Here is a 115,343-nt window from a genome sequence, read left to right as displayed (position 1 = left end):
TTCTGAAGTGAATTCCACCCCTTCTTGTTCCAATCTCTCACGCATTGAGTCATCTTCAAAAAAAGCTCTGCCGGTAAGTTGTCCAAGACGGTTTAAAACTCTGTGTGCAGGAATATGATAGCCAAGTTGCTCAGGATCATAATTATTAAGTGCATATCCAACCATTCTGGCTCCTGACTCCACTCCGAGATATCCTGCAATTACACCGTAAGAAGTAACTTTGCCCTCCGGTATTTTTGCTACAACCTCATAAACCCGCTGATAAAAGTCTTTGGTGGATGGTTTCATTGATCCAGTTTGAATAATGTTTTAGCGGTTTGCGATGTCTGATCAACAACTTCTTTAAGGCTGATCTCAAAAATATCAGCCAATTTCTCGGCAGTGAATTTCATGAAAGCAGGTTCATTTCGCTTTCCTCTTTTCGGCGTCGGTGATAAATAGGGAGCATCAGTTTCCAAAACCATTTTTTCTAAAGGAAGTTCTGCTACCGTTTTATCTACGCCACCATTTTTGAAGGTAACCACACCTCCTATTCCCAGATGTAATCCCATATCGATTGCGCGCTTTCCTTCTTCCACCGTTCCGTTAAAACAATGCCAAATTCCTTCTAAAGTACCATCCTGCTCCTGCTCAATGATATGCAAAAGATCATCTGTACTTTCCCGGTTGTGAAGTATGATCGGTTTGTTAACTTTCTTGGCAACTCTGCAATGAGCATGCAGGCTTAACTTCTGCTCTGTGATATGATCCTTACTCCAATAGTAATCGAGGCCGGTTTCGCCTACGCCGATTATTTCATCATCGGAACACAATTCTAACAATCTATTTTCGAAACCATCTTCCAACTCTTCAACATCACAGGGATGAAGTCCGGCCATTTTATGAAATTCGATTCCTTCAAAACTCAGTGAATCCATTTGTTTCAAAGAGCCGAAATCTATGGCAGGCATCAGAATAGTTTTAATTCCAGCTTCAACCGCTCTTTTATAAACTTCCTCTCTGTCTTCATCAAAGTCTTTCAAATAGATATGTGAATGAGTATCGATCATTTTGATGAACTTATTTTAAAATTCTCGATTAAAATCAGTATCTGATCCAGTCTTTATCTTCCAGCCATTGAATTAAAGCCGGTAAAAAGGTCAATGAAGTCAATAATGTCATTCCAATTCCAATCACTGCCATTACGCCCAATGATTGCAATCCGGGGTGACTTGTAAATAAAAGACCTGCAAAACCAAGCATAGTTGTTATAGATCCCATCGAAATATGTTGACCTGTACTGGAAAGCACTGCCCACATGGAATTTTTGCCTTCATCCCGATATCTGTGTGCCAAATGAACTCCGCTGTCTTCTCCAATTCCCAAAATGGCGGGGAGAACCACCAGATTATAAAAATTAAATTGAAGATCGAATATCATCATAATCCCAAATAGCCACAGTAAACCTACTACCAGAGGTAACATAGAAATTACTGACCATCTGAACGATCGGAATGTAAATATCATGAACAGGTAAATAATAATAAATGTCGCTCCAACCATATACGGACTTTCAGTTCGCATAAGATCAAGCATGGAAGCTGCAACTATAGATGTACTGGCAGCATAATATGTTTTCCCATTGTCCAGAGTTACTGATCCGATATCATCCTTAAAAGCTATAGATTTCTTTCCGTCAGAAAGTCCCACCGAAGGATAAATGATCACAAATCTTCCGACTTCTCCGTCTTTGGTTATAAATTTTGACTTGAGGTACGGAGGAATTTGATCGATCGTTAAAGGCTCTCTGGTCTGAGCTGCTCTGCGAAGTTTATCCAGATCTTCATCTTCCTTATTTCTGATGAATGTATTGTCTAGCAACTCCCTGACTCGGGCAATTTTCTGTAGTTTTCCTTCTTCCTCTTCTTCTGTGGCAGGAAAACGATCCTGAAGCGCTTCAATACTTAATATGGTAGGAGAACTTGTGTCAGCTTCCATTTTTTGATTTAACACTTCAACCAAATTTTCTACTTCACTGTCAGAATCCGCGATGATGTAAGCCGGATTTCTTTTATCTGAACTTCCAACCTGACCGGCTACTTTTCTGAATTTTTCATAAGAAGGATAGGTTGGTTCCAGCTTTCCGAAATCGTATTGGAAACTGAGAGTTCCGCTAAACCCTATTACAACTGCTGAAAGAACCAAACCGGCTACAACCGTAGTTCTTGCATACGGGTATTTTTTATTTTCCATTGAATTGGAAGTAGACTCCTTTTTAGAAAATAAAACCCAGTTAAATTTCTCAAAGATCACAAGTAATGACGGAAGTACATAGAGCATTGCAAATAGAGCAAGCATAATTCCTGTTCCGGAAATAAATCCGAATTCAGAAAATCCTCTGAAGTCAGCAAACATCAATACATACAGTGCAGAAGCTGTTGTAAATGCACTTACAAAAATTGCTTCTCCTGTTTTATCGTTTGTAGTCAAGATCGCTTCTTCGACCGAAAGTCCTGATGAACGAAGTTCAATATATCTGGCGTAATAATGAATACCATAATCGATACCCAGCCCGAATAATATCACGAACAGAACCGAGGTCATTGTATTCAGCATCCCCAGATAGAAATAAGTGATCCCAAATGTCCATACCAGACTCATGATGAGAGGCAAACCAATGATCAACACCGGCACCGGCATTCTTATCACATGGCTCCAAATACTGTGATTCAGGTCTTCATCTCTCCCTCTTCGATAGTGAATATATTTCTTTATAAAGAAGTACATCATAACCAGAAGCACTACACTTGAAATACCTGTCGCAAAGCTGCCTAGAACATCACTCATGATCGATGTGAGTTCCTCAAGGTGCCTTTTTAACCGACCTCCAAACTGAACTTCCATATCAGGATGATAAGAAGCCGGATTCATTGCGGTAAGAAGAGAATCGTATTTTGCAAACATGTCTTCAAGATACCGGATGTCACTTTTAGAGCCGGTTGGAAAGAACTTCAATACCATGATGGTACTGTCTTCATTTATCGGATATTCAGAAGGAACCAGCACATCGTAACTTTCTTTAAAGCTATCTGCTTTATCTTCTCCGTTGTCAGAGTTTTCTTCCTCATCTTCTTCAAAATCGATAAAAAATGGATTTGCTTCTTCTCTGGCATTATCGATCTCTTCTTGCAGCCAATCCGTTATCTCTTCCAGCTCTTCATCACTGGCCAGATACAAGGCATTATCCTTAATTATATCGGTGTCTTTTCGAAACTCGGCTCTTTTAAAATATTTGTCGTTGTACCGGGGATAAAACAGTTCCAGAGTTTTTGGGATCAGGTCTTCTGCAAACTTCTTATTTGCTTCAAAACTGGGTGACTTAATAGCCACCTGCATTTCAGTCTCTCCACCAACTGTATTCTTTAACTTATCAAGAGCCAATACATTGGGGTGGTTCTTTGGTAAAAGATTTGCAATGTCTGTGTCTATCTTTAGCTGAATAGAATAATAACCGCCAACTACAGCTAATAACAGACAAACACCCAAAACTAAAAATGGATGTTTGATATTTAATTTTAACAATGGCTGAAACAGCCCGAGAATTTTTTTCATTTAGTAAAAGCCGGAATTTCTTTAAGCATTCAATTTACCGAAAAGATCGCTCAATATTGAATCGAAATTGTAGTACAAGTTCATAGAGCGAGATGATATCATAGGTTTTTAAAATTAAACTTGAAGCCAACTTCGAACATTCCCACAAATCTGTTTGATTTCATCCCTTCTATATTTCTGAAATTATCAACTATGTTGTATCCCATATCAAGTTTTGCCCAAAAATAACTAACAGGGCTGTAATATGTCTTGAAAGCAAATCGTGTAGTTGATTCTACTGTTCCTGTTAGAACTATCTCAAATTCATCTCCATTGGGATAACTGCTTTGAAATGTTTGATTAATAATTTGTTCGCCTTGCTTCAATACACCAACATAAGGTTGAATCATTAATCCTTTAACCTTTAGATCAGCAAAATATTCCAAACTTAATTCACTAAAAACATAATCATTGAATTCTGTTGCAATTCCTTTGCCTAAATAAAGATATCTACCCTCTGCCTGATCAGTATTATATGTTTGATAAGTAATGAACTCCAGATCCCAATTTACAGCTATCGGTCTGTTCCGAAATGAATAACTGGAATTCACAATTAAACTAAAGTTATTCTTTTCGCTGATCCCACGTTCCTTTCTGTTGCCAATAAGATCGTCAATCATCATATCAAGATTTACGGAAAACCCACTCTTATTAAACCACAGATTCCCGCCTATAAAGAGGTTTTCAACCTGGTCTCTGGGATTAGACGCTTCCAGCAAAAAATATAAAAATCCCGGAATCATATATTTAGGCTCAGGATTTACATTCATACCTGAATATAAGATCCCTTCTTTCATGCTTAATGCTAAATGATCTGAAACTCTCCAGTCTATTCTTTTTAAACTTAAATACCTCCTCTTAGACAATGGGTCGTTAACCGTGTTTCCTTCAAATTCATCATTTCCACTAATGTTATCTAAAAAAGCATGAAGTGTTGTAAATGAAAATTTTCTGCTACCAATTGTATAGTTTATCTGATCAAAGGTGGGTGCATTATCAGACATAAAAGTTGATTTCCGATCATAAATACCCCAGTTATTCTCAAACCTGCCTACGTAACCCTGAAAATATTCTGAACTATACCCTACATACGAATCTTCATTTCGCATATATAATCTGTTTGTCGGATCTAAATCAAAAGGGCCAAATTCATAATACAGATCAAATCTTACATTCGTATTGATCGTAAAGTTTTTATAATCTGCAAAAAGTCCCAGATCTGTGAATGGCCAAACATATTTGGAATCTGATGTGGGTCGGTAGCTGTTTTTGATCTCGGAATTATTGAATACACTACCTGAAATCACATAAGGCTCAATAACATAATCTTTGGCTTCAAGCTTTTCCGAGTAGCGGATTTCTTCTTTAAGCTGATCGTACCACTCTTTTTCAATGTTAGACAAACGATCATAAACCAACTCTTGAAGCTCTTTATATATATCAAAATGTGTGTAAGGGAGCTTTGTCGGGTTTATAGAATTAAATCTACCTCTTTTGACAAATCTCTCAATTAATTGATAAGCTTTTTCATTTTCAAGTTCTAATATTCTGGATGTTTGTGCTATTAATTCAGAACTCAAAAAACTAAAAAGAAACAATACTACTGCTGCTACCCTTACTATGTATCGATGCATAGATTTATCTTAATTACAAATCGTTGACAATCACATTTAAGTATAAGAATTAACTTTAGAAAAAATATGTTTATTCATACTATGACTTAAATTGCTAAGTTATATTATAAAAGCTTTTATCCCGAAACTTTATTAGCGAAAAAGTAATTAAAGCATTACGAGTAAAACAATTATCATCTACAGTTCCACTAAACTAACTAACACAGTTCTGACCTTGAAGAATTCTATTTTATTATTCGTCATTTCATTAATCTCCTTATCAACCTACGGTCAGAGAATTGAGAGACCCGAAGGTGCTTTTCGTGATATTGAACCAACTGATTTTTTAGCCAAAAATATCCCTTCTAAGTATTACAGTGAGTTATACACCTATCAAATAAACCTCGATAATGGTGTTCAGATCGTGTACATATTTTCAATTAATGATTTTGGCTCACTTAAAGACAGAGTCACAGGAGGTAAACTTAGCGTACATTGGACCAATGGGAAAAACTATGTTGCAAATAAAGAATATCCCATGGACAAGTTTATCAATGAAGCAGATAGCAACTCCATAATATTACACCCTGAACGTAATTACTGGGCAAAAGGCAGTTTTGAAAACGAACATGTTTTAAATTTCAAAACAACCAAAGACGGGGTAGCTTATGATTTAAATCTTGTTCTTTATGATATCGCTAAAGGAAAAATTTGGGGTAATGGTATTTACAAGTACAAAGACACTCAATTTGGCTTGTCACTTCTCATTCCTCATGCAAAGGTTAAAGGTTATATCTCTATAAATGGTGAAAGAGTAGAAGCTAAAGGAACAGCTGTAATGGACCATACTTTTCAGAATAGTCTTGCAACTGATTTTATGGAAAAAAGTTACCGCTTAAAAACAGGCGACTCTTACAATGGTATGTTCATGCATTTTGTAACTGTGGAAAAAAATGGTCTGCTTTTTCCGATCGGATACGGTATTAAATACACCAATGGAGTTGAACAAATGCTTACGCCTTCAAAAATTACTCCTGATCAAACTAAAAAAACTCATGGAGTTTATCTGGATACACAGTTTACCGTAAAAACATACCAAACTGAAGCTCTTGATATCAAAATAGAAGAACACTTCAGCTCTTATTCTATTCTGGACGAACTCGGCGGATTAAAAAGAATATTTGCAAAAAGATATGTAGGAGGAGAAGTTATAGAGATGAATGGAACAGCATCGGTAAATAATGAGCCTGCCTTCTTCAATTTTCTAGCCGTTGATAGATAAATAGATAAGCTAAGCGAATCTTAATTCAACTTTTAAGAAAGAATTTTTTCCACGTATTCTAACATCTCAGGCGTATCAACGTCCTGCCAAAAACCTTCTTCTACATCTACTGTAAACATATTTCCTTCTTCGGCCAGATCCTGTACACCTTCTGAGATTGAAGTGTCTCCGTTTAACTCAAAGTGATTATTCAGAGCGTCCAAAATTCCTCTTGTACACACAAATACACCTGTATCAATACAATTAAAGTTCTTGATCTCTTTTCCGATGGATACAATTTTATCATTTTCGGAAAGAACTTTTGTTGCATCATCCATATCAAAAATGGTATCGATCTTATAATCGACCAGAAGAGCAGCAGCTCCTTCTTTTGGCTTATAATCCTTTGCAATTTCCATCAGTTTATCGCCAAGCACATGATCGGCCATTGTCATGATAAATAAATCACCAAGATGTTCTGAAGCTGATAATACAGATACTCCATTGCTCAAATTAAAACGCTCATTGAAAACAAATATCAATGGCGTATTACCTTTGTAGGATTCTGAAATTGCCTTTTCGATTTCTTTGTGACCATGTCCCAGAACAATTACAATTTTTGAACATCCTGCAACCTCCAAACTGGAAATCGTTCTAAAAATAAGCGGCTTTCCGGCTACCGGAGTGAGTGGCTTGAACTCAGTTAATGCACTTACACCTTCAAGTCTGGAACCATATCCGGCAGCTAAAATAAGACCTACTTTTTCAGACATCAATTAGCTTAGCGCCTCTTCTTCAAAGTTTTCAGAAAGATGAGTAACAGGTTTTTCTCCCGCAATAACACGAAGTGTATTCTTTAATCTGAAGTGCTGGATAAAAATATCATGCTCAGGAATATGTCCTGCTTTAACCTGAGGACTCTTGAAGTAGAAAGATAACCACTCCTGAATTCCACCTTTGCCTGCTCTTTTAGCGAAATCTAAGAATAAAGCCAGATCCAGAACAATAGGTGCTGCTAAAATTGAGTCTCTGCATAGAAAATCTACTTTGATCTGCATATCATATCCCATCCAGCCAAAGATATCAATATTGTCCCAACCTTCTTTTTCATCTCCTCTTGGAGGGTAATAGTTGATTCTCACTTTGTGATACAGATCACCATAGAGATCTTTATACAATTCAGGTTGAAGAATGGAATCCAGCACACCTGTCTTACTTACTTCTTTAGACTTGAAACTTTCAGGATCATCCAAAACCTCACCATCTCTGTTTCCAAGTATATTTGTAGAGAACCAACCTCTGATTCCCAGCATACGAGTTTTAAAACCCGGAGCTAGAATGGTTTTCATCAACGTTTGGCCTGTTTTAAAATCTTTCCCTGCAATAGGTACTCCTTCCTGCTCTGCTAACTGCTCAAGTGCAGGAAAATCTGCTGATAAATTTGGAGCTCCGTTTGCGTATGGCACTCCTTCCTTTATCGCTGCATATGCATATAATTGAGATGGCGCTATTGAATCATCGTTATTTCTTAAACCCTCTTCGAAAGCTTCAATTGATCTATGACAATCTGAATGATGCAAATGGACTTCAGTTGAACCGCACCAAACCATTACAGCTCTGTCTGCTCCGGTTTCTTTAAGTTTATTCCTGATATCTTCTCTTAAAGCTTCGGCGAGCTCCATTTTATTGGTTTGCTCTTTTACATTCGGCCCGTCAAGCTTCTTAACATAACGTTGGTTGAACGCTGCTTTCATTGGAGTTACTTTTTCAAGTTCCTCTTTTAGCGGATCCAGATCCTGTGGTTTTAACACATTAGCGTTTTTAGCTGCTTCAAAAGCATTGTCTGCTTTCACATCCCATCCGCCAAAAACAATATCATCTAATCCCGCGATATCTAAAAAATCTTTTATTAATGGGTTTCTATTCTCTGAGCGTGACCCAAGCCTGATCGTCTGTAATTGAGTTAGAGAACCAAATGGTTTGCTTAAATTCTTTCTGGCTGAAGCAACCCCAGCCATAAAGGTAGTTGCAACTGCTCCCATTCCCGGTGTAAGTACTAAAAGTTTTCCTTTGTGTGGAGCTATATCAGGCTTCGTCATTATTTCTTTTTTTGTTTAAAAATCTAATCTCAGAAAGATACGTAATTAAACAAAGTGATGTTAAAAGTTTCCTGTTTATAGATAAAATAATCTTAGTTATCTCTTCTGTTGCAGGATCTGTATCAATATTAAAGATTCTCTTGATTGATAATTCCCTATATTTCCACATTCATTGAACGATAAAATTTTTTAGTAAAATGCAGAATAGCTTCGAAGCAAAAAGTAAGGAGACCGATCAGTCTTCTGACAATATATTTACTGCTCCGGGCATCTATCTCTCGCAAAATTTCGCCGGCAAAAAAAAAGCATATACTTTTGGAACTTATAACATCCATATCAACGGCAGATTAAGTTCATATGCATCAAAAAGTGGCTGGACTTTATTTTTCGATGGAATATACCTTGATAGTTTTGATCACAAGTTAAGCGATGCAGAACGTGCTTTAGACCTATTTCTTGACAAAGGTGTTGAAACCGTTCAGAATAAGAATGGTTTTTTCAATGTACTTTTGATCAATGAAAACGGTACAAGTATTCATTTTTTAAGTGACGTGCTTTGCAGCAGACCCTGGTATGTTTATCAGCAAAATAATACAATTTCTGTTGCTCCCACCCCTACTTATTTTGCTGATATTGATCTCGAAATGTCGCTTAATGCTCAAGCTCTTTATGAACAAATAAGACTTTTGCACACAGGTTACAACAGAACATTGATCGAACAGATCCAGCGAGTATTACCTGGTTTTTCATACACAATAGAAACGAGTCAGACCCTAAAAAAAGAGAGGATCTTTTCGTTTGATCAACAAGTGGATTCAAGTCTTACGCTAGATGAATGCTCAGAATACATCAAGGATTTAAATGCTGAAGTTATTAAAGGAGTTCTGAATCACCCGCTTTTAAAGGACTTTAAAGTTCAGCTTCCGCTTACCGGAGGTCTTGATTCAAGACATCTTCTTGCTGAACTATTAGAGCAAAAAGCTGAAATAGATCAACTGCAGCATATTTTGATTCAAAAAAAAGATTTTGATCCTGTTACAAAAATAGCAGATTCTTTAAATCTTCCATTAAATTTTAGATCATTAGACCAGCTTGATACAAAAAACTTGTTAAGCAGATGGACTTCCCGAACCGGCGGTCTGTCCAATGTACATCAATACTATTTGCTGAATCTGAAAAACACTAATTCGGATGAAAGCAGAATTAGTTTTAATGGATATCTTATGGATTTACTTATGGGGATGTCGGTTAAAACTGACAAACTCAATTCTGATAATCCTTATAAAGCTGTTTGGAACAGAACCTACTCCAGCCCTACCATAAGAAAATTACTCATCCCCGATTCAAAGAAACATGAAAAAGCAACTGAAGCACTGATCAAAGAACAGGTTTCTGCTTTTAAAGGGGAAGGGTGGTTTAAAATGTTAATGCTTGATCTCCATAACAGAGGTCTGCATTACACCGGAAATATTGATGCCATGCTGGAAGACGAGGTGTACTCATTTTCACCGGCGGCAAGTTTGTCTGTTTACCAGTATGCTGCTAAAGCTCCCCATTCTGTAGCCGGAGATAAGAAAGCCCGTTTACATTCCTTACAAAAATATTTCCCTGAAATAGCGAGTTTTCCGGGTGTTGAAGGAATCCCATTTTCAGAAATGAAGATTAGGGCAGAAATTATAGAATCGCCTATACTTAAAAACCTGAAATCGCTGTTTAAAGCGATAAAATCCGGTTTTAAGAAAGATCATGCACCGGAATCAGAACACTCATGGATTCGGAAAAATGAAGACCTGAATACCATTCACCGTAACGCTATTCTAAATAGTGAATTAGTAAATGATGGCCATATTAATTCTATGGGATTAAAGCTATCTTGGCGTTTGAATGAAATGGGGGGATATCAAGGTTGGACTTTGATGAGTTTTTTAAGCGCAGAAGTGGCTTACAGGCTTCTGGTAAAAAAACAATCCCAAACTGAAGTATTAAATCTGTTATTCAAAAAGTAATACACTGAATGCTTATTAAACTTTATAACAAGAAGTTATTTTATGAGTTCTGCTAATTCATTTTCAACCCAGGTTATAAAATCTTTTTTATACTCAGGAGCGGGCAACACATTTAGCAAAATCATAAATGTGATAGGGCTTTTTGTAGTTCTTAAACTTATTTCCCCGGAAGCTTTCGGTATTGCCAGTATTGTACTTGCCATTTTCGCTGTGATATTAGCTGTAACTGAGATGGGTCTTGGTGTGGCTATAGTTCAGGCTAATAGTCTTAAGAAACGTGAAATAGACAGTTTATTCTGGTTATCATTAATGCTGACAGGAGTGCTCTATGGAGTCATTTTTCTCTTAGCTCCGTTTGCTGCTCAGTTTTATGAAGAACCACTTATTACGCCATTAGTCAGAGTACACGGTATCATTGTAGTGTTTTTTACTTTCTATTTTGTACCAAGAAATTTATTAAAACGAGAACTGTTTTTTAAAGAGCTTGCAATAATAGACAATGTTGCACTGCTTGCTTCAACTGTGATCATGGTTACTCTGGGATACATGGGATACGGAGCCTGGGCCATTATTGGAGGTGAAGTTGGAAACAGACTTGGTCAACTTATTCTAAGTCATGCCTACAAACCCTTTTGGCCAAGATTCCAGTTTAACTGGGAAGAAGTTAAAGATCGAGTCTATTTTGGTTTATATGCTACAGGTTCAAGGCTTTTATACAATTTATATTCAAATGCTGATTACTTAATTGTAGGAAAGATCTTTGGTACACAAGCAGTTGGTATTTACACTTTAGCTTACAGAATTGTCACTGATACCGTAAAAACTCTTACTTCAAATCTTAATGAAGTTGCATACCCGGCTTTTTCAAGATTGCAGGATGACCTTAAACGTTTACAGCTTTATTTCTTTACTTTAGCCAGAGGAAGTTTACAATTAAACAGCATTATCTTAATAATAATAGCTCTTTTTGTAGATGATATTTTGCTGTTCACCGGCTATAATGAATGGCTTGACGCAGTACCTCTGGTTCAATTATTAGCAGCCTCTGCTGTTCTCAGAACTGTTTCGCCCCTGGTTCCACAATTGTTGAATGCTGTGGGAGAAGCTAAATTAAACTTCTACTACTCTCTGTCTAATGCTATTATAATGCCGCTCGCATTCTTAGTGGGAGCTCAATTCGGATTATTAGGCGTTGGCTGGTCGTGGGTGATTGGATATCCTGTCGTTGTGCTTTTATTATTTTATTTTGGTAGTAAGAAAATTGAGCTTTCACTCTTCACTTTTATTAGAAGAGCGTTCTCAGGTTTCTGGCTATTACCTGTTCTGTTGCTAACGGGATTAGGTATTCAATACGGTCTTAAATTCCTTTTTGAAGGTGAGTCGATTTTTGTCCCAATTTTGGGTGTTCCTATTGTACTGGCGCTGGGTTTGTTCATTGTATACACAAAAGAAAAAGAAACCATTGCATTACTAAGAGGAAAGATCAAAAAATTACCGTCAGATACGGAGTAGTACTTTAGTTACTCACAAGACCAGTTAAGGTATTCCAAATTCGCTCACAGTTCTTTCCATCTGCACCAAGCATATGTTTATCTAAATAGTTCTGAGAAGCCTCTTTGCAGCAATCAGGATCATCTAACCCTTGGAATATCTGCTCCATCATTTCATCATAATTTCTGGCTAATAAACCACCATTATCTTCCGGCGGATATTTCCAGATAAAACGAACAGAGTCAATCATTTTTTTACGAATACCCAAAAGGGTTTTATTTCTCCACATAAAAGATTCATGCTCGCTCTTTACCGGATAAATATGAACCGTTGGTCTTTTAGTAGCGTAAAAAAGATTCGCTATGCTGCTGAAATTAGTTACCATAACATCTGCAACCTGTAGGTCTAAGAAATTGTCAGGATTTGAATCTTTGAATTTCAACAACACATTAGGATACTTTACTTCTAAATTTTGAAGAAATTCTACATAGTGATGATCAAAACGGTATGAATCATGAAGTCTCAGAATTACATTTACATTTTTTTCTTGTAATTCCTTTAACGCTCTGTTAAAAAGAGTATCGTCATCTCCCCAATGTGAAAATACTTCCCCATAATGCCATGTAGGTGCAATCAACACCGTTTTTCTATTTATAACGTCAAATGGATAGTATGGCTGTAACTTCTCTTTAGACACTTCTTCTCTAAGGTAGTCATGGCTTGCTGACCCCAGAGTTACACAGTTTTCAGGATGGAAACCACTTATCTTGGTTCTGTGTTCAAAATCAACCGGACCAAAACAAAGCCACTTAATATTGTTGTTAGGGATTTTCATATCTCCCCAGCTAAGTCGGATGTTTCTATGAATCCATTTGAACTCTTCTTCATCATTCGGCCCTTTCCATCCGTATCCATGCCACAGTATCAATGCCTTTGGACTTACTGCTCTAAGCGGAATATTATTATCCAGAATAGTCACATCGGGATCGAAACCACTGATCCCTTTTATAATATTGATCTTATTAAACTCAAATATATCTAGATCCAGATCCCATAACTTATATATGCCTTCACTTTTAAATTTCTCAACTTCCTTCATTAAAACCTTAATTTCGACATTCTCCTTTTCGGAAAGGTATCGTGTAAGGCTTAACAGATCTGCCCCAAAAGTAGTAGCGTAAATGAGAATTTTCATTAAAAGGCGTTCAAAAAAATTAATTTAATTTGGCTTAATCGGTCGAAAATATACATCATTTAACGGTTAAAATATAAATCGTTTTAGAGTATCAATTTATTATCTTTTAGCAATTTCGAATTATATAACCAAGCATGCCTCCAACGAGGAAGATCGCTTTATTTTCTACGTCGTTTCTGCCTTATTCTCAAACTTTTCTTTACGATGAAATAAGAGCCCATTCAGAAAATTATGATATAACTGTATTTTGCAAAGACCGGCAGAATGAAGACCGATTTCCATACGATCAGTTTCATAAACCCAAAGGAAAATTATCTGAGATCATATACCAAAACATAGCTTATTGGCCTTCATTTAAAAAAATTATAGGTAATGGTAACTTTGATCTGATTCATGCTCATTTTGGATTCGGAGCCGTTTATGCTTTGCCCTATGTAAAGAAATTCAAGATACCCTTCGTAGTCACTTTTCATGGAGTTGATGTTGCTTCATTAATGGGTTTACAGAAGTACAAATCTGAAAGATGGCGTTATTACTTAAAACACAAACAGATTTTTGACCATGCAACTTTACTTTTAGCAGCAAGCGAAGAATTACGAGCATTGTTAATTGAGCTAGGGGCAGATCCGGCTAAAGTGAAAGTTTATCATCTTGGGATCGATCTCTCAAAATTTGACTATCAGGAACCTAACCCTGCGGAACAGGTCAATTTTGTAATGATAGGCAGGTTCACCCCTAAAAAAGCTCATTTATATGTTTTAAGAGCCTTTAATAAAATTATTAGAGATGGGATGAATGCTTCGTTAACTTTTATTGGGTCAGGAGATTTAAAAACCAAAGCTCTGAAATTTGTTGAAGAAAACGATCTCTCAACACATGTGACATTTAAAGGAATTCTAACACCTGAAGAAGTTTCAGAGGTTTTAAAATCTTCGGATGTACTGGTTGCACCAAGCGTCGTAGCTTTTGATCAAGACAGAGAAAGCGGATTAATAGTAATTAAGGAAGCAGGTAGCGTAGGTGTACCCGCCATTGGAACCTGGCACGGGGGAATTCATGAGATCATAGATAATGGGAAAACAGGTTTTTTAATTCCTGAAAGGAATATCCCTGAGCTTGTTCAGAAAATGAAATTATTCATTCAGCAACCGGAGTTGATTAAGAAATTTGGTAAAGCTTCACGTTTGAAAATGGAAAAAGAATACGACCTTTTTAATCAGGTAAAGAAGCTGGAAGAATTATATGAAGAAGCCATAAGAGAGCATGAGCGTATCTAAAGAACTTAAAAAAGGGGCTTTTGTTAACTTTTTCGGAGTGGTGGGAAAAATGGCTGCTCCTGCTTTCCTTATAATTGTTAACCGGCTTTACGGTCCTGAAATTTTCGGAATCTATATAACTGCAAATATAGCTATAGAAATAATCATCGCATTTTTGACTTCCGGTTTTAAAGATGGAGCGTTAATTTTTGTTTCCCGATTTTCGGATAGCAAAGATGACCAACAAGAATTATATACTGCGCTTTCGAATGCATTCTTATGGAGCGTAGGGCTTTCTCTACTTGTATTCACATTTTCAATTCTATTTGGTGCCCAACTTTTGGAAATGATATATCAAGATGAATTCTCTTCCTCTTTGATCACCATATTCCAAATAATGATCTTGTCAATTCCTTTGATGGCATTTGAGCGTATTGTTTTAGCATCTACTCAAGGATTAAAGATTATGAAATACGATGCTATCAATAATGGATGGATACGTCCTATTGCATTACTAATATTTTCAATTCTCTTCTGGTTCGTATCACCAACGGTTACAGGAATGGCATTGGCTTATTTCTCTTGTCAGGCTTTACTGTTTTTGATCTCTCTGGTTATTTATAACAAACTATTTAGTTGGAAGAAGCTTCTTTTAACATTCAGAAATTTTAAAATCAATTCCGAGCTCGTAGAATTTGCAATTCCTCAAAGCTTAAATATGACACTGAATCGATTTATTACCGGAATTGATATTTTAATGCTACCTGCATTTGGATTTGGTCCGGCAGTTGTTGGATTTTATGGAGCGGGTTCAATGCTTATCAGAGAGATCCGCTCGGTTAAAATGATCTTTTCAACAGCCTTTAACCCATTTATAGTTAGGCTACACAAAGAAAATAAATTTGAAGAGCTTTCCCATCATTTTTCAAAAACCGCATCCTGGATCACAACTATTGCATTCCCAATAATTCTTTTAATCACTGTTTTTAAAGATCATTTATTGATCCTTATACATCCCGAATATGGAGGAGATTCATCTTTTATGTTCTATCTACTGCCTATTCCCTACTTGTATTGTTCATTTAGCCTTGCTGGAAATATTGTTGCCATGACAGGACATTCAAAACTCAACCTGATGAACAGCTTTATCGTTGCTTCTTCTAACATTGTATTGAACTTACTTTTGATACCAAAATTTGGAATAATTGGAGCCGCTTCAGCTTCATCAATGGCAATGTTTATACTCATATGCTTTGAAATGGCAGAAGCTAGATTTGTAGCTAAAGCTAAAATGTATTTTAAAGAAGTATTCAGAGCCCATTTAGCCGGCTTTGCAGCTACTGCTTTTTTACTATTCAGCTATCTGAACACCTTTGAAAACTTCGAGTTTATAAAAAATCCGTTTGTTCAAACGATTGGAATAATCTTAATCGTTGGTGGGATCTTAGGAATCGAAAAGATAAACCGGTTAAGAACTAAGCTGAGATAGATCTTTTTATAAAGTTCAGAATCTCATTAGCTCTGTTTTCCCAGGTATTCTTTAGCATTTCTTCTTTAGCATTTTTCCCAAGCAGAGTTCGTAATTGCTTGTCGCTAATTAATTCTCTGAATCCTTTTTCTTCTTCTTCACAATCATCCGGCTTAACTAAATAAGCTGTTTTCTTATGAGATAATACTTCAGATACATCTTCTGAGTTAGGAGCAAAAATTGCAGTTCCTGAAGCTTTATAAATAAATGTCTTAAGCGGGAGCACCGTATTCCCTACTATATCTCTTGCAATTAAAGTTGGTGGTATATACAGAATATCCGATGCCTTCAACAAAGAAAATACATAGTCCTTCTTTAACCAACCTAATACCATTACATTTTCCAACTCTTCTGCAGCCTTCTCAATAGAACCTCTCTTCTCTGATCCTACCAATAGAAACTGTACCTCACGATTCCTTTCCGCTAATCTTATAAACCTGTCTAATCCTTTTTTTGCTGAAATTCGTCCTGAATAAGTAACTAATAACTTATTCAGAGGTATCTGTAGTTCCTTTCTTATTTCCTCTTCTGTATCAGGGTTGTACTCATCAATATCAAATGCATTGTGAGCAACTAATAGATCTTCATTACCAAATCCTGCATCAAGAAAACTCTGCTTTGCAAAATCTGAATGTGTTATGATACCAAGTAATCTCTTGTTTTTAGAAAGCTTCTTGAATAATAATCTGGATTGGAAATTTCTATCAGGCCATGGTCTGTAAGATTCGAAAACCAAGCGCTTCTTCGTAAATAGCATAAATGCAATTAAAACAGGGATATTTCTAGTATAGAATACGTCGAAATCTTTTGTCCCAAAGAGAAAGACTGATTTTAGCGCGAAATACACTTTTTCAAAACTTCTGATATTTCTAAATAAAGTTGATACAAACCTTAACTCGAAAGTACATTCTTTCCCAAAGTAACTTTCTATATCAGTTTTATCGGCTTTCTTTGAATAACTGTAACAAAAACTAATAAGTGTAACTTCAGAAGTCTTACCTAGTGCAGATAAGGAAGACACAATCTGCTCTGCATCAGCGGATGTTCTTGGATATATTTGATCAGAGACAAATGCTATTTTCATGGAATAGTATTCTGATTAACCTATGTAAGAATTACGATAAATTATCAGCATTTCTAATTCATTATCTTAAACTTAACCGTTTTTATGACCACCGATGCAATATGAAATGGGAATAGAATTATCAGATGCTTATGATATCTATAAATTACTTTAAAGCAGAAATTAAGTTGATTCTTAAATTCATCGATCATATTAAAGTTTCTTTTATTCATTCCACCGCTTATATCGGTCCTCCTGATTAACTCAGGTTTTTCTCTGAAATCAATATGATGATTTTCGTCTAAGATACGATTTAGTTTAAAAGCGAAAGAGTGCTCATCCTGGTGTCTTATATCTTCGTCCCAAAGCCCGGCTTTGATTGCCCATTTTCTACGCACTGATGAATTAGTACCATGTAACCATTCAACACCCTTTATATTTACTTTAAGTTGTGCATATGTATATGGGAATTTTAAATAGCTATATCTCATGCACTTTTTCTTAAAAAAGGGTTTTACCCAATCCTTATATGGATCTCCGGTTTTATCGTTTAGTACATGTCTACCGGTAAAACCTATTAGCATAGGGTCTTTGTAAGCTTCTACATGCTCTGCAACCCATTGATCTGAAAAAGGAAGATCGTCATCATCAATAAAAATTAAAATTTCACCCGTAGCATTTTTTACCCCTTCATTTCGAGCTTTAGGCCCCCCTAGTGGTGTATATTTTAGGAGCTTTATTCTATGATCTTCAGCTTCGATCTCATTGAGTTTCTCCCAATCATTACCCTCATAATTGGTTGATTGTTCAACAATTATAATTTCAAAGTTCTTGTATTTCTGAGTTCTTAAAACATCAAGCAACTCTAGTAATGCAGGAAGTCTGTTAAATGACCGAACTATTACAGAGGCTTTTGTATCCACTAACTTCTTGCTGCTCTTTTTCTCAATGTACTTAATAATGATTCAAAACCCTTCCTCTTAATAATACGCTGAAACTGACGATTATAAGATTCGGCTGTGGAAACCTCATCCAGAATAAGATCCGTAATTACCCACTCATCCCCTTTCATTACCATTGTATAATCCACAGGTGTTCTGATGTCATCTAGCTCTGCAAAAGTTTTTACCATCGCCTCATTCCCATCTACCGTAATAGAATTGTAAGTAACCTCTGCTCTGTATATATCTAATTTATTTAAAGATTGATCTCTTACTATTGTAGCAAATAATTCAACGAACTCAGTTTGGATCTCAGTACTCAAAGTATCATAAGTATCTTCAAGAGCGTATTTAGCCATAGATTCAAAATCAATAACTCCGTTAATGATATCTTTTATTTCAGCTCTTTGTTCGTCACTATATTCAGAACCTTTTGGGCCGAGCAAAGTCTTCACTTGTTGATCTCTTTGTTCTAATAATGTTTTGATCTCTTCTTTTGGTGTTTGTGCCTGAAGTATTGTTACTAGTCCAAAAACAAACAACAACATTGGAAATATTCTTCTTTTCATTCTATCTATTAATTATTCTTTTGTAGTAATTCTAACGGAATTCCCGCTGCATTATTTAGTTTGGCCATGGATGTATTGAATTCAAATATACTTTCTTTCTCTTTAAGTCTTAATTCAAGTTCCATTTTCATGGCGTCAATAAGGTCTTTAACTTCTCCTATACCAAAATCATAGTCCTGTTGTTCCATTCGTAACCATTGTTTTGTGGTAAGCAAAGCTTCATCTGTTCTCTCAACCTTAACTTCAGCTACAGCTGCTTTCTGGTATGCTTGGTTTACTTCCAGGAGGATACCATCTTTTGCAGCTTCGGATAAGTAATCCATTTTTCTCAATTCTATCTTTACTCTGTCTAATTGAGTTTTGGCTTGAAAGAAATTTAAATTTTGTCTTATAGTGATACCAAAAGCAGTATTAAATGTATTCTCAGGTGTACTTATAAATGGATTCGGTTGTCTTGGACGGATTGGTGTTGAAGCAAATGTAGTAGTAAATCCTAAATAAAGACCGGGTAAATTACTTGCTTTTTGATAGTCAATATATTTCATCAAAGCATCTTTTCCGGTAGATATACCACGTAATTCATTTCTATTTAAAAATGCGCTGTTTTGGTAGTGATCCAATCCTGAAAGCTTTGTTCCTAAAGGATCTAAATACCTAATAGAAGGTGTATATATAGTACCATTTTCATTTCTCAGAATATACTCCCACGTTTGCTTAACGAAAACTAAACTTTCATCCACTTCAGCTTTCTGTATACCAAATTGTGCTTTAAAAACTTTAAATTTATACACATCGGTCTCGTCAATATCATCCCCTTCTTCCTGAGCATCGTCCAAAGAGTTTTCAATTTGGTTGATCTTATCCTCTGCATCTTTAAGTAAGCGTTCGATTTCCAAAGCGAGTACATAGCTGTAATACAACTCAAATAAACGCACCTCCATATCTTCTTTTTTTGCATGAAATTCGAATTCAGTTGCTTTCACTGCTTCCTCAGCTGCTGATATCGCTTTATTTATTGAGCCCCATGTAAATACCGGTTGAACTCCGGTAATTCTCAGGCGGTTGAATACCCCAACTTTGTCCCAGTCATTTTTTGCGTTCGGATCCAGATAGATCTCTTCTTCCGGAAAATTACCCGGTGATGATACCCCCGGAACAAGTGCATGCTCGGATCTGAAATTAAGACTTGGTAAAAAACGCTGATCCTTAGCTGAGCTTACTCTATTCTCTGCAAGATCAACATTTGTTTTATCATATTTTATTTGCCCCGAATTGCTTATACCAATATCAATAAAATCGCGGAGTGAAATTTCCAAAGTATCCTGAGCACATACTACCTGTGCTGATACTAAAATGAAAAAGATGAAAATAGAAAAGATTTTTTTCATAGAATTATTTTGAGCTTGTAACGCAACAAAGTATCAATTATTTAAACAAAAATAGCCCTTAACGGGCTATTTAAAAAATGCGGAGAGTGAGGGATTCGAACCCCCGGTACCTTGCGGCACAACGGTTTTCAAGACCGCCGCATTCGACCACTCTGCCAACTCTCCGTCGAAATATCAATAAATCTAACTGAATCTAATTATTCACTTAGCGCTTGCGCACCGGAAACAATCTCAGAGATTTCAGTTGTAATAGCACTTTGTCTTGCCTGGTTATACTTAAGCTTCAGATCACGTTTAAGTTCCTTAGCATTCTCAGTAGCACTATCCATCGCAGACATTCTTGCACCTTGTTCAGAAGCATTAGATTCAAGTATAGCTTTCCACAATTGAGTGTTCAAATGCAGAGGTAATAATTTTTCTAAAATTGCTTCAGAATTTGGCTCGTAAATATAGTCAATAGAAGTTTTAGAATCACCCTCTGATTTAACATCAAAACTATCCGGATCAATAGGTAAAACTTTATCGATCTTTCTGTTTTGAGCTATCACAGATCTGAACTCATTAAATACGATATAAACTTCATCATAGCTACCTTCAACAAAATCGTTAGTAGCAGATTCCATGATCGCTGAAGTTGGATCATATTCAATAGTGTCAAAGAACCCCGGAAAAGATTCAATTACATTATAACTTCTCTTTTTAAAGTAAGCTGTAGCTTTCTTACCAATCGTAACAAGAGAAACAGTTCCTGCTTCTAACTGATTAGAAAAATCCTTTGTTAAGCTTTTTTCAAGCGCTTTGAAAAGGTTGTTATTGAATCCACCACAAAGACCTCTGTCAGAACCTACAACTATGAAAAGTATATTCTGATTGGTCTCAGACTTTTCAACTAACGGACTATTGATACTTCCACTCTCAGCAAGCCTACCTACAACATTTTGAATCTTAGCAGCATAAGGGCGGGTTTTTGTCATTCGCTCTTGCGCTTTTCTAAGCTTAGCAGCAGCAACCATTTTCATGGCTTTTGTAATTTGCTGAGTACTATCAACAGTACCAATTCTGTTCCGTATGTCGCGTAAGTTAGGCATAGATTAAGCTTCTTGTCCCGCTAAAATTTGATCAATAACAGTATTAGCTGAATCCAGAACTTTTGATCCGAAATCATCACTTAAAACTCCTGATGTAGCAAGACCTTCCATTTCAGTACTGTATTTAGATAATACAGTCTCAAGGAATTGTGTTTCAAATTCGCTAATTAGATCAACAGGTAACTTATCAAGAAGTCCTGCATCATTAACTTTCAGCAGAACGATCTGTCTTTCAACCTGAAGTGGTTGATAAACATCTTGCTTCAATAGCTCTACCGTTCTTTCACCTTTTCTCAATTGAGCTTGTGTAGCAGCATCAAGATCAGATCCGAACTTAGCAAAAGCTTCTAATTCACGGTACTGAGCCAGATCAAGCTTCAATGTACCTGATAGTTTCTTCATCGATTTAACCTGAGCAGATCCACCTACACGAGATACTGAAGTACCAACGTCGATTGCAGGACGAATACCGGAGTTAAATAAGTCAGTATCCAAAAAGATCTGACCATCAGTAATAGAAATTACGTTTGTTGGGATGTAAGCAGAAACGTCACCCGCTTGTGTTTCAATAACAGGAAGTGCAGTTAACGATCCACCACCTTTTACCATTGGCCTTAAGCCTTCAGGTATGTTGTTCATTGCCTTAGCTACTTTATCATCATTAATGATCTTAGCAGAACGCTCAAGTAAACGACTGTGAAGATAGAATACATCACCTGGATATGCTTCGCGTCCCGGAGGTCTTTTCAAAAGTAGAGACATCTCACGGTATGCAACAGCTTGCTTAGAAAGATCATCATAAATTACCAATGCGTGACGACCAGTATCACGGATGTACTCTCCAACAGCTGCACCGGCAAATGGCGCGATATACTGCATTGGAGCAGATGAACTTGCAGGAGCAGATACAACTACAGTGTAATCCATTGCTCCGTTTTCTTCAAGAACTTGCTTAATACCTGCAACTGTTGAACCTTTCTGTCCAATTGCTACATAAATACAGAAAACCGGCTTATCTGAATCCTGAGTTGCTTTCTGGTTTAGAATTGTATCAATAGCCACAGAAGTTTTACCTGTCTGGCGGTCACCAATAATAAGCTCACGCTGTCCTCTACCAATTGGGATCAAAGAGTCAATTGCTTTGATACCTGTCTGTAACGGCTCGGCTACAGGCTCACGATAAATTACACCAGGAGCTTTACGCTCTAGAGGCAACTTAATAGTATCGCCTGTTATTGGACCTTTACCGTCAATTGGGTTTCCAAGTGGATCAATAACACGACCTAAAACACCTTCACCTACATTAATAGATGCAATGTCTTGAGTTCTTTTAACAGTATGGCCTTCTTTTACAGAACTTGAAGAACCGAACAACACGATACCCACGTTGTCTTCTTCAAGGTTAAGTACCATTCCTGTGATGTTATTACCATTTTCATCTTTAGAATCCGGTAATTCCACAAGCTCACCCGCTTGCACTTTAGAGAGGCCATAAACACGTGCAATACCGTCACCTACTTCAAGTACGGTACCTACATCATAAACATCAGCTTCGTTGTCGAAACCGCTTAGTTGTTTACGTAATATGGCTGAAACTTCGTCTGGTCTGACTTGGCTCATTGTATTATTAATTTCTAAATCTTTTCAAATTCTTGTTATTCCATCGATGACTCGAGGAATCTTGTTTCAAGCTGTTCTAGCTTATGCTTAACTGTAGCATCAATTACAGTGTCATCAATTTTTACTGAAATCCCACCTCTCAGATCTTCTTGTTCTTTAAGATCAAGATTTACTGTTTTCGAAGTCGTTCTTTCAAGCATCTTTGTCAGTTCAGTGATCTGCCCTGTTTCTAATGCTTTCGCAGTTTTTACTTCAACTGTTATGATTCCGGCATGAACATTGTAAACATCTATAAACGCAGTAGCTACTTCATCAAGAATATCTTCTCTGCCCTTATTTGTAAGTAAACCAATAAACTGAGAAACTTCTTTTGATACTTTACCATCAAAAATTGAGGATAAAGCATTTCGTTTATCAGCCGGTTTAACAACAGGGCTTTTAAGAAATACTCTTAATTCCTTAGAGCTTTCGATAGTTTCTTTGATAAGATGAATATCTTTCAAAGTATTCTCAATCGAATTCTGCTCATCAGCACTTTCAAGAAGCGCTGTTGCGTAACGTTTTGCTGCTTTTGATACCAACATCAGCTAAGCTTAGTTTTTTGACAGGTCGGTAATAAAATTATCGACCAGCTTGTTGTTCTTATCGTTATCTAGTTCCGCATCGATGATAATAGAAGCAGATTTGATCGCTAATTGAGCAACTTCATTTCGAAGTTCCAATAACGCCTGCTTCTTTTCCTGCTCAATAGAAGCTTTCGCTTGTTCTATTATTTGAGCAGCTTCATCTTTAGCTTTCGAAATTCGTTCTGAACGAAGGAGTTCCGCTTCTTCTAAAGCTTCCTTTCGGATTTTTTGAGCTTTAGCTTCAGCTTCACGGAGTGCTTTTTCGTTATCTTTCGATACTTCTTCTGCTCTCGCTAAAGCTTTCTCAGCAGATTCTAAAGAATCTTTGATCTTCGCTTCGCGAGATACAAGTGCATCCATGATTGGCGGAACTGCATACTTCATCATTACCAGAATAAATACGATCATGGATATAAGTATCCACAACGCAAACCCCGGATTAAATGATAATAAACCTCCTCCGCCTGCTAAAAGAAAAGTCATTTCTTATCCTTTATTATTGACCGATTCCAAGAGCAAGAAGGATACAGATAACTGCACCTAAAAGAGCAACACCCTCGATGAAAGCTGCAGTAAGAATCATTGCACCACGGATATCTCCGGACGCTTCTGGCTGACGAGCAATACTTTCTGTAGCTCCTTTACCAATCATTCCGATTCCGATTCCAGCACCAAGTGCCACGATTCCAGCTCCAATACCAGCTGCTAAAAGTCCCATAGTATTCTTTATTTATTTGTTAGAGTTTATATGAGTTTAATTTCTTTATGATACGTGCTCAACATGATACTCTTCTTCGTCATGGTGATGATCTTCTGCAGCCATTCCAATAAATACTGCGGAAAGAAGAGTGAAAATGTATGCCTGTAACAATCCTACAAAAACTTTCAGAGCATACAACACAACAGTAAGTGTTACTGAAACAACACTAATACCGTACGCTCCTACTGTGCCAAATAATTCAGCAAAAATGAAGATCAACCCTAAGATTGCGATGATCATGATCTTTCCTGAAAGCATGTTTGCAAAAAGTCGAATTGCAAGAGCGAATGGCTTTGTGAAAACCCCTAAGATCTCAACCGGAGTTAAAATTGCTCTTACCCATGTTGGAACCCCCGGGAACCAGAAAATATGTCCCCAATAATCTTTTGTACCACTGAACTGGGTAATTACGAAAGTCATTAAAGCCAATGTAGCAGTAACAGTAAGATCAGCTGTTGCTGTAGCCGCCCATGGAAGTAAACCGAACAGGTTCATGAATGCAATTCCCATGAACATGGTAAAGAAATACGGCACGTACTTATCAGCCTTGTGATCGTCTATGTTTGCGCGAGCAACATCATCACGAATAAAAACAAATAGTACTTCAAAAATATTTTGCAGTGTACCTTTAGGCTCAACGTCTTTTCCTACTCCTTTCTGGTATCTGCGAGACATTGCAACTGTGAACCATACAGCCAAGATCATTCCGAACCAGAAATACATTAAGTGAGAGGTAATGGATAGATCAAAAGCAATTTTACCACCATTGGTTGCAACAAGTATCTCATCAACTACTTCGAAATCATCTGATTTAGCTGCAGATTTTGTGCTTAAGAAAGCCTTGAATGATGTATTACCTTCAGCATCTTCTAAAAAGATCAACCTTGGTAAATATATCTTCCCGCCATTTATAAAATGAGGAATCTTTAAATAATCGTGGTCAGCAACAGTACCCATCACGTCCAGAGGTGAACCGCCTTCTTTCTCTTCTGCTGCAAAAGTGTTTGAAGTACTAACCGATAAAAATAAGAGTGTCAGAAATACGCGACGCAGGGTCTGGATCATTACTTAATTGCTGCTTTTATTTTGTAGTAGTTGATTGAAAAAAATCATTTCCGTTATAGACTGATAAAGATAGGAAATTATGAAACTAACTGTAAAGTAGATTTCATCAATTTTTGTCAGTCCAAGTAAAATTCCCATGGCTGCTAATACAAGTAGAAACCTGATCACCATAGAGAAGAAAAAAACCTTCAAAAATAGCTTAGAATCAGCATTCCAGAAATTATCGAGTATCCAGGCGCTGCTTAAAACGAAAATGAGACTTAAAAGAAAACCACAAATTACAGCTACAGCTGGATCAACAGGTAAAAAAAACGGAGAGATCAGCGCGAGTATGAGCGGGATCACGTTAAATTTTGCGAGCTTTTTTATCACTTTTTCCGGTCGTTGCCTCCGTCACTATTTGCAATTTTAAAAATCAAAATAAAGAAGATGAAAATGCCTGAAATTGCTCCGATCAGAATCCCATTAGGTGAGGAATCCAGAAACTTGTCTGCTAAATAACCGAGGCCAATGGGTATTAAAAGAGTAGCCGCAATTTCCGCACCCAGAGCAAGGTATTTAGCGTATTCTTCAGGCAGGCGCATTCGTTACGCCTTAGCTCCTTTTAGCTGAGTCTCTTCAGCATATTCTGCATCGTTATTCTGAGATAGATTTTTAACATCAGAACCCATCTTACAAGTTCCGTTTATTTGAGCACCTTCTTCCACTACTAAGCTTTTGGTGTAAATATTTCCGTCAATTATAGCTTCTTTTCTCAAAACTAGTTTACTGGTCACTTTAACATCGCCCTCAACTTTTCCAGCAATGTCAGCATCAGAAGAAGATACATTCCCTTTAACGACTCCATTATTGGTAAGAATGATCTTGCCTTTAGAAATAGCCTCACCTACTATCGTACCACTTACCCTGATATCAGAGTTAGCCTGTAGGTTTCCTTTTATTTTGGTACCCTCATTAATAATATTTACTGAAGGTGACTGATTTGTAGAATTACTCACGGTTTTACTCTTTTTATTTTTGTTAAACATACTCATTAAAAAATTAAATAGGCTAATGGATTTTGTGAAACCCCATTTTTCCAAATCTCAAAATGAAGATGTGGTCCTGAACTTGAAATTCCGGTATTCCCTATAAGACCTAGTACATCTCCCTTGAAAACTTTCTCTCCTTTTGTTTTATATAATTTTGAACAGTGCTTATATGTGCTCACCAGTCCATCTTTATGCTGAACAGAGATCACATAGCCGAAATCTATAGTCCAGCTACTGGATATTACCGTCCCGTCAGCAATATTCATAAAAATATCATTTGCCTTAGTAGCGATATCTAAACCGAAATGGCCCTCTAACGGTTCATAGCCTCTCGTCCGCGTACCTTCAGCCGGAGCCTGAGTCGGAAAATCAGGTGCATTTTCTATTACATTTGCTAAAACCAAGCTTCCGCTCTCAAATACTTCTGAAATATTTAAATTTGAAAAAGAAGATGTTGAGGATGAAATATTATTAGAGTTTTCAATTGAAGAAACCGAGCTCAATCGCTCATCCAAAGTTAATGTAGTATCTTTATTTAGTCTTATTACTTCTTTTATCTCTCTAAGCTGCTGATCCCGAACATCCAAAGAATCCTGAAGAGATATTAATCTCTCTGAAATACCTTGTATCTCTCTTTTTATTTCTATCTCATCAGTGTTATAGAGCAATCCACCTAGTGGAGTAAGCATAAATATCATAGCAACTAATACAGAGAAGATTACCGATAACACTGTGAAGCTCATAAACAGGTTATTGGGCTTAATATTATAAGAATCGTCCTGACCGGGCTTACTGTCGTCGAGTAAAATAATTTCAACAGTTTTATGACGATCTTTAAAAAGTCTCTTTATAAATGCTCTCATAATTTAAACTTGCGCATTCTCCACTACTTTATCAAAAAATAAAGACAATTTATTAGTTAAACTTTTTCTTTCATACATCTCGGTAAACTCTTTAGAAGCTTCAGGAATTTTAGCCTTTGCCCACAACTCATACACTTCTTCTAAAGTATTAGTTACATCATAAATGTTATCGGGAACAGCATGAAAACCACCTTTATAATCATCAAGTAATTTTGAAGCTTCTCCGGGATGTACCAAACCTAATATTGGTTTTTTTGTTCCTATATATTCAAAGAGTTTTCCGGATTTGATCTGTTTCAGATTTTCTGAAAAATTTGAGATCATCCACAAAATATCTGCTTTTAATAAATTAGCAACTGAAGTGTCATGAGAAAGATACCCATAGTCTGATATGATATCTTCAAACCCCAGATCGCCGATAAGTTTTTTGATCCTTGAATCCAATCCTCCTTGAAAATGAAGGTGCGTCTTCTCTCTTAGTTCAGGGGTTTTAGTGAATAGCTCTTTCAATCCATTCAAAAATATATCAGGTTGATTTGCTTCATAAAAAAGTCCACTATACAACCAATTTATTTTTCCTTTTTTATAATCCAATGAAGCATTTCTATGAGAATCAAAATCCTCTTGATCAAATCCATGGGATACGATCTCCATATTCAGAGTTTTGGAGGTCAAAACTTCTTGTATTTTATTTCCGGAAAATTGATCCAGAGCCACAACACCGGAAGAATGTCTCAGCCATTCACTTTCTGCACTTACTTTTTTCGTGTTTCTGGATTCAGATTCATTTTCTTCAAAATGATTTCCCGTAAAAAGATCGCGGTAATCTAATACATAAGGAATATCTGTCAACTCATTTAATTGTTGAGCAATAATATGATTACTGAAAGGCGGAGCTGTACTAAAGATCAGATCAATCTTTTTATCATCTATTAATTCTTTTCCCTTTTGGACTGCTGGTTCGATCCAGGCTCTTTTGTTATCGGGGAAATAGATCTTTCTTGAAATAAACCTTAAGAATTTAGCAAGCATCCCCGTAACCAAGCCGGTTTGTTTCTTAACACCACCGAACCTATGGAAAGGTGTATTTGCTTTGACTCTATGAATTTCCAAGTCTAAGTTTTCAAGCTCTTGCTCTAAGGAGTGGTCAAAAAACTGATAAACACCCGGCTCAGGGCATAAAATGATTGGATTCCACCCGAACTCTTTTAAATACTTAGCGAACTTTAATGGCCTCTGAACTCCACTACCTCCCATTGGCGGAAAGTAATAGACGATAAAGAGTACATTTTTCATCAAGCTCAAAAATTACACCGAGTAGTTCGGTGCTTCTTTTGTTATTTGAACTGAATGAGGATGACTTTCTTTATATGAAGCCGCAGAGATCTGAACAAACTCCGCTGTTTTCATTCCTTCAATATTTTCAGCTCCGCAATACCCCATTGCCGCACGCAATCCACCTGTCATTTGGTGAACCACTTCACCTAAATAGCCTTTAAACGGAACACGACCTTCAATACCTTCCGGAACTAATTTATTAATATCATCTTCAACATCCTGGAAATAGCGATCCTTTGAACCCTTTTTCATTGCTCCAATACTTCCCATCCCACGATAGGATTTATATTTACGGGATTCGTATATAATGGTCTCTCCCGGACTTTCATCTACACCTGCAAACATTGATCCCATCATCACAACATCAGCTCCGCCTGCAATCGCTTTTGGAATATCTCCGGTTTGTTTGATTCCACCATCAGCAATTAAACCGACTTCTTCTTCTCTGCAAAATTCAGCGACTTCCATCACTGCACTAAGTTGCGGAACTCCAACTCCTGTAACCACTCTGGTGGTACAAATAGACCCCGGACCAACACCAACTTTTACAACATCTGCACCTGCTTGAACTAATGCTTCTGCAGCTGCTCTGGTTGCGATATTACCACCAATAACATTTAAATGAGGATATTCAGCTTTTATTTGAGACACTGTTTGAAGCACTCCATCAGAATGTCCGTGTGCAGTATCAACTGTAATAACATCAACTCCGGCATTTACTAAAGCTTCTACCCTTTCCATTGTATCAGCAGTAACACCAACTGCTGCGCCTACTCTCAATCTGCCCAAATCATCTTTACATGCATTCGGAAAATTCATTTTCTTTTCAATATCCTTGAAAGTGATCAATCCAACCAGCTTATTTTTCGAATCTACGATTGGCAGTTTTTCCACTTTAAAGTGTTGAAGGATCTTCTCCGCCTGTTTAAGAGTAGTTCCCTCTTTTGCAGTGTAAAGATCTTCTTTAGTCATGATCTCTCCCAGTTTTTTCGTCATATCAGACTCAAAACGAAGATCACGGTTTGTAACTATACCAATCAAAATACCTTTATCATCTACAATGGGTATTCCACCAATTTTGTGCATACGCATTAAAGAGCGTGCATCCTTTACCGTAGAGTTTTCATCCAGAGTAACCGGATCGACAATCATTCCACTTTCGCTTCTTTTTACCAGACGAACTTGTTCAGCTTGCTCTTCTATGGTCATATTTTTGTGAAGCATCGCAATTCCACCTTCCCGAGCTAAAGCAATTGCCAGGCGGTATTCAGAAACCGTATCCATTGCCGCACTAACAATAGGTATGTTCAATTTAAGCGTTGGTGTAAGCTGAACACTTAAATCCACATCTCTTGGTAATATTTTTGAATAATTGGGTACTAATAAGACGTCATCATAAGTAAGCCCTTGTCGGGTGATGCGTTCAAATGGTGAAGAGTCATTCATTTTATTCATGAAAGAAAAGAAATTTTGGCTTGCAGTTTTTCAAAGATACAAACTTATTTACTGTATTTAGAATCATAATATGGGATAATTTTGATAATGAATTTAATCTTGTATACTTCTGAATTATTAACTCAAGAATTTTATGAGTGAGAAAAAATATTCTTATAAAGAAGTGAGAGCAATAATCTCAATGGCTTCTAAAATTGAACATTCTCAAGAAGCTTCTCTTAACGACTTTTCTATGGATGATATAAAGTCGATTGCTTCCTCTTCAGGTATTTCTAAAGAAAGTATTAATGAAGCTCTTAGTTATTTAAATGCTGAAAACAATCAAGAGTTCTATTCTCTTAAGGATGGAGTTGTTTTAAAAACTATAATAGATATGAAAATATCTGAGTTGGACTGGGAAGAAATAGTTTCTCTTTATAGAAAAGAGTTTAAATCTCACGGTACTTCAGGTAAACTAGGTCAAACGTTCGAATGGTACCTCAATACTAAGAGAAAGGATATCCATATTTCAGCAACCAGAGCTAAAAATACCAGTCTTATACAAGTTTATGCTGATTATGCTAAAACTATTAACAAGCTTAAAGTTTCAGGTTCCGTAGTTGGTTTTATTATCGTTGCAATTATTTCTTCTCTTCTTAATCTGGATTCAATTTCGAACTGGCTTCCTGTTCTTTTGAATGTTTCGGGTGCTTTTTCAGGGTATTTAATCTCATCACGAATTGGAAATTACTTTAAGAACAAGCAAAAAAAGTTTTTAATGAACATTTCCAATCAAATATCGTCTGTTATTTTTAAGGATAGAAATACGCAGATCGATTTTTCAGATGAGATCGAGTCAGATTCAAAAAACAATACAAAAAAATCAATACACGTTGCCGAATAATCATACATATACAAAAAAAGAGATCAGTAAAATTCTCAAAAAAGCTTCTGAAATTCAGACGCAAAAAGACCTCTATGGTGACAGAGATGGACTCTCAGAACAGGAAATTCTGGAACTGGCCAATGAAGTTGGTATTGACAAAGCATCTCTTTTGGAAGCTATACATATTCATGATAAACCTGATTTTGATCAGGACTTTAAATGGAGTAAAGTAACCTCTAAATTACAGGAAGTAACCTATGTTGATTTAGAAATGACTTCAGAACAGTGGGAAGATATTGTTCAGGAGATCAGAAAAGTGACCGGAGGAATCGGCAAGTCAGCAAAAATTGGAAAGTCTTTTGAATGGGAGCAAAGAAGACGTGAATTTGGTTATAAGCATATCTCATTAACTCCTAAAGATGGGAAAACAAAAATTCAGTATGTTCATAACTGGACAGCAATGAAGGTCCCTCTTCTATTTATCCCTGCATTTTTGGGCTCTGTTTTTATGTTAGTAGCTTTAAAAGGAATGGGACTTCCCAAATCAACAGCCGTAATGTTTGCTCCATTGGGTGGATTGGTTGCCTTTACAGGAGGACTTACCTATCTGAAGTATCATTACAACAAGGAAAAAAGACGTCTTAAGAATATGATCAGCGCTATCTCAAAAAAGATAACTTCTTCCAGAGGTGCGAAAATATCTATAGAAGATGAGGATGTATATTCCAATGAAAATACCGCCAACAAATCCGGAAACAGAACTCACTGAATTGTCGGCGGTTTACAACTTCATGCAAGAGATTTCACCTTCAACGCTTTAATAGCTGCTTCCAAAGAGCAAATCCCATCCTGAAAACTACTTACCCAAAAGTGAACCGTATTTCTTCTTTGCTGAACAAACTGATCACAGCTTGAATAATAGCCTTTCAATTCCTGAACCATGAAACGAACGTCATCATAGATCTCGATCTTTAATTCATCCGGTAATTCTCCCCAGCCCATTAATTCAAAAGTCTGCTGCATTTCAACGAACTCTTGTTTGCTTTCTTTTTTGATACGATTTAAAAGTGGAGCAACAAAAAGTTTAGTTTCTGATTTTTTAGAGATTGCCGGAGTTGTAAGTGTATGAAGTGTCATGATAGTTGGGTTTTGTTTTATTGTTTACCCAAACTTAATCATACGGAGTGACAACATAGTGTCACCCTATTAAAAATAAATTTCCTTCTACTATTTTACACCATTAATAGAGTTTAAAGCATCAATCAATATTTCCATTTCTTTCTCCTTTTTAAAAGGAAACAAGTCTATTGCCTTTTCCTCAGCAGATTCTGTTGCATAACCATGAACTTTCTTCCCGCTATTTGTCAATCTAACTATACTCTTCTTGATATCCACAGGTCTGTCTTCACGTTCAATGAGTCCGATTTTTTCGAGTTTTGGTAGCTTACGAGTCAGATCTGTAGTTGAAATTCCAACTTGTTTTGCAAGCTCTGCTCTTTCCATTTGATGATTTCTTGCTTTATTCAATACATGAAGGATAATAAAATCATCCAATCCAACCCCATTTATGCCCAATCTTGAATCAAATCTTCTTCTGACTTTTGATTTTATAATTGAGAGGTCAATGAAAAATTGAAGTTTTGTGCTTAATTCGTTCATGTGTTTAAAATTAATTTATAGAAATCACTCACATATTCTAGCATTAAGATGCTAAGGTATCACCTCTAAATAATGAGTTTATAGATAGTACAACTTTACACTTAAAGGAGTTTACTATGTTTAATAACAAACCGATCCGTGAAAAAGCTACTATAAACGGCTCTTCAATGGCTGACATCGCTTTTCTGCTACTCATCTTTTTCTTAGTTACTACAACCATTAATGTAGATACCGGGATATCTTTAGTACTGCCTCCCCCTATTCAAGAAGACAGACCTCAAGTACACGAAAGAAATCTTATGAATATTCTTGTCAATGCAGATGGGTTGATAAGGATGGATGACAAACCTGTGTTGATCGATGAAGTAAAACCAATACTCAGGGAATTCATAAATAATAAAGGAAAAGACCCTGAACTGTCAGACTCACCACAAAAAGCTATTATATCCTTAAAAACTCAACGAGAAACACCATATAAGGTTTATATAGATATGCTTGATGAAGTAATGGGAACCTATAAACAGCTTAGGAACGAGGCTTCTATTTCAGAATTTGGAATTGAATTCAAATCCCTTGTTAACAACAGCTCGCAAAAACAATTGATAATAAGGATGTATCCCAAAAATATATCAGTTGCTGAAACGAGTGAGAACTGATTTGAATATCAATGAGATTTATGTACATTATTTATGTACATAAATAAATTACAATGAAGAAAGTCCCTGTTAATCAAGTTAGAGAAGAGTTAGCAAAATATTTAGCGGCAGCTGAAAATGGTGAAGAAATCATAATCACTAAACATAACAAACCAATTGCCAAACTGGTGAACTATAAGGAACCCAGGAAAAACAAACTTCCGGATATGACGGAATTCAGAAAGCAATTTAAAGTAAAGGGAAAACCTATGTCAGAGTTTGTAATTGACATGAGAAAGGAAGACAAGTATTGATGTATATAGATACAAGTTGTCTTTTCGCTTTTTACATTTATGAAACAAATTCTAACCATGTAGATGAGCTGATCAATAAAAGTCCTGATGTCTTTATAAGCAGACTCACCTTAATAGAAATGCTTTCTTCCTTAAAAAAGAGAGCCAGAATGAATGAAATATCTAATTCCTCAGTAAAGAAAATATATGCTTTGTTTAAAGATCATATAAGCATTGGTATTTTCCAGGTTTTGGATTTAGATAGCTTAGTATTTTCAAACGCTGAGATTTTGCTTTCTTCCACTTCAACCCCTCTTCGAACTTTAGATGCTTTACATCTTGCAGTTGCTTCAGAAAATAATCTTAAAATATTTACTTTCGATAAAACACTTATAAAAGCAGCAAAGGAACTTCAAATAGGAACTTTAGACTAATCAACCGGATAAATACTTTTCTTGGCTGCAAGGAGAGTATTCTTCATCAGCATTGCTACTGTCATTGGACCCACTCCACCCGGAACGGGAGTGATCCAGCTGGCTTTTTTCTTTACGGATTCAAAGTCTACATCCCCAACTAACTTGTACCCTTTTTCTGAAGTTTCATCAGCTACTCTATTGATTCCAACATCCACAATTACGGCTCCTTCTTTTACCATTTCAGCCTTTACCAAATGTGGTTGTCCTGCTGCAACGATCAAAATATCCGCATTAATGGTATGAAGTGTAAGATCTTTGGTGTATTTATGACAAATAGTAGTAGTCGCCTTTCCGGATGAATTCTCTCTGGAAAGCATTGTTGCCATAGGAGAGCCGACTATATTACTTGCACCAATAACAACTGCATGTTTTGCTTTCACTCCAATGCTGTAATGTTTAAATAATTCCATCACGCCCGCGGGAGTACAACTTTTAAAACAAGGTTGATCCAGAGACAATCTGCCCACATTCATAGGATGGAATCCATCCACATCTTTTCGGTGATCTATGGTTTCAATTACATCATGAGAACTTAAATGTGACGGTAAAGGAAGCTGAACTAAAATTCCGTCAATAGAATCGTCAGTATTATATTCCCGGATCAAGGCTTTCAGCTCTTTCGCAGAGATCGTATCCTGTAATATTTCTGTTTTGGTTTCAATACCAACATCTTCACAGGCTTTTGTTTTGGCGCCGGTATATACTCTTGAGGCAGGATCATCTCCAACTAAAACGACTTGAAGAAACGGAGGTCTGTTACCTTTTGCTTTCCAGTCAGAAACATCTTCTCTCACACGATCTCTGACAAGACCTGCTACTTTTTTACCATCAATGATTTCTGCACTCATGCTATCGCTCTATATTATATTTTTTCATTTTGTTGTAGATATGACTGCGTTGTAAGCCCACCGCATCTGCAGTTTGAGAAATATTCCAATCGTTCTTTTCGAGTTGTTTAACCAAAAATATTCGCTCTGCTGTCTCTTTAAAATCCTGAAAGTTATCTGTCTCGTCTGCTAGACCACCAAGATCTTTTCCATCTATTTCTTTCGACTTTAATACACTTTCAACAGACTCCTTATCTATTAAACCGTCAGCTGATAAGATACCCAACCTTTCTACTGCGTTATATAGTTCACGAACATTTCCTGTCCACTTTCTTTTCTTGAGAGCTTTTAATCCCGATTCATCAAATTCTACTGATGAAAAGCTTATATCAGTTGCCTTTAATTTTTCGAGACAGGATCTGGCTATTAACGGAATGTCTCCGGTTCTGTCATTTAAACTGGGAACCTCTATCGGTATTACACTAATTCTGTGAAAGAGATCTTCTCTGAAGTTTCCTTCTTTAATTTCTGATTGCAGATCTTTATTGGTGGCGGCCAGAATCCTCACATCAACTTTGATAGATCCATTTCCTCCAACCCGAGTAATGGTATTTTCCTGAAGAGCCCGAAGTACTTTAGCCTGAGCTTCTAAACTCATATCCCCGATCTCATCCAGAAAAAGAGTTCCTCCATCAGCTTGCTCAAACTTACCGATTCTTTGCTCATTAGCGCCGGTAAATGCTCCTTTTTCATGGCCAAAAAGTTCACTCTCCAATAATTCAGAAGGAATTGCTGCGCAGTTTACTTCTACAAATACTTCTCCACTTCTCGGGCTTTTCTCATGGATCCATTTTGCTACCAACTCTTTACCTGTTCCGTTTTCGCCTGTGATCAGAACTCTGGATTGAGTCGGAGCTACTTTATTGATCATTTCTTTGATCCTGTTAATAGCTTTGCTCTCTCCGATGATCTCCTGGATCTTAGGAAGCTTTTTTCTGATCTGTTTTACTTCTTTAGCCAGATCCTGTTGAGAAAGTGCGTTTCTGACTGTGAGAAGTAATCTGTTCAGGTCAGGTGGTTTTTCAAGAAAATCGAAGGCTCCCATTTTCGTTGCTTCCACGGCAATATCAATGGTGCCATGACCTGAGATCATAATTACCGGAAATTCAAAACCGGCTGTTCTTATTTGTCGGAGCGTTTCGATGCCGTCAATTCCTTTCATCTTGATATCCAAAAACAACAAATCGAATTCATTTTTGGAGATCATTTCTAAAGTTTCTGTACCACTTTCCGCCAGAGAAACTTCATAATCTTCGAATTCAAGAATTTCCTTCAGAGTGTTACGAATACCTCGTTCATCATCTGTAACTAAGATATGTGGTTTAGATTTCGGCATGGCTGAATCTAATCAATATTTTTCATACAGATATTGCAAAATCTGCTGATGAGAATTATCTACCGGGCGTACTTTTCCTGCAAAATGATTAGTGGCTAAACTAAAAATGATTTGTTTTCCAGATCGGGTAGTCATGTAGCCACTTAGTGTCCTCACCCCACTTACATATCCTGTTTTTGCACGGATATTATTATACAATTCAGTTCCTTTAAACCGATGAGCAATGGAACCATCAATTCCTGCAACCGGGAAACTGTTATAAAACACATCCCATTCATTATGGGATTTCATCGAATACAGCAACTTGCTGATGTTTCCCGTTGTGGTATAATTCCCCATTGCCAAACCGGAACCATCATTCATTTTCACCAAATTGGTATCCACTCCTTGTTCTGCCAGAAAATTGCGGACTTCTTTAATACCGTTTTCGAAGGTACCCGGAATTCCTTGTTCTTCCGCTGCCAAGGTTTTCAGCATCATTTCTGTATAGAAGTTATCGCTTTCCTTATTCGCCCATTTAATTAATTCAGAAAGTGGCTTGGAAGAGTGGGAAGCAATAACTTTATAATTAACCCAATGATCAGGAATATTATCTCTATGAACTTCAAATGTCGAATTGGTTTCAATTCCTTTCAAGTTTAAGTAAGTATCAAAACTATGAAGGAAATAATTCTCCGCTTCTGATATAGCCAGTGATTCTTCTTCCAAATATCCTTTTGGGAGTTTGCTTCCAAGATAGATTAAGTTTGATCCTAATCCTTTTTTGTAATCTTCATCATATTTCCTGTTTTCTTCTACAATCTCTTGTTCATTAGTAAACTCAACGTATTCTGTATTTTCGGGAAACCAATTTATTTCGGGAGTATCCCCTATTTTTCCATCTGCATTTACTACTAAATCAACCGCATTGTTATTGAACGATAATGGTGCGACCTCAACTCCGTAATAAAACGACATATCATACCAGTCCCATCCAATCGGAAAGTCTTCCTCATCGAAGAAACCAATATTTGCAACTAAATCACCTGCAATATTTTTGATTCCGTTGCTCTTAATTTGTTTTTCCAACTCACTAAACACATAATATCGATCGTCATCATAAAGAAACCCGCTAATACTTGGGTCGCCTATTCCTCTAATAATCAAATCCCCATAATAGACCGAATCCGTGATTTGACCATTTCCATATATATTTGTGTAATAAGTATAGTCACTTCCTAACCGATCTAAGACTGTAGCAAGTGTATATAATTTCTGATTGGATGCAGGGATGATAAGTTTATCAGAATTGAAGTTTTCCAGTTTATTACCGGATTCATCCAAAACAGTTAATGACCAAAATGCTTCCTGATTGGGCAGGGTTTCCAATAGCTGCTCAATATCCTGTGCCGATAATGAAACAGATACACTAAACGAGAGAACTATGAGCACTAAGGTTCTTAAAAATCTCATTTTAACCCGGGAAATATTTTTCTTCTTCTTCCTGAAAAGCCTCGAGTATTTGTTGAGAGCTTTTGCAACTAAAAACCTGCTCCCTGAATGTTCCACTATTCATCAATCTTGAAATCCTGCTCAATAATTTAATATGAATGCTGTTCTTTTCATTCGGTCCTACTAATAGAAATACCAATCGAACCGGAGTGTCGTCTACAGAATTAAATTCCAATGGTTTTTTAAGAACGGCAAAAGCGCCATGATTTTCATCAACTAGTTCTGTCTTACAATGTGGAATGGCCAAGCCTTTTCCCACACCTGTTGACATCACCTGCTCTCTCTCCCACACAGCTTCTTTAATTTCCTGTAAATGCTCAGCGCCTATCTTATCGCTTAAAGAATCTACCAAAACTGAAATCAATTCCTGTTTATTACTTACTTCAAGCTCAGAAAGAATAGTTTCGGGTTTCAATAATGAGAATAGGTTCATCTGTAGCTTGTTAAATATTGGGGTTTCAAGTCTTGGAATATAGCCAGTTGAACGGGAATCAATCAAAGATTATTTGTTTGATTTTGGGCAACTCCGATACTAAATCCTTAAACTTGGGTATGGATTGGTTACAAGGCACAATTACTATTTTTAAAAAGGATCTAAAGACAGAGTTCAGAACACGATTTGCATTCAATATGGTGATCGCTTTTGTAATCTCTGCCCTTCTTTTGATCATGTTCACATTAAAAGCCCAGGAACTTAACCCCACTCCGAAAAGTGGTTTGATTTGGATCATCGTTTTATTTGCAGCTCTTTCTTCGTTGGGAAGAAGTTTTATTTCTGAGACGGATAAAAATACCTACAACCTTTTGCGAATTTATGGATCAGGAACATCTGTATTTTCAGGAAAACTACTTTACAACATCGCATTTAGTTTTATTATCAATGTCTTCACTTTCGGTATTTATATTTTTCTGGTTGATCTCTCAATTGTTTCCTGGAGTTCTTTTTTAACAATCCTGATTTTTGGAACCATTGGCTTATCGGGTGTTTCTACAATGATCGCTGCCATCGTTTCTCAAGCTGACAGAAAGGGAGCTATTTTTTCAGTACTGACCATTCCGCTTTTTATACCATTTATTCTGTTGCTTACAAGCATCACAAAAAGTGCCTTTATAGACGGATCTTCAGAAGGTTTTACAAACGATTTTTCTGCATTAATTGGATTTATCGGGGTTACTATAACAGCAGGAATTTTACTTTTCGAATATATATGGGAGGAATGATTGAATATTTCATTTGGAAATAACCGCTTGATCGGACAAAAAAGAGCGAAGGATCAAATTGAGCGAATGATCGGCTCCGGAAGAATTGGCCATGCTTATTTAATATCAGGCGCAGCAGGTGTTGGTAAAACGGCTTTTGCTCTTGCTTTTGCGGAAGCTATGAATGGCATCAGCAATATCTCTGATCTGGGCACAGAAACCAGTTCTAAGAAGTCATCATGGTTTTCTCACCCCGATATTCATGTTTTTATTCCCAAGCCGACATCAGCAAATACTGAAGACCTCAGGGAGCGTTTGGAATTATTGGCGAAGGATCCTTACGAGATCATAAATTTTTCTCAAAGACCGTCTCTTCATGATGAAAGCTCCTCCAAAAACTTACAGGCATTTTATCCTATCGATTATTTCAGAGATGAGATCAGACCTGTTGCAAAGCTCCGTCCTAACGAAGGGGATTGTGTTGTAGTAATTATGACACAAGTTGAAACAATGAGAAAGGAAACTGCCAATGCTTTTTTAAAATTACTGGAAGAGCCTTCTGATCGCCTGATGTTTATTCTGACAACAGAAAGTTACGAAAGCCTCCTTCCTACTATCACATCCCGTTGTCAACATATTCCTCTTGGTACACTTACACAAACTGAGGTTGAACAGGGATTAGTTGACATAGATAACATTGATCCGGATGATGCCAAGTATCTGGCCAGAGTAGCAAACGGCAATTACGCCGCAACGCGATTTTTTGACGTAAAAAGATTAAAGCAGAATCGAGAAGAAATTGTAGAATTTTTAAGGCATTCATTCAGCCAGGATGCTTCTGCACTTTCAAAACTTTCTCAGGATTGGCAAAGCTCAAATAATATTGAAGGCCTGATCGCTATTACCAATTTACTGGAAATGTATATTCGAGATCTGATCGTCTATAAGGAAACAGAGAATGAAAAACTGGTTACTAACGTTGATCAAATAGATTCCGTAAAGAAATTCGTGAAAGCTTTAAGTGAAGCTAAATTGGAAAATATGCTTTCCCATATTGATGAATGCCGACCAATGCTCCGACAAAATGTATCCCCAAAATTGATATTTGTTGTACTTTCATTCAGGTTTTCTGCACTAATGAGAGGCCTTGATCCCTATATCTCGGAAAATGAAAACTGGAAACATTTACCGGCTTTTGTAGAATAATGAGAGAAATTACGTTTTATAAAATGGAAGGTGCAGGTAATGATTTTGTGGTTATCGACAACAGAGACCTTCAGTTTTCAATGAAAGAGATCATTGATTTTACTCCTGAATTATGTGATCGACGGTTTGGTATTGGAGCTGACGGATTAATGGCATTGGAAAATCCTCAAATCGATGGAGTTGATTATACCATGATCTACAGAAATGCAGATGGAAGCGATGCAGGTATGTGCGGGAACGGGAGCCGATGTCTGGCGTTGTTTGCAGCACATCATGGTTTCGGAGTAGATCAAACTTTCAATGTTCACAAAGCTATATACAATGCTGATGTAGATCTACAGAATAATTTAGTCTCAGTAAGTTTTCCTGATGTATTGGAACCGGAAAACATTCAGATTGAGAATCATCAACTTATTCAGGTTTATACAGGGACCGAACATGTTGTAAATTTTGTAGATGATGATCAGCTTAAAATTGAATCCGAGCTAATTACTGTTGGTTCAATGCTTAGAAATCACGACAGTTTAAATCCACCGGGTTCAAACGTTAATTTTGTTTGTAAAAAGGAAGAAACGAAAATAGAACTTCAAACTTTCGAGCGCGGTGTTGAAGGTTTAACATTAGCTTGCGGTACCGGAGCTATTGCATCTGCTATTGCTACACATTACTCCAATAATGAAAAAGAGAATGAAAATTTCGATTACATGATCTCAGTAAAGGGAGGAACGCTTAAGGTCTCTTTTAATTACGATACTGAGAACAAAACATATAAAAATATAAGACTGGCAGGACCGGCCAACTTCGTTTTTGAAGGGAAAATTAATGTTTAGAAATATCTTTATTTCTTTTTTGGCAGTTCTTTTATCGTGTTCAGGAACGTCTGAAATTTCTACAAGATATTCGAATCCGGATGAAAATCAGGATCAGGGGTTGCTCCTAGTGCCTGATCAATTGAGCGCTCCAGCTTCTTTTAAAAGCATTCAACTTTACAGAAAAGGGAATCAAAATAATCCGCCTATTATAACTCTGAACAATAGAGAAAAGCTTGTTTTAGAATTTGATGAGCTTACTTCTCTCTCAGGACAATTCAGAGTTACCTTTGAACATTTCGACCAAAACTGGAACCCAAGTAATATACCGGAAGCTTGGTATTTAGATGGTTTTAATGAGCTTATTATTACAGGAGGAGAAATAAACTCCCTGTCAAAACCCAACTATTTTCACTATAAATCTGAATTTCCTAATAATAATGTGAAATTCATATCCAGTGGTAATTACTTGCTCAATGTTTTTGATTATTCATCAAATACTAAACTTTTCAGCATTCCCTTTTTTGTAACAGAACAGGCAGGAAAAATCAACTCTAGAGTTGAAACACTTTATAATTCAGGAAATAATTTTTCTGCTTCAGATCAGCTTTTTTCAATTTACGAATACCCTGAAGAAGTGGAATTTCCACAATTCGATCTGTCTTTTAGATTTGTACAAAACCGGTTTTGGGGAAGTGCAAAATCTACGGAAACCTTTGACATCACATCTCCGGGTAAGGTTCGATTTTATACACCAAGAAGCAATTTATTTACATCGGGTTTTGATTTTATCCCTTTAGATCTCACGGATCTAAATATCAATTTAGATAAGATTGAAGATTGGCAGCCTGAGTTTACTCCTCCCAAAGTTATTTTGAAGAGAGACATACTAAATTTTACAGCCTCTCCTTCTGTAGGCTATTCATCAAACTTTGGTAAACCTAAAAAGAACAGAGATTCCAGATACGCAGAGGTACAATTCAGATTCAAATCAGGAACGTTGAATACTGAAAATACAGAATTATATGTAGCAGGAGATTTTAACTCCTGGATCTTAGATAAAGATTCAGAATTGAATTATAACTCCAATACCGGTTTATGGTCGGCTGATGTATTAATTAAGGAAGGCAATTATCGATATAAATATTTTCAAAAGAACGAAAACTCGGATAATTCCACAGCTATACCCATCAATGACTCGATTACGAATCGCAGGCAAGTATATCATTCTTTTGTCTACTACCTTGATCCGGGAAAAAACTACCAAAGACTTTTAATCATAGGTGGTTTTAACTCCGATAATTGATCTATTAGAAGTCAATTCCTATTGAGAAATAATGAACCGCATCAGATTTAAAGCCCGTTCTATCATAAGCCCAACCAATATCATATCCAAACGGCAAGCCAAAGAGTATTGATCTTAAACCAAAACCTGCGCCAATTAACACATCGCCGTCTAAGTATTTGAATTCAGAGAATGTACCATCACCATTTGGTATATACCCTGAGGTTTCTTTTGCTACCGTAAAATCCAGTTTTTTATCATTTATCGCGAATTCAGAATTTAGATCAGGATTTTTAAGAAGTCCGTAATTTATCGTCTGTCCCCAAGCGGCTCCTGCATCAACAAATGCAAGACCGGTAACATTGTATAGAGGTAGAATAGGAACAGCTCCCGGTACAAGTGCTGCAAACAATGGAAATCTGAATTCTGCATTTACAAGACTAAACTTATTACCATTGATCGAGTTGTATTCAAAGCCTCTCAAAGGAAGAGCAGGTACCGTAAAAAAGTTATCGGTTATTCTGTCATTTGAGAAACCATTATTTGAATATTGTTGATTTAACCAACCTAATTTACCACCCAAGAAATAGTTCTGTGAGTCTTTTCCTATAGAGGCTGCTCCGGAATATCTTAAAGCAAATGTGTATTGATATCCCATATCAAAATATTTTCTAAAGTCACCCAAAACTGAAGCGAATTCGGGTGCTGTCTTTCCAATTACAGGACTACCACTCAAACCAACAGAATATCGGTATCCACCACGTGGAGTAATAAAACCCGGTTTTGTTTTATCATCAGTATAAACCAGTTCAGGATATAGAAATTGACTTTGTTGACTTCTGTCGGCAGAAGAAGTTCCGGCTCCGTTAGGACGATCGATCACAGAGTTGAAATCCAAATCTACATTAAGCAGAGTTACATTAAAATCAAGTCTGCTGAATTTATCGAATGGGTATTGAACTGTACCTCCTAAACCATAGGTTCTGTAGCGGATTAGATCTCCAAAAAAGCTTTGGTATTTTCTTGATGTATGAAAGTAACTTATAAAGTAATTCGTTCTGTTCTTTAGATTTCCAAACCTGAAACTATAATCACTTTCTCTTAAATCGAAAACAAAGTTTGTACCCAGCGACAATTGATAATCACCAAGCAAGTCACTGATTATAAACTGAGTAAGAGCATAAGAACCATAAGTTGAAGCTACAAAGGATGGGCTGTATGCAATATCGACGTCAAATTTAAGTCTGTACTCTTGCGGAACATATCTACCATCTTCCGTTAAATTGTCACTTACTGTAAAAGCTTCAATATCCTGAAGGTAGATCGTTGAATCCTGAAGCACATCGTCTGTAAACACATAATTTCTAAAGTCGATGCCATCTTCTTCGTTATTAGATAAGATAGAATCTGCTTCAACTTTCTCTTTTTCTTCTATATCAGTAATTGAAACAACCCCTTCTTTAAAAAACTCCTGAGCAAATTTCGTAGCAGGAACTCTTTGAGCTTCTGATTCTGAAGAGCGTCTTTTAGCCCAATAGTTTTCTGTAATAGGTTTTTTGATCTCTTTATTTAAAGGTGATTTGATCAAGAAAATATCTAAGTACCCATTGTTAATTGAATTGAAAGCCAGTTTACTTCCATCAGCACTTATTGATATCTGGGATATACCCGTCTGTAAATCAGTAATTGATACTGCAGTTCTTGTTTTTAAGTTCAGCTCTTTAAGGTTTTGAATCCCGTTTTCATCTGAAATAAAAAGAAGTTTCCCGTTTTGGGTAGTTATTGGTTGAAACTCATTCCACAACGGACTATTTGTAATTTGAATAGCTCTGTCAGTGCCTATTTTCACTTCGTAAATATCTGTCTGATACATACCATTGTTCTTGAATAAACTGTAACTGGTAAGTGTTTCACCCAATGCTAAGCTCTCTCCTCTGTCAGATACAAAATAAACGGATTTTGAATCTGATGACCACGCCGGTTCTCTATCCGAGTAGATATCTCTGGTAAGATTTTTCAGCTCTTTTGTGTTCAAGTCAAAAACGAACACATCCTGAAAAGGTCCAATGTTTCCGTCAAATGCTATTTTTGCTCCGTCAGGCGACCAGGAAACTGATCCGATTGCATCTATATTCGGGAACTTGATCTTTTCTATTTCTTTCGTGTTATAATCTATGATTGCAATATCATCTCTTCCTTTTGTTTTTGTGGATAAAGCAACTTTAGAGCCATCAGGCGACCATGTAAGGTTCGGATTAAGGATATTCAGTTCCTCGAAATCAGGATTATCTTCACCTCTGATCAATGTTTTGAGCTTATTGCCATTGATCGTGCTTATTACCGCGACATCAAAATAGCCTCTGCTATTAGTTATAAATGCGACTTTATCCCCTTGTGGAGAAATTGCAGCACTAGTATTATATGAACCAAACTTCCCTCTTTCAGTAAGAAGTGTAGCCAATGCATCAGCTCGTTCTCTCTCTGCAACTTCCGGATAGTACCTTTTCTTCAATGCTTCGGTCCAGGCTTTCGAAATCTCGTCGACGTTCATACCGACTGAAGTAATTAATCCATACTCAACACTTCTGCTCGTCTTAATGCTTTGAAGAATTTCTGCGATCTTCTCTCTTCCGTATTCTTCAACAATATAGTTCCAAAAAGACTGCCCTCCTCTGTATGCGTAATAGCCATTCAGGTATCTTATCGGAGGTAAATAATTATTAATTACCGCATCTCTGATAAACATATCGGTATTGGTATCCCAACCCAAAGCAGTGTATTCAGCTAAACCTTCCTCAAACCAAAGTGGAAATACTAACTGAATATTATTTTGAATTATAGAATTAACCGACCCTCCGTAAAACATATCATTAAATACAGCGTGCACTAACTCATGGTGTATTGTACGTCTGAAATCACTGTATTCTCCATCAAAGGGAATAGTCATTCTGTTTTTATACTTGTCAGTTACTCCACCTATTCCCTCTGCACTTGTGGGAAGGTTTACTACATTCGTTTGAGAAAAATCATTATGAGAATCATAAATAATAACCGATATCCGATCTGATAGTTCATGATCAAAATCATCTTTTAGTTGTTTGTAGGCACTTTCAACACTCATAGATGCAAACTCTGCGAGCTTATAATTTTTTTCTCCATAGTAATACACATCGAAATGTTTCGACTGTAAATACCTCCACTCAAAATTTTCATACTGAACTCTGTTTTTCCCATAAGAGAAATATTGAGCATCACTTAAACTAGAAGCCAGCAGGCCTATTAGAATGGGTAAGAAAATTCGTGCCTTCATATCAATATCAGTTTATTTTGCTAGTGTAAAATCAATTTGTCGCTTTTGTGTATTCGTGCTTTCAACTTTCACTTTAATATCATCACCAAGTTTATATGCTTTACCTGATGACCGCCCTACAAGTGCATGCGTTTTTAGATTGAAAACATAATAATCACCTTTCAGATCAGAAACTCTAACCATACCTTCACAAAAAATGTCATTTAAATTTACAAAAATACCTCGTTCAGTAACTCCGGTTATGGTACCGTTGAACGATTCACCTATTTTTGTACTTAAAAATTCCACTTGCTTAAGTTTTATAGAATCTCTTTCTGCATCCACTGCAACTCTTTCGCGACTGCTACAATGTTCGCCATGTTTTATGAGAGCCTCAAAGTTATAACCGGTTGTACCCGATGAATATTTTTTTAATAATCTATGGACTATCACATCAGGGTAACGGCGGATAGGGCTTGTAAAGTGTGCGTAATGTGGAAAGCCTAATCCAAAGTGTCCAATATTAGCCGGAGAGTACTCTGCTTTTGCCATTGAGCGTAACATTAATCCATTAACAATAGACTCTACAGATGTGTTTTTTACTTTTTGCAGAAGCTCATTAATCTTTTTGGGAGTCATATTATCTGTTACTTCAAATGTAATGTCTAAAGGAGCTACCTGTTCAGCTACACCAGCTAATTTTTCCTGATCCGGTTTATCATGAATACGATAGAAAAAGGGAAACAGATTTTTAGACTTCTTCTTTCCTGATTCCTTTCTAAGATTTTCGACATGCAGTGCAACTGTTTTATTTGCCATCAACATACATTCTTCAATAAGTCGATGAGCAAATATTCTCTTTTTAATGATCACTTCAATAGGTGTCCCTCTTTCATCCAGAACAAACTTTGGTTCCGGATTATCAAAATCAATAGCGCCTTCTTTGAACCTTTTATCTAGAAGAGTTTTTGCTAATTTCTCAGCTATCTTTAATTCTTTTTTATACTTATGATCTTTTCCATCCAGTACTTCCTGAGCCTGCTCATAAGTAAATCTTTGCTTTGAGTGAATAGCTGTTTCTTCGACGGAATAATCTATCAATTTCCCTTTTTGATCGATCTCCATAAAGCAGCTGTAGGTTAGTTTGTCCTCATTTGGGCGAAGACTACATACACCATTACTTAGTTTTTCTGGCAACATTGGAATTACTCTGTCAACCAAATAAACGCTGGTTCCACGGCTATATGCTTCTTTATCAAGAATAGTATCAGGCGTTACATAATGACTTACATCTGCAATATGTACACCTAAATAAAAATTTCCATTCTCAAGTAATTCAATGCTCAGCGCATCATCGAAATCTTTAGCATCCGCAGGATCAATGGTAAACACAAAATCTTCCCGCATATCTTTACGACGCTTAAATTCTTCCTCGGGAATTTCTACAGGAATTCTATCTGCAAAGGTTTCCACTTCCTGATCAAAATCTGACCTGAGCTCATTTTCCGCTAAAATTGATAGGATATTTGCGTCATTGGTCCCTGATTTACCCAATATTGAAGTCACTACTGCTTCCGGTAATGCTTTTGGATGTGTCCAGTTTTTCAGTTTGAATAGAACTTTATCATCATTATGGGCTCCATTAACATTGTCTTTTAAAACAAAAAAGTTAACATGTGCAGACTTTTGGTCAGGTTCTATTAAAAAGGTTCTGTCGCCTGTCCTTTTAAACGTACCAACATAAAATTCTTTCCCTCGTTTTATAATCTCAACAACTTTTCCTTTAGGTTGGCCGCTGTTTCTTTTACCAGTAATTTTAACTGAGACAATATCATTTGGTAAACATAGACCCGTATCATTTCCGGGAATCATTACATCTTCTTCCATCCCTTCTACGATTACATAACCGGTCCCTCTTGGAGTTAACTGAATGTATCCTTCAACTAAATTAGAATCTTGTGTCTTTACTTTTTTGTGAGATGTTCTTAGCTGAATTTGTGGACCATTTTTGCTTAAGATCCCTTTTTTATCAAGCCTGTCTATTGTTTTATCTAATTTACGATGCTCTTTTTTACTGTTTATTGCTAATGCATTCGCAATCACATCTCTTTGTAATGAATTATTAGGACTGCTTTTTACAAGATCTATTATTATTTGTTCTAAACTACTTTCTCGTGAGTTTCTACTCATTAAATCCTTTTGTTAACTGGGATTTTCATTCCCATTATTTTCTTCTTTGTTTTTATTTTTACCAAACAGCTTTCTGAACGGACTACCTAATCTCCTGAAAAAATCTTGCCAGGTGTTAAAACTTACTTCGGCTTCTACACCAACTCCGTTAATATCTTGTCCTTGTTGGGATTCTTGTCCATTTGAGAGATTACTAAAAGTGGGGTCTTGCCTGTGAAAAGCAGTAACTGAAAATGTTCGGTTTATTTTATATGTAGCTCCCAAATCTCCAATATTTGATTGCGCCCCTGTAAGTTGTCCGTCTCTTCGAATAATAATTCTGTCATTATAAAGCCTGAGTGCCAAACCTAGATCAACCTGATTATAGGTATTTAGATTAAAATCTACATCAAAACTGCTTATATCACTGCTCAATAAAGAGTTAATTTGATTAGAAAGCAAAGGGCTTATTAATTGGTTTGATATCAATGGGTTTAAAACAGCACCGCTGCCCGTAAAGTTCTCTGTTAATGAGGAAGCTCCATTTACTGAAGTAGCGGGAATAAAATCTCCCATTAAAAGGAAGCTTGTAGCTTGCAGTAATTTTTCGTCTTCATTTCTATTTAGGGATGCAATCTGAGTAGATAATGTAGAACTTTGTCTTGCTTCAAATGTATTTGGTAAACGGAAATAGAAATTGTTTTCGATACTGGATAGAGAACCGCTAATATTAAGAACAAGATCAACCGGTGTACGTTGAATGTTACTTGGATCTGTTAGATCCAGTTCAGACCTTGAAGTGGTTAATGTTCTGATATTAGGCCTTGCAGAATACACCGCATTTATATTTATACGTGCGTTATCAGGCTCTCCTTCCCAAACTATATTTCCACCCGGCTCAAGATTAAATCGTCTTGTGAATATATCCCCACTTACTAATTGATAATTTCCATCACTTATATCAAACCTGCCAAAAATACTGAGGTCTTCATCTTCCAGCCTGATTCTTAAACGACCGGTACCATTTGCGGTAATAATATCTCCTGTAATTTGATCGAAGATGAGACGTACCGTCATTGGGTCGTTTGCAATAAACTGAAGATCTAAAGTGAACCTTTCAGCAAAAGTAAGGTCTGAAAGATCTAGTTGGTCATTGATAGAAAACGTACTTCCATCATTCAGTGATGTTGAATCTACTCCATAACCATCAAAATTATCTACAAAACGAATAAACTTATTGTCTTCATCAAATTCCGTTTCTTCAAGCAACGGTAACTCAATTTGAGAAAAATCTGAAATTAACATTGGCTCAGGGGTAGTCAGAATCGGATTAAGGTTGGTGCCTGAAATATTAACAACTCCCGTTCCGTACGCTTTCCCAAAGAATGGGGCATTGGGATCAAAGTTGTTATTCAGGAATTGAAATTCATCTGTATCAATTCTGATATCCATACTATGTACGGGTTGGAAATCATTAAAATTATACCAACCGTCTAAAACTGCCATACCTCCGGAAGGATCTATCAAAAATATATCTTCAAAAACTAAACCGTCTTTTCGGGTAAAAGTGATCGGACCCTGACCATAATAATAAGTATCTAAAAATCTTGGCTTCATGTAAACCGCATCATTTGCACCAATATCGTAGTCTACCTTAAAATCATAGTCATCGAGATTGCCCCATATTTTACCCGACCCTGTTGCAACTCCGGCCATTTCTGTAAATACTTTTGGTATCAGGAAAGGAACAATCCAAAGATCTACGGTATTGAAATCCAGATCAAAACTATAAAGTGAATCGGCTTTAGGGAATTCACCGTTTACAGGAGCTAATACATAGCCAGAAAATTCCAGATTTTGACCTTCCCTGTCATTTCTTTGAAAATATTCAGGATATATTGTTGAATCGGTAGTAACACTTATGTTTGTATCGAATCTGTTTAAGTCTTTATTGAAAACACTGGAAATTGCAAAATCGCCTACCGTTTGGTCGTTTAAGGAAAAGGCGTTCAGGTTTATATTTCCTTCAACTGTAGGAATTTTAGTTAACGTTCTGGTAGTAAAAACACCATTCAAATTCCCGCCGAAATCTACTTTTCCATTTATCAGATCTGATATTCTATCTAACTTTACACCTCTGAAAAAGTAGTTTACGGAATCTGTCACTTCATTACTGAATGCGCCTTCTACATTAAATAATTCTTCCCGGTTCTGAAAAGTAAAGTTCTCAAAAACCAGTTTTTCATTGTTGGTATAAGTTAATCGCGGTTCATCTCTATTTTCCCATGAATAAACCTCTGATCCAAGCCTGAACTCATTTATACTTGTAACTATTGCTGTATCCGAAAAGGCTGATGTACTCGAAAGTAAAAGTGCAGCATCATTTCCTATAACTTCAATATTATTATTAAGTATGACGGTATCTTCAGTCATATCAAAATTGAAATTAAATCCTTGTGTGTCAAAATAAGGTGTGTTAAAACGGGCTATATCTACGCTTACCAAAAAGTTTGAAAAATCTTTCAGAGACTGGTTATATCTGAAACTACCTGTTAGTTGTGTTCTGATGGAATCTGCTTCAAATTCTCCCAACTGAAATTTTGAATCAAATATATCCGCATTAAATAAAAGCCGTGTTGTATCAGCAGTCACATTCGAAGTCAGTCGAGTTGATGCAACCATATCAGGAAATTCAGGATAGTATTTTTGAACCAAATTAACATCTTTCAATTGTGCGGTTATGTTAAAATCCTGATTGCCTAATCCTTTACCGACTTTCAATTTTGTATCTGTGAATGTCTCTGTAAAAAACTCTTCTTCTAAGCGCTCCTTAAAAAAACCAGCCCAATGTTTTGCTAAAGGAAGAAGATTTGTGATCATAAAATTACCTTCCAAACTTACATCCAGTACAGTAGTTGTTACACGAATTGATCGGTTTGAAGAGGTAAGATTGGTTACATCTGCATACAGTAATTGTGGTTTAAGTGTATCACCATTAGAGGTTGAGAAAGGAATATTAACATTAAGCACCCCGGTTGCATCATTTAATGAAGTTCCTTTGAAGTCTGCTTGGTATTCGATGTCCATCTGAACGTCAGCTAAATTTTCAGATTGAATAAAATATTGTAAGCTTAGATTATTTCCCTTTCCATCCAGCTTGAATGAGCTTGATTCATTTGAAAAATCAAATTCTCCTTTTCCTTCGAGTGTGCCATCGCGGGCTCTCACTAAAAAGTCAGGAGTTATTACTTTATTCTTACCTGTAGCACTTAATTCTACCAAAGAAAACGTAGAATCATTTACAACCACATCTTTTGAAGAAAAATTAAAAAGGTCGAAACTTGTAAGGTCTTTATAATCAGACGTTTTAAACTCCCCTTTTGAAGTTATATTTGTATTCTTAATAAAGTCACCAACCAGGTTTCCGATATTCAAGGAATCTGTTTCAAACTGTACATTTAAGATCTTTTCATCTGCAAATCCCATACTTCCGGTAAGTGAGATTGAGCCTCTTTTACCTTTGCTTGTAAAACTGCCTTCTGTATTCGTCAGGTCCCCTGTCAAGCCAGCTGTTAATGTGGTGTTTGATATTGCTTCGAGTTGGTATTTATTTATTTCAGGGTAAAAATCCTGAACATTAGAAGTATCCAGAACCACATCTGTGAACTGAAGATCGTAACGGAAAGGATTATTTTTGTCAAAATTAAATAGCTTACCAGAAGCATTAATTGACGAATTCCCATATTCAATTCTTGTAGTATTTACATCAACCTCTTCAATTCCGCCTGAAAAATCAGCTTTCACAAATAGTGGAAATCTAAAGGAGGGCCACTCCGGTAATAGCTTATTTATACGATCTTCAGATAGAGAAAATTCTTCTATATCCAGATCATACTCTGCCTCTCTGAGTTGTTGAAGAAAGTCCAATTCAAAGATATTGATCCCATCAATACGACCAGTAAAGTTCAGGTATGAATCCTGGTTTATAAAGTTAAATGAATTGAATTCCAGATATCTGTTATCGCTATAAATTTGACCAAAAACCTGACTTCTTCCTAAAGCAATTTCGTTTGAGGTGAATGAAAGCCTTTCAATATCAAGAAACCGTTCGTCTTGTTTGTATTCAAAATACATTGACAAATCCAGATCATCTATAACCAAACTGTCGGAGTTTGAAGTAAACTCGGTTGGTTTATATGCATTGCGGATCAAAATTTGTCCGCTTGTTATAGTTACATTCGGTGCCAGTATTTCAAAAAACGGGGATTTTATTTCAGAGCTGTCAGCAACAGGTATGTTGGTATTCTTTTTTTTAAGGGCATATAACAAAGAAATATCAGACTCTGGATCTATTAAAACAGTTGGAGAAGTAATATTAAGACCGGTTACAATAAATCTCTGCTGAAACAGAGCCGGAACATTTAAATTAGCTGAAACGCTATCACTTTTAAATACTGGTACAATACTGGAAGAATCCGGATATAGGTTTACGTCTTTAAGTTCTATTCTGAATGGAATTAATCCATCCAACTCTCCTATGGTAAAAACTCCGTTATATTTTTCGCTAAAGTTAGTTTCTATTCGGGTTGCTAAATACGACTTTGCAGGTTCCATCTGGATTAATCCAAACAATATTCCAACTGCAACCAACAATGTTAAAACTGTTGCTACTGTAATAGCCCAAAAGGCATTCCAAACTCTATGTAGCCATCTAACTACGGGCACTTATTTAAATTCCTCAATTATAAATTTCCATGATTCTTGAATTACTGATACATCCTGTATGATCCTGGATCTAGCAACTCCCGGTTTTTCCAACATAATTACTTTGATCGAGCCGTCTTTTACTTTCTTGTCATGCAGCATCAGTTCCGTTAGTTCTGCTACCGATTCTTCAGGGTCAAATTTCGAAGTGTATAACGCTCTGAACACAGATAAATTGGCAATATCAATATTAAATCCTAATAAATTAGATAATTTTACTGCTCCCCACATACCCATGAACACTGCTTCTCCATGAGAAGAATTCTCGTATCCACAAACTCTTTCGATCACATGTGCAAAAGTGTGTCCAAAGTTCAGGATTTCTCTCAGTCCCGATTCTTTAAAATCCTTTGCCACAATATCAGCTTTAATTTTAGCGCAAATTGCTACTAAATGTTCCCAATCTTTTGAATACACAAATGGTTTTGAAATCGGGAGTTTTTCTAAATCTTCAATAATACTTGGAGTGCTAATCATCCCATACTTAATAACTTCGCCCAAGCCATTAGCTATCTCTTTTTGAGGAAGTGTTTCCAAAAACTGCAAATCAGCAAAAACAGCTACGGGACTGTAAAATGCACCGATCAGATTTTTACCAACCGAATGGTTTATCCCTGTTTTTCCGCCAATTGAACTATCAACCATTGCTAATAGTGAAGTAGGAATATGAATTAGTGGCATGCCTCTTAGTGTAGAAGCAGCTGCAAAGCCTCCCAAATCCCCTGTAACACCTCCACCAATAACAATGACCGGAGTAGACCGCTCTACTTTCGATTTCAGAATTGTATCTACGATATCCGTGTATTGGCTTAAGCTTTTACTTTGTTCACCTTCAGGCACTGAACATAAAACTACCTCATCAAATAGTACTTTTAAACTACTTATATAGCTATTCTGATATAGACCAAGAACATTCTCATCGACAATGAATACTGCCTTTTTAAGGCTGAAATTATCCGATAAAAAACTAATGATCTCATCTTCAAGCTTATAACCAACCACTATTTGATGATCCTTTGAGTAATTTGTATTCAATTGAATACGCTTAGACATGTTGTTTAATTTTTTCTATTAGTCTGTCCACTACTAAAGATTTATCATCTTTTCCGGTAGTAGTGAGTTTAACCTGAGCCTGATTGTAGAATTCAATTCTATTTGAATATAAGGTTTCCAGCTCATTTTTAAGCGTTTCTCTTGATTTAATTTCACCATCACTATTTCGAACTATCGGGCGTTTAGGATTTCGTAGAACACGGTCCAAGATCACATCCATAGGAGTGTCTAGAAATACAATTAAACCGTGCAGTTTTAAATGATCTACTATGCGTTGATTTTGTAATGCTCCCCCTCCTAATGCTACCACTCCTTTAAAGGCTTTGGTTAGCTCTAAAAGGTATTCCCATTCCTTTTCTCTGAAATATTCTTCTCCATGCTCTTTAAATATTTCCGGAATAGTTTTTCCTTCTTTTTTAACCAAGTACTTATCCAGATCATGAAATGGCAGTTCCAGGTTCTTTGCTAACCGTGATCCAATAGCACTTTTCCCCGCTCCCATAAATCCGGTCAAATAAAAACTACCCTGAAACTTCTTTAACCTGTAATCATTCATCTCTAAGGCCTTTTAGGGCTAACAAATTCAACTTCTTCCTTATCCACAAGAACTGCCCCGGCAGGAGCTCCTTTCGGCTTACGAACGTATTTTTTCTTGGTAACAATAACAGGTACAACTTCTGCACCTTTCGCTTTTGAATTATAAGCTGCAAAAGAAGCTACTTCTAAAATCACACTTTTAGGAGGCATTCCCTTATCATTTCCCATTCTAATTAATGCATGTGACCCGGCCACTTTTCGGGCGTGCAACCAAATATCTTCTTTGTGAGCCATTTGTACGAGTTTATCATTGCTCTTGGCATTTTTACCGATCCAAACAGGATAGTTACTCACTTCAAGTGTATGAAATGGTAAATCGGGTTCCTGTTTTTCATCTTCAGAAATATTTAATTCCTTCAGAGCTTTGATATTATCTTTCTTCCAGTCATTAAAATTCCTCAAGCTATTGAACTCTTCTATTTCCTTTTTAAGGTCTTCAATCAGTTCTTTTCTTTGTTCTAATATTGGAATTCTTTCCAGAGCTTCTTCGTAAGACCGGATCGAGTTTTTAGATTTTGAATAATATTTTTCAGCATTTTCAATAACTGAGAGTTTTTTATCTAATGGAATTTCTATTTCCTTTTCCTCATCATACAGATCATTAACTATTATTTTTGAATCATCTTCAGGTTTCAAATGACCATTCGCCATCAAAAGATGACCAAACTTCTCATATCTATCTGCTCTTTCCAAGCCTTTATCAGCCTTGTCAAGATTACGTAAACCTGACAGGGTTCTCTTAAGCTGTCTTTTTAATTTCTTAAGCAGCTCTCCCTTTTGTTGCCTTAATCTCTGATCATGAGAATAGTTTTTATACCTGTAAGCAACCAGGTCATTGATAGAATCAAAGAACCTTGCTGTTTTTAAAGGAAGTATTTCTTCACTGAATATGGAAGTATTACCGGTTTCCAGTAACCTCCATGATGGATTAGTATCAACTTCAGAAGTAAGTTTTCTTGTGAATGAAATAATTTCATCACTGTTCATTTCATCTACATGATATTCCTTAATAAGCTCAGAAAGATTTCCTCTGGGAATTAATGGATTCAGAGAAGTAAGTATTTGTTTGGGAGACTTATCCATATTCACATTTTCGAACAGATCGATCTCTTTTTCATCCGGCGTTTCTATTTCCTCAATATCATTGCCTTTGAAAGACTCAATTACCTCCCCCCCTTTTGCTAGCATCACATTCCCATTATTTCCGAAAATTTTAAAGATGAGTTCAAAATTATCCTGAATACAGATTGTAAATATTCGATCTGTCTCTGCAAGCTTCACATTTTCTATCTTCAGATCATAGATATCCTCGAAAAACGCTATGGTATTTTTTTTCTTAGGGTTAGAATAATGATCCAGAAACAAAGCCATATTTCCGGGACTGGTACTGAATACCAGTTTATGATGGTTTTCATCTTCTCCTTCTATAAAAAACTCTATTAGATTTTTATATCTAGTGTTGGCTAAAACAATTTTTTTACCAACAATTTTGGATTTAATGAATTCCTTTAAATATTTTAGTTCGTAATAATTCAAAGAGAGCTTTAGGTTTTAAATACTGATTTCAAATAAAGAGGTTTATGCAATATCCTATTTTTAATTCGATAATAAACACTGTTGATACCAACTTAGAGAAAAGAGGAATATCAACCGATATGTTTAAGACTTGGGAAAATAGTAAAATAAATGCCACCGGTTTAGAATTGGAAATAAATCTTTCAAAAATTTCTCCTTTCATTCGTGCACTTTCAATTAATTTTGATTGGGACAGCTTCAGAGAAACTGCGCTAGCAAAAAAACTTGAGGGTATGGAATCTCATCCCTTCTTAGAAATGGATAAGCTTAAAAACACCAGCCTTACTCCAACCATTGATGTTGAAATAGCATGGCTTTTTGATGAACATACCTGTCAGCCTATCGAGACAGACAAAAATGGAAATTACCGGGTTGAAAGTGCCAGCAGATGGATGGAATCGGTAAGCAAAGATGTAAATAGTTTATTAGCAAAAGATGATATAATTACACGTTGGCATGTTGAAATTGAAGGCGACCAGGATGGAAAGTACTTATCTGCCATAAACTTGATCTCCTATTTTCAATATCAAATTGATACCCCAAAAAACTTACTTGAGGTTAACCAACTTGTAAGCCGACGTTTACATGAATTGCTGTTCAAAGCAAATAAGGTTATCAATATTTCTGACGAAATCTTATCTAAAGCTGTTGCTGCTTAATGGATCAGCCAAAATTGGTTGTAGTTCATAGTTTCTATAATCCGAATGATGCGTATGCAGCAAAATCGATACTGGAAGATTCCGACATCCCGGCTTTTCTTCTTGATAGTAATACAAGCACTTCAAATTTTGGATCCGCAATTGCTATAGGTGGTAACAGACTGGCAGTAGCAGATATGGACCTTAAAGAAGCTGAACTTATCATTCAGGACTTCTTAAAACTTATTAATGACCCAAGTGTAGAAATCGAAAAGATACGTTGCCCCAGATGTCAATCAGAGTTAGTAACAAATAAGCCTGTTACTCTTGTTAAGGCTTTGCTCACATTCTTTATTACTACTTTGTTTTTATTCAGCTCTAATCCATACTACTATTGCAAACGCTGCAAGTACAAGTGGAATGAAAACAAACGAACATAAAAAAGGCTCTGATTGATTTAATCAGAGCCTGAAAATTATTTCTTCTTCTTGTGTCTGTTTTTTCTCAGACGCTTCTTGCGTTTGTGCTTTGCAATTTTTGAACGCTTTCTTTTTTTACCGCTTGGCATAAATGGTCACCAAAAATTTCTGATTGTTATTTCTATGAATTGATTAGCTTTAAAAATAAGAACTTTTCAAAGTTTTTCTAAATCATTTTTTTTCTGACATACTTTCGTTTACAGCTTCTTTAAAGTCTTTCGACATTTTTAACATAGGTGCATACTGCTCCGGTACAATAACTTCTTCATTTGTTTTCGGATTCCTCGCCACTCTTTGAGCGCGTTTAACTACTTTAAAGCTTCCAAAGCCACGCAATTCAATATGCTCGCCTCTTTTCATGGCGTCTATAACAGTTTCCATGAAACCATTAACCACAGCCTCTGTTTCTACTTTTGTTAGCCCTACTGATGATGATATAATATCTACGATGTCCGCTTTTGTCATAATTCTTATCCCTGATAAAATTTATTTTTTCTATTAAGCCAATCGTTTAAAAAAACAAAGCTTACTTCAAATCGTTCACTTAAAATAACTATTATTTTGGACCAAATTGTTAAAGAAAAAATGTTATCAATAATTATTCCTAAATCTTTTTTACTTTCATGGGTCATAAAAAGCTACTAATTCAAAATTAAATGATTGCATGGAATTATTTGAAAGTATTGTAAACAGTTTAAACGACCTTGTTTGGAGCACACCTTCCAACTTCCCTTTTATGGTAGTTGTTCTTCTTAGCTTCGGGATTTTTATCACTTTACGCCTCGGTTTTGTTCAGGTTCGTAAGTTCGGTCATGGTGTACTTTCCGTAATGGGTAAGTATGATCACCCTGATGCCGTTGGTGACGTAAATCACTTTCAAGCATTAACCACTGCACTCTCAGCAACCGTTGGTATTGGTAACATTGCCGGAGTTGCTATCGCCATTCACTACGGTGGACCCGGTGCTCTTTTCTGGATGTGGGTTACCGCATTCTTCGGTATGGCCATCAAATACACAGAATGTACTTTAGCTGTTAAATACAGAGTGGTAAATGATGATGGATCAGTGTCAGGTGGACCAATGTACTACATCGAAAAAGGTCTTGGTCAAAACTGGAAATGGCTTGCCATCTTTTTTGCTGCAATGGCTGTAATCTGTTCGTTCCTTACAGGAAATGCAGTTCAGGCTAATACAGTAGCCGACACCATGAGAAGTACTTTCTTAGTACCGGGTTGGGTTACAGGTTTAGTTACTGCCTCTCTGGTTGGAGTTGTAATTATCGGTGGAATTAAAAGAATTGGTAAAGTTACCGCGAGCCTGATGCCTGTAATGGCAATTATTTATGTGTTAGGAGCTTTAATTATTCTTCTGATGAACGCGAGCGAAGTTATTCCCGCCTTTAAAACTATTATATCATACGCATTCACTCCGGAAGCAGGAATATTTGGTGTTGGATCAGGTGTATTCTTAACAACTTTAGTTTGGGGTATTAAACGTGGTTTATTCTCGAATGAAGCCGGTCAGGGTTCTGCCCCTATTGCTCACGGTGCTGCTAAAACAAAAGAACCTGTTCGTGAGGGTGTTGTAGCACTACTTGAACCATTTATTGATACGCTTGTAGTTTGTACAATGACCGGACTTGTGATCGTTAGTACAGGTGTTTGGGAACAAAAGCATGATGTTCCGTTCTTAGCATCCAGTCTGGAAAATACCTATGTAATTGAGCAAGGTAATTCTTTATTAGTAGTTGATGGAGTTCCAACGAATGGAGAAGTCATCCGTAATGATCATCCAACAGGAGAATTTTACACAGATGAAGACAGAACTCAATTATTTAATGGTTCTATTTCTTTAGAAGACGACAAATATGTAGCCAAAAGTATTGATGGGAATGAAGTTTCAGAGTTGCATTCTTCTATTATAGAAAACGGAGCGCCACTAACCGCTCTGGCTTTTGAAAAAGGTCTTCCTTTTGCCGGAGGAAAGTATATCGTAACTATTTGTGTGATCTTATTCGGTATCTCCACAGCAATTAGCTGGAGTTATTACGGAGACAGATCTATTCAATATCTTGCCGGAGACAAGTCCATTATTTATTACAAAATGGTTTATCTGGTTATGCACTTTTTGGGAGCTATACTCGCCCTCGAAACCGTTTGGGCAATCGGTGATATTGCACTTGGTTTAATGACCTTCCCGAATATCATAGCATTATTTGCACTTTCAGGAACCGTAGCTGTAGCCAGCAAAACTTATTTCGCTAAAATGAAAGACCAAACAGGTAAATAGTTTTATGAATAATGTATTGGAAGTCGACCATCCCGTAATTGATATTTACTTAACAGCTTTACGGGATAAGACTACCAAAACGGCTCCATTCAGAAGAGCGATGGCTAATATCGGAAACATATTAGCCTATCACGCTTTGAGTGAATTACCGTTAACTGAATTTGAAGTTGAAACACCAATTCAGAAAACAAGTGGTTTCACACCTTCTACAGATGTTGTAGTAATTCCAATTTTAAGAGCCGGATTAAGTCTTGTGGATGGAATAATTAATTTTATACCTGAAGCAAAAGTGGGACATATCGGTGTATACCGCCATGAGGAAACACATGAACCGGTTAATTACTATCACAACCTTCCAAATGGAATTGAAGATGCATTCACTCTGGTTGTGGATCCGATGCTAGCCACAGGCGGTAGTGGTAGCCACGCAGTTAAGTTTCTGAAAGAATCAGGAGCTAAAAATATTCGTTTCGTTGCACTCATAGCTGCTCCGGAAGGGATCGAGCGTCTGCAAACTGATCATCCCGATGTTCCCATTATTACTGCTTCAATAGATGAAAAGCTTAATGACCAGGCCTATATCATCCCCGGCTTGGGAGACGCCGGAGATCGCTATTTTGGGACAACTTAAGTACATATTTGCTCCATTAGTTCTTTTTTTGATAGTGTCTCAATGCACTGAGTTGTCTGAATATGATAACGAACGCATTCAGGAAGCTTTAGGAGATTCTCTAATCACCAGCTCCACTACAAAACAAGTGGATATGGACATTATCGAAAATGGAGCTTTAAAACTGAATCTGAAAAGTAGTCGTGCCCTTACCATCACAGAAGACAGAAATAAAACAACTTATCTGAGCGGGCCGGTGGCAATAGATATCTTCAAAAGTGACACTTTGGATACTGAAGTTTCTGCTGATAGCGCTATTTACTTACCTAAAGACGCACAATTCGAGCTATTCGGAAATGTGATCGTTCACTCTAAAAACGGACGATTCCTATATTCCGATTATTTAAAATGGCTGAGAGAAGATGATGAAGTTACCACTCCAGGTAGAGTTCTCATCATAACAGAAACAGACAGTATTGCAGCAACAGGATTTGTTGGGAATACAGATCTTACAAATTACACTCTTACTGAAGTAACAGGGAAAACTCAGTTTAATTGAACAAAGTGATCAAATATCTGCCAATTCTGATATTGCTATTTGGCATTAATAAAACCGCTGTTCATGCCCAGACGACCGTTCAGATAGAAAGCGTTAAAACACTGAAAAGCATTACGGTAGATGGCGAACCTGTCCGGAAATTATATGAAGCCAGATTAAGAACGGGTGGATTTACTATTGTATGCGACAGCGCCTGGCAATTCCTCGAAAAAGACGAATTCAGAGCATTTGGAAACATTCAGATCACCACTCCAACTGAAATTATCTGGACCGATTCTTTGGTCTATTACAACGTGCTTGATTTCAGTCAGCTCAGAGGTCGGGTAATTATTAAGCAGGACAGCACATTGCTTTTCGGAAATAAAGTGAATTACAATTTTGTAACCAAAGTGGGGCGTTTTCTGGATGAGATCAGATTAGAAGACAACGAGAATGGAATTTTAAAAGCTCAATCCGGAGTCTACTTTCAGAATCAGGACAGTGCCGAATTCAGAGGAAATGTTCAACTTGAAGATTCTGCTCAATATGTGGAAGGCGATAGTTTATTCATTAATCGTAAATCCAAATTCCTTCGTTTATTTGATAATCTTCTGGTTATTGACAGCACAAATAATGCTTTGCTTACCGGAGATTATTTAGAAGCCGATTCCACCGGAAGACGATATTTGAGAGGCAACGGCTACCTTCGGAGAACAGTAGAGGATTCAGTAAGCTCAGATACCACCCACATTTTTGCTGACGAAATTGAACTCAATGAAAAAGATTCCACCACAACTATAGATGCTTTTACGGATGTAAATGTATGGACGGAAAAATTCTCTTCTCTTTCTGATACTTTACTTTATAATTCTGATACTGAACTCTTCCGATTAAAAGGAAATCCCAAAGCCTGGAATAAAAATATTCAACTCACCGGACCCTTTATCTTTGTTCAGCTCGATAGTAGTGAAGTTCAAAGCCTAACCTCCTATCCTGAACCATTTGCTGTTCAGGAAGACACTGTAACAGGAAGATTAAATCAGATCAAAGGAGATACACTCATTGCGGATTTTAAGAACGGGGATATTTCAAGGATCCGGATACATCCAAACAGTGAAGTCTTATATCATATCACTAACGAAAATAATGAACCGGACGGAGCATTTGAAAGTACTTCTCCCAAAACAGTTCTGATCTTCGAAAACGGTGATATGGTTGAAGCTAAAATGGGAAAAAATCAGGGATTATTTTTACCCGAGTATACCGAGCTGGATAGCCGGCGATTGGAAGGTTTTATCTGGACACCAGAACTTCGTCCCGAAAAACCAACTATCGATCCACAGCCTACCCTTCCTCCCATTCCTGCAGAACGACCTTTTGAATTACCTAAGAGGTTTGTGGAGTTTATGAAAAATTTAAATACAGATAATAATTAATGTCTTTTTGATTTGATCCTTTTAGATGTTAGATAATTCGTTTACGTTTTGTAGTTGTAGAAAAATTTGCCCTTAGGATTTAAGACGGAAAAGAGAGCATGATCCGGATGCGTCTGCGAAGCAGGAATAATCCTTTCAGGTGAAGAGTGTATTAATTACCTCAGAATGAACGAAGACCTTTAGGATTATTCAGCGTAGGATCAGTGAGCCCGTCTTAAATACTTCGGCTTGATCTTTTGCTACTTTTGTATCAAGACAAAAGTAGGTACCCTATTATAAGCTAAGTGTGTTTACAGGATTCAGTTCCTTAGCTCTATGTACTTTTGTACCGACAAAAGTACCAAAAGCTCCCGACAAGAATTATTGGCGCGAACTCCATTACATCGACTAATCATTACAAAAGGTCTTCCTGCGTTTGATGCATATTCACAAATCAGCCTGAGTGTAATGATTGCTCCTTCGGAGCCGTCGATTTTATTACGTTCTTGACCGCCAATAATTCTAAAGGTCGGTATAGTTGGAGGCTTTTTCTGAAACCGTCATTTGTTTAGGAGTGTGACTATTTTTAAATGTGAAGTGTATACCCGAGATCTGGGTTCTTTTCAAAAATGTACTAACCCTCCGGACGTAAACGTCCTCCTTGTTTAAATTATCAATTTAGATATTTAAGTAGGTCATCCTGAACTAGTTTCAGGATCTTTGTAAGGAATAGGTCTTGAATCTGTATTACTACCATAAACAAAGGCTATGTTTATTTTCTTGAACTCTCACATAAGCTAGCAAGGGCTTCAGTCCTGCGGTTTTGTGGACGAGGATTTTAACTACGAAAAGAAGCCGATCGGACTAAAGTCCTCACTGGTAAACTTGATTGGGAGTGATGGTGGAGCCACAGATTTAATCAGGTACACCGGCCAGGGATTTATCCCGCAGCGATTAAAGGCAGGCTCCTGCAACAGAAGGAGGACTCGTTGATAAAATTTAGAATCTACTCGGGAATTCCCCTCCTTATCCAGGGAGGGGCGAACTACTCAGAACCCAAGAATTTGTGTCGGCACCGGGGAGGTCCGTTTCCGACGCAGAGCATCGGTACCAGTTTAAAATCGAGGGGATTCACAGCGTTGATCGGTGTGCCGGATATTGCAACTAGAAATAAATCTTGCTAAGATCCTGATCCGCCAGCTGGCGGACAGGATGACCCTATCCGTAAAGTCATAGTAAACCCATCAAAAATTACACGACATCTTAAAAGTTTACCCATCCCGCTTAATTAAAAAATGTAATCGCTCCACCTGATTTTCTGCATTATTGCTTTTCCAATAGTATTTTGATCAAAACTAACTCTATCAAATTATGAAACGACTCTTCTCAACGGCTCTAGTCTTAGTACTTCTGCTAACATCGGTAACTGCTCAAAAATTTTCGCTTCCGGATCACGCTGACCAAACAGTAGAAACCACTCACGAGGTTACGATCAATGGACAGAAAATTCCTTACTCAGCAACTTCAGGATTTCAGCCGGTTTTTAATGACGATATGGAGCCGATCGCTACGCTAAATTATACTTATTATAAGAGAACAGATATCAAAGACGATAGCCGCCGACCACTAATGATCTCGTTCAACGGCGGACCGGGCTCCGCTTCCGTTTGGATGCATTTGGCTTACACCGGACCAAAAGTCCTGCGTATTGACGATGAAGGATTTCCAATTCAGCCTTACGGAGTTAAAGACAATCCTCATTCTATTTTAGATGTTGCTGATATTGTTTTTGTGAATCCTGTAAATACCGGCTATTCCAGAATTTTGGATGAAGAAGCAGACAGAAAACAATTCTTCGGAGTAAATCAGGATATCGCATATCTGGCAGAATGGATCAATCTGTTTATGACCAGAGTAAACCGCTGGAGATCGCCAAAATATTTGATCGGAGAAAGTTATGGAACCACCAGAGTTTCAGGTTTGGCTTTGGCGCTGCAAAGCAGACAATGGATGTATATAAACGGAGTGATCTTAGTGTCTCCGACAGAGTTAGGAGTACATACTTCAGAACGCAGAAGAGATGGCCCGCTCGGAGCTTCCCTCCGACTTCCTTACTTCACCGCGGCGGCTTGGTATCACAATAAATTACCAAATGATCTGCAATCCAAAGATCTGTTGGAAGTTTTACCGCTTGCAGAAGAATATGCGGTCACTGAATTAATGCCTGTGCTTGCCAAAGGTGGTTTTGTGAGTGATGAAGAACGTGAACAAGCTGCGGAAATGATGGCTCGTTATTCAGGAATCTCCAAAAAAGTGATTCTTCAACATAACCTGGATGTACCTCCCTCCTTTTTCTGGAAGGAATTACTTCGTGATGAAGGCCATACCGTAGGAAGATTAGATTCCCGCTACAAAGGATTAGACAAAACCGATGCAGGAAGCAGTCCTGACTTTAATTCTGAACTTACATCCTGGTTGCATTCTTTTACTCCCGCTGTCAATTACTACTTTGCCAATCATTTGAACTTCAAGACTGATCTGAAATACAATATGTTCGGTCCTGTTGGACCGTGGGACAGAACCGGAAACAATACCGGCGAGAATTTACGTCAGGCAATGGCTCAAAATCCGTTTTTACACACCATGGTTCAGAGCGGTTATTACGATGGAGCCACCAAATATTTTGATGCTAAATATACCATGTGGCAGATCGACCCAAGTGGTAAAATGAAAGATCGTTTTTCTTTTAAAGGCTACCGCAGTGGACACATGATGTACTTACGCGCCGAAGATCTGAAAAATGCCAATGATGATATTCGTGAATTTATAGAAACCTCGTTACCGGCTACGGGCACTCCGGCTAAGTATTGATTTAGTTGGTTTTTATGAATAAAACTTAAACATGAAATAGAGATAAAGTGAATAGAATTCACTTTACTCTGATGTTGTATACCATTTAAGAAAACGCAGAATTGAATCAAGAAAATAAAATATCACGTTCGGACTTAATCGCAAAATGCGACCAATATCTGAATGGAGAAATTAAAGAAGAGGAATTTGAAAATTATGCGTGGAATCTAATAACCGAAGAATATATTGATTGGGACGATGATGTAGTATCTGACATCATTTATCAATGGGACAGTCCAGAAATCAACTTTCCGATTACGAAACAAAACATAATACTTTGGAAACATCAATTAGAAACTGATGAGGATTTATTGGCGGATTACAATTTGTGGAATGCACATATCGACCGACAAAAAAAGATTTGTGAAAAGTATGATTCTAAGTGGAACCCAATTAATAAAAAACTAAAAATCGGAGTTGGTTCCGATTTGAATGCCGACCCAATTCACGGATTGAGACATCCAAAAGAAAAGGGAACAACCGGTTGGTACATTTGGACAGGAGAATATTCGGAATCTGATGATTTTTTCCAGCCAATGTGTGCTGAACATTTGCTTCAAATCCGACCTGAATTAATCAAATATTTCGGACTTGATGTTGGCTATAGATTTTTAATTGACAAAAACGGATATGAAGATGTTTGGTATGACAAAAAACTAAAAAATGTGGAATAAAAACGGTCCACAAAACGGTATATATCAAATAGGGCGTTCGGTGGTTAAGAAAGTTTAGTATTTGCAAACACCGCCAAATCGTTGATTTGGCTTTTAAAATGAATAAGATAAAAACAAAATACAACGCTTTGGCTAAGTGCAAATTTGAAAGTTTATCGCTTTCTACTACCCTACTTGCCATATACTAATCGTTAATTTCCCCTCATTCCACACGCTCTACGTTGGAACGAACTTTTGAAGGCTTGTGATTCCTCTTAATATTGAACAAGTTGTAGTTTGAGGCTATTTCCCGTTTATTCATCCTATTCTGATAAATAAACATAAATATGGGCTGCAAATAGAATTCTATCAGCCCATTTACTAAATACACCAAACCCCATCTGAATGAAAAAAATACTCCTAGTTTTAGCGATCGCACTTATTGGTGCTCAATCTTATGCACAGAAACCAAGAGCAAGAGATTTGGGTGTTCCGTTTGTAGGTACTCCGGGAAAATTCAATGCCATTACGGATGTTAAAGGTGTGGAAGTTGGCTACAGCACCATTATCTCCGGTAAGGGAGAAAATATAATCGGCAAAGGTCCGATCAGAACAGGAGTCACGGCGATATTTCCAAGAGGCAAAGCCAAGAAATTCAGCCCGGTTTATGCTAACTGGTATTCTTTAAACGGAAATGGTGAAATGACCGGAACAACATGGGTTACCGAATCCGGATTTTTAGAAACCCCCATCATGATAACAAATACCAACAGTGTTGGAGAAGTAAGACAAGCGGTACTAAAATGGTTCGTTGATACAGATTGGTACAGTGGAGAAAGTTGGTGGTACACTTATCCGGTAGTTGCAGAAACTTATGATGGCTTTCTTAATGACATTTATGGCTTTCATGTTCAGGAAGAGCATGTTTTAGAAGCCATAGAAAATTCATCAGGTGGACAAATTGCGGAAGGAAATGTGGGCGGAGGAACCGGTATGATGACCTTAGGCTTCAAAGGGGGAACCGGAACTTCTTCCAGAGTTTTTGAGATCAGAGATTCCTCATACACTGTTGGAGCTATTGTACAATCCAATTTCGGAGCAAAAAGAAATTTATCGATCGCCGGTGTTCCCGTTGGTATGGAATTAAGAGACACTCTGAATTATGAATTTAATGCGCCTCCAAAATCCAACAGACAAGAAGGAGACGGCTCCATTATCGTAATTGTTGCTACTGATGCCCCACTGCTCCCCCATCAATTAAAGAGAATTGCTCAGAGAATTCCTTTGGGAGTCGGAATTGTTGGTGGACGCGGAAGTAACGGCTCCGGTGATATTTTCTTAGCTTTCTCAACTGCAAATGAAAATGCTTTTTCGCGAGATCAAGCAACTGTTGTTGAAACGATGTCCAATGATCTGTTAACACCGGTTTTTGAAGCCACGGTTCAGGCTGTGGAAGAAGCGATCATCAATGCAATGGTAGCTGCAGAGACTATGGAAGGAATCAATGGAAACAAAGCTCATGCCTTACCTCACGATCTGCTTATCGAGACATTGAAAAAATATAATCGATTAGAAAAATAATGTAGAGCAAACTCGGTCTGACAGATTACCTGTCTGACCGAATTTGCGCCACATAACAACTTCAACATATAAAAAGACATGAACAAAGTTCACTTTACACTGTTGTTGTTAAGAATTAAAAAAACCGACAGAAATTGAAAATTTACGGAATAAGTGGACTTGGAGCAGATAAGAGAGTTTTCGATTTTCTGAATTTAGATTATCCGCTGATTCCTGTTGAATGGATCGAACCAATTGAAAACGAGACTCTAAAAGACTACTCCATTCGACTATCAAAAATTATAGATAGAAACTCTGATTTTGCGTTAGTAGGTGTAAGTTTTGGAGGAATAGTTGCTGTCGAAATTAGTAAAATCCTTGAACCAAGACTTACCATTTTAATCTCTTCAGCCGAAACAAAGAATGAACTTAGACCGATTTATAGAAGTGTTGGCAAAACTGGTCTCTTGAATAGCTTACCTGATAAACTATTTGACCCACAAAGAAATATTGCCAAGTTCATTTTTGGTACAAATAACAAAATACTATTGAATTCTATTTTAGATGATACGGACTTGAGCTTTGCAAAATGGGCAATTAATGAATTAGTCAATTGGAGCAATCTTGATAGAATTGAAAACATAGTTCGTATTCATGGAACTAATGATAAACTTATTCCTTGGAGTGGCTCGGGTAAAGTTGAATTAATCGATAATGGAGAACATTTTATGATTGTGGACAGAGCTGATGAAATAAGTGAAATCATAAACAAAAAGATCAAAACATACAGTAGCAATGATCATAAAAACATTGATTGAAGCTATTTAACTCCCCAGATCAGATGACCAAGTTGTAGTTTGAAGGTATTTCTTGTTTATTTATCTGTTCTTCTGATTCATAGAATGGATGAACTGATGTTAAATCAAATCATGGGTTGATATATGGAGAGCAATACAAATATATCGGTAGTAAATCCGGAATTGAAGTTCGATAAAGTTTCTTTAGTCGAACCTTCTGGAAATCATTTTCTTTTACTCGCCGCGGAAGTAGACCGATCAGCCCTACCCTTTTTTCTATTCACAAGCAGCAAAAAGAAAGAACTGCTTACCTATTCAAAATCCGCATGCCGAGAACTTGAACTTATTGATGGAGTTGAAAGTGCTGTGGTTTTTAAAGCCAGTTTGATCCCGCCCGGAAAGGGAAAACTGTTAGAAGAACGACCAAATGTTCACATCGCTAAATATGATGTAGTTGTACTGATCGAAACAGAAAGTGAATCCATTGCAGAAAACATCAAATCCCATAAACTATATTCAGATCTGGAAAACAAAATAAGCGAAGCTGCAAGTAATACACTTTACTTAAGTGCCTCCAATGTGAAAAAGATCAATTCCGTCGACCATAACCGACAAGGTGTATTTCTGTTTAATTTCTTTTATGCAGACAATGTTCAACAGAATATCGGGATCTGGGAATACACCGCAGGTTGGTTTCAGCAGGAAACCGGATTGGATAATTCTACTGTTCTACTGCCCGAAAATCCCGGGAAATCAGATTACAAGATCATTAATCATTGCAGATGGGACAGCTTTAGCTATATCCTGCCCTCATTGATCTTTAAGAAAACGTTTAAAACGTATGTATTGGATAACTTTTATGAGAACAATGTCGCCGCAATTCCGATATTGTATAAACTTGCATGAATTTAAAAATTCTGAATTAAACGGATCGAATAATGCCAGCAAAAACAGATACCAGCCATCACGATGAACGCATAGCCAAGATGACCTTCGCTTCGGTGTATCCGCACTATGTAACCAAAGTAGAAAAGAAGGGAAAAACGGTAGATGAGCTCCATCAAGTTATTGAGTGGCTCACCGGTTATGATGAACAGAAAATTCAGGAGTTGATCGATTCTAAAGTAAACTTCGAGGATTTCTTTAAGGGAGCTACATTAAATCCCAACGCACATCTTATCACCGGAGTGATTTGTGGCTACAGAGTAGAAGAGATCACCAATAAAACTACCCGGGAATGTCGCTATCTGGACAAACTGATTGATGAACTTGCCAGAGGAAAAAAGATGGAGAATATTTTAAGGAGTGAGAATTAGGAATAGGGGAATTAGGAATGTTTCAATGAAGAATTAAGAATTTTTCAATTTGGAATAGCCCATTTAATTTATGTGAGTGTGATCCGTTTAGATGTCAGAAAATTCGTTGGCAATTTAGTGATGATAGTTCTGGGAAAATTTGCCCTTAGTATTTAAGACGGACAAGTGAACCTGATCCGGATACGTCTGCGAAGCAGGAATAATCCTTTCAGGTGAGGAGTGTAGTAACTTTCTCAGAATGAGCGAAGACCTTTAGGATTATTCAGCGTAGGATCAGTGAACCCGTCTTAAATACTTCGGCTTGATCTTTTGCTACTTTTGTATCAAGACAAAAGTAGGTAGCAATTCTAGTTCAAACGTTAGTTGGAGGAATTGGTGAATTGGGAATGTAAGAGTGTAACAAATTCTCTGAACCGTAGTACTACTTCGCGTCTATCAATCAAATTATCTTTCTGTGGAATTAGAACTCATCAAAAAAAACAAAGTATTCATTACACTATTCTCTGCATTATTGGTATTTGTTCATTTGTTATTTGAACATTTCCACGGAGGGATCGTTACTCATTTTATTTTGCAAGATGACAGCCTGCCCGGAATCTCAAACTGGTGGGGTCTACTTACTTTTCCTTTGGCTACCTGGGTTGTTCTGCTTAGAATTGAAAAAAGAAACAGTGCTTCAGAAAAGGACAGCAACAAGAATGTTATATATCGCTTAGTAAGCGCAATCATATTCGGAATTGTAGTGTCATATCTGTTTTCAATTGAGTCGACCGGTCTTGATTATTTGATGCTGAGCTTATTCGCACTTTCTCTTTTTATCCCTCTTTATTTCGGCGAATACCTTTTAGGATTTACAATCGGAGCAATGTACGTGTTTGGCGCAAATATCCCGATCATTGGCGGTATCGTGCTTATTTCTCTTCTTTTTTTGCTTTATAACGCTCCGAGATTTGTTTACAAATTCGTTCGTTCCAAAACTAATTGAATCGTTTTTAGAATCATCTTTTATTATCCAAAAAACCAATCCTGAAAGAAGTAACAATAAAGTGAGATCAACACGATGCAGGTGATATTCAGAAATATTCCCGTCCTCGCCATTTCGTTCATCTTTATGTAACCGCTTGAATATACAATAGCGTTTGGCGGCGTTGAGATCGGAAACATAAAAGCACAGCTTGCTCCTATGGTTAACGGAATTGCCAATTGAAGTTCATTCAATCCAAAGCTTTGGGCAATTACAAATGAAACCGGGATAAACACAGCAACCAGAGCTACATTGCTCATTACTTCCGTCAGGAATACTGCAAATGCACAAACTACAAGAATCACTAACAATGGATTTGGAGCTATAGTACCTGATATCCATTCGCCCAATAATCCCACAATATTGGTGACTTCTAAACCCTTCGCTAAAGAAATACCTCCTCCGAATAAAAGTAAAATATCCCACGGTAATTTCTTGGTGTCATTCCAGTCCAGCAATGCTTTTCCTTTATGTTCGGATGGCCAAATAAAGAGTATGACAGTTGCGAAAATAGCTATGATGGTATCATTTAGGTTAGCCAATAATTCAATCTGAGTAAGCTGTGAACGGAATATCCAAAGTAGTGCCGTTCCCAGCATAATGATCAATACTCTTCGTTCGCTTACTTTCATTGATCCTATTCTTTCCAGTTCTTTTGAAAGTAATTCCCCTATTCCTTCCAGTTTTTTGATCTTAACAGGAAACACAACTTTCGTATTGATCAGATATACCGAACTAAAAAGAATTACAACTAACGGGAAAGCAAAAAATAGCCAGTCAGAAAAATTCAACGGCTCCAAACCACTATCCTGAACAATACTTGCCAATACTAAATTTGGTGGTGTTCCAATCAAAGTAGTTATACCACCTATGTTGGCCGCAAATGCAATTCCCAACATCAAAGTCAAAGCGAAATTTTTGCCACTCTTTTGGTTTTCGAACTTATCTCCCAATAATGCTACCACTGACATCCCAATAGGCAACATCATTACCGTTGTCGCTGTATTACTGATCCACATCGATAATAAAGATGTGGCTAACATACAACCTGAAATCACTCTGGAAGGCTTATCCCCTGCCAACTTCATTATGTTTAAAGCAATACGTCGGTGCAATCCCCACTTTTCAATTGCAAGTCCGAGAACAAACCCACCAAAGAATAAATAGATAACCGGATTAGCATAGTTGATGGTAGTTTCTCGAAGTTCTAAAATCCCCAGCATTGGAAATAAGATGATCGGTAAAAGTGCCGTAACAGCGATCGGAACTACGGAAGTGATCCACCAACTCAACATCCAGAATACAACTCCAATCATTCGAACCTGAACGTTATCAAAATCTCCGATTAACACACAAAGTGTAAAAAGTACAGGACCCGATATTAATTTTAAAAGTTGATCTCTTTCCATAGAAACATTTTCCAAGATTGAAGAAAGGGAATCAGCTCATTATTTCCAATTCATTCAATATTTAACTTCCTTTGATTGACTATATTTATTCATTCCTTATTTAATTTTTAGTCATGACTAAATATTTTTATATTCACATAAAAATAAACCAACATCATGACTACCCGAAAAATACAATCCGCTTGTGCAGTATTCCTTTTGGTTGCCGCTATCTACTCTTGTGATAGTTTGATTCCCGAAGCTCCTGCAGAAAGTGACTTACTCGACGGCCCAACCGAAGGGCTTTCCACTTCCGAACAATCCAGATTTCTTAAGGGCGATATCGCTTTTAACGACGAGGTGTTTACACCTGAATCAGGTCTTGGTCCTGTTTTCGTTGCTAATTCATGTGGAAGTTGTCATGCCGGAGACGGTAAAGGACATCCTTTCACAACATTAACCAGATTTGGACAGACGCAACCAAACACAGCTCCTGATGTCAGTATCGGAGGACCTCAACTCCAAAACAGAGCCATTCCCGGGTTTAAGCCTGAAACGCTTCCAAGCGGTGTTCCTTCTATGGATTTTACTCCACCGGCTGTTACAGGACTAGGTTTTCTTGAAGCTTTGACCGATCAACAAATTCTGGATAATGCAGATCCCAATGATTCTGATAGTGACGGTATTTCCGGTGTTCCGAATTATATTAATCCTCCTTCCTATTTTATTCCAAAACCATTTCATCAACCCGTTGGTGGACAATATATTGGTCGTTTTGGTAAAAAAGCTGCTGCAGTTGATCTTCTTCATCAAACGGTAGGTGCATATAATCAGGACATGGGAGTAACTTCTACTTTCAACCCCATTGATCCGCATACAGGATTATCCACTGACCCGGAAGTTAGTGATCAAACTATTCGTGATGTTGTATTCTATCTTCAAACACTCAAAGCTCCAATCCAAAGAGACGCGGACGATCCCGAAGTCATCAGAGGTAAACAAGTTTTTGTGAGCATCAATTGCTCTTCCTGTCATGTTCCTTCATTCACAACACCGCAATCTGATATTGATGCTCTTTCCAATAAAACGATTTTTCCATACTCAGATCTCTTACTTCACGATATGGGTCCTGGACTTGATGATGGTGCTACCGAAGGTTCAGCAGAAACTTTTGAATGGAGAACTCCACCACTTTGGGGATTGGGTTTAGCGCCGGAATCACAAGGTGGAGAATTCTTTCTGATGCATGATGGAAGAGCTAAAAGTATTCAGGAAGCTATTGAACTTCATGGTGGAGAAGCTCAGCAAAGCAGAGATGATTTTGTAGGGCTAAGTGATGCTGACAAACAAGCACTTCTCAAATTTTTGAGGTCGCTGTAATGAACAGAGAAGAATTTATAAAAGTATGCGGTTTAAGCTGCGCAGGATTGATCACAACTTCACTGTTTCTGCAGGGTTGTGCAGGCACTAAATATCTGAATGCAGATATCAATGGAAATTTTATGGAGATCCCTTTAAGTGCTTTCTTAAAAGAAGATGGCACCGGTTCCAGAGATTATCTGGTAGTTGAAAACAGTAAGCTCAGTTATCCCATTGCTGTTTACCGTCATGATTCCGAAACCTACACTGCCCTTTTGATGCGATGTACACATCAGGGTACGGAACTCAGAGTTTTTGGAGATCGTCTGGAATGCCCGGCTCACGGTAGTGAATTCACAAATAACGGTTCTGTTCAAAACGGTCCCGCAGATAATGAGCTCAGAACCTTCCCAGTACTCATTGAATCAGAAATTTTAAAGATCGATCTACGATGAAAAAGTTAATTATCACATTATTTATTGGATTACTGTCACAGCAACTAATCGCTCAGGTAGATCAGTCTCTCTTGAAAGATGATCGATCAGATTCACTGGAAAATGCAATGAACATGGATGCATTAAGCAATCGTGTTTATGCGACATCAAGCTCTCCGGTTTCGATCGGTGGTTACCTGGAAGTAGATTACAAATACATCGGCGAAGACGGACTCACAGATGGACATACATTCCGGATTCCCAGAGTTACGCTGTTTATCACATCCTCTATCAGTTCCAGAATTAAATTTATGAGTGAGTTTGAATTTGAAGAAGGTGGTGAAGAGATCGCCATTGAATTTGCTGCGATGGATGTAAATTTTCATCCGTTCCTGAACTTAAGAGGCGGAGTTGTTGTGAATCCGATTGGAGCATTTAATCAAAATCATGACGGACCAAAGTGGGAATTTGTTGATCGTCCGATTGCTATGACTCAAATGCTTCCCGCAACCTGGAGCAATGTTGGTTTCGGTTTGTATGGAAAAATGTACAAGCAGGATTGGGCTTTTGGATATGAAGCTTATCTAACCAATGGTTTTGATAATTCTATAGTCACCAATACTGAAAACCGTAGTTTTTTACCAGCTTCAAAGGATAATAAGGAGCGTTTTGAAGAATCCAGTAATGGCGAACCTTTGTTTACCGGAAAAATCGCAATTCGAAACCAAAATATCGGTGAGTTGGGATTATCATACATGGGGGGAATTTACAACACTCATGAAGATGACGGCTTGATACTTGATGAGCCGAGAAGATTGGATGTATTTGCTGTAGATTTTAATACAGAATTACCGTTTTCAGATACTTACATAGTTGGCGAGTGGGCATGGGTTTTTGTGGATGTTCCGAATACATTCACTCAGCAATACGGAGAAAAACAAAGCGGTGGTTTTCTGGATATTGTTCAGCCTTTAGTAGATAAACCAATGTTTGGATTTGAAGATGCCGTTTTCAATATGTCTCTCAGACTTGAATCAGTTGATTGGAATGTTGGTACTTTTAATGAAACAGGTGGCAATATCGGAGATGAAATCTGGGCTTTTGTTCCGGGAATCAGCTTTCGTCCTACATATCAAACCGTATTCAGACTAAACTATCGCTATCAGGAGCAAACAGATATTCTTGGAAATGCCCCTGCAAAAACCAGCGGTATTGAAATAGGCTTTGCTACTTATTTTTAGAAATTTGTTTATTCTGTTTAATTAATTAGTCATCTCTGTAGATGTTAGGTAATTAGATGACAGATTGGTATGATAGTTCGAAGAAACATTCGCCCTTAGTATTTAAGACGGGTTCAGCTCCTTTGTTCTGTGTACTTTTGTGCCGACAAAAGTACCAAAAGCTCCCGACAAGAATTATTGGCGCGAACTTCATTACATCGACTAATCATTACAAAAGGTCTTCCTACGCATGATGCATATTCATAAATCATCTTGAGTGTAATGATTGCTCCTTCGGAGCCGTCGATTCCATTACGTTCTTGGCTCGCCAATAATTCTAAAGGTCAATGTAATTGGAAGCTTTTTATGAAATAGTCAGAATTATAAACAAGTCAATTTTTGTAAGTGAGTTATCTAACTTCTATACTTCTTGTAATTGTATTCTATCAAGCTTTAAACCAGCAGATCCTTCAGGTTCTGCGGAGTTCCAAGTAGGTCATTCCGAACTCGTTTCGGAATCTTTGTGGGGCTTCGATTATATTTACAAACAAATTTAATAGTCAAAGCTAAAACATAAGATCCTGAAACAAGTTCAGGATGACGTAGCATCTCCTTATGCAGATCAAAGAATTAACTTCTGAAAATGTAGAAGCCCTCGCTCATCTCTTTGTTGAGTTGTGGCCGGAGTGTACTTTTGAAACTGAGTTTGAATACTGCAAACAGATTCTATCAAAAGAAGATCAAACAGCTTTTTTAATAAAACAAAAAGACGAATACATTGCTTTTGCATATCTGTCACTTCGAAATGATTTTGTAGAAGGCGCAACCTCCTATCCCATCGCTTATCTGGAAGGCATTTACGTAAAAGAATCCTACCGAAATACAGGATTAGCTTCTAAACTCATCCAACGAGCAGAACAATGGGCTAAAGAAAGCGGAAGTTCTCAACTCGCCTCAGATGTTGAAATAGATAACGAGCAAAGTATTCAATTTCATAAAAAATCCGGCTTTTTGGAAGAAAACAGAATTGTTTGTTTCATCAAAGATCTGAAATCCGGTTAAACCTCCTCTAGTTCTGCATTTTCCTTCATCACACGTTCCTGAACATCAAACGGAACCTGAGCATAGTGAGAAAAATGCCTTTGATAAGTAGCACTGCCTTGTGTCATTGATTTTAAGCTTGTGGAATAGTGATCCAATTCTTCAAGGGGAACATGTGCTTTTATTTTTTGTAATGCTCCTTCAGCGTCCATTCCCTGAATTTGTCCGCGACGGGTCCCCAGATCGCTTAATACTTCTCCCATATGATCCTGAGGAACGATCACTTCAATTTCATAGACAGGTTCCAACAGTTTTGGATTGGCCTTCAAAAAACCATCCCGGAAAGCCATTCTTGCAGCTGTTTTAAATGCAGCTTCGTTAGAATCCACAGAGTGCATAGAACCATCAAATACAGAAACTCTGATATCCCGGGCACAGCATCCGCTCATCGGTCCATTCTGCATTTTTTCCATAACTCCTTTCAGAATTGCAGGCATAAACCGATTATCGATCACACCGCCAACTATACAATTATTGAACACCAGTTTACCTCCCCACGGAAGATCATGCACATCAGTATTCCTTACTTTCATATCGGGCGGATCAGCCATTCCTTCTTCGTAAGGTTCTATTAATAATTCCACTTCGGCATATTGTCCTGCGCCGCCTGATTGCTTTTTATGCTTGTATTTCGATCTTACCTGTGTTGTTATGGATTCCCGATAAGGAATTTTCGGGGTTATAAACTCAACATCCAATTTGAAACGATTTCTGAGTTGGTGCTCAATCACTCCCAGATGTTCTTCGCCTTGTGCATGAATAATGATCTGGCGCAATTCCTGGCTATGCTCAATTTTGATGGAAGGGTCTTCCCTGTGAATTTGATGAAGTGCGTTTCCAAGTTTGTCTTCATCGCCTTCATTAGTCAGCTTTACGGCCGTTCGGATCGTTGTTGGTGGAAATTCAATTTCTTCCAGAACTATATTATTTCCTTTTTCCGAAAGAGTATGATTTACTTCCCCATCCTTCAACTTTACAACTGCACCAATATCTCCGGTTTTGATCTCATTTATGCTGATGCGTTTGTGTCCTTCTGTGAGGTAGAGACTTCCAAGCCTAACTGAATTAGAAGTTGAGTTATTCATCAGATCCATCCCCGCAACCGAAGAACCGCTGTATTGTTTAAAATAGATCAAGTCCCCAACGTGAGATTCTGAATAAGTCTTAAATAAGAACAGAACAGGCTTTCCGTCCGGATCCAGTTCAAAGTCGTCTCCATTCTGATTTTTAGGAGCATTTCCTTCCAAAGGATTCGGAGCGATGTCATCCAGAAAACCCATTACACGACCGGTACCCATATTCCTTGCCGCACACACACAAAACAAAGGATGAATCTGTCCTTTTACCAATGAAAGATGTAATCCTTCCTCCATTTGTTCTTCATCAAGTTCCCCATGTTCAAAGTATATTTCCATAAGAGACTCATCATTTTCTGCAATGATCTCGATCAATTCCTGATGCAGTTTCTCTGCTTTATCTTTTAGTGAATCCGGTATGGGCAGTTTATCCGGCTTTCCTCCTCTTTCCGGAAATTCGTACATCGTCATTCTGAGTACATCTACTATTGCGTGAAAGTCACTTCCTTCGCTGTACGGAAACTGCACAACCGTTACTTCCCTTCCAAAATGTTCTTTTGCTTCCTGAACGGTTTGCCAGAAATCAGAACGTTCGTTATCAAGTTTATTGACTACAAAAATCGATGAGACTTCATATTTACGGGCATATTTCCATAATGAATCCGTTCCTACTTCCACTCCGTTTTCAGCATTTAATGTAAAAATGGCTGTATCAGCTACTCTCAGCGGGCCAACTACTTCACCTACATAATCTGAAGTTCCGGGAGTGTCAATCAGATTGATCTTATGTCCTCTCCAATCCAGATTCATAAACGATGAATAAATGGATTTTTCTTTCTCTTTCTCCAATTCATGATAATCAGAGACTGTATTACCTTCTTCTATGGTTCCTCTTCTGTTAATAGCTCCGGCTTCAAACAACATAGTTTCAGCTAAGGTTGTTTTACCGGAGCCGGAATGGCCCAACAACACAACATTTCGAATTCTGGCAGGATCGTATACTTTCATGGTGAACTCCTTGGATTGCTAAGGTTTTTTGTTTTCTCTTGATGAAAACTTTAAGCGCTTCCTTTTTTTACGCTATATTTGGCAATAATTTTAAGAACGTTCGCACTAGTACGGCGAATAGCTAATTTAAACGGCTACGGGAAATAAGCAAGATGAAAAAAATACTTCTCATACAAACAGGTGGAACCATTGCGATGAGCGCTAAAGGCGAAGGTGTGGAACTGGATCCTGAAGCCTGGTCTGATTTACTCATTAAACAGATCCCTGAATTAGAAGAACTTGCTGAAATTACTACGTACCCGCTTTTTTTTGAGGACAGCTCTGATCTGAATGCAGAACATTGGGTAAATCTTGCACAATGCATAGATGTTAATTACGAAAAATATGACGGCTTCGTGATCCTGCATGGAACGGATACAATGGCTTATACAGCATCCGCACTGTCATATTCGTTACAAAATTTAGCCAAACCTGTGATCTTTACAGGAAGTCAAGTTCCAATGAGTAGCGTGCGAAGTGATGCCCGACGAAATCTTATCAATTCCATCGAAATGGCGACTACAGAATTGCAGGAAGTAGGAATCTGTTTTAATGATCATGTGTACAGAGGAAATCGTGCAACTAAATTAAGTATCGGTGATTTTGATGCTTTTGGCTCTCCGAATTTAGATCCCATTGCTGAAATTGGTTTAGACATTGAACTGCATGTTCCGCCTAAAAAACTGATCCCTGCTTTCGAGAATAACGCTGCTTTTTCTAACGAGATATTTGTTCTTACTGTCCATCCTTCACTCAGTATGAATATTCTCGATTGTTTAGACCTCACCAAATTGAAAGCCATCATTGTCCGAACTTTTGGTAGCGGAAATTTTCCAATGAAAGGAGAATACAATATGATCCCATTTTTTGAAAAGTGCAGAGATCACGGGGTAATTGTAGCTATTGTTTCTCAGGCGGATTATGACGCTGTTAATCTGACCAAATATCCTGCCGGACGAGCAGCGTTAAATGTTGGTGCTGTATCAGGGGGAGATATGACGATGGAAGCAGCACTTACAAAATTAATGTTTCTTCTGGCTCGATCAGATTCAAAAGAATACATTGAAACACAATTTCAAATCCCAATGGCCGGTGAGCTTACTGTTGATAAATAGATTTATATACTTTGTCATTTCGACCTGCGGGAGAAATCTAAAAATTTAACTCAAAGCAAATACCTAGATTTCTCACATTCGTTCGAAATGATAGTTTTTTCCATTACTTTTGTCTCATAAAAAATATAAAGATGAGCCTTACATACACTAATTACCTAAAAATAAACGAACTGTTGGAACTTCAGCAGCTCAAATCCGATCCTAAAGAACATGATGAAACGCTATTCATCATCATTCATCAAACCTATGAATTGTGGTTCAAGCAGATCATTCATGAATTTGGAAAACTGAACAAAGAACTTTCAGCGGGAAATACATGGATTTCCATCAAAACAATGAGACGGATCTTAACCATCATGAAAACACTTGTTTCTCAGGTTGATATTCTGGAAACCATGACTCCTCTTGAGTTCAACAGCTTCAGAAAATTTTTAGGAGAATCGAGTGGATTTCAGTCTCTGCAATTTCGTGAAATTGAGATCTTATGCGGATTGAGATTTCCATTGATGAAAGAAGCTCATAAAGACGATCCTAAACACATCGAAATCCTGGAACAGAAAATGGAAGAGCCTACTATCTGGGAAAGCTTTTGTGCTTATCTGAAGAAAAAAGGGTATTCGGTTTCATCGCCCAGAGAAAATGAACGAGGACTTGTTTTCAATACATCTGATGAGAACCAAAAAGAGCTGATCAAAATGATGAACGAACATCAGGAAGCAGCTTTGGTAAGTGAATTATTGGTAGATTTTGATGAAGGTTTGCAGGAATGGAGATACCGTCACGTTAAAATGGTACAGCGAACCATCGGTACTAAAAAAGGAACAGGGGGATCAGAAGGAGTTGCTTACCTTCAGCGCACATTAAACCAGACTATCTTCCCGGATCTTTGGGAAATCAGGTCTTCTTTTTAAAATTTTAAATGCCACAAAATCACCAAGACACTAAATTATAACACGTACTTTTTGGTTAACTAATAAAATTATAAATCTACAATCCCTCAATTTTTTTGTGGTTTTGTTTTTTAGTGGCTAACATCTTCTTATGAAAAACATCGACGAATTAGCGCAACAACTTATCCCTCATTACTCCCATTTCAGAGTTTCTGAACGACTTCTTTTTACCGGACATTCTCATCAGGCTTGGCCGGATGTAGCACTGGAAGGACAAAAAGAGTTCTTCATGGACACCGCAGAACTTGTGGACAAAAAATGGGAAAAAGCTGCTGAAAAAACCGAGATCCTGAGAAATTACCTGCGTGGATTCTATGACGACCCCGATGGATTTTACTGCCGGGAAGAAAGTACACATGTTCTTTTTGTAAGTTGGATGAGTGGACTTGATCTGAAGAATAAACCCAAGATCATTTCAACTGATGGAGAATTTCACTCACTGTTTCGTCAACTTCATCGTCTGGAAGAAGAAGGTTTGGAAGTTACTTATGTAGCAACCGATCCCGATCAAAGTTTTGCAGAACGTATTATTTCTGAAATCGACGATAGAACTTCCGCGATCATGCTGTCTCGAGTTTATTTCGAGTCCAGCCTGATCAATCACTATCTCACAGAAATTGCACAAGCAGCAAGAAAGCACGGCGTTCCTGTTTTAATTGATGACTATCACGGAACTAATGTCGCACCGTTATCAATCAGAGAGGCTGATCTGGAAGATTGTTTTATTCTGATCGGTGGTTACAAATATCTGCAATGGGGCGAAGCCAATTGTTTTCTGAGATTTCCTAGAGATTGTGATATGCGTCCTGCTATAACAGGTTGGTTCGCTTCTTTCAGCACATTGGAAAAACCACGCGACAACTCCCCTACTCACTATGATCATTCAGATCAACGCTTTGCAAGTGGAACATATGATCCCTCTTCTCAATACCGTGCAGCTAAAGTGGTCGAGTTTTTTGGAGAACAAGGACTCACTAAAGAAATCCTGAGAGATCAATATGTGCAAAAAGTTGAGTTACTTAAAAAGCATTTTCTCGATAAAGACTTTGATCCATCTGTAATTCGACTAACTCATGAGAAAAGTATTTCTGAGCATAATGGTGGCTTCTTATCTCTTACTTCACCAAAAGCCAGAGAAATAAGAGCAGAATTATTAGCTCGTGATATTTTCACCGATGCCAGAGATCAGATCCTTCGATTTGGCCCTGCTCCATATACTACTACAACTCAGATTGACGAAGTGATGCTTACTCTAAAAGAAGTAATAAATGCTCTTTAACTACAAAGTAATTTCGACTTTTTTTGTAGTCATTATTACCTCATTTACTGTATTTGCTCAAACTGAATATTCGATCTCCGGCACTGTAAAAAGTCAGGTTGACCTTGATCCAATTGCAGGAGCTCAAATCTTCCTGAATGGTTCAACTATTGGAACGCTTTCTGATGGAGATGGTAATTTTACTTTATCAGGTATACCCGAGGGAGCTCATGATCTGATTGTTCAAAGTTTGGGTTTTGAAAGTGTTACTTCTTTAATTCGAACAGATCAATTAGAGGATCAATACTCTTTTATAATGAAAGAGAAAGTGTACAATCTGGATGAAATTACAGTTAAACCAAACAGCCAGGACTGGAAATACAACTTTGAACAATTTCGAAAGATGTTTATTGGTGTAGGTCCCTTTTCGAAGAACACTAAAATCAAAAATAAAGAAGTGGTGAACTTTGATTTTGATATGGATAACAGGACTCTGAACGCCTTTGCTTACGAAACAATTGAAGTTGAAAACAAAGACCTTGGTTACCGGATCTCTTTTTTCTTAGAAAGTTTTGAGATCGACTATAAATCAGGAAGATTCTTTTTCTACGGACAGACTTTTTTTGAAGAGATGAGTTCCCGCAGGAAAAAAACCCGGAATAAATGGAAAGAAAATCGAGAGAAAGCTTATTTAGGATCTTTTGCACATTTCACTAAATCTTTAATTGACCAAAAAATTGTTGAAAATGGCTTTGTTGTAAAAGCAGAAAAAAGAGATGATGATGCACGGTATTTATATACGGATACCGTCCCACAATCACAGTTTTTCCACCAAGTTGACAGCTCCTATTATGAATATAACTTCGTTAATTTTCTGAATGTCACCTATAAAAATGAATACGAAGACATTACTTATTTGTATTCTATTGCAAAACCCTTCGACAGCAATCCCCGTCTTTTGTCGGATTACCAAAACTCTTCCATAACGCTGATCTCTGATTCAGTTCTGGTAGATAGATCCGGATTTATTCTCGACCCTACCTCAATTCTTTTTGATGGATACTGGGGATTTGAAAAGCTTTCTGACATGCTTCCGCTTACTTATGAAATACCCGAAGATTTAGAAGAATAAGTGCTGAGGTTTATTTTCAGGGAAAATAAAAATCTCAAAAAACAAGTACCAAATTTCAGACAAATAACAAATTGCAATATTTAAACAACTAGCCCTCCATCCCAAGCTCCTGCTTGGGATTGTAACTTGGAGCTCCTGCTCCAAATATCTCTTCTAAACTAAAATTGTAAGGAATTAGAACTGAACTTGTCCTACTAGAATATGGCAAGGAGCAATTTTAAATTTCATCTGTTTGCCCAAATACAGGTAAACAAACAACAATAAAAATTATAAATAAAAACTATGAGTTTAATCCGAAGGTAGTAGTAAGGATGGTGACTCAAGCTAAATTAAAATATTCCGAACCCCGTCCGAGTCCGCTTGCAATGCTTTATATTACTTCCCAATGTTCACTTTATGTAATAAAGATACTGAACGCAAATCATCAATACTGACACTATAGACAAATGATTTTTCACCTGAAACATCAAGGCCTTCACCAATTAAGGAGCTGGCACTACCCGCTTCTTTTGCAGCAAAAAGTTTGCCTGATTTATCTAGAAATGTAATTACGGTAGAAGGAGTTAATTCTTTATTAGTGACAAACTCGAAATAAAGTTTATCCGAGCTATCAGAATTAGCTAATACAAAGTTATAATCTATTAGAGTATAATCTTGATTTGCAAGCTTTTCTCCCATACCAACCTTGATCAGCATGGTACTGTCACAAGAAATTAAGATTAGGCTAAAAAAGAAAGAAAGTATAACACTCTTAGATTTCATAGATGGATAATTAAGTTATACGATTAACAAACCCGGGTTTAACCTGTGAAGATTTTTTGAGTTTAATTGAAGTAACAGAATTAATTAGTTAGTCGAAAGCTAAAATTTCAACTGAAATTAAATTCCAAAAGACAAGCATCGAATATCAAACAAATAACAAGTTACAAGGATTAAATCTCCATCCCAAGCTCCTGCTTGGGATTGTAACTTGGAGCTCCCGCTCCAAATATCTCTTCTAAACTAAAATTGTAAGGAATTAGAACTGAACTTGTCTTACCAACTATGGCAAGGAGTAATTTTAAATTTTACGAATCTGAATTTCCCTATTTTCTGACCTGTTCAATTGTGGATGGAATAGATCTGTTTTCAGATCCTCGGATTTGCGAAATAATCCTTAAAGCATTCATGCACCTCCAATCCAAATTAAACGTCAAAATATATGGATTTGTAATAATGCATAATCACCTTCACTTAGTTGCAGAAAGCAGTAACCTCTCAGAAGACATCCGAAAATTTAAATCCTTTACAGCTCGTGAAATTGTTCGGTATCTGGAATCAGCTAATCGAATTGTTTTTCTAAAGAGACTAAAGCGAGGAAAGAGAAACCATAAAATAGAAAGCACCTACCAGATTTGGGAAGAAGGTTCGTATCCGAAACAAGTAAACACTTTCAAGAAAATGGAAAGCTTTATCGATTATATTCATTTTAACCCGGTTAAAGCAGGTTTTGTTAATCTTCCAGAGCATTGGAGATACTCGTCTGCTTTAAATTATTTGGGAAAGGATGGGCTTATTCCGATTACTTTGTTTACAGGTTGAGGCTATTCGGAGCAGGAGCTTTGGAAATGGGTTAAAATTAAGATTTAGCGTACTGTTTATTTTTTTCTACAAATTCCTTTGCTTCTTCTAATGTCTCTGGATAAGGAATTGTTTCGTGATGACCTGAACCAGTTCGTATTTTTTGAAACCTGAAGCCATTATCAATTAGAAATTTAATTTTTTCCCATTGTTTTTTGTCACTCTTTTTTGGTGGCTTAAAATGTCGTCCCAGATTAATTGCAGGTTTACCACAATCAGGACATGAAAGTTCTTTTGGAATTTCTTCCATCAAATTAACATGCCTTTTAAAAGACTTGCGACATTCTGTGCAAGCATAAGATAAGTGGTATGGTGTAGTCAATTTTAGCTTAATTAAATACTTTATCGTAATAGGTTTTGAATTTACTAGTATCAATTTGAGCCGATTTTTCTAATTCGAATTCAGTACCGTTCCAAAAGCTCACGTAAACAGAATCAGATCTATGCCGTTCTTCTGTTTCATCATCTTCCCAGCGTTCTGTTCTCCAATTTACAAGATCGAACTTTCCGTCTTCGTTTATATCTAATAACCAGCCATCAACTTCATACACCCAGGTGCCATCTCCACCACTATCAGCTATCAATTGTTTGGTTGTAAAATTATCATCGATGTGATCAAAAACAAGCAAAGAGATTTTTTCGGGACTGTATGTTGATAGATGACGGATTAGAAAACCAGAATAGTTATCATCAATATTTATTTTGCCAATCAAATAAGCTTTATTTTCAACTGATAGATAGTTTGAAATTAAAGCGTTCCATTCACTATCGATTAATTTCCCTTCGAATTCTATAATTTTACTTGAAGTGTAATCATCATTCCATTCTTCAAAATAAAAGACATGCAAAGTATCAGAGCTAATTACTTCTGTATTCTCTTCTAAATAATCAAAAAGCTCTTGAGCCTGAGAAACTGCTAAATTTTGAACAAATAAAGCGAGTACTACTGTTATGAAAATTTTCATTTTAAATTTTATTGAAGCATTAATTGATTTAGAAAAATGGATCTAATTTTTCTCGATTAAAATAAACAAAATCAATTAAGAAGCACTCTTTAAATAGATCTGATTTAAACTTTTTTTGTAAGGAATTCTTTTCTGGCTGTCTTACTAAGAACCAAGGTTTGGTAAATCTCAATTTTCAAACTACAAATTCCAGACAAATGAAAAATTACAATCTAGAAGAACGTACATTGGTCTTTGCGAAAGCAACAAGAGTGTTTGTTAAAAAGCTTCCGCGTTGTACTTCTAACTTCGAAGATGGTAAACAGTTGATCAGGTCTTCGGGTTCTATCGGAGCGAATTATATAGAAGCCAATGAAGCTTTGAGTAAAAAAGACTTCAAAATGAGAATGAAGATCTCCAGAAAAGAAGCTAAAGAAACATGCTACTGGCTAAAACTAGTAGATACCGGTACTCATCAACATCTTGAAAAAGAACGATCAAATTTGCTGGATGAAGCAACGCAATTATTGAAAATAATGTCTTCAATAATTCTGAAAGCTGCTTAATTTGGAATTTGAAGTTTGAAAATTGTGATTTAAAAAAGTTTAGAAAAAACTTTTTTCTTACATATATCGAACATATATTCTTTCGCAGAAGATGATGACACGATATGACACCCTGCCTTGTTAACTTTGCAGTAAATAAATTTAAAAATAAATGTAATCATGGCTGACTCAAAAGAAAGATCTAAAGCATTAGATATTGCCGTCGGGCAAATTGAAAAACAACACGGGAAAGGAACCATCATGAAGTTGGGCGGAGACGCCGTTCAGGATGTGGACGTTATTTCAACCGGTTCCATTATGGTAGATTATGCATTGGGCGTACAAGGTGTACCAAGAGGTAGAGTAACGGAAATTTACGGCCCGGAAGCGAGTGGTAAAACTACTTTGGCACTACAGGTAATTGCACAGGCACAAAAAAATGGCGGATACGCTGCTTTTATTGATGCTGAACACGCTTTCGATCCCAGATATGCTAAAGCATTGGGGATAAAAGTAGACGAACTTCTTGTATCACAACCTGACAGTGGTGAACAAGCACTCGAAATTACAGAAACACTGATTCGCTCCGGTGCGCTGGATGTGATCGTTGTTGACTCCGTAGCTGCACTGGTTCCACGAGCGGAACTGGAAGGCGAAATGGGTGACTCTCATATGGGACTTCAGGCTCGCTTGATGTCGCAGGCACTCAGAAAGATCACCGGTATTGTGAGTAAAACACATACTTCCTGCATTTTCATTAACCAGGTTCGTGAAAAGATCGGAGTTATGTTTGGCAATCCTGAAACCACTACTGGTGGTCGCGCACTTAAATTCTATTCTTCTGTTCGTTTGGATATCCGAAGAATTGGTGCTATTAAGAAAGGCGATGAAGTAATCGGTAACCGGACTAAAGTAAAAGTTGCCAAGAACAAAGTGGCTCCACCCTTCAAAGTGGTTGAATTCAATATCATGTATGGAAAAGGGACTTCATTGATCGCTGAGATTCTGGATCTGGCTGTTGAATTCGATGTAATTGAGAAACGCGGTAGTTGGTTCCGCTACGATGGCGAACCTATTGGACAAGGTGCTGACGCCGCAATGCAATTCCTGGAAGAAGACCCCAAGCTTTGTGAAAGCATTGAGAAACTGGTACGTGCTAAACTTCGTGGCGAAGAACTGGATGAACCAATTCCTGATGCATCCAAAGAGAAGGAAAAAGAGCCTGAAAAAGCTGAAGCCTGATCTGACTGACAACATTCAAAAGCTCTGTTCTTAAACAACAGAGCTTTTTGTTTTTTAATGCTATGAGTTATTCCAATAAGAAATATTCGAAGAAAGAACCTGAACTTCCGGTTACTATTCACAGGATTGAAGTTCAGAAAAAAAACTCTTTTCGCTATTCTCTGTATTCGGAAGACGGATTTATATCCGGGGTTTCTGATGCTACTCTTACTAAACAGAACCTCCGTAAGGGAACAGTCATTGATGAACAGCTATATGCTGAGATCCAAAAGGAAGAAGAAAGTTGGTCAATCAGAGAATATTTAATTCGTTTGTTGGGCAGACGTGATCATGCCAGCCATGAATTGCGGTTAAAAGGGATCAAAAAAGGATATGATTCTGAAATTCTGGACCAGATCATTGCTGAACTCGAAGAAAAAAATTATATCAATAATTATGCTTTTGCTAAAAAGTATGCACATGATAAATTCAGATTCAATAACTGGGGTCCAAACAAAATAAAAGCTGAATTATCAAAAAAGAAGATCGGAAAAAACACCATTGCTCAGGTTTTGGAAGAAGAATTTGATCAACAATCAAAGATCGAAACTATAAACGAACTGATAGAAAAGAAAAAGCCTTCGCTTTTGCGAACAGATCCCGATAAAAGAAGAAAAAAAATATTCAATTATTTATTTAGAAAAGGATACGATTCTAGTATTATATTGAAAGAAATTGACGGCTTACTTGAATCAATGAATAAATGAAAAACATTACCCTTGAAAAAATAGTGAAGTTCGCCATTGGCATTGCAGCCATTGCCGTTCTTGGTTGGGTTTTGGTAAAACTGGGAAATCTGGTTCTTTATCTTGTTCTGGCTTTGATTCTGAGTTATGTTTTAGATCCTATCGTAAACTGGTTGCAGCGTAATAAAGTCCCCAGAACGTTTGCCATTACGCTCACACTTTCAGCTGTAATTCTGGTCTTTGTATATGCTTCTACTACCGTTATTCCAAAAGTGGCAGACCAAATGGTTCAGCTGGCTCGTCAACTAGACATCCGGAATATTGAAAGTATCGCCAATCAAGTTGAAACTAAATTAAGTGATGATTACGATTTTATTCCCGAAGGCTTTTTAAGTAACAATCTCACTCAGGTATTAAATTCTTTATTTGATTTCGATCAATTTTCATCGGTTTTCAGTAATGTAGTTGGAGTTTTTACAGATATATTTTCAGCTATTTTAGTTGTTCCCTTTGCTGCATTCTTTTTTCTGAAAGATGGCTCTAAGATCCGAAGAGATCTTTTGTTGCTGATCCCAAACAAGTATTTCGAAACTTCATTAACACTGATCGATAAGATTGAAAAGAGATTAGGTCTTTATTTCAGAAGTGTTTTATTGCAGAGTTTGCTGGTTGCAGCCAGTTCCTGGGCTACACTTTCTGTTGCAGGATTAGATAATTCCCTTTCCGTTGGCATTGCCGTGGGTTTAGCCAATACTATCCCCTATTTTGGGCCAATCATTGGTTATATACTTTCTATAATTATTTCAATAATAGAAACCGGAGACTTTTCTTTGGTACTGGTTTGCATGATCGCTATTCTGATCGTGCAGATGCTGGATAATATTGTATTTCAACCTCTTCTCTTTTCCCGCTCTGCGGATATGCATCCTGTAGCAATTTTATTTATCATTTTGATTGGTGCAGAAGTGGCCGGTATTTTGGGCATGTTGGTGGCAATTCCATTAGCTACTGTTATCAGAATCACCATTATTCAGATAAGCTGGAGCTTCAATAATTATCAGGTTTTCGACCAAAATCCTGATCTGATCAAAAATCCTTCCGGTTAGCTATTTCTATCCTGATTAGCAGTGAAACTTTGCGTATCTTCAGTTAAGTATTTCTGCAACTTCAAATAAATCACTGTTGAAGAACATTGTTGTATTTGCATCCGGTTCTGGATCAAATTTTCAGTCACTTATTAATGCGGTTTCAGATGGTAAACTGACTGCAAACATTGTTGGATTAATTACCAATAATAGATCTGCTTTTGCACTCGAGAGAGCTCAAAAACACGGAATTCCTACCTTCATTATTTCTCCGGACCAATTCAATAGCGAACCTGATTATTCAAAAACAGTTCTTTCAAAACTTGAAGAATGGAACACCGACCTGTTAATTTTGGCGGGTTATTTAAAGAAGATTCCTATAGAAATCATCAAGTCCTTTGACAATAGGATTCTGAATATCCACCCTTCCCTGCTTCCAAAGTACGGAGGTAAAGGATTTTACGGCTCCAAAGTTCATGAAGCTGTGATCCGTAATAAAGATTCTCAGTCCGGTTGTACTGTGCATGTAGTAACTGCAGAATATGATGAAGGTCCCGTAATTGGTCAATCAACAGTTCAAGTTGCTGATTCCGATACAGCTGCATCTCTTGCAGAAAAAGTGCTTGAAAGAGAGCATATATTACTTCCTGAGACCATACAAAAATATCTAAAAACACTTAAAAATTAATAAAGTGGCATTAAAACCTCTTTCATCTCTACCTACTACCCCGCTTACAATTAATCGGGCATTACTTTCCGTATCCGATAAAACCAATATTGTTGAACTCGCAACTGCGCTTCATAATAGCGGAGTTACTTTAATTTCTACCGGAGGAACCGCAAAAGCTATTTCTGAAGCAGGAATACCGGTAAAAGATGTTTCTGAAATAACAGATTTTAATGAATGCCTTGATGGAAGGGTAAAAACTCTTCATCCTTTGGTTCATGGAGGAATTTTAGCCAGAACAAGCCACGCAAGCGATGTTGAAGAGATTGAGAAACTGGGCATATCTCCTATCGAATTGGTTGTAGTCAATCTCTATCCATTTAAGGAGAAAGTGAAAGAAGATATTACTCCCGCAACAGCAACTGAATTTATTGATATTGGTGGACCAACCATGATAAGAGCAGCAGCTAAAAATTTTGCTCATGTTGGAATTCTAAGCTCTCCTGATCAATACAAAGATTTTATTTACGAACTTAATGAAGGAAACGGAATCTCATTTGAAATGAGAAAGTCTTTAGCGAAAGACGCCTTCAATCATACAGCTGATTATGATTCTGCTATTGCGAACTATTTCAATGATCTTGTTGATGAAGAGCCTGAAAAACAATTTAATGTTTCTGTACCACTTTCACAGGAATTGAGATATGGAGAAAACCCTCATCAAAAAGCAGCGGTTTACGGAGAACAGGATTCGGTAATTGACTGTTTTCACGGGAAGCAATTAAGCTATAACAATTTTATAGATGTGGATGCGGCTTTGAATATTATTGCCTCATTTAGCAATGACAAATCCACGTGTGCTATTATCAAACATACCATCCCTTGTGGTGTTGGAATTGGAGACAATCTAACCGAGGCTTATAAAAAAGCTTTTAGTACTGATACTGTATCTCCTTTTGGAGGGATTGTTGTTGTAAACAAAGAACTTGATTTAGAAACTGCTCAAGAAATTGACAATATTTTCACAGAGATAATTATTGCTCCCGCTTTTTCTGATGAAGCTTTGGAATTGCTGACTCAGAAAAAAAACAGACGATTAATCCGGATCAAAAAACAAGTAAGTGAAGTACAAGCCAAATCTTTCAGGTCCATTTTTGGAGGACTGTTAACTCAGGATGCAGATCTTGAGCCTGTTGATCAAAATGATTTCAAAATTGTAACAGAAAGGAAACCTACGGATGAAGAAATGAATGACCTGCTTTTTGCCTGGAAAGTAGTTCGAAATGTGAAGTCCAATGCCATTGTTTATGCAAAAGAAGGAAGGACATTAGGTATTGGTTCCGGACAAACAAGTCGTGTGGATTCTTCTGAAATAGCTGTTGATAAAGCAAAAAAAGAAGAATTGGATCTTTCCGGCTCAGCTATTGCTTCTGATGCTTTCTTCCCTTTTTCTGATGGTATAGAAGCCGCAGCAAAGGCAGGAGCAACATCAGTAATACAACCCGGTGGAAGTATTCGAGATGAAGAAGTTATTGCTAAAGCCAATGAATTTGGTATGACAATGATTTTTACCGGAAAAAGGCATTTTAAACATTGAAAATTATATTTCGCATATACACTTTCATTCTCGTATTTTCAAAAAATAACTACCCAGCACTTTTAAACATCTACTATTTTGGCAATGTCTGATAATTACGGAATCCCGTCCCCTGCTTCCTCAAAAAATAAACAGAAAAAGGGGCTTCTAGATTTTCTATATACCGATATCGCAATTGATCTTGGTACAGCTAATACCCTGATCTACGCTCGCGGTGAAGGTATCGTTTTGGATGAGCCAAGTATTGTTGCTCTGAATCAAAATAATATTCCTGTTACTACCGGTCATGAAGCTCGGTTGATGCATGAGAAAACTCACAGAAATATCAGAACCGTTCGACCTTTACGAGATGGTGTAATTGCTGATTTTGAAGTTGCTGAACATATGATCAGAGGTATGATCAAAAAAGTGAAGATGAAATGGTATTCATCAACTCGCCAAATGGTTATTTGTGTTCCTAGTGGTATTACAGAGGTAGAGCGAAGAGCTGTAAGGGATAGTGCTGAACACGCCGGGGCTAAAGAAGTTTATTTGGTAGATGAGCCGATGGCAGCTGCAATTGGAATCGGATTAGATGTTCACGAACCAGTAGGAAGTATGATCGTAGATATCGGTGGTGGAACTACTGAAATTGCAGTGATCGCCCTCTCAGGTATTGTTTATGCACAATCAGTAAGACTTGGTGGTGATGAACTGAATGATGACATTATTAACTATTTCAGAAGAAACCACAACCTTTTGATCGGTGAAAGAACTGCTGAAAAGATAAAATGCGAAATTGGTTCTGCGGCTCCTCTAGATGAAGAACTTGAAATGATAACAAAAGGACGTGACCTTGTGAATGGAGTTCCAAGAACCAGACATATTACTTCCAAGGATGCCAGAGAAGCGATCGCTGAATCTGTTAACACCATAGTTGAGTCTATAACAAAATCGCTGGAGCAGACCCCACCAGAACTTTCTGCTGATATTCTGGATCGCGGAATTATGTTAACCGGTGGCGGTGCTTTGCTTAAAAACCTCGATAAACTCATCATGGAAACCACTGATCTGCCTGTTCATATTGCAGAAGATCCGTTAACAGCAGTAGTAAGAGGTACGGGAGCAATTTTAGAGAATCTGGATTACTATCGTCCTGTTATTTCTTAATTGAATTAATGAATGCAATTTAAAACACTTAAAGTTGGTGAAGCTAAAGACTACATAATCACTGCCATTCTCATTTTACTTTCGGTAACCATTGCAGTTAGTAGAAATCAAGGCGGGATACATAGTTTGCGTCAACTTTCCGCAATTACTGTAAGTGTTTTACAATCTCCTCTTGCCAATATTCGGGTCTATCGACAGGCGCTTACAACAAATACCTATTTACAACGCCAAAATATTCTTCTTCAGGATGAATTAAGTAAGCTCAGAGCTATTGAACAAGAGAATATTGAACTTCGCAAGCTACTCTCGTTTCAGGACTCTACTGAATTTAGCCTTACACCAACTCTTATAATCGGTAAAGAACTAAACGGAATTAATAAAAGTCTCACTATAAATTCAGGCAGTTTGAAAAACGTTAAGGTTGGAATGCCATTAGTTACCTCGGATGGTTTACTGGGAAAAGTAATCCTCACTACTGCCGAATATGCTCAGGTTCTTCCTTATAACAATAGCCTCTTCAGAGTAAGCGGGTTAATTCAGGAAGAAAATGCACCCGGTATTGTTTCCTGGAACGGAGAAAGCCTAACCGAAATGGTAATTGATTTTATCCCACAGACTATACCCGTTGAAGAAGGATATACTGTTGTCACTTCCGGTTTTAGTAATGAACTGCCTGCAGGAATTCCAATTGGTTCAGTAATAAGAACAGAAATCGAAGAAGGGAAAGAAACTCAAAGAATTTTTATAAAACCCTTTGCTTCACTAGCCCAGGCTTCTCAAGGATTTATAATTAATTTTACTCCTGATTCATCCCTTACTAATTTGAATGATCAATATGAGGATATTTTTGAGTGAGAAATAAGCTTGTTAAACATATTGGAATTGGTATTGTATTTGTCTTATCTCAACTACTTATTTTTCAGTACCTGACCATTTACGGCACAATAGCTGATCCGGTATTGGTTTTCGTTCTCTGGACTGCATTGAGATACAAGCGACACGAAGTTTTATTCTTTGCGGCAGGATTAGGTCTTTTTCAGGATGCATTATTTGATTCATGGGGATTAAATATGTTTGCTAAAACGATTACCATGTTCCTGGTCTACAAAATTGTCTCCCGGAACTCTGAAGTCCGTTTAATAATATGGCAAGCTTTTGTTTTAATTCTGGGCGCTGCTTTTCTGCACAACCTCTTTTACTTAGGGTTCTCATCGTTTTTAAATGTTTATGAATTTTCCTTCTCTCCTATAATTTTGTTGATCGGTAGCAGTTTATATACTGCTCTGATTGGTAGTATTTTACACATTCTTAAAGGAGATGCTAACTAATGAACAATTCATCTAACAGAATTCGAACTTCTATATTTGCTTTACAGGCGATAATGGTGTTGATCTGTTTAGTTGTTCTGGGAAGAATCTTTTATCTGCAGATAGTTCAATATGAAGTTTATGACGAGCTAGGCGACAAAAACTCGATTCGCCAGGAATATGTAGATGCTGCCCGCGGTCTTATTTATGACCGAAATGGCACGCTTTTAGTAGACAATCAGCCTATTTATTCGGTAACGATTACTCCTCTTAACTTTGACACAGAAAATATCCCGTTGTTAGCAGATCTTCTGGGAGAATCAGACAGCCTTGTTACTGAGCTTGTAAATGATGCCAAAAGATATTCCCGCTTCAGAACATCCAAACTTATCACAGATGTTGATTTCAAAGTCTTTTCCCTTATTCAGGAAAATCTCTGGCAACTCCCCGGAATCGGTCATCAAATTGATAGTAAAAGAAACTATCCTGCTACGCTAACAGCTTCTCATATTTTTGGTTATCTCCGTGAAGCAGATGAAAACGATTATAAGCAAACTCAGTCGATTCGGCTGGGTGACAAGATTGGTAAAAGCGGACTTGAATTATACTATCAGGATAATTTAAAAGGTGATCTGGGAATAAATTATTTAAAAGTAAATGCTCTTGGGCAATCTTTAGGAAAATATACAGAGCAAAAAATTGCTAAACCTCCGGTTCAGGGCGACAACCTGATTACGACCCTTGATGCAGATCTTCAGGCCTTTGCTGAGAAACTTATGAAAGGCAAAAGCGGGGGCATCGTTGCAATGAATCCCCATACAGGTGAAATACTAGCCCTTGTCAGTTCTCCCGAGTACGAAGTAAAAAAACTTGCCGGAAGAATCGATAAAGAATACTGGCAATTCATCAACTCAGATTCAACTCGCCCTTTATTCAACAGAGCAATTTCAAGTCGTCAACCTCCCGGCTCAACTTTTAAACCTTTGATGGGAATAATAGGTTTACATCTGGGTATTGTGACACCTGAAACTGAAATCTATAATAGTGGTTACTATATCAGAGGTCGGCCTTATAAAGATCTAGCCGATCCCGGGCTTTATGATATGGAATCTGCTATAGCTCACTCCAGTAATACTTATTTTTTAAGTGTGATGGATAAAATTGCTACTTCAGGTAAACTCAATACATGGAGTAAATTAGCTAAAGATTTTGGCCTTGGCGTTCCGAATGATATTGACCTTCCAAGCGCTAATCGGGGAATTTTGCCCGATAGTACATACTTAGACAATCGTTTTGGAAAAAATAAATGGGGCCTCGGAGATGTTTTGAATTTCGGCATAGGGCAAGGTTTGGTTTCTGCTTCTCCTCTTCAAATTGCACAAATGACCAGCTCCATTGTTAATGGTGGATATAAAATTGATCCACATTTACTCAGGGCAGTAGTTCGTGCAGATGGAAGTATTGAACAAAATAACTCTACTAAAGAAAAAATTGACTGGGTAAAAGATGAATATCTCAATACGGTCAAGAAAGGCATGCGAAGAAACGTACTAGAAGGAAGCGGCCGTTTCTACGCTTCTATACCTGATATTGAAGTGTCTGGTAAAACCGGAACAGCTCAAAATCCCTTTGGTTTCTCACATGGATGGTATACTTCTTTTGCTCCGGCAGAAAGCCCTGAAATTGTAGTTACCGTTTTTTTAGAAAACGCGGGATTTGCGTCAATTTCTGCTGTTCCGGTAGCTTCTCTGATATTGGAAAAGTACTTAAAAGGTAAAGTAGAAAGACAGTGGTTGGTTGATTATGTTTTAAATTTTGTTCCAAAAGAGGACAACTCAGAAGCATCTGCGTCCAATGAATAACCTAAGAAACTTAAATTGGTCAATATTTGGAGCCTGGATAGTACTTGCTATTATAGGATTGGTAGCTATTTATAGTGCAACTCAGGGACCTGTTTCTGAATTCTTACCAGACTATATACAGAATAATTTTGCCAAACAGCTTTTGTGGGTTGGTCTTGCAATAGTCTTTGTATTATGCTTTCAGTTCTTTACTCCACGCTCCTACATGCAGCTATCGTATCTGTTCTATGCTATTGGTATAATTTTGATGTTATGCACTTTTTTGTTTGGTACTGAAATCAACGGAGCAAAAAGTTGGTTAAGAATTGGCTTTTTCAACTTGCAATCAAGTGAGATTATGAAAATTGCCACAATACTGGCGACAGCTCAATACTTAACCAGTCGCAGAGATATTACAGCTGAAAATATACGTTATGCCCTTATTGCGGTTGCAATGATTCTGGTCCCAACTATTTTTGTCATCCTTCAAAATGACTTCGGAACTGCAATTGTATTTCTTGCACTGATACCGGTCATGCTTTTCTGGTCTGGTTTACCATACGGAGTTTCCATTTATATCGTTTCTCCGGCTTTTATACTATACCTAACTGTTTTTGATTGGAAACTCGGAGCTATTGCAACCATCCTTATTTCATTTTTGATCTTTATGGTTCAAAAAAGGGTCTGGCTTACTGTAACCTCTTTGATCACAGGTATTATAACTGTAGTAGGGGTAAATCTTGCTTTAACCGACATTCTGCAACCTCATCAAATAGCGAGAATTACCGCATTTACAAATCCTGCTTTCGATCCTACTGGAGCCGGTTGGAATGTAATTCAAGCTAAAACTGCCATCGGATCCGGAGGATTGTTAGGAAAAGGATTTATGGAAGGAACACAAACTCAATTAAAATTTCTTCCTGAGCAGTGGACAGACTTTATATCCTGCGTTATTGGTGAAGAGTTTGGCTTTATGGGGCTGGGACTGTTAGTAGTAACTTTCCTTTTCTTGTTTCTAAGGTTATTGAAACAGGCTGGTAATCATAAACACCCTTTTGCTCAACTGGTTACGGTCAGTGTTACTGCTGTATTTTTTATCCATTTTGTAGTTAATATCGGAAGTGCAACAGCCCTGCTCCCTGTGATTGGTATACCACTTCCATTTGTGAGTTATGGAGGTTCTGCTTTCCTGACCAATTCTCTGATGTTAGCCATTTGTTTGAATATGGATCTTTACAAACGTGATTTTAGTATCTACCGTTAGGCTTTCTGATACTTTTTATCGGTTCCAAGATTAAAACCTAACCTATGATGAGGTGTATAACCGAATTGCTTTAATGCTTTTTTATGATGTGGCGTTGGGTAACCGACATTAGATTTCCAGTTAAATTCAGGGAATTTTTTATCCAGCCTTTTCATATATCTATCTCGGTAATTCTTTGCAAGAATAGAAGCTGCTCCAATTGATATTGATTTATCATCTCCTTTAATAATACAGGTATGGGGAATAAGAGAAGTTGTATATTTATTTCCGTCTACAAGCAAATAATCAGGATCTGCTCCTTTCTCTTCCGCACATTTTTGCATTGTATTTATAGAAGCCCATAATATATTGAGATCAAATATTTCTTTAATTGAGCCTTCCTGAATTGTATAAAAAAGTGCTTTCTCTTTGATCTCTTCTTCTAATAACAATCTATTCTTCTCATTAATGGCTTTACTGTCTTTTATTCCATCAATCTTAATTCCTTCTTCGAATATTACACCCGCAGCAACTACAGGACCGCATAAACAGCCCCTGCCTACTTCATCCAGACCCATAATCCTCTTAAAACCTTCGCTCCATAATTCTTCTTCAATCTTTGTGCGGCTAGAGTTCATAACAAATATTTATTAGTTTGATAGATCATGGAACTGTTTAAAGATAAGATGTATTTAAATATTAAAATAAGATATGAATTTTAAATACACACAATGGGATGAGCGTTTTGGAAAAGGTGGGAAAAAGCCACCTTTCGAAACTTTGTGGAATCTTTTTCAGGAATTGCTGACGATTTCAAGTGGTGATGTAGCTCAGGCTCTCCGTTGGCTCACCGAACTAGACAAAGAGTACCGAATTACTGACCAGTTTGAAGAAGATTATTCATTGGGTGATTTTATGGATGATCTTAAAGATCGGGATTACATTGAGCAGGATGATGAAAATCAGGTTGTGATTACCAGAAAAACCGAAAGAAGCCTCCGACAAAAATCTCTTGAAGAAATATTCAAAAATCTGAAAAAAGGTGGAATGGGTTCCCACAAAACTCAACACACCGGAAAAGGGTTAGAACGTCAACCGGAAACAAGAAAATGGAATCCCGGAAGTGATATCGGTCAAATAGATTCTGTAGGTACTATGCTGAATATGTTAAATCATAGTTCTATCGATAATGTTAATCTTCAGGAAGATGATATTTCAGTATACGACACAGATCATTACACCTCAGTCTCAACAGTGCTTCTAATCGATATCAGCCATTCGATGATACTTTATGGTGAAGACAGGATTACACCTGCTAAGAAGGTGGCTATGGCGTTATCTGAACTCATTTTAACAAGTTATGCAAAGGATTCACTTGATATTATAGTTTTCGGAAATGAAGCATGGGAAATCAATATAGAAGACTTGCCCTATTTAAAAGTAGGTCCATATCATACAAATACTTTACAAGGGTTAGAAAGAGCCCGACATCTTTTACAAAGAAAGAAGTTTTCAAATAAGCAGATCTTTATGATCACTGACGGAAAGCCGTCTTGTATTATCGAAAATGGAAAACTCTACAAAAACAGCTTCGGATTAGACCGTAAAATAGTAAATAAGGTTTTGGATGAAGCTGTAAAATGCAGAAGAGAACAGATTCCGATAACCACCTTTATGATAGCCAGTGATCCTTATCTTCAAAGCTTTGTTAGAGAAATGACTGAGGCAAATAAAGGAAAAGCATATTTCGCATCTCTGGATGAATTGGGTGGATATATTTTTGAAGATTATATCGAGAACAGAAAAAAGAATGTAAAATAAAAAAGCCACAGCTTTTGAAAGCAGTGGCTTTAATTTCTATCTGAAATATATCAGATCAAATACCCAACTGAACCATTACAGCATCTGTAATATCATACTCTGCAGCATACGCCTGAGAAGCATAAAGAATAATCCTTTCTCCATTGCTGGTTGTTATATTAAGAACATAGGAAAGGCCTTGTTTGTCAGCAACGGTATTAATTGCAGAACCAATTTGACTTTGTAAGGGTCCAAGAAGCTCATTTTGTTTGTCCTGAATATCTTGCTGAGCTTTTCTTGTTGCTTCATTCAGAGCTTCACTCATTTTCTGTAGCTCTTCTTCGTCTTTTGCTTTTGCAGTTGCAGATATTACATCCTTCTTTTGTTCGTAAACATTAACTGCATTTTGGAACTCAGCTTCTTTTTGCTGAATCTCTAACGATTTTCTATCTGCAAAGTTTTTAAGTCTTTGCTGTACTGCTTTCATTTCCGGCATTCTGTTCAGAATAGCTTGCGGATTTACGAAACCAATTTTTAATTCTTGAGCTTGAGTATTTCCCGTTAATAATAACGTGAAAAGTAATCCTAACCCTATTGAAAACTTCTTTAACATGATTCTATTTTTATGATTGTTTTAATTTTTCTAATACTAATTCAGTAATATTCATCTGATCGTCTGAAGCGTAAAAAATAAAAGCTCCTGAATTCATTGAGCCTTCATTCAAAACCAAATCCAAGCCCAGTGAATCTGCTACTGTTTTAATAGTAGCATAAACTTTGGTTTCTATGGGTTGGAGCAAAGTGATCTGACGTTGCTGAACCTCATTTAAACTTTTTTGACGTTCCTCTTCAAAGTCCTGATTCTTTTCTATTAGCTCTTGTTCCTTTTGTTGTCTTTGTTCAAGAGTCATAACATCCTTAGCTGCACTGTAATCTTCAAGCTCTTTTTGTAAAGCTAAAGCCTGAATCGCTAACAATGAATCTTTTCTTTCGAGCAAATCACCAATTTCTTGATTGATAGATTCTACTTCAGGGAGTTGTGAAAGTATCACTTCAGGGTTTGTATACCCTATCTTAACCTGAGCTTCAGCTTGAAAGCTAAAGAGCATTAAGAATAAAGCTAATACTGATAATTTCTTCATTTATTTCTTATCAAATTTTAATTATTGTTCTATTTCTATCCCAAGTTCTAATAAAACTTGTTCATTTATATTCCATTCACCACGAGCGTAAACCATATATATATCTCCTGACCTGTCAAACACAAAATCAAAACCATTTCTTTGTGCTACAGATCGTACAGCTGCAAAAACTTGCCTTTGGATAGGTTCTAACAATTCTTTTTGTTTTTTGAAATATTCACCGTTAGGTCCAAATTTTTGCTCTATAAAACTATCTAACTGTTTTTTCTTGGAATTTATTTCCTGAATTTTTTCCTTTTTTATTTCTTCAGTATATAATATTTCCTTTGCTGTAAAGTCTTTTTCAAGATTATCTATCTCTAAGCGCAAGCTTTGAATTTCATTTTTCCATCCATCACTTTGAATCTTAAGGCGCTGTTCAATTCCTACATATTCCGGAATTTTAGAGAGAACGAAATCTGATTCGTAATATCCTATTTTTTGATCTTGCGCAGTAGCAGCAATTGTAATCAATACAAATATAAATACAGAACAGATATTTTTTAAAAACTTACTCATTAAAAAGGAGCTCCAATGTTAAATAAGAATTCCCACTCTCCGGCGGTTACAGAAGGTGATGTTCCTTCAATACCATCAAACCTGTATCCGTAACTCAAATCAACTAATCCTAAAATCGGTAAAAATAAGCGGACTCCAAATCCTGCTGATCTTTTTAATTCGAATGGATCATACTCAGAAAAAGTCAGGAATGAGTTCCCTGCATCCATAAAGGTATATGGTATCAATTGCAGTTGTTCATTTTGTACAGCCGGGTAACGCATTTCTAGAGTAAACTTGTTAAATATACGCCCACCTACCTGCACGCCGTCTTCAAACGGAGCGATGCTTTGATTAATACCACCGGGATAACCTCTCATATCAATATTATCATAAAGAAAACTCTGACGTTGCTGAAGTTGAGTTCCTCCTAATAAAAATCTTTGGAAATCACTTCTATTAGACTTTGTAAAATAACCGATATAACCGAAATCGGCAGTACTTGAGAGTACTAATTTTTCAATTATTGGGAAATGATTCTGATAATAAGATTTGATCTTATAGTAGTCCAGGAAACCGGCTACAGGTAAAGCAACTTCACCGCTTAATCCAATTTTTGAGCCTAGGGTTGGAGAAATTGGGTTGTCTACGGAGTTTCTCTCTATCAGCTGCTCAACAGTGATAGAATTCGATATACCTGAAGTTTGAAAACTTGAACTACTGTTAACATCATATAATTGATATCCAAATGTAGTTCTAATAGAAAAATAATCATCAGGCCACTTCAATCTCTTTCCGATTGAAACACTTCCTGAAAAAAGCTCACTTTTTCCTGCACCATATCTTGAATTATTGATCAGGTTATATGAAAAGTTGATACCTAATGATGTTGGTTTTCCACCTAACCACGGTTCAACAAAGTTTGTTGAATAACTCTGGTACCCTTGTCCCGTTACTTGCACTCCTAAAGATAGTTTTTGACCATCTCCGGATGGTATTGGGTTCCAGCCTCCTTTTTCAAATGCTCTTTTGATCGAGAAGTTATTAAAATTAACACGTGCCGAAATAATAGCACCGATAGACTGGCCTCCGTATCCACCGGAAAATTCAAAATTATCAGTAGAAACTGATTCATCTAAATTGTAGTTGATGTCAACACTTTTGTTGGCTCTGTCCGGTAATACATCCGGTTGTAGGTTTTGCGCATCAAAATATCCCAAAGTTCCAACTTCCCGAATGGTTCTGATAATTGCTTCTCTGCTATACTTGTTACCGGGAACCGTACGAAGAGTTCTTCTGACTACATCATCATGAGTTTTAGTATTTCCGGAGAAAGAAACTTCATTTATGGTAGCGATCTCGTCTTCAAATATATCGATATGAATATCTAAAGAATCTTCAGCTACTTTATCAATTGTTGGGATAGCTTGGAAAAACAAATAACCAATATTTTGATACAGAGATGTAACGTCTGTACTATTTTGATTAATAGTAAGATTCTCATCGAATTTAGATTGATCAAAAACATCTCCTTTCTCAAAATCTAAAGCTAATGAAAGTTGGTCATCTGTATAAACTGTATTTCCATCCCATGTAATATTTCTGATCTTGTATTGAGGTCCTTCTTCAATATTAATGGTGACACCAACGCCATCCAAATCTTTAACATAGTTATAGATAAAAACAGAATCACTAACCACTCTTACATCAGCGTATCCATTTTCTCTATAGAAAGCTAAAACCTTAGCAATACCTTCATCAAAATCATCCTGCTTATATACTTTTTTTGTCAGAAACTTCCACCACTTATCTTCTTTAAGTGGTTTCATTTTCTTTGTCAGTTTTTTATCAGAGAAAGCCTCATTCCCTTCAAACTTAATATCTTTGATCTCTAAACGAGTCCCTGCGTCAATATCAAATACAAGAACGGCTCTGTTTTCAAGATTTTCGGCTTCTTCAATTCTGGCATCAACTTTTGTGTACCAGTATCCCTTTTCCTTATAAAATCTATAAATTGTATTTTTTGCCTTAGCAATTACACCGTCAGTAATAGCTGCTCCGGGAGTTATTATGATAAGGTCTTTCAAATCTCTTCTTTGAGATCTTTTTACCCCTTCGATTTTGACTTCTATTAAACGAGGTTTTTCGGTTACTTTTATTATCAGGCTTATTTCAGACAGAGTAATTTCTTCAATAAAGATCTCTACGTCTGCAAATAAACCTGAACGGAACAATCTTTTAATTGCATCAGAAATATCATCACCCGGATATGTAATTTTTCTTCCGGCAGTTAATGAGCTTGCATTGATTATGAACTGCTCTCTTGTGCTTTCATTTCCCTCAACCGTAATTGATTTGATCGTGTACTCTTGAGGTGTATTTTGGGTTGGGTCAGTAATTTCGAAAGTATCTTGCGCCTTTAACTCATTAATAAATGTACCTATAACTAATACACAAACTGAGGCAATAAATATTCTTTTCAACAAACTATATACTTCTTTTTTAAGGTTCACTTATTTTCGTTTTTCAATAAACGGGCAGCTAACCCATTTTCGTCTTTAGACAAATCAATTTTTCCAAACCTACGATCTCTGCTTTGGTAAGAATTGATAGCTTTATACAACTCATCACGTCTGAAATCAGGCCAAAACTGTTCCGTTATGTACAATTCGGAATATGCCAGCTGCCATAATAAAAAGTTGCTTATTCTGTATTCACCACTCGTTCTAATAATTAGGTCAGGGTCAGGTACTTCCGCTGTTGATAAATGATCTGCAATCATTTGGTCATTTATGAGCGATGGATCTAAACGACCTTCTTTAACATGTGTAGCAATTTTTTTTACAGCTTCTGTAATATCCCACCTTCCTGAATAACTTAAAGCCAAACACAATTGAAGACGATCATTATCCTCAGTTAGTTCTATAGCTTCCTTTAATTGTTTCTTGCAATTGTCCGGAAAACGATCGGTTTGACCAATAGTTACTAATCTGATGTTATTTTCGTGCAAGTTATCTGCTTCTTTCCTCAAAGATGAGACTAACAATCTCATTAATCCACGAACTTCTGCAGAGGGTCTTCCCCAATTTTCAGTGGAGAAAGCATATAGCGTTAAATATTTAACACCTAGTTGTGCACAAGATTCTGTGATATCTCTTACTGAATCTACACCTACTTTATGGCCATGCAAACGTATACTGCCCTTACTACGTGCCCAGCGGCCGTTTCCATCCATGATAATAGCAATGTGCTCAGGAATCTCACCAGACTTCTTAAGTTCCAGTTGTTTTTCCTGATCTGCCTTGGTCTGTTCAGTATTTGTTAGTGTAAATTTTTTCAAAAATTATAGTAGATTTTCAAGCCTTAAAAAATAGGCTAATAATCACCATATATCAAGGCTAGAAATGCTTTCACTTATTTAATTCTTGTTGTAGAGATATCATTTCTAAAACAGCTAACGCAGCTTCTGCACCTTTGTTTCCTTTGTCCCCAACTCTTTCCAGAGCTTGTTTAGTATCATCAGTAGTTAGAACTCCGAAAGCAATCGGTTTCCCGGTGTTCAAATTGAGATTTGTAATACCCGTTGTTACTGCATCGCAAACATATTCAAAATGAGGTGTCCCGCCCCTAATTACAACACCGAGAGCAATAACCCCATCCAGATCTCTTGATTCTAAAAGACTTTTTACTGCCAATGGAAGTTCAAAAGAACCCGGACAACGAGCTACTACAATATCTTCATCAGATATTCCATTTCCATTCAATGCTTTAATAGCACCATTCAGCATTCTTTCAGTAATGGAAGAATTCCATCTTGAAACAACAATTCCAACCTTCGCAGACAATGGTTTAGTATTCCCTTCTATATAATTAATGCTCATGCTATTCTTTAACTAAAATGGTTTGTTTTCTTTGGTCCGTCATTCGTTTCATCGATTCCACATTCTTTTTTGCAATTGCAACTATGCCAACATTACTATGACCCGCTTCAATGCCTCCATGATAATCACTTCCACCTGTTTTAAGAAGTGATCTCTGATCACATAATTTTGAGTAAAACGCTTGTTTCCTGTAATTATGGCTAGGATGAATGCATTCCAAGCCATCAACTCCAAGTTCAATAAATTCTTCGATTTCTTGTTCAGAATATAATTTACCGGGATGAGCTAAAATAGCTGCTCCACCAACATTCTTTATCATTTGAATCGCTTTTTCAGAATCAGGATAACTATTTTTTATATCACCCAATTTTTCATTGCTCAAATATAATTGAAATGCTTCATTAAAGTTAGAAACATAGCCTTTCTCAATTAAGATCTTGGCAATATGCGGTCGTCCCAGATTTCCCCCGTCAGCTTCTGCCCAAACCTCATCATAACTGATATCTATTCTTTTCGAATTTAATGTTTTAACTATTCCTTTAATTCGTGTTTGTCTTGAACTCTTTTGGCTCTTCAAAAAATCACCGAAGTAATTTGTTTCTGTTTCAAAATAATAGGCTAAAATATGAGCCTCTTTCCCATTAAATAACGTTGTTACTTCTACACCGGGTATTAGCTCTATCCCGGCCTCATCTGCAAATGGTTTCGCAATTTTATAACCTTCAAAAGTATCATGATCCGTAATTGAAACAGCGCCTAAATTCTTCATCTCAGCAAGCTTAATTACCTCCTCCGGAGATAGATGCCCATCTGAGCATATTGTATGGATATGAAGATCTGCTTTTTGTGGCATCAATTACTGCCTTTCAGCAAGGAATCAATTTGCTGAGGATTATTTATTAGATCCACAGCAGCGTTAAGTTGTATATCCTTTGACAAGGAAGCGTTAGTTCGGGCTGTTTGACCACCGGTCCTTGACTTTAATTCCAACCAGATCATTTTCTCAATAAACTCTTTGCTGTTGTTGAGCTCTTGCTCTTGTTGAAGGTCTATAAATTCCTGAAGTTCCTGGATCTTACGTTCCGCTCCTTCAACTTCGGCAAGGTCATTTCTGATCACTTCCAGATAATCCTCTGTTTCATTTGCAAACTCAAAATCTATTTTGTCGAGATAGAGTTTAAACTCATTGAAAATTCCTTCCGGTATATCATCAAAACCGGTATTGGAATTGTTTGCGAAATACTCAGTGCTGAAATCAAAAATAGCCCCTTTTTGTAGCAAGGATATCTCAATCAGATTTGGTTCAGCTACTTCTACAACAACATCGGGTTCAATACCTCTGCCTTCGTTAACAGTTCGTCCGTTCTTAGTCTTGAATACATTTGATGAAGCTTCCCTTTTTACAACTCCTGAATTTCGTCCTTCATGTGTATAATCAACAGATTGAATACTTCTGCCACTAGGGATATAATAACGAGCTATGGTTACTTTCATAGAGGTGTTGTAAGGAAGGGGTTTAACGATCTGTACCAATCCTTTTCCAAAGCTTTGCTCACCTAAAATAACTGCGCGATCCAGATCCTGTAACGCACCTGATACAACCTCCGAAGCACTTGCGCTTCCTCCATTAACCAATACAACTACCGGTGCATCAAAGAAAATTGGTTCTGTTGTAGAAAACGTCTGATTATACTCAGCAATCCGTCCTCTGTTCTCCACCACCATCAATCCCGGTTCAACAAATTTATCTATGATGGAAACAGCTTCCTGCAAAATTCCACCCGGATTATCTCTCAGATCCAGTACTAAACCTTTAAGCTCAGCCTGTTCTTTTAGTTCTATAATTGAAGTTCGTATTTCATCAGCAGACCTAGATCCAAATTGACTTAATTTTATATAACCGATTTGCTTATTACTTCCGATCAACGTTTGATGTGATACATTCTTTACTTCGATCCTTTGTCTTGTCAGCTCAAAATCCAGTTCTTTTTCCACTCCAAATCGTTTTATAGAAATATCTACTTTTGAACCGACCTCACCAATTGTAAGTGTTTGAATTTCTTCAGGTTTTAACCCTATCGTGGAAATACCATCAATTTCTATGATCTCATCACCTGCTCTTAAACCACTTCTTTCTGCAGGGCCACCTTCTGTGGGGGCAATTATAACTACTTTTCCATCTCTGTAACCTGCTTCGATACCAATTCCTGCATAATTTCCACGGGATAGTATTTCAGCCTGTTCATTTTGTGCTTCGTTATAAATAACGGTGTAAGGATCCAGAGTTTCTAACATTGCATCCAATCCGATACGCATCAACTTCTCCGGATCTATTTCATCCACGTAATCCAAAGCAACATTTTCGTAGGTCTTACTAAAGATTGAAAAGTTCTTTTTTATTAAAAAATAGATATCAGTTTGCTGAGCTTGAACCAAGCTTGATGACAATCCACTTAAAAAGAAAATGTATATAAGAAAAAACGACTTTTTCATACTACTGTTTACTTATTTTCAAAACCTGACCAACCACAATTGTAGATCCTGAAATCCCATTTAAACTTCTTAAAGAGGATATACTTACTCCGAAGCTTTCTGCTATTTCTCCCAAAGTATCATTCTTTCTAACGGTATAGGTTTTATATCCATTTGAAGAAACGGAAGCAGAAGCCAATAATATATTCTCGCCTCTTCTTTGCTTTCTTTCTAATTCCTGTTTCTGGCTGTAACTCATCGAGTTAACTTTTGAGTAATGATCTCTGTTCTTTGAAGGCACATAAACTGTCAAATTCTGTCCCACACGAATTGTGTTTCCAATACCATTCCAAGCTCTTATCTCGAAAGCCCTGACATCATACCATTCTGCAATGTGACCAACGGTATCACCTGTCTTTACTTTATATGTTAGCTTAGAAGAGTTAGAAGGTGTGCTCGAACGGGTTGAAGTAGAACGTGATCGGCTTGTATTCGTAATATTTGTAGGACGATTTGCAGAAATTTTACCTGCACTTCCTGCCGGTAATGGAATTACAAGTTTTTGCCCGGGATGAATAACATTGGAAAGGTTATCATTACTTGCGTAAATACCGCGAACCGTTGTGCCATACTTTTGGGCAATTAATCCAATGGATTCTCCGCTTCTAACGGTATGTACAGTCATGTCCTGAGCTCTGTTCTCTTTCGGTATTTCTTTATAAGCGATCAAAAACTCTTCCTTTTTTCCTGTTGGTATCTTCAGTGGATATTTATTTCCCGGAGGAGTAGCCCATCTCAAAAGTTCAGGGTTATAATCTTTCAATTCATCAACAGAAATTCCTGTTGCTTCAGAAAGAGCATCTAAAGGCATCAAACCATCCACTTCCACAACATCGTAGCTGTATGGTTCTCCTTCATACTTCCTCTCAAAACCAAATTCTTCAGGATTTAATCCGATCATGGCTGTTGCAATAAAGCCCGGAACATAGCCTCTGGTTTCTCTTGGCAGATAAGGATACGCTTCCCAATAGTCTTTTTTTCCTCCTGCTCGAGTGATAGCACGATTTAAACCTCTAGGACTGATATTGTAATTTGCCATCGCTAAATGCCAGTCTCCCCAAATATCATACAGATCTCTTAAGTGGCGTGCAGCAGCGCGAGTTGCTTTTTCAGGATCTCTTCTTTCATCAACCCACCAATTCACTTCCAGTCCATAAACTCTTCCGGTTGCTGCAATAAACTGCCACATACCAACAGCTGCAGCCCAACTTCTTGCATTGGGATTCAAACCACTTTCAATAAAGGCTAAATAAGCCAACTCGGAAGGTACTTTTTCTTCTTTAAAAATTTTCTGGATCATCGGCATATACGTTTCAGAACGTTTTAACCAAAGTTCCATCACTTCAGGTCTCTTAAGAGTATAGTACACCAAACTGTTTGTCACATATCTATTCTGGATAAGTGGGACATCTGTTTTGGTTAACATCACATCTTTTGGAAAATCGAAGTCTTCGGTCAAATAAGCATCGTCATCAGCAAAAAGCTCTTCCTGAATTGCGAATATTTCACCTTGAGCTTCATTTGCTGATTCTGAAATTCCATAGAATTGTCTGTATTCCGAAATCACAGCTCTTGACAGTTCTACAAATCTACGGTCAGACCTTAGTTCAGGATAATCATCCAACAATGCTTGAGAAGCGTTTACTGCATCATTAATATGCGTTTCTGCTTCCAACGGATTATCATCTAATTGTGATTCCAAACTCAACACATGTAATTGATAGATGTCCGTTATTCTTCTAAGAATATCCTTTTGAAAAGAATCTAACTCAATAGTTATGGGATCTCTTTCAGGTTTTGATTCAATAACCTTGTTTTCCAAAGGATTTGGAACCGTTAAAAGACGCAATGGCATCTTTTCAGTTTTAATCAATGTACTGTCTTGTGCAAAAACAGATGTAGTACACAACAATAGTGCACCACAAGAAATCTTTGTAAAAATCTTATGCATATTTGTCTGTAGTTTTTAACTCAATAAAAGTAGTAAATAAATGCCAGAATTAAAGAAAAAAGGCACTTTTAATCCTCGTTTGTCAACACAATTAGAGAAACGTTATTGTTTTGAAGAAATAGATTTTTTGAACTTGTTTTCCTGACCGCTCCAACCCTGAACTACCGGCCATCTTCTACCCGATCCAAAGGCTTTAGCTGACATTTTTAAACCGGGCGCCGACTGATATCTTTTGTGTTCATTGATATCAACTAATCTAAGAATTTTATCAACTAGTTTTTCTTCATAACCTCTGTCGATGATCTCTTCTCTTGAAAGCTGTTGCTCAAGATAGTATTCCAAAATAGTATCTAAAGTTCCGTAATCCGGCAAAGAATCTGAATCTTTTTGATCAGGTCTTAATTCGGCACTTGGTTCTTTCTCAATTATAGAATTTGGGATCACTTCTTTCTGATAATATCTCTGGTTTAACCACTTGCACATTTCGAACACTTCTGTTTTATAAAGATCTGATATAACGCCCAGTCCTCCAGCCATATCACCATATAAAGTACAATAGCCTACTGCCGTTTCTGATTTATTCCCCGTATTCAAAAGCATGTAACCGAACTTATTAGCCATAGCCATCAGTAAATCACCTCTGGTTCTGCTTTGAAGATTTTCTTCGGCTACATTAAATTCTGTTCCTTCAAAAACCGGTTTAAGCTGATCTAAATAAGAATCATAAATTGATTTAATAGTAATTTCATGCAACTTAATCCCCAGATTTTGAGCAAGAGTTTCAGAATCAGAAACACTTCCCGCAGAAGAAAATTCGGAAGGCATTGTAACTGCTATTACGTTTTCAGCACCAAGTGCTTCTTTAGCGATTACAGCAACCAAGGCTGAGTCAATTCCACCACTCAATCCTAAAATTACTTTCTTTGCTGCTTTAGATTTTTTTAAATAATCCTGAACGCCCAGCACTAAACCATTGAACATACTTTCAATTCTTTCAGGCACATCTAATCGGCTTGATGTGTTCTGAATTGCCTCTACTTCTTTAGTGGATGGATCGAATTCAACATCGATATAAGTACTCGCAAATCTTTTGGCTCTGCTTTTTATCTCTCCATCTTTATTTAAAGCCAGAGAATCTCCATCAAAAATAAGTTCGGTATTTGCCCCAACCTGATTCACATAAAACAAAGGGATATTCAGTTCATCCGCATGCTTCTGGAGCATTCCAACCCGGCTTACCGGTTTTGTTTTTGTAAATGGAGAAGCAGACACATTAATGATAGCCTGAGCACCTTTATCAGCAAGAACTTCAGCGGGATTTACGGAATAGGTATGATAGTTGATCTCGTTGTCATTAAACCAAATGTCTTCACAAACGGTAATTCCAAAAGAAACACCATTTATCGATATCGGCTCGAACTCATTACCGGGTTCAAAATATCTCAGATCGTCAAAAACATCATAAGTTGGTAATAGTGCTTTATGAACTCTGGCTATTTCCTTCCCATTTTGAGCCACAATTGCTGAATTGAATATCTTTCTGCCTGTTCCATGATTTTCCGAAATTGAACCGAATATAACTGCAGTCTCTCCTGTGGATTCGATCAGTTCATTATTAATCCGGTAGCAAGACTCTCTAAATACAGCCCTTTCAAGAAGGTCTTGTGGAGGGTAGCCGCAAACTATCAATTCCGGCAGAATCAGAATATCAATTTTGTCTTCAGAAGCTTTTCTTATTGCTTCTGTGATCAAATTTTTATTCCCTATCAGGTCTCCAATGGTAGGATTAAGCTGTGCTAAGCGTATTGTAGAAGATTTTTTCATTACTGAAAGATAGTGCTGATTACGACAAATGGCGAAAAATTGATCTTATATAAAATCAGATTTAATGAATTGCTTTAAACACGTTGAAATGACTCAATATCTTTATTTATTGAGGCGGTAATTTCTCCGACTTCAAAAGGTTTTTGCAAATAGCTGCAAATTAAACCTGATTCAAGAGCCTCTTCGATTTCCGGTATTTTATGATAGCCAGACAGGATATTATATGGACATGGTTTATAAAACTCCTGAGCTTTCCTGATAAACTCGAGGCCATTCATACCTGGCATCTTCATATCTGAAATTATCAGATCGAAGGAGTCATCTTCTGACAATATTTCCAATCCCTTCTCAGGACTTCTTGCTGTAACAATTTCGAAATTCTCTGCTAATAAATTTTCAAACAAAAACAGGTTCATTGCTTCATCATCAACGTAAAGCACTTTTTTCAAGTTTGACATTCTAAATTTTTGGTGTCTCTTTTTTGAATTCTAATTTTACAGTTGTTCCTTTATCGACAACTGAATCAATTTCTATATCGCCGTTTAGTTCTTTTATGATATTGTAGACAATAGATAAGCCCAACCCTGTCCCTTCTCCTTGTTCTTTTGTGGTAAAGAAAGGATCAAAGATCTTATGCAGTATTTCATCAGGAATTCCACAACCTGAATCCGTTATATAAACTATTGTTTTGTCTTTTGTTTCCTTTGCCGAAATTGATATTTCTCCATCACCTTCAATAGCATGAATTGAGTTGGTTATCAGATTAGAAAAAACCTGATATAATTTACCTTCGTTACCAATTACAAATACATCATTAGTTGCATACTCCCGTGACACATTTATTCTGTTTTTCAGATCATGATCCAGAATCGTAAGTGTGTCATCTATTACTTTATTTAAATACACTTTGTTGTTGATCTTATCAGAAGTAGTAGTAAATGCCCCCAAGCTTTTTGTGATATTCATGATCTTATCTACTCCCAGATCTATGCCAACCAGAACGGTTTCAAAGGTATCTTTATCTCTAATTAGAATTTCAGAATTATTTTGCTCTGTGATCTGCTTTATAATTTCTTTCCCGGACTTTATATAGTTTAGCGGGTTATTTATTTCATGTGCAATTCCGGCTGTTAACACTCCCAAAGCAGCCATTTTTTCTGTTTGCACCAATTTAGTGTGTGCCTCTTCAAGATTTTTATATGCTTCCTTTAAATTTTGGTTTTGCATATCTATTTCTTCTGTTCTTCTACTAACCAATTTTCTTAAGGTCTCTCTTTGTTTGATCAGATAAAGAACCCTCAATCTGTATATAAAATATCCAACAGCGATCAAGATCAGAACACTTAAAAGTAAAAACCAGGCTTCCTGGTAGAATGGTTTTTTAATTATAAAACTTACTGATTTCTGCTCGCTCCAATCTCCTGACTCAACTCTACCTTTTACCCACAACGTATATTTTCCCGGGTTTAGGTTTGTATATCTAATCGGGCTATTTGAAATATCTGATGTTAGATTCCAGTTTTCTTCAAACCCTTCTAGCTTATATTGAAATGACATTTCATCTTCATTAAAGAATGAGATAGCTCTGAATTTCAACTCAACGCTATTCTCATCATAGCTTATTGATCTCTCAGTTTGGTTTGTTAGTATTGTACCATCCAGTGTCCTGAATTCTTTAAGCTCAATATTCGGAATAAAGTCTGTATTTATTTCCTCACTATTTTCTAATACTGAAACCCCTGCATCTGTCCCTATCCAAATATCTCCTTTTGAATCTTCAACTAAGGCATTTCTGTTAATTTCATTACCGATCAACCCATTTCCTTTATTATACTGAACCAATTCCTTGCCATCTGTTTTAAAAATACCGTCGCTTGTACCGACCCATAAATTGTTTTCAGAATCTTTCAATATTGAATAAGCCGGATTTCTGTCAAGTTCTACTGCATCATATTTGACTATTTTTCCGTCTTTTAATTTCCCTAAACCTGCTTCGGTAGCTACTAAGTATTCATCATTCCATACTTCAATATCATAAGTACTATTTAATGATTGCTCATCTACAACATACCTTTGAGTATCTGTACCGTCAGTAATATATACTCCTCGGCTGGATAGAATGGCTAACTTATCATTTCCAATTGTTACAAGATTTCTTATCCCATCAAACTTGCCGAAAAGCTCCAATTTCTGATCTGTAAATCTATAAACTGAATTAGAATTAGCTACTAATAAATCGCCTTTATAAAGACTTAATGAAGTGACTATGTTATTCAGAATTTTGGAATCATATTGTCGAATTTTACCATCTTTTATACTGATCAATCCACTACTTGAAAGTGCCAGGAAAATTCGTCCGTCATTTGTTTGCTCAACATCTAAAATTCGGGTAACAAAATTTGGATACCGATCCCTTAGATCTATGGAGGTTATTTCCCCTTTATCATAGAAATTTAATGCCCTTGGGTTGGCAAGTACAATACGCCCATCAACTCCTTCAAGAATACTACTTACTTCATCTTCAATCAGATTTGTATTGCTATTAAAATTTCTAAATCTCAATAAGTTGAACTTGAATAACCCTCTGTTATCACCAACCCAATAATTATTCTCGGCATCAACAAAGATCTGATTGCTTAACAAGTTTTGCTGACGAGCCAATACTTTAAGAGGTTTCCAATCACCGGTTGCTTCCTCAACAAATGAAGGAACGCTAAAACTACTGTAATAGATTCGTCCACTCTCATCTATTTCTAAACTGTATTTGTTAAAAATTGATTCTGAAAAAATTCCGAGCTCATCTGAAATCAGCTCATAATTTTCTTCTGTTATTTTCCCAATCCAATTAAATCCCAACAAATAAAATGAGTTATTGTGCTTATTGATGGTGAGAACATTACTGCTTTCAAAATCGAATTCATTCAATGTGCTGTAAATAATCTCATCCCCTTTTAACGCAAAAATTCCTTCTCTTGTAGTTATATAGAATTGCCCTTCTATATCAACAAAGTTATTGATCAAAGCATCTTTTCCATCGATACTTAACTCTGTAAGCTCCCAATCAGTGTGATCCTCATATAAATGGTAAACTTGATTTTTAAGACCAAGGAAAACTTCATTATTTACTGTTTTGAATGAAAAAATGGCTCGATAACGTGGCCAGGAATCCGGAGTTTTTACTTTTATCCAATCTTTATCTGCATAGTATTGGACAGTCAATCCTTCTTTATTATAGCCTGCAACCCAAATTCTACCAAGACCATCTTTTTGTATATAAGAATGTTCTGTAAATGGTAACCCCAATGAATCGGGGAACAAATACCATTCAGAAGCATCGTAAGTTGTTACCCCCCTTGAGGTTATAAACCACATAACCATATTGTCAGCTTGAGTAATTGAATATACCGAATTTGAAGGCATTCCATCCGTTGTGGAATATGTTTTTGCCGGGTAGAACTGACTGAGAAGTGTCGTAGGAACTAACCAAATAATAAATACGACTAAGAAAAAAGAATGGCGAAATTGCACGTCATAAATTTTTAAGATTATAAAATAAAGATACAGCGATTTAGAACGAAAGGCGATGTAATTATAAAACTGTATTTTGCTTCAGGGCTTTATTTTTATATTAACATTAATCTTATTCCTTTTTCTAAAAAAGGAGACTTTTATTCAAAGCCTCCTTTTAATTTTTGTCGATAAGAAATTAAATCCTACTCATTCACTTCTTTCATTAATTCCTGAATTGCCCTTTCTAACTGCTGATCACGACCTGAATTAATAACTCCCGGCATGTTCTTAACCTTAACATCCGGCTCGGTTTGAAGATTCTCCATCCAGCGACCGGCTTTATCTTTGGCACTTACAGGTACAACTCCCCAATAACCGCCATTTGGCAAACCTTCCCATCCTGCGAAGCTACACGTTCCCGGAACAGGCATTCCTAAAGTGATTCCGATCTTCAGATCAGTGTATCCCTGAGCGTAACAGTGACCGTCGGAGTAATTGCTTTCGTTGAACATGGTAAGTGTAGGTTTTGTCCAGCGAGATGTCGGCTCTCCCCCAACTACTTTTGCAGCTGTAGCATAAGTGATGAACTCCTCACCGGTAAAAAACATCGCAAGATCGGCTACTAAGTCGCCACCACCATTAAATCGCGTATCCACAATGATCCCTTTCGCTTCTAAATATTTACCCAACATGTCTTCGTAAATATTACGGTACGGTCCGTCGCCCATTCCCGGAATGTGAACATAGCCTAGTTGACCATTACTTTTTTCCATTACTTCCTTTTCATTCATTCGAACAAATCGATCGTACAGTAATCCTCGTTCTGCTCCTAAAGAAATTGGCTTTACGGTAACTTGTTTAGCATTTTTTCCTTTACTGTCCGTGATTTCAAGAAGCGTAAATTTATCGGCTTTTCTATTCAGATAGCTCGCCATATCTCTGTTTGCGGAAACTGTTTCGCCATCAATTTTTTGGATGATCATTCCGGTTTCGATCTCTAATGCTTCTTTATCCAGCGGACCACCATCAATGACTTCAGTGATCTTGATTCCATCACCTTTGTAATTGTAATCCCAGAATATTCCCAGAGAAGCCGTTGCATCTCCATTTTCGATATTGTTACTATATCCTGCGCCTGCGTGAGAAACATTTAATTCTCCCAACATTTCAGAAAGCACTTCTGCAAACTCATACCCATTGGAAGTATGCGGAACATATTTCTGATATTCTTCATACAGCATGCCCCAATCGTTTCCGTGGAAAGTTGGCTCATAGAAAATATTCTTGGTTCTGATGTACACGTGCTCGAACATTTTTTGGCGTTCTTTGTCCGCATCGTATTCCATTTCTCCTGAAATTGAAATTCCTTTTGTGCTTCCGCCGGAAAGATCCACTTTGGAAATTCTACCGCTGCTCAGTAAATACAAATTTTCCATTTTTTTGTCCCAAACCAAGCTACCGCCACCGGTATTCAGGCTGATCAATTTCTTTGTATCCCGAGTTCTGAGCTCAGTTTCCCAAAGATCATATCTTCCCTCAAATCTGGATAAGTAATATAGTTTCTCCCCATCCTTCGACAATGTAGCATCCGATAAATAACTGGAATGAATGGTGAGTTTAGACTTTCTATCTTTCATTCCGTCCCAATCAAATTCCAGAGACTTTACTTCCTCTTTTTTCTCATCCTTCTTCTCGTCTTCCTTTTTGTCTTCGGATTTTTCTTGTTTCTTGTTAGCCTTTTCTATCTCTTGCATCAGCTCATAATCTTCTTTACTCATGCTGAATTTATCCCACGCATCCTGATCGAAAAACATTGCATATACATCTGATTGAGAACTTCCACTGGTTGCATAGCTTTTCAATCCGTCTCTGTTACTGAACCAGATCATCTGCTTTCCTTCATTCATCCATTTAGGTGAATAGTCGTAATAACCACTTTCCGTCAGATTGATTCGTTCTTTACCATCCGCTGACAGAAGTAGCACTTCGCTGTTGTTAAGCAACTTATTCCAATCAACCAGTAGCCACTTACTGTCCGGACTCCATGTAAAATATTTATCACCATCACGCATGTGGAACAGATCTTCCGGAGTAAGCAAGTCTACTGTATTTCCTGATTCCACATCCTGAACTCTGAGTGTTCTTCTTCCGGCGATATACGCTAATTTCTTTCCATCAGGAGAATACTCAGGCAGGTAATTGTCTTCTTTAGTTTCAACTATTGCTTCTTCTTTCAAAAGTGTTGAAGCAAAGAAAAACGGTTCTTCTTCTCTTACTTTTTCTGATTTGTAGATACTCCACTTTCCGTTTCTTTCGCTGGAATACACTAAACTTTTTCCATCAGGAGTAAATGTGATAAATCGCTCAGTTTCAGGAGTGTTGGTAACTCTTTTGGTAAGCGAACCATCGATAGAAG

The 115,343-nt window shown here is 37.0% G+C and carries 102 protein-coding genes and 1 tRNA gene (2 of these 103 running past the window's edge); 48 read left to right on the top strand and 55 right to left on the bottom strand.

The features are described 5' to 3' along the window. From A8B79_RS06565 to A8B79_RS06550, 4 genes are all read right to left on the bottom strand, one after another. A protein-coding gene (locus A8B79_RS06565; RefSeq protein ID WP_066219789.1) for an MGMT family protein crosses the window boundary here: on the bottom strand, window positions 1-288 show its 5' portion. The gene continues 51 nt to the left of window position 1, outside the view; only the first 288 of its 339 coding nucleotides appear in the window; it begins with the start codon at window positions 286-288; its stop codon lies beyond the left edge, outside the window. Further along, window positions 285-1,049: a TatD family hydrolase gene (locus A8B79_RS06560; RefSeq protein WP_066219786.1), complete on the bottom strand. Its 765-nt coding sequence runs from the start codon at window positions 1,047-1,049 to the stop codon at window positions 285-287. Before A8B79_RS06560 ends, A8B79_RS06565 begins: the two co-directional genes overlap by 4 nt. Window positions 1,050-1,083: 34 nt before the next feature. Then, window positions 1,084-3,591, bottom strand: coding sequence for an efflux RND transporter permease subunit (locus A8B79_RS06555; RefSeq protein ID WP_066219784.1), 2,508 nt, complete (start codon window positions 3,589-3,591; stop codon window positions 1,084-1,086). A gap of 98 nt (window positions 3,592-3,689) precedes the next feature. Further along, window positions 3,690-5,264, bottom strand: a complete 1,575-nt coding sequence (locus tag A8B79_RS06550) for a capsule assembly Wzi family protein (RefSeq protein ID WP_066219779.1) — start codon at window positions 5,262-5,264, stop codon at window positions 3,690-3,692. 214 nt (window positions 5,265-5,478) lie between these two features. On the opposite strand from A8B79_RS06550, the gene A8B79_RS06545 reads away from it, so the two are divergent. Continuing rightward, window positions 5,479-6,525: a hypothetical protein gene (locus A8B79_RS06545; RefSeq protein ID WP_066219776.1), complete on the top strand. Its 1,047-nt coding sequence runs from the start codon at window positions 5,479-5,481 to the stop codon at window positions 6,523-6,525. 32 nt (window positions 6,526-6,557) lie between these two features. Here the strand turns inward: A8B79_RS06545 and A8B79_RS06540 are convergent, their stop codons facing one another. Beyond that, window positions 6,558-7,277, bottom strand: coding sequence for a phosphocholine cytidylyltransferase family protein (locus tag A8B79_RS06540; RefSeq protein WP_066219772.1), 720 nt, complete (start codon window positions 7,275-7,277; stop codon window positions 6,558-6,560). Between the two features lie 3 nt (window positions 7,278-7,280). Continuing rightward, complete coding sequence (locus tag A8B79_RS06535) at window positions 7,281-8,603, bottom strand: inositol-3-phosphate synthase (protein ID WP_066219769.1); 1,323 nt, start codon at window positions 8,601-8,603, stop codon at window positions 7,281-7,283. A gap of 197 nt (window positions 8,604-8,800) precedes the next feature. Here A8B79_RS06535 and A8B79_RS06525 point away from each other — a divergent pair, with 197 nt between their 5' ends. Together A8B79_RS06525 and A8B79_RS06520 are read left to right on the top strand one after the other, a co-directional pair. Beyond that, on the top strand, window positions 8,801-10,609 hold the full coding sequence (locus A8B79_RS06525; protein ID WP_066219763.1) for a hypothetical protein: 1,809 nt from the start codon (window positions 8,801-8,803) through the stop codon (window positions 10,607-10,609). Between the two features lie 42 nt (window positions 10,610-10,651). Then, the gene (locus A8B79_RS06520) at window positions 10,652-12,121 is read left to right on the top strand and encodes a lipopolysaccharide biosynthesis protein (protein ID WP_066219760.1); all 1,470 of its coding nucleotides are present in this window, start codon (window positions 10,652-10,654) and stop codon (window positions 12,119-12,121) included. 4 nt (window positions 12,122-12,125) lie between these two features. Here A8B79_RS06520 and A8B79_RS06515 read toward each other — a convergent pair whose 3' ends face one another. Then, window positions 12,126-13,295, bottom strand: coding sequence for a CDP-glycerol glycerophosphotransferase family protein (locus tag A8B79_RS06515; protein ID WP_066219758.1), 1,170 nt, complete (start codon window positions 13,293-13,295; stop codon window positions 12,126-12,128). 134 nt (window positions 13,296-13,429) lie between these two features. Here A8B79_RS06515 and A8B79_RS06510 point away from each other — a divergent pair, with 134 nt between their 5' ends. Further along, complete coding sequence (locus A8B79_RS06510; protein ID WP_066219755.1) at window positions 13,430-14,572, top strand: glycosyltransferase family 4 protein; 1,143 nt, start codon at window positions 13,430-13,432, stop codon at window positions 14,570-14,572. Further along, window positions 14,559-16,040 (top strand): oligosaccharide flippase family protein, encoded by a 1,482-nt coding sequence (locus A8B79_RS06505; protein ID WP_066219752.1) that lies wholly within the window; start codon window positions 14,559-14,561, stop codon window positions 16,038-16,040. Before A8B79_RS06510 ends, A8B79_RS06505 begins: the two co-directional genes overlap by 14 nt. Here the strand turns inward: A8B79_RS06505 and A8B79_RS06500 are convergent. The 16 genes from A8B79_RS06500 to guaB form a co-directional block, all read right to left on the bottom strand. Then, window positions 16,027-17,163 carry a glycosyltransferase family 4 protein gene (locus A8B79_RS06500; protein ID WP_066219746.1) on the bottom strand — a complete coding sequence of 379 codons (1,137 nt, stop codon included), beginning with the start codon at window positions 17,161-17,163 and terminating at the stop codon, window positions 16,027-16,029. The two genes, A8B79_RS06505 and A8B79_RS06500, sit on opposite strands and share 14 nt — an antisense overlap. A gap of 53 nt (window positions 17,164-17,216) precedes the next feature. After that, a complete protein-coding gene (locus A8B79_RS06495; RefSeq protein WP_066219744.1) occupies window positions 17,217-18,065 on the bottom strand; it encodes a glycosyltransferase family 2 protein in 849 nt (282 codons plus the stop codon). Beyond that, the gene (locus A8B79_RS06490; RefSeq protein WP_066219741.1) at window positions 18,065-18,652 is read right to left on the bottom strand and encodes an MlaC/ttg2D family ABC transporter substrate-binding protein; all 588 of its coding nucleotides are present in this window, start codon (window positions 18,650-18,652) and stop codon (window positions 18,065-18,067) included. The genes A8B79_RS06495 and A8B79_RS06490 overlap by 1 nt, the downstream gene beginning before the upstream one ends. 8 nt (window positions 18,653-18,660) lie before the next feature. Next, window positions 18,661-20,040, bottom strand: coding sequence for a TolC family protein (locus A8B79_RS06485; RefSeq protein ID WP_066219738.1), 1,380 nt, complete (start codon window positions 20,038-20,040; stop codon window positions 18,661-18,663). Window positions 20,041-20,120: 80 nt separating this feature from the next. Continuing rightward, a tRNA-Ser gene (locus A8B79_RS06480) sits at window positions 20,121-20,205 on the bottom strand. A gap of 32 nt (window positions 20,206-20,237) precedes the next feature. Further along, a complete protein-coding gene (gene atpG / locus A8B79_RS06475) occupies window positions 20,238-21,128 on the bottom strand; it encodes an ATP synthase F1 subunit gamma (RefSeq protein ID WP_066219734.1) in 891 nt (296 codons plus the stop codon). 3 nt (window positions 21,129-21,131) lie between these two features. After that, window positions 21,132-22,748 (bottom strand): F0F1 ATP synthase subunit alpha, encoded by a 1,617-nt coding sequence (atpA, locus tag A8B79_RS06470; protein WP_066219731.1) that lies wholly within the window; start codon window positions 22,746-22,748, stop codon window positions 21,132-21,134. A gap of 35 nt (window positions 22,749-22,783) precedes the next feature. Beyond that, window positions 22,784-23,332 (bottom strand): ATP synthase F1 subunit delta, encoded by a 549-nt coding sequence (gene atpH, locus A8B79_RS06465; protein WP_066219728.1) that lies wholly within the window; start codon window positions 23,330-23,332, stop codon window positions 22,784-22,786. A 9-nt stretch (window positions 23,333-23,341) separates the two neighbouring features. Next, window positions 23,342-23,857: a F0F1 ATP synthase subunit B gene (atpF, locus tag A8B79_RS06460; protein ID WP_066219726.1), complete on the bottom strand. Its 516-nt coding sequence runs from the start codon at window positions 23,855-23,857 to the stop codon at window positions 23,342-23,344. 13 nt (window positions 23,858-23,870) lie between these two features. Then, window positions 23,871-24,092 (bottom strand): ATP synthase F0 subunit C, encoded by a 222-nt coding sequence (gene atpE / locus A8B79_RS06455; protein ID WP_082894083.1) that lies wholly within the window; start codon window positions 24,090-24,092, stop codon window positions 23,871-23,873. 45 nt (window positions 24,093-24,137) lie between these two features. Next, complete coding sequence (gene atpB / locus A8B79_RS06450) at window positions 24,138-25,199, bottom strand: F0F1 ATP synthase subunit A (RefSeq protein ID WP_066219721.1); 1,062 nt, start codon at window positions 25,197-25,199, stop codon at window positions 24,138-24,140. A gap of 368 nt (window positions 25,200-25,567) precedes the next feature. After that, on the bottom strand, window positions 25,568-25,783 hold the full coding sequence (locus tag A8B79_RS06440) for an AtpZ/AtpI family protein (protein WP_066219710.1): 216 nt from the start codon (window positions 25,781-25,783) through the stop codon (window positions 25,568-25,570). Between the two features lie 3 nt (window positions 25,784-25,786). Beyond that, window positions 25,787-26,197: a bactofilin family protein gene (locus A8B79_RS06435; protein ID WP_235603606.1), complete on the bottom strand. Its 411-nt coding sequence runs from the start codon at window positions 26,195-26,197 to the stop codon at window positions 25,787-25,789. A gap of 35 nt (window positions 26,198-26,232) precedes the next feature. Further along, window positions 26,233-27,093: a M23 family metallopeptidase gene (locus A8B79_RS06430; protein WP_066219706.1), complete on the bottom strand. Its 861-nt coding sequence runs from the start codon at window positions 27,091-27,093 to the stop codon at window positions 26,233-26,235. Between the two features lie 3 nt (window positions 27,094-27,096). Continuing rightward, a complete protein-coding gene (locus tag A8B79_RS06425; protein WP_153038371.1) occupies window positions 27,097-28,389 on the bottom strand; it encodes a hypothetical protein in 1,293 nt (430 codons plus the stop codon). A 12-nt stretch (window positions 28,390-28,401) separates the two neighbouring features. Then, window positions 28,402-29,886, bottom strand: coding sequence for an IMP dehydrogenase (gene guaB, locus A8B79_RS06420; protein WP_066219702.1), 1,485 nt, complete (start codon window positions 29,884-29,886; stop codon window positions 28,402-28,404). A gap of 133 nt (window positions 29,887-30,019) precedes the next feature. On the opposite strand from guaB, the gene A8B79_RS06415 reads away from it, so the two are divergent. Next, on the top strand, window positions 30,020-30,769 hold the full coding sequence (locus tag A8B79_RS06415) for a hypothetical protein (RefSeq protein ID WP_066219700.1): 750 nt from the start codon (window positions 30,020-30,022) through the stop codon (window positions 30,767-30,769). Further along, on the top strand, window positions 30,759-31,520 hold the full coding sequence (locus tag A8B79_RS06410) for a hypothetical protein (RefSeq protein WP_066219697.1): 762 nt from the start codon (window positions 30,759-30,761) through the stop codon (window positions 31,518-31,520). Before A8B79_RS06415 ends, A8B79_RS06410 begins: the two co-directional genes overlap by 11 nt. A 20-nt stretch (window positions 31,521-31,540) precedes the next feature. Here the strand turns inward: A8B79_RS06410 and A8B79_RS06405 are convergent, their stop codons facing one another. Beyond that, on the bottom strand, window positions 31,541-31,888 hold the full coding sequence (locus A8B79_RS06405) for a hypothetical protein (protein WP_066219694.1): 348 nt from the start codon (window positions 31,886-31,888) through the stop codon (window positions 31,541-31,543). Window positions 31,889-31,978: 90 nt separating this feature from the next. Beyond that, window positions 31,979-32,410, bottom strand: coding sequence for a MarR family winged helix-turn-helix transcriptional regulator (locus tag A8B79_RS06400; RefSeq protein WP_066219691.1), 432 nt, complete (start codon window positions 32,408-32,410; stop codon window positions 31,979-31,981). A gap of 116 nt (window positions 32,411-32,526) precedes the next feature. Between A8B79_RS06400 and A8B79_RS06395 the strand changes: the two genes are divergently transcribed. The 3 genes from A8B79_RS06395 to A8B79_RS06385 are packed head-to-tail and all read left to right on the top strand — an operon-like array spanning window position 32,527 to window position 33,772. Continuing rightward, entirely contained in the window at window positions 32,527-33,066 is a 540-nt protein-coding gene (locus A8B79_RS06395; RefSeq protein ID WP_066219684.1) for an ExbD/TolR family protein, read from the top strand. A 53-nt stretch (window positions 33,067-33,119) separates the two neighbouring features. Then, a complete protein-coding gene (locus A8B79_RS06390; RefSeq protein WP_066219679.1) occupies window positions 33,120-33,359 on the top strand; it encodes a type II toxin-antitoxin system Phd/YefM family antitoxin in 240 nt (79 codons plus the stop codon). Beyond that, a complete protein-coding gene (locus A8B79_RS06385) occupies window positions 33,359-33,772 on the top strand; it encodes a type II toxin-antitoxin system VapC family toxin (protein WP_066219676.1) in 414 nt (137 codons plus the stop codon). Before A8B79_RS06390 ends, A8B79_RS06385 begins: the two co-directional genes overlap by 1 nt. On the opposite strand, the gene folD is transcribed toward A8B79_RS06385, so the two are convergent. The 4 genes from folD to A8B79_RS06365 are packed head-to-tail and all read right to left on the bottom strand — an operon-like array spanning window position 33,769 to window position 37,961. Then, entirely contained in the window at window positions 33,769-34,662 is an 894-nt protein-coding gene (gene folD / locus A8B79_RS06380; RefSeq protein ID WP_066219674.1) for a bifunctional methylenetetrahydrofolate dehydrogenase/methenyltetrahydrofolate cyclohydrolase FolD, read from the bottom strand. The two genes, A8B79_RS06385 and folD, sit on opposite strands and share 4 nt — an antisense overlap. Before the next feature lies 1 nt (window position 34,663). Next, the gene (locus A8B79_RS06375; protein ID WP_066219672.1) at window positions 34,664-36,037 is read right to left on the bottom strand and encodes a sigma-54-dependent transcriptional regulator; all 1,374 of its coding nucleotides are present in this window, start codon (window positions 36,035-36,037) and stop codon (window positions 34,664-34,666) included. A 12-nt stretch (window positions 36,038-36,049) separates the two neighbouring features. Then, window positions 36,050-37,489 carry a D-alanyl-D-alanine carboxypeptidase/D-alanyl-D-alanine endopeptidase gene (gene dacB, locus A8B79_RS06370; protein WP_066219670.1) on the bottom strand — a complete coding sequence of 480 codons (1,440 nt, stop codon included), beginning with the start codon at window positions 37,487-37,489 and terminating at the stop codon, window positions 36,050-36,052. A 1-nt stretch (window position 37,490) separates the two neighbouring features. Next, window positions 37,491-37,961: a PTS sugar transporter subunit IIA gene (locus A8B79_RS06365; protein WP_066219917.1), complete on the bottom strand. Its 471-nt coding sequence runs from the start codon at window positions 37,959-37,961 to the stop codon at window positions 37,491-37,493. A 119-nt stretch (window positions 37,962-38,080) separates the two neighbouring features. On the opposite strand from A8B79_RS06365, the gene A8B79_RS06360 reads away from it, so the two are divergent. Genes A8B79_RS06360 through A8B79_RS06345 form a run of 4 tightly spaced genes read left to right on the top strand, consistent with a single transcriptional unit; the run spans window position 38,081 to window position 42,049 of the window. Beyond that, window positions 38,081-38,749 (top strand): heme exporter protein CcmB, encoded by a 669-nt coding sequence (locus A8B79_RS06360; protein WP_066219667.1) that lies wholly within the window; start codon window positions 38,081-38,083, stop codon window positions 38,747-38,749. Next, window positions 38,750-39,934 (top strand): DNA polymerase III subunit, encoded by a 1,185-nt coding sequence (locus A8B79_RS06355; protein ID WP_066219664.1) that lies wholly within the window; start codon window positions 38,750-38,752, stop codon window positions 39,932-39,934. Continuing rightward, window positions 39,934-40,764, top strand: a complete 831-nt coding sequence (gene dapF / locus A8B79_RS06350; protein ID WP_066219662.1) for a diaminopimelate epimerase — start codon at window positions 39,934-39,936, stop codon at window positions 40,762-40,764. The genes A8B79_RS06355 and dapF overlap by 1 nt, the downstream gene beginning before the upstream one ends. Further along, complete coding sequence (locus A8B79_RS06345) at window positions 40,757-42,049, top strand: type IX secretion system plug protein (protein ID WP_066219659.1); 1,293 nt, start codon at window positions 40,757-40,759, stop codon at window positions 42,047-42,049. Before dapF ends, A8B79_RS06345 begins: the two co-directional genes overlap by 8 nt. 4 nt (window positions 42,050-42,053) lie before the next feature. Here the strand turns inward: A8B79_RS06345 and A8B79_RS06340 are convergent, their stop codons facing one another. The 6 genes from A8B79_RS06340 to A8B79_RS06315 are packed head-to-tail and all read right to left on the bottom strand — an operon-like array spanning window position 42,054 to window position 55,436. Next, entirely contained in the window at window positions 42,054-45,338 is a 3,285-nt protein-coding gene (locus A8B79_RS06340; protein WP_066219655.1) for a peptidase MA family metallohydrolase, read from the bottom strand. A 12-nt stretch (window positions 45,339-45,350) separates the two neighbouring features. After that, window positions 45,351-47,507: a ribonuclease R gene (rnr, locus tag A8B79_RS06335; protein ID WP_076782541.1), complete on the bottom strand. Its 2,157-nt coding sequence runs from the start codon at window positions 47,505-47,507 to the stop codon at window positions 45,351-45,353. A 12-nt stretch (window positions 47,508-47,519) separates the two neighbouring features. After that, window positions 47,520-52,211, bottom strand: a complete 4,692-nt coding sequence (locus tag A8B79_RS06330; RefSeq protein WP_066219652.1) for a translocation/assembly module TamB domain-containing protein — start codon at window positions 52,209-52,211, stop codon at window positions 47,520-47,522. Further along, the gene (gene aroB, locus A8B79_RS06325; RefSeq protein ID WP_066219650.1) at window positions 52,212-53,303 is read right to left on the bottom strand and encodes a 3-dehydroquinate synthase; all 1,092 of its coding nucleotides are present in this window, start codon (window positions 53,301-53,303) and stop codon (window positions 52,212-52,214) included. Further along, window positions 53,296-53,859 (bottom strand): shikimate kinase, encoded by a 564-nt coding sequence (locus A8B79_RS06320; protein WP_066219647.1) that lies wholly within the window; start codon window positions 53,857-53,859, stop codon window positions 53,296-53,298. Before A8B79_RS06320 ends, aroB begins: the two co-directional genes overlap by 8 nt. A gap of 2 nt (window positions 53,860-53,861) precedes the next feature. Beyond that, window positions 53,862-55,436, bottom strand: a complete 1,575-nt coding sequence (locus A8B79_RS06315) for an NFACT RNA binding domain-containing protein (RefSeq protein WP_066219644.1) — start codon at window positions 55,434-55,436, stop codon at window positions 53,862-53,864. Between the two features lie 44 nt (window positions 55,437-55,480). Between A8B79_RS06315 and A8B79_RS06310 the strand changes: the two genes are divergently transcribed. Both A8B79_RS06310 and A8B79_RS06305 read left to right on the top strand, forming a co-directional pair. Further along, window positions 55,481-56,134 (top strand): hypothetical protein, encoded by a 654-nt coding sequence (locus tag A8B79_RS06310; protein ID WP_066219641.1) that lies wholly within the window; start codon window positions 55,481-55,483, stop codon window positions 56,132-56,134. Next, window positions 56,134-56,553, top strand: coding sequence for a putative signal transducing protein (locus A8B79_RS06305; protein WP_066219638.1), 420 nt, complete (start codon window positions 56,134-56,136; stop codon window positions 56,551-56,553). The genes A8B79_RS06310 and A8B79_RS06305 overlap by 1 nt, the downstream gene beginning before the upstream one ends. Before the next feature lie 210 nt (window positions 56,554-56,763). Here the strand turns inward: A8B79_RS06305 and A8B79_RS06300 are convergent, their stop codons facing one another. Further along, window positions 56,764-57,057, bottom strand: coding sequence for an HU family DNA-binding protein (locus A8B79_RS06300; protein WP_066219636.1), 294 nt, complete (start codon window positions 57,055-57,057; stop codon window positions 56,764-56,766). 199 nt (window positions 57,058-57,256) lie between these two features. On the opposite strand from A8B79_RS06300, the gene A8B79_RS06295 reads away from it, so the two are divergent. The 11 genes from A8B79_RS06295 to A8B79_RS06245 all read left to right on the top strand — a co-directional run bounded on the left by A8B79_RS06295 (window position 57,257) and on the right by A8B79_RS06245 (window position 69,666). Further along, a complete protein-coding gene (locus A8B79_RS06295; protein ID WP_066219632.1) occupies window positions 57,257-58,882 on the top strand; it encodes an alanine/glycine:cation symporter family protein in 1,626 nt (541 codons plus the stop codon). 4 nt (window positions 58,883-58,886) lie between these two features. Continuing rightward, complete coding sequence (gene upp / locus A8B79_RS06290; protein WP_066219629.1) at window positions 58,887-59,513, top strand: uracil phosphoribosyltransferase; 627 nt, start codon at window positions 58,887-58,889, stop codon at window positions 59,511-59,513. Beyond that, on the top strand, window positions 59,500-60,051 hold the full coding sequence (gene lptC, locus A8B79_RS06285; RefSeq protein WP_076782538.1) for an LPS export ABC transporter periplasmic protein LptC: 552 nt from the start codon (window positions 59,500-59,502) through the stop codon (window positions 60,049-60,051). Before upp ends, lptC begins: the two co-directional genes overlap by 14 nt. Window positions 60,052-60,056: 5 nt before the next feature. After that, window positions 60,057-61,466 (top strand): OstA-like protein, encoded by a 1,410-nt coding sequence (locus A8B79_RS06280; protein WP_235603600.1) that lies wholly within the window; start codon window positions 60,057-60,059, stop codon window positions 61,464-61,466. 1,350 nt (window positions 61,467-62,816) lie between these two features. Next, window positions 62,817-64,316 (top strand): S10 family peptidase, encoded by a 1,500-nt coding sequence (locus A8B79_RS06275; protein WP_066219622.1) that lies wholly within the window; start codon window positions 62,817-62,819, stop codon window positions 64,314-64,316. 101 nt (window positions 64,317-64,417) lie between these two features. Next, entirely contained in the window at window positions 64,418-65,029 is a 612-nt protein-coding gene (locus tag A8B79_RS06270; RefSeq protein WP_066219619.1) for an immunity protein Imm33 domain-containing protein, read from the top strand. 384 nt (window positions 65,030-65,413) lie between these two features. Then, window positions 65,414-66,589 carry a DmpA family aminopeptidase gene (locus A8B79_RS06265; protein ID WP_066219615.1) on the top strand — a complete coding sequence of 392 codons (1,176 nt, stop codon included), beginning with the start codon at window positions 65,414-65,416 and terminating at the stop codon, window positions 66,587-66,589. A gap of 134 nt (window positions 66,590-66,723) precedes the next feature. Beyond that, window positions 66,724-67,386: an alpha/beta hydrolase gene (locus A8B79_RS06260; protein WP_066219611.1), complete on the top strand. Its 663-nt coding sequence runs from the start codon at window positions 66,724-66,726 to the stop codon at window positions 67,384-67,386. Between the two features lie 123 nt (window positions 67,387-67,509). Next, on the top strand, window positions 67,510-68,271 hold the full coding sequence (locus A8B79_RS06255) for a hypothetical protein (protein WP_082894081.1): 762 nt from the start codon (window positions 67,510-67,512) through the stop codon (window positions 68,269-68,271). 32 nt (window positions 68,272-68,303) lie between these two features. After that, on the top strand, window positions 68,304-68,681 hold the full coding sequence (locus A8B79_RS06250; protein WP_066219605.1) for a DUF2200 domain-containing protein: 378 nt from the start codon (window positions 68,304-68,306) through the stop codon (window positions 68,679-68,681). Window positions 68,682-69,135: 454 nt separating this feature from the next. Then, window positions 69,136-69,666 (top strand): hypothetical protein, encoded by a 531-nt coding sequence (locus A8B79_RS06245; protein ID WP_066219602.1) that lies wholly within the window; start codon window positions 69,136-69,138, stop codon window positions 69,664-69,666. Window positions 69,667-69,689: 23 nt separating this feature from the next. On the opposite strand, the gene A8B79_RS06240 is transcribed toward A8B79_RS06245, so the two are convergent. Continuing rightward, window positions 69,690-71,114: an SLC13 family permease gene (locus tag A8B79_RS06240; protein WP_066219596.1), complete on the bottom strand. Its 1,425-nt coding sequence runs from the start codon at window positions 71,112-71,114 to the stop codon at window positions 69,690-69,692. A 156-nt stretch (window positions 71,115-71,270) separates the two neighbouring features. On the opposite strand from A8B79_RS06240, the gene A8B79_RS06235 reads away from it, so the two are divergent. The 4 genes from A8B79_RS06235 to aac(6') all read left to right on the top strand — a co-directional run bounded on the left by A8B79_RS06235 (window position 71,271) and on the right by aac(6') (window position 75,168). Continuing rightward, on the top strand, window positions 71,271-72,473 hold the full coding sequence (locus A8B79_RS06235) for a di-heme oxidoredictase family protein (protein WP_066219594.1): 1,203 nt from the start codon (window positions 71,271-71,273) through the stop codon (window positions 72,471-72,473). Beyond that, entirely contained in the window at window positions 72,473-72,907 is a 435-nt protein-coding gene (locus tag A8B79_RS06230; protein WP_066219592.1) for a Rieske (2Fe-2S) protein, read from the top strand. The genes A8B79_RS06235 and A8B79_RS06230 overlap by 1 nt, the downstream gene beginning before the upstream one ends. Then, the gene (locus tag A8B79_RS06225; protein WP_066219590.1) at window positions 72,904-74,127 is read left to right on the top strand and encodes a hypothetical protein; all 1,224 of its coding nucleotides are present in this window, start codon (window positions 72,904-72,906) and stop codon (window positions 74,125-74,127) included. The genes A8B79_RS06230 and A8B79_RS06225 overlap by 4 nt, the downstream gene beginning before the upstream one ends. A 594-nt stretch (window positions 74,128-74,721) precedes the next feature. Next, window positions 74,722-75,168, top strand: coding sequence for an aminoglycoside 6'-N-acetyltransferase (aac(6'), locus tag A8B79_RS06220; RefSeq protein WP_066219586.1), 447 nt, complete (start codon window positions 74,722-74,724; stop codon window positions 75,166-75,168). Here aac(6') and A8B79_RS06215 read toward each other — a convergent pair. After that, complete coding sequence (locus A8B79_RS06215; protein ID WP_066219582.1) at window positions 75,165-77,291, bottom strand: elongation factor G; 2,127 nt, start codon at window positions 77,289-77,291, stop codon at window positions 75,165-75,167. The genes aac(6') and A8B79_RS06215 overlap by 4 nt on opposite strands. A 152-nt stretch (window positions 77,292-77,443) precedes the next feature. On the opposite strand from A8B79_RS06215, the gene A8B79_RS06210 reads away from it, so the two are divergent. The 4 genes from A8B79_RS06210 (at window position 77,444) to A8B79_RS06195 (ending at window position 81,785) form a co-directional block, all read left to right on the top strand. After that, window positions 77,444-78,445 (top strand): asparaginase, encoded by a 1,002-nt coding sequence (locus tag A8B79_RS06210; protein WP_066219579.1) that lies wholly within the window; start codon window positions 77,444-77,446, stop codon window positions 78,443-78,445. Between the two features lie 131 nt (window positions 78,446-78,576). Beyond that, window positions 78,577-79,356, top strand: a complete 780-nt coding sequence (locus tag A8B79_RS06205; RefSeq protein WP_066219576.1) for a tryptophan 2,3-dioxygenase — start codon at window positions 78,577-78,579, stop codon at window positions 79,354-79,356. Window positions 79,357-79,486: 130 nt separating this feature from the next. Next, window positions 79,487-80,674, top strand: a complete 1,188-nt coding sequence (locus tag A8B79_RS06200; protein WP_066219572.1) for an aminotransferase class V-fold PLP-dependent enzyme — start codon at window positions 79,487-79,489, stop codon at window positions 80,672-80,674. Then, entirely contained in the window at window positions 80,664-81,785 is a 1,122-nt protein-coding gene (locus A8B79_RS06195; protein ID WP_066219569.1) for a carboxypeptidase-like regulatory domain-containing protein, read from the top strand. The genes A8B79_RS06200 and A8B79_RS06195 overlap by 11 nt, the downstream gene beginning before the upstream one ends. A gap of 375 nt (window positions 81,786-82,160) precedes the next feature. Here the strand turns inward: A8B79_RS06195 and A8B79_RS06190 are convergent, their stop codons facing one another. Beyond that, the gene (locus A8B79_RS06190) at window positions 82,161-82,547 is read right to left on the bottom strand and encodes a hypothetical protein (protein WP_153038370.1); all 387 of its coding nucleotides are present in this window, start codon (window positions 82,545-82,547) and stop codon (window positions 82,161-82,163) included. A 282-nt stretch (window positions 82,548-82,829) separates the two neighbouring features. Here A8B79_RS06190 and A8B79_RS06185 point away from each other — a divergent pair, with 282 nt between their 5' ends. Next, a complete protein-coding gene (locus tag A8B79_RS06185; RefSeq protein ID WP_066219564.1) occupies window positions 82,830-83,366 on the top strand; it encodes an REP-associated tyrosine transposase in 537 nt (178 codons plus the stop codon). A gap of 37 nt (window positions 83,367-83,403) precedes the next feature. Here the strand turns inward: A8B79_RS06185 and A8B79_RS06180 are convergent, their stop codons facing one another. Then, window positions 83,404-83,655, bottom strand: a complete 252-nt coding sequence (locus tag A8B79_RS06180; RefSeq protein ID WP_201118490.1) for a hypothetical protein — start codon at window positions 83,653-83,655, stop codon at window positions 83,404-83,406. A gap of 79 nt (window positions 83,656-83,734) precedes the next feature. After that, on the bottom strand, window positions 83,735-84,370 hold the full coding sequence (locus A8B79_RS06175; protein WP_066219560.1) for a hypothetical protein: 636 nt from the start codon (window positions 84,368-84,370) through the stop codon (window positions 83,735-83,737). Window positions 84,371-84,567: 197 nt separating this feature from the next. On the opposite strand from A8B79_RS06175, the gene A8B79_RS06170 reads away from it, so the two are divergent. The 11 genes from A8B79_RS06170 (at window position 84,568) to rodA (ending at window position 95,771) form a co-directional block, all read left to right on the top strand. After that, window positions 84,568-84,915, top strand: a complete 348-nt coding sequence (locus tag A8B79_RS06170) for a four helix bundle protein (RefSeq protein ID WP_066219557.1) — start codon at window positions 84,568-84,570, stop codon at window positions 84,913-84,915. A 159-nt stretch (window positions 84,916-85,074) separates the two neighbouring features. Next, the gene (gene recA / locus A8B79_RS06165) at window positions 85,075-86,136 is read left to right on the top strand and encodes a recombinase RecA (protein ID WP_066219554.1); all 1,062 of its coding nucleotides are present in this window, start codon (window positions 85,075-85,077) and stop codon (window positions 86,134-86,136) included. Between the two features lie 62 nt (window positions 86,137-86,198). Then, on the top strand, window positions 86,199-86,882 hold the full coding sequence (locus A8B79_RS06160) for a regulatory protein RecX (RefSeq protein ID WP_066219551.1): 684 nt from the start codon (window positions 86,199-86,201) through the stop codon (window positions 86,880-86,882). Then, window positions 86,879-87,967, top strand: a complete 1,089-nt coding sequence (locus A8B79_RS06155; RefSeq protein ID WP_066219544.1) for an AI-2E family transporter — start codon at window positions 86,879-86,881, stop codon at window positions 87,965-87,967. Before A8B79_RS06160 ends, A8B79_RS06155 begins: the two co-directional genes overlap by 4 nt. A gap of 76 nt (window positions 87,968-88,043) precedes the next feature. Beyond that, on the top strand, window positions 88,044-88,634 hold the full coding sequence (gene purN, locus A8B79_RS06150) for a phosphoribosylglycinamide formyltransferase (protein ID WP_066219540.1): 591 nt from the start codon (window positions 88,044-88,046) through the stop codon (window positions 88,632-88,634). Window positions 88,635-88,638: 4 nt separating this feature from the next. Next, complete coding sequence (gene purH / locus A8B79_RS06145) at window positions 88,639-90,210, top strand: bifunctional phosphoribosylaminoimidazolecarboxamide formyltransferase/IMP cyclohydrolase (RefSeq protein WP_066219537.1); 1,572 nt, start codon at window positions 88,639-88,641, stop codon at window positions 90,208-90,210. 84 nt (window positions 90,211-90,294) lie between these two features. Next, window positions 90,295-91,359, top strand: coding sequence for a rod shape-determining protein (locus tag A8B79_RS06140; protein ID WP_066219534.1), 1,065 nt, complete (start codon window positions 90,295-90,297; stop codon window positions 91,357-91,359). Window positions 91,360-91,371: 12 nt separating this feature from the next. Then, a complete protein-coding gene (gene mreC, locus A8B79_RS06135; RefSeq protein ID WP_066219528.1) occupies window positions 91,372-92,214 on the top strand; it encodes a rod shape-determining protein MreC in 843 nt (280 codons plus the stop codon). Next, complete coding sequence (mreD, locus tag A8B79_RS06130) at window positions 92,211-92,687, top strand: rod shape-determining protein MreD (protein ID WP_066219524.1); 477 nt, start codon at window positions 92,211-92,213, stop codon at window positions 92,685-92,687. The genes mreC and mreD overlap by 4 nt, the downstream gene beginning before the upstream one ends. Beyond that, the gene (gene mrdA / locus A8B79_RS06125) at window positions 92,687-94,528 is read left to right on the top strand and encodes a penicillin-binding protein 2 (protein WP_076782535.1); all 1,842 of its coding nucleotides are present in this window, start codon (window positions 92,687-92,689) and stop codon (window positions 94,526-94,528) included. Before mreD ends, mrdA begins: the two co-directional genes overlap by 1 nt. Then, window positions 94,521-95,771, top strand: a complete 1,251-nt coding sequence (gene rodA / locus A8B79_RS06120; protein WP_066219521.1) for a rod shape-determining protein RodA — start codon at window positions 94,521-94,523, stop codon at window positions 95,769-95,771. Before mrdA ends, rodA begins: the two co-directional genes overlap by 8 nt. On the opposite strand, the gene A8B79_RS06115 is transcribed toward rodA, so the two are convergent. Next, window positions 95,768-96,388 (bottom strand): ribonuclease HII, encoded by a 621-nt coding sequence (locus A8B79_RS06115; RefSeq protein ID WP_066219515.1) that lies wholly within the window; start codon window positions 96,386-96,388, stop codon window positions 95,768-95,770. The genes rodA and A8B79_RS06115 overlap by 4 nt on opposite strands. Before the next feature lie 73 nt (window positions 96,389-96,461). On the opposite strand from A8B79_RS06115, the gene A8B79_RS06110 reads away from it, so the two are divergent. Beyond that, on the top strand, window positions 96,462-97,571 hold the full coding sequence (locus A8B79_RS06110; RefSeq protein ID WP_066219511.1) for a vWA domain-containing protein: 1,110 nt from the start codon (window positions 96,462-96,464) through the stop codon (window positions 97,569-97,571). Window positions 97,572-97,626: 55 nt separating this feature from the next. On the opposite strand, the gene A8B79_RS06105 is transcribed toward A8B79_RS06110, so the two are convergent. From A8B79_RS06105 to A8B79_RS06045, 13 genes are all read right to left on the bottom strand, one after another. Then, entirely contained in the window at window positions 97,627-98,163 is a 537-nt protein-coding gene (locus A8B79_RS06105) for an OmpH family outer membrane protein (RefSeq protein ID WP_066219508.1), read from the bottom strand. Between the two features lie 10 nt (window positions 98,164-98,173). Beyond that, on the bottom strand, window positions 98,174-98,692 hold the full coding sequence (locus tag A8B79_RS06100; RefSeq protein ID WP_066219505.1) for an OmpH family outer membrane protein: 519 nt from the start codon (window positions 98,690-98,692) through the stop codon (window positions 98,174-98,176). Window positions 98,693-98,713: 21 nt separating this feature from the next. After that, window positions 98,714-99,250: an OmpH family outer membrane protein gene (locus A8B79_RS06095; protein WP_066219495.1), complete on the bottom strand. Its 537-nt coding sequence runs from the start codon at window positions 99,248-99,250 to the stop codon at window positions 98,714-98,716. Beyond that, a complete protein-coding gene (gene bamA, locus A8B79_RS06090; RefSeq protein WP_235603597.1) occupies window positions 99,250-101,742 on the bottom strand; it encodes an outer membrane protein assembly factor BamA in 2,493 nt (830 codons plus the stop codon). The genes A8B79_RS06095 and bamA overlap by 1 nt, the downstream gene beginning before the upstream one ends. Further along, window positions 101,739-102,569, bottom strand: a complete 831-nt coding sequence (locus A8B79_RS06085; protein WP_066219492.1) for an isoprenyl transferase — start codon at window positions 102,567-102,569, stop codon at window positions 101,739-101,741. The genes bamA and A8B79_RS06085 overlap by 4 nt, the downstream gene beginning before the upstream one ends. A 70-nt stretch (window positions 102,570-102,639) precedes the next feature. Further along, the gene (gene ribH / locus A8B79_RS06080) at window positions 102,640-103,110 is read right to left on the bottom strand and encodes a 6,7-dimethyl-8-ribityllumazine synthase (RefSeq protein WP_066219488.1); all 471 of its coding nucleotides are present in this window, start codon (window positions 103,108-103,110) and stop codon (window positions 102,640-102,642) included. A 1-nt stretch (window position 103,111) separates the two neighbouring features. Continuing rightward, window positions 103,112-103,963 (bottom strand): PHP domain-containing protein, encoded by an 852-nt coding sequence (locus A8B79_RS06075; protein WP_066219485.1) that lies wholly within the window; start codon window positions 103,961-103,963, stop codon window positions 103,112-103,114. Continuing rightward, window positions 103,963-105,603 (bottom strand): S41 family peptidase, encoded by a 1,641-nt coding sequence (locus A8B79_RS06070; protein WP_066219483.1) that lies wholly within the window; start codon window positions 105,601-105,603, stop codon window positions 103,963-103,965. The genes A8B79_RS06075 and A8B79_RS06070 overlap by 1 nt, the downstream gene beginning before the upstream one ends. A 1-nt stretch (window position 105,604) precedes the next feature. Continuing rightward, window positions 105,605-107,593 (bottom strand): LysM peptidoglycan-binding domain-containing protein, encoded by a 1,989-nt coding sequence (locus A8B79_RS06065; RefSeq protein WP_066219481.1) that lies wholly within the window; start codon window positions 107,591-107,593, stop codon window positions 105,605-105,607. 102 nt (window positions 107,594-107,695) lie between these two features. Further along, entirely contained in the window at window positions 107,696-109,417 is a 1,722-nt protein-coding gene (locus A8B79_RS06060) for an NAD+ synthase (protein WP_066219478.1), read from the bottom strand. A 74-nt stretch (window positions 109,418-109,491) separates the two neighbouring features. Next, on the bottom strand, window positions 109,492-109,875 hold the full coding sequence (locus tag A8B79_RS06055; RefSeq protein ID WP_066219475.1) for a response regulator: 384 nt from the start codon (window positions 109,873-109,875) through the stop codon (window positions 109,492-109,494). Between the two features lies 1 nt (window position 109,876). Next, window positions 109,877-112,837 carry a sensor histidine kinase gene (locus tag A8B79_RS06050; RefSeq protein WP_153038369.1) on the bottom strand — a complete coding sequence of 987 codons (2,961 nt, stop codon included), beginning with the start codon at window positions 112,835-112,837 and terminating at the stop codon, window positions 109,877-109,879. Between the two features lie 293 nt (window positions 112,838-113,130). Then, window positions 113,131-115,343, bottom strand: the 3' portion of a protein-coding gene (locus tag A8B79_RS06045) for a S41 family peptidase (RefSeq protein ID WP_066219467.1). The gene runs 1,018 nt beyond the window's last position; 2,213 of the gene's 3,231 nt are visible here — the last part of the coding sequence; its start codon lies beyond the right edge, outside the window; its stop codon occupies window positions 113,131-113,133.

Origin of the sequence: Balneola sp. EhC07 (assembly GCF_001650905.1) — a bacterium.
Taxonomy (GTDB): domain Bacteria; phylum Bacteroidota; class Rhodothermia; order Balneolales; family Balneolaceae; genus Balneola.
The sequence above is the reverse complement of the archived record's forward strand: the minus strand, read 5'-3'. Positions and strand labels throughout refer to the sequence as shown.

What these genes read in the sequence shown, in the direction of transcription:
- A8B79_RS06560 (WP_066219786.1), bottom strand. Translation starts at nt 1,049, where the DNA reads ATGATCGATACTCATTCACATATCTATTTGAAAGACTTTGATGAAGAC.
- A8B79_RS06555 (WP_066219784.1), bottom strand. Translation starts at nt 3,591, where the DNA reads ATGAAAAAAATTCTCGGGCTGTTTCAGCCATTGTTAAAATTAAATATC.
- A8B79_RS06550 (WP_066219779.1), bottom strand. Translation starts at nt 5,264, where the DNA reads ATGCATCGATACATAGTAAGGGTAGCAGCAGTAGTATTGTTTCTTTTT.
- A8B79_RS06540 (WP_066219772.1), bottom strand. Translation starts at nt 7,277, where the DNA reads ATGTCTGAAAAAGTAGGTCTTATTTTAGCTGCCGGATATGGTTCCAGA.
- A8B79_RS06535 (WP_066219769.1), bottom strand. Translation starts at nt 8,603, where the DNA reads ATGACGAAGCCTGATATAGCTCCACACAAAGGAAAACTTTTAGTACTT.
- A8B79_RS06525 (WP_066219763.1), top strand. Translation starts at nt 8,801, where the DNA reads ATGCAGAATAGCTTCGAAGCAAAAAGTAAGGAGACCGATCAGTCTTCT.
- A8B79_RS06520 (WP_066219760.1), top strand. Translation starts at nt 10,652, where the DNA reads ATGAGTTCTGCTAATTCATTTTCAACCCAGGTTATAAAATCTTTTTTA.
- A8B79_RS06515 (WP_066219758.1), bottom strand. Translation starts at nt 13,295, where the DNA reads ATGAAAATTCTCATTTACGCTACTACTTTTGGGGCAGATCTGTTAAGC.
- A8B79_RS06510 (WP_066219755.1), top strand. Translation starts at nt 13,430, where the DNA reads ATGCCTCCAACGAGGAAGATCGCTTTATTTTCTACGTCGTTTCTGCCT.
- A8B79_RS06505 (WP_066219752.1), top strand. Translation starts at nt 14,559, where the DNA reads ATGAGCGTATCTAAAGAACTTAAAAAAGGGGCTTTTGTTAACTTTTTC.
- A8B79_RS06500 (WP_066219746.1), bottom strand. Translation starts at nt 17,163, where the DNA reads ATGAAAATAGCATTTGTCTCTGATCAAATATATCCAAGAACATCCGCT.
- A8B79_RS06490 (WP_066219741.1), bottom strand. Translation starts at nt 18,652, where the DNA reads ATGAAAAGAAGAATATTTCCAATGTTGTTGTTTGTTTTTGGACTAGTA.
- A8B79_RS06485 (WP_066219738.1), bottom strand. Translation starts at nt 20,040, where the DNA reads ATGAAAAAAATCTTTTCTATTTTCATCTTTTTCATTTTAGTATCAGCA.
- atpG (WP_066219734.1), bottom strand. Translation starts at nt 21,128, where the DNA reads ATGCCTAACTTACGCGACATACGGAACAGAATTGGTACTGTTGATAGT.
- atpA (WP_066219731.1), bottom strand. Translation starts at nt 22,748, where the DNA reads ATGAGCCAAGTCAGACCAGACGAAGTTTCAGCCATATTACGTAAACAA.
- atpH (WP_066219728.1), bottom strand. Translation starts at nt 23,332, where the DNA reads ATGTTGGTATCAAAAGCAGCAAAACGTTACGCAACAGCGCTTCTTGAA.
- atpF (WP_066219726.1), bottom strand. Translation starts at nt 23,857, where the DNA reads ATGACTTTTCTTTTAGCAGGCGGAGGAGGTTTATTATCATTTAATCCG.
- atpE (WP_082894083.1), bottom strand. Translation starts at nt 24,092, where the DNA reads ATGGGACTTTTAGCAGCTGGTATTGGAGCTGGAATCGTGGCACTTGGT.
- atpB (WP_066219721.1), bottom strand. Translation starts at nt 25,199, where the DNA reads ATGATCCAGACCCTGCGTCGCGTATTTCTGACACTCTTATTTTTATCG.
- A8B79_RS06440 (WP_066219710.1), bottom strand. Translation starts at nt 25,783, where the DNA reads ATGCGCCTGCCTGAAGAATACGCTAAATACCTTGCTCTGGGTGCGGAA.
- A8B79_RS06430 (WP_066219706.1), bottom strand. Translation starts at nt 27,093, where the DNA reads ATGAGAGCATTTATAAAGAGACTTTTTAAAGATCGTCATAAAACTGTT.
- A8B79_RS06425 (WP_153038371.1), bottom strand. Translation starts at nt 28,389, where the DNA reads ATGAAAAATGTACTCTTTATCGTCTATTACTTTCCGCCAATGGGAGGT.
- guaB (WP_066219702.1), bottom strand. Translation starts at nt 29,886, where the DNA reads ATGAATAAAATGAATGACTCTTCACCATTTGAACGCATCACCCGACAA.
- A8B79_RS06415 (WP_066219700.1), top strand. Translation starts at nt 30,020, where the DNA reads ATGAGTGAGAAAAAATATTCTTATAAAGAAGTGAGAGCAATAATCTCA.
- A8B79_RS06405 (WP_066219694.1), bottom strand. Translation starts at nt 31,888, where the DNA reads ATGACACTTCATACACTTACAACTCCGGCAATCTCTAAAAAATCAGAA.
- A8B79_RS06400 (WP_066219691.1), bottom strand. Translation starts at nt 32,410, where the DNA reads ATGAACGAATTAAGCACAAAACTTCAATTTTTCATTGACCTCTCAATT.
- A8B79_RS06395 (WP_066219684.1), top strand. Translation starts at nt 32,527, where the DNA reads ATGTTTAATAACAAACCGATCCGTGAAAAAGCTACTATAAACGGCTCT.
- A8B79_RS06390 (WP_066219679.1), top strand. Translation starts at nt 33,120, where the DNA reads ATGAAGAAAGTCCCTGTTAATCAAGTTAGAGAAGAGTTAGCAAAATAT.
- A8B79_RS06385 (WP_066219676.1), top strand. Translation starts at nt 33,359, where the DNA reads ATGTATATAGATACAAGTTGTCTTTTCGCTTTTTACATTTATGAAACA.
- folD (WP_066219674.1), bottom strand. Translation starts at nt 34,662, where the DNA reads ATGAGTGCAGAAATCATTGATGGTAAAAAAGTAGCAGGTCTTGTCAGA.
- A8B79_RS06375 (WP_066219672.1), bottom strand. Translation starts at nt 36,037, where the DNA reads ATGCCGAAATCTAAACCACATATCTTAGTTACAGATGATGAACGAGGT.
- dacB (WP_066219670.1), bottom strand. Translation starts at nt 37,489, where the DNA reads ATGAGATTTTTAAGAACCTTAGTGCTCATAGTTCTCTCGTTTAGTGTA.
- A8B79_RS06365 (WP_066219917.1), bottom strand. Translation starts at nt 37,961, where the DNA reads ATGAACCTATTCTCATTATTGAAACCCGAAACTATTCTTTCTGAGCTT.
- A8B79_RS06360 (WP_066219667.1), top strand. Translation starts at nt 38,081, where the DNA reads ATGGATTGGTTACAAGGCACAATTACTATTTTTAAAAAGGATCTAAAG.
- dapF (WP_066219662.1), top strand. Translation starts at nt 39,934, where the DNA reads ATGAGAGAAATTACGTTTTATAAAATGGAAGGTGCAGGTAATGATTTT.
- A8B79_RS06345 (WP_066219659.1), top strand. Translation starts at nt 40,757, where the DNA reads ATGTTTAGAAATATCTTTATTTCTTTTTTGGCAGTTCTTTTATCGTGT.
- A8B79_RS06340 (WP_066219655.1), bottom strand. Translation starts at nt 45,338, where the DNA reads ATGAAGGCACGAATTTTCTTACCCATTCTAATAGGCCTGCTGGCTTCT.
- rnr (WP_076782541.1), bottom strand. Translation starts at nt 47,507, where the DNA reads ATGAGTAGAAACTCACGAGAAAGTAGTTTAGAACAAATAATAATAGAT.
- aroB (WP_066219650.1), bottom strand. Translation starts at nt 53,303, where the DNA reads ATGTCTAAGCGTATTCAATTGAATACAAATTACTCAAAGGATCATCAA.
- A8B79_RS06320 (WP_066219647.1), bottom strand. Translation starts at nt 53,859, where the DNA reads ATGAATGATTACAGGTTAAAGAAGTTTCAGGGTAGTTTTTATTTGACC.
- A8B79_RS06310 (WP_066219641.1), top strand. Translation starts at nt 55,481, where the DNA reads ATGCAATATCCTATTTTTAATTCGATAATAAACACTGTTGATACCAAC.
- A8B79_RS06305 (WP_066219638.1), top strand. Translation starts at nt 56,134, where the DNA reads ATGGATCAGCCAAAATTGGTTGTAGTTCATAGTTTCTATAATCCGAAT.
- A8B79_RS06300 (WP_066219636.1), bottom strand. Translation starts at nt 57,057, where the DNA reads ATGACAAAAGCGGACATCGTAGATATTATATCATCATCAGTAGGGCTA.
- A8B79_RS06295 (WP_066219632.1), top strand. Translation starts at nt 57,257, where the DNA reads ATGGAATTATTTGAAAGTATTGTAAACAGTTTAAACGACCTTGTTTGG.
- upp (WP_066219629.1), top strand. Translation starts at nt 58,887, where the DNA reads ATGAATAATGTATTGGAAGTCGACCATCCCGTAATTGATATTTACTTA.
- A8B79_RS06275 (WP_066219622.1), top strand. Translation starts at nt 62,817, where the DNA reads ATGAAACGACTCTTCTCAACGGCTCTAGTCTTAGTACTTCTGCTAACA.
- A8B79_RS06265 (WP_066219615.1), top strand. Translation starts at nt 65,414, where the DNA reads ATGAAAAAAATACTCCTAGTTTTAGCGATCGCACTTATTGGTGCTCAA.
- A8B79_RS06255 (WP_082894081.1), top strand. Translation starts at nt 67,510, where the DNA reads ATGGAGAGCAATACAAATATATCGGTAGTAAATCCGGAATTGAAGTTC.
- A8B79_RS06250 (WP_066219605.1), top strand. Translation starts at nt 68,304, where the DNA reads ATGCCAGCAAAAACAGATACCAGCCATCACGATGAACGCATAGCCAAG.
- A8B79_RS06240 (WP_066219596.1), bottom strand. Translation starts at nt 71,114, where the DNA reads ATGGAAAGAGATCAACTTTTAAAATTAATATCGGGTCCTGTACTTTTT.
- A8B79_RS06235 (WP_066219594.1), top strand. Translation starts at nt 71,271, where the DNA reads ATGACTACCCGAAAAATACAATCCGCTTGTGCAGTATTCCTTTTGGTT.
- A8B79_RS06230 (WP_066219592.1), top strand. Translation starts at nt 72,473, where the DNA reads ATGAACAGAGAAGAATTTATAAAAGTATGCGGTTTAAGCTGCGCAGGA.
- A8B79_RS06225 (WP_066219590.1), top strand. Translation starts at nt 72,904, where the DNA reads ATGAAAAAGTTAATTATCACATTATTTATTGGATTACTGTCACAGCAA.
- A8B79_RS06215 (WP_066219582.1), bottom strand. Translation starts at nt 77,291, where the DNA reads ATGAAAGTATACGATCCTGCCAGAATTCGAAATGTTGTGTTGTTGGGC.
- A8B79_RS06210 (WP_066219579.1), top strand. Translation starts at nt 77,444, where the DNA reads ATGAAAAAAATACTTCTCATACAAACAGGTGGAACCATTGCGATGAGC.
- A8B79_RS06205 (WP_066219576.1), top strand. Translation starts at nt 78,577, where the DNA reads ATGAGCCTTACATACACTAATTACCTAAAAATAAACGAACTGTTGGAA.
- A8B79_RS06200 (WP_066219572.1), top strand. Translation starts at nt 79,487, where the DNA reads ATGAAAAACATCGACGAATTAGCGCAACAACTTATCCCTCATTACTCC.
- A8B79_RS06195 (WP_066219569.1), top strand. Translation starts at nt 80,664, where the DNA reads ATGCTCTTTAACTACAAAGTAATTTCGACTTTTTTTGTAGTCATTATT.
- A8B79_RS06190 (WP_153038370.1), bottom strand. Translation starts at nt 82,547, where the DNA reads ATGAAATCTAAGAGTGTTATACTTTCTTTCTTTTTTAGCCTAATCTTA.
- A8B79_RS06185 (WP_066219564.1), top strand. Translation starts at nt 82,830, where the DNA reads ATGGCAAGGAGTAATTTTAAATTTTACGAATCTGAATTTCCCTATTTT.
- A8B79_RS06180 (WP_201118490.1), bottom strand. Translation starts at nt 83,655, where the DNA reads ATGGAAGAAATTCCAAAAGAACTTTCATGTCCTGATTGTGGTAAACCT.
- A8B79_RS06175 (WP_066219560.1), bottom strand. Translation starts at nt 84,370, where the DNA reads ATGAAAATTTTCATAACAGTAGTACTCGCTTTATTTGTTCAAAATTTA.
- A8B79_RS06170 (WP_066219557.1), top strand. Translation starts at nt 84,568, where the DNA reads ATGAAAAATTACAATCTAGAAGAACGTACATTGGTCTTTGCGAAAGCA.
- recA (WP_066219554.1), top strand. Translation starts at nt 85,075, where the DNA reads ATGGCTGACTCAAAAGAAAGATCTAAAGCATTAGATATTGCCGTCGGG.
- A8B79_RS06160 (WP_066219551.1), top strand. Translation starts at nt 86,199, where the DNA reads ATGAGTTATTCCAATAAGAAATATTCGAAGAAAGAACCTGAACTTCCG.
- A8B79_RS06155 (WP_066219544.1), top strand. Translation starts at nt 86,879, where the DNA reads ATGAAAAACATTACCCTTGAAAAAATAGTGAAGTTCGCCATTGGCATT.
- A8B79_RS06140 (WP_066219534.1), top strand. Translation starts at nt 90,295, where the DNA reads ATGTCTGATAATTACGGAATCCCGTCCCCTGCTTCCTCAAAAAATAAA.
- mreC (WP_066219528.1), top strand. Translation starts at nt 91,372, where the DNA reads ATGCAATTTAAAACACTTAAAGTTGGTGAAGCTAAAGACTACATAATC.
- mrdA (WP_076782535.1), top strand. Translation starts at nt 92,687, where the DNA reads ATGAACAATTCATCTAACAGAATTCGAACTTCTATATTTGCTTTACAG.
- rodA (WP_066219521.1), top strand. Translation starts at nt 94,521, where the DNA reads ATGAATAACCTAAGAAACTTAAATTGGTCAATATTTGGAGCCTGGATA.
- A8B79_RS06115 (WP_066219515.1), bottom strand. Translation starts at nt 96,388, where the DNA reads ATGAACTCTAGCCGCACAAAGATTGAAGAAGAATTATGGAGCGAAGGT.
- A8B79_RS06110 (WP_066219511.1), top strand. Translation starts at nt 96,462, where the DNA reads ATGAATTTTAAATACACACAATGGGATGAGCGTTTTGGAAAAGGTGGG.
- A8B79_RS06105 (WP_066219508.1), bottom strand. Translation starts at nt 98,163, where the DNA reads ATGTTAAAGAAGTTTTCAATAGGGTTAGGATTACTTTTCACGTTATTA.
- A8B79_RS06100 (WP_066219505.1), bottom strand. Translation starts at nt 98,692, where the DNA reads ATGAAGAAATTATCAGTATTAGCTTTATTCTTAATGCTCTTTAGCTTT.
- A8B79_RS06095 (WP_066219495.1), bottom strand. Translation starts at nt 99,250, where the DNA reads ATGAGTAAGTTTTTAAAAAATATCTGTTCTGTATTTATATTTGTATTG.
- ribH (WP_066219488.1), bottom strand. Translation starts at nt 103,110, where the DNA reads ATGAGCATTAATTATATAGAAGGGAATACTAAACCATTGTCTGCGAAG.
- A8B79_RS06075 (WP_066219485.1), bottom strand. Translation starts at nt 103,963, where the DNA reads ATGCCACAAAAAGCAGATCTTCATATCCATACAATATGCTCAGATGGG.
- A8B79_RS06070 (WP_066219483.1), bottom strand. Translation starts at nt 105,603, where the DNA reads ATGAAAAAGTCGTTTTTTCTTATATACATTTTCTTTTTAAGTGGATTG.
- A8B79_RS06065 (WP_066219481.1), bottom strand. Translation starts at nt 107,593, where the DNA reads ATGCATAAGATTTTTACAAAGATTTCTTGTGGTGCACTATTGTTGTGT.
- A8B79_RS06060 (WP_066219478.1), bottom strand. Translation starts at nt 109,417, where the DNA reads ATGAAAAAATCTTCTACAATACGCTTAGCACAGCTTAATCCTACCATT.
- A8B79_RS06055 (WP_066219475.1), bottom strand. Translation starts at nt 109,875, where the DNA reads ATGTCAAACTTGAAAAAAGTGCTTTACGTTGATGATGAAGCAATGAAC.
- A8B79_RS06050 (WP_153038369.1), bottom strand. Translation starts at nt 112,837, where the DNA reads ATGCCTTCAAATTCGGTATATTCAATTACTCAAGCTGACAATATGGTT.